The organism is Lentzea sokolovensis (assembly GCF_033949975.1).
GTDB lineage: Bacteria > Actinomycetota > Actinomycetes > Mycobacteriales > Pseudonocardiaceae > Lentzea > Lentzea sokolovensis.
On sequence record NZ_JAXAVU010000015.1, the window covers coordinates 113,766 to 229,108 of the forward strand.

Consider the following 115,343-nt stretch of genomic DNA (forward strand, 5'->3'; position numbering starts at 1 on the left):
CCAGACGTCCATGACGTGCTGCCGCGCAACGGGATCGTCGATCTTGCGGTAGCCGGGCAACTGGTCGGCCTTCTGGCCGTGCTCGCGCCCGCCCTGGCCGTTGCCCTGCCCGGTCAGGCAGCCGTACCCGGAACCTGCCCGGCCGGGAAGTCCCAGCGCCAGCGCCAGGTTGATCCACGCCGAGACGTTGTCGGTGCCGGACGCGTGCTGCTCGGTGCCGCGCCCGGTCAGCACGTACGACCGCCCGGCCAGCATGTGCACCGCGGCGCGCTGGTCGGCGGCGGACACGCCCGTCACGCGTTCGACGCGCTCGGGCCACCAGCCGGCCGCCACCCGCCACGCCTCGTCGAAACCCGAGGTCCTGGAGGTGATGTACTCCTTGTCGATCACGCCCTCGATGACCGCGGTGTGCAGCAACCCCAGTGCCAGCGCCAGGTCCGTGCCCGGCGCGGGCTGCAGGTGCAACGTCGCGCGCTCCGCGGTCGGCGTGCGGCGCGGGTCGATGACGATCAGCCGCGCGCCCTCCAGGTGCCGCAGGAACGGCGGCATGGTCTCGGCCGGGTTCGAGCCCGCCAGCAGCACCGTGTCGGCGCCGCGCAGGTCGGTCAGCGGGAACGGCAGCCCGCGGTCCAGCCCGAACGCCTTGTTGCCCGCGGCGGCTGCCGAGGACATGCAGAACCGGCCGTTGTAGTCGATCTGCGAGGTCTTCAGGGCGACGCGGGCGAACTTCCCGAGCGCGTAGGCCTTCTCGTTCGTGAGCCCGCCGCCGCCGAACACGGCGACCTCGTCGGGTTCGTAGGAGTTGATCCGCGCCGCGACGAAGTCCAGCGCCTCGTCCCAGGACACCGGCTGACCGTGCAGAAGGGGCGTGGTGAGCCGGCCGGGATGACGCAGGAGTTCCCCCGCCGTCCAGCCCTTCTGGCACAGCCCACCGGGACCAGGGGCCACCTGGCCGTCGATGACGCTCATGGAGCACTGCAGCGCGCAGTAGGGGCAATGGGTCACGCCGCTGACGCTAAGAAGCCCGCGTTAACGCGATGCTCCGCAATGTTTCGTCAGTGGAAAATGGCCCGCTCAGAGCAGGGCCGTCACCTGGTGAGCAGCTCGTTCCAAGCCCGCAAAGGACTGTGGCGTTGACAACGGGTGCAGCGCGTGCACGGCCAGCCGGAACAGCATCGCGCGCACGAGCGCCTGCTCCCACTCGGCCTGATGGCTCCACCGGTGGAACAGGCCGGAGTCGGCGCCGCCCCACGCGACGGCGTCCACGGCGATCACGGCGGCGGCCCACTCGGCGGGACGCCAGTAGGCGGTGAAGTCGATGACGGCCGGCGGCGCGTTGCCCGCGAACAGCACGTTGCCGAACAGGTCGCCGTGCACGACCTGCGGCTTGAGGTTGAGCGGCTTCTGCGCGTCCTTGAGCAGGTCGAACAGCCGGCCGCCGAGGTCGGCGTCGAGCGGCACGTCCTCCTCGCCCCACGCCTTGCGGTCGGCGACGGCGAACACGTCGGTGCGCGCGTCGAGGAAACGGGGCTTGGGCAGCTCGGCCGTGGCCTGGTGCAGGCGCTGGGCGACGGCGATGACCTCGTCGTGACGCGCCTCGGCCCGGCCGGCGAGGAACTTGGTGGCGGACCAGCCGCCGACGACGTATCTGCCGTCCGTGGAACGCAGGGGTCTGCCGATGCGCAGGTGGTGGACGTCCAGACCGTCGAGGGTCTTGGCGATCCAGGTGGCCTCGGCGGGCCTGGGCGCGGGCCTGATCGTGGCGTCGCCGCACCGCCAGGCGGGGCCGCCGTCGATGAGCTCTGGCTCGGCGTCACGTGCCCCGAACGCCGCACGCACGTGCGCTGGGGGCGGTTCGGGGGACCGGGTCACGGCTCGGCACGCTACCTGCTTGGGCCTTCCGGGTGGTGGACGCGAGCACACCGCAATTCGCGCCGCCACCCGAAAAGCCGAAAGGTTGACGGGTGCGTTCGGGCGCTGACACACCCGAAAGCACCCACCACCACTAGTACGTTGGCAGGCTGGGGTCGACCTCGCGGGCCCACGCCAGCACACCGCCGCCGACGTGCACGGCGTCCTTGAAGCCCGCCTTGTGCAGCGCCGCGAGCGCCTCCGCCGAACGAGCGCCGGACTTGCAGTGCAGCACCAGCGGCTTGTCCTGCGGCAGCTCGGAGAACGCCTCCCCGGACAGGATCCTGTCCTTCGGGATCAGCACCGAGCCCGGGATCTTCACGATCTCGTACTCGTGCGGCTCGCGGACGTCCACAAGCAGGAAGTCCTCACCGGACTCCTGCTTGTGCTTGAGCTCCAGGGGCGTGATCGTGTTGCCCGCGGCCGCCTGCTGCGCGTCCGTGGACACGACACCGCAGAACGCCTCGTAGTCGATCAGCTCGGTGATCTTCGGCGACTCCGGGTCCTTGCGGATCTTGATGGTCCGGTAGGACATCTCCAGCGCGTCGTAGACCATCAGGCGGCCCAGCAGCGGGTCGCCGATGCCCGTGAGCAGCTTGATCGCCTCGGTCACCATGATCGAGCCGATCGACGCGCACAGCACGCCCAGCACGCCGCCCTCGGCGCACGACGGGACCATGCCGGGAGGCGGCGGCTCCGGGTAGAGGTCGCGGTAGTTGAGGCCCTGGCCGTCCGGGGCGTCCTCCCAGAAGACGCTGACCTGGCCCTCGAACCGGAAGATCGAACCCCACACGTACGGCTTGCCCAGCAGCACCGCGGCGTCGTTCACCAGGTACCTGGTGGCGAAGTTGTCGGTGCCGTCGAGGATCAGGTCGTAGTCGCGGAAGATCTCCAGCGCGTTCTCGGAGTTGAGGTGCGTCTGGTGCAGGATCACCTTGACGAACGGGTTGATCTCGGCGACCGAGTCGCGGGCCGACTCCGCCTTGGGGCGGCCGACGTCGGACTGGCCGTGGATCACCTGGCGTTGCAGGTTCGACTCGTCCACGACGTCGAAGTCGACGACGCCGAGCGTGCCGACCCCGGCCGCGGCCAGGTACAGCAGTGCCGGGCTACCAAGGCCGCCCGCGCCGACGACGAGCACCTTCGCGTTCTTCAGCCGCTTCTGCCCGTCCACCCCGACGTCCGGGATGATCAAGTGGCGGCTGTAGCGCGCGACTTCTTCCTTGGTCAGCTCCGCGGCTGGCTCAACGAGCGGCGGAAGCGCCATGCTGGTCCTCCTCGACGAATGTCTCCGTGTCCGAGACAACGTCTACCCTGCCTCGACTCTTCCCCGTTGGAAAGCTGTCTCAGCCTGCGGGAAACGCGTTCGGCGTGCACACCTTGCCGTCGGCGGGGACGACGTCCTGGCCCGCGTTGAGCTGCGAGACGAAGTCGTTCGAGACTCCGAACGTCTGCTGCATCATCACGGGGGCGGGCGCGCCGTTCTCCGCGCAGGCCGCGTGGCCGCTGCCCAGGGCGTGACCGACCTCGTGATTGATCACGTAGGTGCGGTATCCGGCCAGGTCAGGGCCGTAGACCATGGCGCCGCGCACCCAGCGGGCGACGTTGATGATCACGCGCTTGGTGCCGGGGTTCCAGCAGGAGGTCTCGAACGGGATCTCCTTGCCGCACAGCGTGTGGGTCGTCTTCGTGGTGGTCAGCGCCACGAAGAAGTCCGGGTTCTGGTTCGCCTCGACCCGCTGCAGCGCGACCTGCTTGGTGCCGACCCAGCTGCGCGGGTCGGACAGGATTCCGTCGATCGTGCGCGCGAACGCGGCCGCGTCGTCGTTGTAGTCGGCGGGCTTCACACCGTCCTCGACGGCGATCGCGTACTTGCGGAACTTGGGCGCGTTCGCCTCGCCGACGCGCGGGCCGTTGCCGGCGATCACCTTGAACGTGCCGACGCCGTCCTGCGAGAAGTCCGGGCCGGCCGGCAACTCGGCGGTGGGGATCTTCAGGTCGGGCTTCTTGGCCGGCAGCTCGGTGGCGGGCACCTCTGGCGTGCTGGGGGGCGTCTCGGCGACGTTCGAGCCGGTGCCACCGATCGCGGGGGTCTTGGGCTGGACCGTGTCGAGCACCACCAGCGCGGTCAGCACGAGAAGCACCGGGATCGCGTAGATCCGCCACCCGTAGTTGGCGACGAGCTTCTTCACGCCGCGGCGCTTGCGCGGCCTTCGCAGGGCCTGCGTGGCCTCCGGTTCCCAGGCGGCCGCGAGCGGTTCCGCGCTGGTCCGGCGCTCGCCGCGACGGTAGCGGTCAGCGGGCGGAGCAGTACGTCCTCGCTCGGGGGCGCGATTCACGTGGTCCAGGGTCCCACATCCCCCGTATGGCCGTCGTTCATCACCATGAGTGTCGATCGACCGCCTCCCACATGCCCAGCACAGCCCTCGCCACGGTGGCGGGCCGTTCCATCTGGGCGACATGGCCGGTCTTGGGAAGCACCAGCAGTCGCCCCTTGGGCAGCGACCGCGCCGTTCGTGGCCCCTTCCGCACGCTGACGAGCCGGTCGTTCTCGCCCCAGAGCACCAGCGTCGGCGCCTTGACCAACGGCAGCAGCCGCCACAGCGACCGCGGACCGGGCGTGAGCCAGCTCTGCATCAGCCCGAACGTGCTGCGGTTGAGCGCCTGCCCCGCCCACTTCTGCCGGGCGCGCTCCTCGTTCTCCCTGATCGACTCCTCGATGCGGTGGTCGGGCACCACGCTCGGGTCGGCGAAGCACAGTTCGAGCATCTGCCTGGTGCGCTGGTGCGCGCTCAGCTTCGCGAGCTCGCGGCGCACCTTCGACCCGATGATCGGCAGGACGGCGAGCGCCATCCGCGGATCGGACATGCGGTCGAGGCGCGGCCTGAGGTCGGGCACGGCCGGCGAGACGAGCGTGAGCGTCCTCACGAGATCCGGCCTGCTCGCGGCGACCATCACGGAGATCGCGCCGCCCATGGAGTTGCCGAGCAGGTGCACCGGCTGTGAGAGCGTTTCCAGGTACTTGATCACCGTGCGGGCGTGCGTGGCGAGACTGAAGTCGTAGCCGGGAATCGGCTCCGACCGGCCGAACCCCGGCAGGTCGATCGAGTAGCCGCTGACATGGTCCTTCAGCTGTGCCGCGAGATCTGTCCAGTTCGTCGCGGACCCGCCAAGCCCGTGCACGTACACGGCCGGCGGCCCGTCGCCAGGGGTGACCCTCACGTGCACCTCGTGGGCGTCGACCTGGTGAAACTCACCTGGCCACGGCGTCTGGGTCTTGTCCAGCGGCGGCAGCGCGACCGTGGACAACGGGGCGGGAATGATGGTGCTCACCGGACCAGGATGCGGGAAAGAACGCCAAGATGGTTCCCGGATGTGGGCTACCAGCGAGTAAGGTTGCTCTCAGCCTCGGTCTGGCAACCCCTCTCCGACGGCCGGATCACTCGTGCTGGAGGCACCATGACGGAGACGGCGCAGAGCGCACCCGCAGGCAGGGGCGTTCGACTGCCGCGCACCGCCCGCCGCGCGCAACTGCTGGCAGCGGCGCAGGACGTGTTCGTCGCCAACGGCTACCACGCCGCGGCGATGGACGAGATCGCCGAGCGCGCGGGCGTGTCCAAGCCGGTGCTGTACCAACACTTCCCCGGCAAGCTGGAGCTCTACATGGCGCTCCTCGAGTCCCATGTGGACGAGCTGGTCGGCCGTGTCCGCACCGCCATCGGCTCCACCACGGACAACAAGCTCCGCGTGCGCGCCGCCGTGGCCGCCTTCTACGACTTCGTGGACGGCGAGGGCCAGGCGTTCCGCATGGTGTTCGAGTCGGACCTGCGCTCCGAACCGTCCGTGCAGTCGGCCGTCGAGCGCGCCACCACGGACTCCGTGGACGCCATCACCGACACCATCACCGCGGACGCCGGGCTCGACCCCGAACGTGCCCGGTTGCTGGCCGTCGGACTCGTGGGGCTGTCGCAGGTCACGGCTCGCTCGTGGCTCGCGGACAACCGGCGGGTGCCGAAGGAGGACGCGGTCGCGCTGATCTCGAACCTGGCGTGGCGCGGCATCGGTGGCGGTTTCCCGCTCCAGCACTGACAACGATGAAAGGGGCCCGCGAGCGCGGGCCCCTCTTCGTCACATCAGTGCGGCTATCCGTCTCGCCACGTCCTCGGACCGTTCCAGCGGCAACATGTGCCCGGTCTTCGGATAGATCACGAACTGCGCGCCCGGCAACGCCTCGGCCAGCACCCGCGAGTGCCGCATCGGCGTGAGCACGTCCCAGGAACCGGCCATCACGACCGCGGGGATGTCCGCCAGCACGGCAAGCGCTTCCCGCCGCTGGTGCAGCGTCAGCTCCTCCCGGATCCCGACGAACGCCGCACCGCTCGTGTTGCCCGCCATCGCCGCGGCCGCGCGCACGTCGGCCCAGCGCGGACGACGCCCGAACGTCACCCGCAACCCCGGCGCGATCAGCCGCCCGAACCCGACCTTGGGCCGGTTGACCAGCCACTTCCCGGCAATCCGCTCGACACCGCTCTGCCGGGGCAGGTTCCCGCACGACGTCGCGATCAGCGCCACCCCGGACACCCGCGCGAACAGCTCTGGCCGTTGCTCGGCCAGCGCCATGATCGTCATGCCGCCCAGGGAATGGCCGGCCAGCACGATCCGGCCCGTCGGAACGTGCTTCTCCAGCACGGCCGCCAGGTCGTCGGCCAGCTCGGAGATCGTCCCGGTGCCACCGGCCGAACCACCGTGACCGCGCACGTCGTAGCGCACCACCCGGCCAGGCAGTGCGGCGGCGACGCGGTCCCAGGTGGTCAGATCCATGGTCCAGCCGTGCAGCAGGACCGCGGTCACGTCGGAGGGCGAAGTCCCCGACGTGACCACGTTCAGCCGATCAAGAACGAGCGACGCCATGAGCGCATCCCCGGCCTTCCCACGAGTCCGGCCTCGTCGAGGAACGTCATGATCCGCTCGCCGGACCAGCGGATGGTCTCCTGGAAGCGCTCGTTGCCCAGCGCGACCCGGTGCGCCTCGCGCACGTCCAGCCCGACGGCGGCGTACGCGGCGGGGTTGATGATCGCGCGCGTGATCATCATCGACACGTACCCGACCAGCCACTTCTGGTACGGCAGCTCGTAGCCCTTGAGCTCCGACATGCCCCGCAGCAGCTCCTCGCGGGCGAACCGCACGTGCCGCGCCTCTTCCAGCACGTGGATCCGGTTCACCATCCGCACGAGCGGCTGGATGGTGTCGTCGGTCATCGCCTCGCGCTGCAACCGGTCGAGGATCTCCTCCGCGACCAGGATCGAGCCGTACATCGCGGGGCCGTAGCCGATGATCGGCAGCAGCTTGCCCATGCGGTGCGTGTGGCGCGTGGGCCCGTAGGCCGGGCAGCCGATCCGCTCGACCAGGCGCGCGAACATCGTCGAGTGACGGCACTCGTCGGCGACCTCGGTCAGCGCGTACTGGGCGTGCCGCGTGGTCGGGTCGGTGTTGTAGACCATCTTCACGAGCATCTGCATGAGCAGCAGCTCGAACCACAGGCCGACGGACGCGATCGACGCCAGCTCGTGCTTCGACAGCTCGATGCGCTGCTCCTGCGACAGCGAGTCGTAGAGAGGCGTGCCGTAGAGCGAAATGCGCTGTTCAGGGATGTAGAAGAGACCGTCGACCAGAGGTGCGGACCAGTCGATGTCCACCTCGGGGTCGTAGAACTTCTCGGCGGACGACTTGAGGAGCCGTTCCGCTGTCTTCTCCCGATCGGCGACCCTCATCGGTTGCCCTCCCCGGTAGGTGTTACTTGAGGTAACGGTTACTTCTGGTAGCGTGCGTCACATGGCACGCACTGTCAAGGGGCCGGACGCGCGACGTGAGCGGTGGAAGGGTCACCGCGAGCAGCGCAGGGCGGAGTTCGTGGAGGCCACGATCGCCGCCGTGGCCAGAAAAGGTCCCGACGTCGGCATGGAGGACGTGGCCGCGGAGGCGGGCGTCAGCAAGCCCGTGCTGTACCGGCACTTCACCGACAAGTCCGACCTGTACCTGGCAGTGGGCCAGAAGGCCACCGAACTGCTGATGGACCGGATGGGTCCCGCGCTCATCGCCGACGGCCCGATCCGCGGCCGCATCCTGGGGATCGTCGACGCCTACCTGTCGGTGATCGAGGAGAACCCGAACCTCTACCGGTTCGTGGTGAAGGGGTCCTTCGTGGACCGTCCGGTCGAGAAGGACGTCGTCGCCGAGGACAAGAACCTCATCGCGTCGACGCTGGCCAGGATCCTCGGCGACTACCTGCGTTCCTTCGAGATGGACTCCGGCGGCGCCGAGCCGTGGGCGCACGCGCTCGTCGGCATGGTGCAGAACGCGGGCGACTGGTGGCTCGACCGCCAGACCATGTCCCGCACGAACCTCAGCGAGTACCTCACCACGCTGATCTGGCACGCCATCGACGGGCTGCTGCGCTCGGCGGGCGTGCAGGCAGACCCGGCAAAGCCACTCACCCCGCTGCGATTGGTGGACTGATGAGCGAGCACGAGCACGACGAAGAGGGCTACACCGGCACCGCCACCCTCGTCTTCGGAGAAGAAGAAGTCGCGGTCGAGGTCGATCTGCGGGGGTACTTCCAGCCGATCGACGGCCGCTACCACTGGTACGGACGGATCAAGAAGCACGACGACGTCACCAGCCGCGTCGAAGGAGGCGCGCGGACCGCGGTGCTGCGCACCCCCACCGGGCAGGCGGAGGGGACGCTCACCGACCCCGACCCGTGGGGCCGTTACCGGGTCGGTGGCATCTCCACTCCGCCTTACAAGATCGAAGAGCCCGCTTAGGCCCTTCGTCGCAGGAACACACCCACGACGAGCAGGACCAAGCCGAACGCCGCCAGTGGCAGAGCCGGGAAACCGGTCCACGCGATCGGCGGATCCTGCCGCACCTGCACGGTCGCGGCACACCTCGGGTCGGAGCCGCCGGGCTTGCAGTTCGAGCCCGGCACGTCCGAGGTCACGACGTTGCGCAGCTCACCGGGTCCGGTCGCGGTGACCCAGTACGTCACCGTGGCCGAGGCCCCGACCGCCAGCTCGCCAGACCAGGTCAGCACCGGCGACGCGAACGTGCCCGCGTCGGTGCCGCCCCACGTCGCGGCCTTCAGCACGTCGGCCAGCGAGTCGGTGAACGACCCGGTGATCGGCGTCTGACCGGTGTTCCGGACGGTCACGGTGTAGGTGATGCGGTCGCCCGGTTTCGCGTCCGTCCGGTCCGCCTTCTTCACGATCTCCAGGCCCGACACCGGGGTCTCGGTGCCACACGCCTCACCGGGGCAGTTGGACGGCGTGTCCGACGTGACCACGTTGCGCAGCTTGAAGTCCCCGGTCGGCGGGTCGTTCACGCGCACCCGGTACGTCACCGTCTTCGTGGCCCCGATCGCCAGCTCACCGGTCCACGTCAGCTTCGGCTTGGCGAACACGCCGGCGTTCGTGTCCACGAAGGACGCGTCGTCCAGCACTCCGCTCAGGTCGTCGACGAAGCTCGCCGCCGGCAAGGTGGTCTGGCCGGTGTTCGTGATCGTCACGGTGTAGGCGACGAGGTCACCGGGCTTGGCGGAGGTCCGGTCGGGCTTCTTGAGGATCTCCAGCCTCGGCACCAGCACCTCGACCGCGCAGCCGTCGCGGCAGTTCGAGCCGGGGGTGTCGGACGTGACGACGTTCTTGAGCCGCAGGTCGCCCTTGCTCGTGACGGTCACCGAGTACCGCACCGTCGCGGACGCGCCGACCGCCAGATCGCCCTTCCACGTCAGCTTCGGCGCCGCGTAGGTCGCCAGGCCCGAGGTCGAGGCCGCGTCGCCGTTGTAGGTGGCGTCGTCGAGCACCTCGGTCATGTCGTCGACGAACGCGGCGTCGCGCAGCATCGTGGCGCCGGTGTTCGTGACGACGACCGTGTAGGTGACCTTCTCGCCCGGCTTGGCCTCGGTCCTGTCCGCCTTCTTCACGATCTGGAAGCCGGCGATCGGGGTGTCCGTGGTGCAGCCTTCCGAGCAGTCGGTGTCCGGGACGTCCGACGACACCACGTTCTTGAGCCGCTTGTCCCCCGCACCCGTGACCTTCACCGAGTACGTGACCGTCACCGACTCACCGACCGCCAGGTCACCGGTCCACGTCAGCTTCGGCGACGTGAACGTGCCCGCGCTGGTGCCGACCCAGGTCGCGTCGTCCAGCACACCGCTCAGATCGTCGGTGACCGTAATTCCACTGTGGACTGTCTGACCGGTGTTGGTGATCGTCACCGTGTACTTGACCTCGTCACCGGGTTTCGCCGATTCGGGCTCGGACGTCTTCACCAGCTTCAGCCCGGCGACCGGCGTGACCGTCGTGCACTCGACGCACTTCCCGCCTGGCGTTTCGGTCGTCACGACGTTGTCGAGGCTGAAGTCGCCCTTCACCGGGTTGGTCACCTTGACCGAGTAGGTCACGCTCACCGTCGCGCCGACCGGCAGGTCACCGGTCCAGGTCAGCTTCGGCGACGTGAACGTGCCCGCGCTCGTGCCGACCCAGGTCGCGTCGTCCAGCACCTCGCTCAGGTCGTCGACGAACGACGCGCCCACCAGGTCGGTCTGGCCGGTGTTGACGACCTCGACCGTGTACGTGACGGTGTCGCCGGGCTTGGCCGACTTCACGTCCACGCTCTTGCTGACCTCCATGCCCGGCAACGGGGTCGACGTCGAGCACTTCGGGTCCGTCGATCCCGGCGGGCAGTTGCCGCCAGGGGTGTCCGAGGTGACGACGTTGTTCAGCCGGTGGTCGCCGGCCGCGGTCACCTTCACCGAGTACGTGATCACGGCCTGCGACCCGATCGGCAGCGTGCCGGTCCAGCTCAACGCCGGTGCCGCGAACGACACCTCGCCCACGGTCGCCGCCGCGTCGTCGTTCCAGGTCGCGTCGTCCAGCACGCCGGTCAGGTCGTCGCCGAACGAGGCGTTCTGCGGCGTCTGACCGGTGTTGCGAACCGTCACCGCGTACGTGACGACATCACCCGGCACGGGCTTGCCCGGCGCGACCTTCTTCACGATCTCCAGGCCCGCCACCGGGGTGTCGGTCGTGCAGCCCTCCGAGCAGTCCGTGCCCGGAGTCTCCGACGACACGACGTTCTTGAGCCGCTTGTCCCCCGCACCCGTGACCTTCACCGAGTACGTGACCGTCACCGACGCACCGACCGCCAGATCACCGGTCCACGTCAGCTTCGGCGCCGCGAACGACACCGAACCCGCCGTAGCGGCCTCGTCGCCGTTCCAGGTCGCGTCGTCCAGCACCCCGGACAGGTCGTCGGAGACCGAAACTCCACTGTGGACGGTTTGCCCGGTGTTGCTGATCGTCACGGTGTAGGTCACCGGGTCACCGGGCTTCGTCGTGGCCGGCTCGGCCTTCTTCACCAGCTTCAACGCGGCGACCGGTGTGTCCGTCGTGCAGCCGTCGACGCAGTTGTTGCCGGGAGTGTCCGACGTGACGACGTTCTTGAGCCGCTTGTCGCCCGCGCCGATCACCTTCACCGTGTAGGTGACGGTCGCCGTCTCCCCCACGCCCAACTGCCCGGACCAGGTCAGCACGGGCGAAGCGAACACACCGGCGCTCGTGCCGACCCACGTGGCGTCGTCCAGCACGCCGGTCAGGTCGTCACGGAACGACGCGTCGAGCACGGTCTTGCCGGTGTTCCGCACGGTCACCGTGTACTTGACGGTGTCGCCCGGTTTGGTCGACGCGGGCTCGGCGGTCTTCTTGATCTCCACGCCGGACACCGGGGTGTCGGTCGTGCAGCTCGGCACGCAGTTGTTGCCGGGGGTGTCGGACGTGACGACGTTCGTCAGCTGGTGATCGCCCTTGCCGGTCACGACGACCGTGTACTTGATGGTCGCGGAACCGCCCACAGGCAGCACACCCGTCCACGTCAGCACGGGCGACGTGAACGTCCCCGCACTCGTGCCGCCCCAGGTCGCGTCGTCGAGCACCTTCGTCAGATCGTCGCGGAACGACGCGTTGAGCTCGGTCTGACCGGTGTTCCGCACGGTCACGGTGTAGGTGACGGTGTCACCGGGGTTCGCGGACTTCCGGTCGACCTCCTTCACGATCTCCATGCCGGGCAACGGGGTCGTGGTCGAGCACTTCGGGTCCGTCGACCCCGGCGGGCAGTTGCCGGGAACCTCGCTGCTGACCACGTTCGCCAGCTTGTGGTCACCCTTGATCGGGTCGTTGACCTTGACGACGTAGGTCAGGGTCGCCGAAGCGCCGACCGCGAGGTCACCGGTCCACGTCAGCGTCGGCGCGGCGAACTCCGCCTTGCCCGTGGAAGCCTGCACGGACACCCACGAGGCGTCGTCGAGCACGCCGGACAGGTCGTCCGTCACCTTCTCGCCGGCCAACGGCACCTGACCGGTGTTGGTGATCGTCACGGTGTACGTCACCGAGTCGCCGGGGTTCGCGGACTGCTCGTCGGCCTTCTTCTCGATCGTCAGCTCACGGCCGGGCGTCTCGGTGCTGCACGACGGATCGGTGGAGCCCGGCGGGCAGTTGTTGCCGGGCGTGTCCGAGGTGACCTTGTTGTTGAGCTTCTTGTCGCCGGGGTTCGGGTTCTTCACCGTCACCGTGTAGGTGATCGTGGCGGTGCCGCCGATCGGCAGGTCGCCCTTCCACTCCAGCCTCGGCCACACCAGCGTGACCGCGCCGGCCGTGGCCTGCGCGTCGTCGTTGTAGACCGCGTCGTCCAGCACCTTGGTCAGGTCGTCGGTGAATGACGCTCCTGTGTGGACGGTCTGACCGGTGTTGGTGACCTTGATCGTGTAGGTCACGGTGTCACCGGGCACGACCTGGTCGCGGTCGTCGGACTTCTCGATCCGCAGACCGGCGATCGGCGTGCTGGTCGAGCACTTCTCGCCACCGGGGCAGTTGGCGCCCGGAGTGGTCGACGTGATCACGTTGTCCAGCTTGAAGTCCGCCGGATCGCCGACCTTCACCGCGTACGTGACGGTGGCCGTGCCGTCGACCGCGAGGTCACCCGTCCAGGTCAGCTTCGGGGCCGCGAACGACACCGAACCCGTGGAGGTATCGGCGGAAACCCACTCGGCGTCGTCCAGGACCTTGGTCAGGTCGTCGGTGAAAGTGGCGCCCTGCAACGGAGTCCTGCCGGTGTTCCGCACGGTCACCGTGTACTTGACCGTGTCACCGGGCTTGGCCGACTGCCGGTCCACCGACTTCTCGAACTCGACACCCGAGACCGGCGTCGTGGTCGTGCAGTTCGGCACGCAGTTGTCGCCGGGCGTATCCGAGGTGACGACGTTCGTGAGTTGCTTGTCGCCCTTGCCGTTCGCGACCACGGTGTACGTGACCGTCGCCGACTCGCCGGGCGCCAACGGACCGTTCCAGGTCAGCTTCGGAGCCGTGAAGGACGGCGTGCCCGAGGAAGCGCTGACCGAGCCCCACGCGGCGTCGTCGAGGACCTGCGTCAGGTCGTCGGCGAACGAGGCGTTCAGCGGGGTCTTGCCGGTGTTCCGCACGGTCACCGTGTACTTCACGGTGTCACCGGGGTTCGCCGACTGCCGGTCGACCTCCTTCTTGATCTCCACCCCGGAGACCGGCGTCGACGTGCGGCAGTCCGGATCGGCGGAGTCCGGCGGGCAGTTGTTGCCGGGCGTCGTCGAGGTGATCACGTTGTCCAGCAGGTGATCGCCCTTGCCGGTCACCTTCACCGTGTACGTGATCGTCGCCGAACCGCCGACCGCGAGAGTGCCGCTCCAGTTCAGCTTCGGTGCCGCGAACGTGGCCGTGCCGGCGGAAGCGTTGACAGCACCCCACTCCGCGTCGTCCAGCACCTTCGACAGGTCGTCGGAGAACGCGGCGTTCAGCGAGGTCTTGCCGGTGTTGGTGACCTTGACCGTGTAGGAGACGGTGTCGCCGGGGTTCGCGGACTGCCTGTCGACGGCCTTCTCGATCTTCAGCCCGGCGACCGGAGTGGTCGTGCCGCACTTCGGATCGGTCGATCCCGGCGGGCAGTTGCCACCCGGCGTGCTGGACGTGATCGCGTTGTCCAGCTGGAAGTCGCCCTTGACCGGGTTCCCGACCTTCAGCGAGTACGTGACGGTCGCGGACCCGCCGATGGGCAGGTTGCCGGTCCAGGTCAGCTTGGGCGAGACGAACTCCGCCACACCCGAGGACGCCGTCGCGGAGACCCACTCCGCGTCGTCGAGCACCTTCGCCAGGTCGTCGGTGAAAGTGGCGCCCTGCAAAGGAGTCCTGCCCGTGTTCGTGACGGTGACGGTGTACGTCACGGTCTCGCCGGGGTTCACCGACTGCTTGTCGGCCTGCTTCTCGAACCGGACGCCGGACACCGGGGTGTCGGTCGTGCAGCTCGGCACGCAGTTGTTGCCGGGCGTCTCCGAGGTGACCACGTTCGTCAGCTGCTTGTCGCCGTTGCCGGTGACGACGACCGTGTAGGTGACGGTCGCCGACGCGCCGACGGCCAGCGCACCCGTCCAGGTCAGCTCGGGCGAGGCGAACGTGGCGTTGCCGGAGGAAGCCGTCGCACTGCCCCAGGTCGCGTCGTCGAGCACCTTCGTGAGGTCGTCGACGAACATCGCGTTCAACGGCGTCTTGCCGGTGTTGGTGACCTTGACCGTGTACTTCACCGTGTCACCGGGGTCGGCCGACTGCCGGTCGACCGACTTCTCGATCTTCACACCCGGCGTGTTCACCGTGGTCGAGCAGTCCGGATCGGTCGAGCCCGGCGGACAGTTGCCCGCACTGCTCACCACGGCGTTGCGCAACTGGTGGTCGCCGGTGATCGGGTTCCTGACCGTGACGGAGTAGGTCAGCGTGACCGTCTTGCCCTTGGCGACGTCACCGGTCCACGTCAGTTTCGGTGCGACGTAAGAGATCGAGCCCGACGTCGCGGCCTGGTCGTTGTTGAACGTCGCGTCGTCCAGCACCTCGGTGAGGTCGTCGGACACGGTCAGGCCGGTGACGTCCGTGGCACCGGAGTTGGTGATGGTGACCGTGTACGGCACCTGGTCGCCGGGGTTCGCGGTGGTCTTGGGAGTGGACTTCTTGATGTCCAGGCACTCGACCGGCAGCCGGTAGTCCTCGACCTCACCGCTGTCCGCGAGTCCTGTCGCGTTGGCAGTCTGGTCTGCGTTGTAGCTCGCCCGGAACCGCGCATAGGTGTTGCCGCACTTGACGTTCTGCGGAATCTTCCAGGTGATCGTCGCGGATCCCGCGCCGGCCGCGAAGGTCGCGCACGCCCGTTCGTTGTTGTCGAACGAGCCGTTGCCGTTGAAGTCGATCCACGCGCACACCCGGCCGGCCTGCGAGGCGCCGGACAACGTCACGGGCACCGAGTAGTCGTCACCGGCGTTCGACCTGGCCAGCCGCGGGAACGCCGCCACGCCGTCGTCGAGGTCGTCACCGTTGGGCAGGTTGTTGTCCGCGCCCGCCGCCACGGCCTTGGGGCTCGGCGTGGTCGAACCGAGGTTGATCGTCGTGGGGTTGTCGACCGACACGCCCGAGCCCAGAGCCAGATCACCGACGACGTGGCTGGCCGCCGCACCGGTGTCGTAGCTCGCGGGCGCGTCGCCGAAGTCCTCGTCCACCGAGACGCCCGCGACGTAGAAGTCGTCCGTCGCGTTGCTGCTGTTGGTGAGCATGTCGACCTGGAAGCTCACGGAGCTGACGGTGCCGTTCATGCGGACACTGCCGCACGACGCGGGAGCCGACCTCGCGCCGTTGGAGTTGCACAGCACGTTGAGGTTGCGGTTCGGCGCCTCGACGCGGGTGCCGTTCTGCCCGATCGTCATGTTCGTCGCGCCGGCCAACGGCCCGTCCAGCGTCACTCCTGGCGTGGTCACGGTGTGTGCGACGTGCGTGCTGCCGGTGTTGCCGATGGTCGCGCCGCTGCCCGCGATGTGCAGCACCGGGTCGCGCACCGGCCGGTTGAACGAGAACGTCAGCGTGCCCCGGTTGAAGCAGTCGACGAACGCGGCACACCCCGCGGCGGCCGCGGTGAGGCCGATCAACGCCGTGTTCGCGGGGATCTGCGGCCGGAAGTTGCCGGGCACCGCACCGCGGTCACCGGGAGGCGAGTTCAGCGTGGTCAGCCGCAGGTTCGCCCCCGACACCGACGCCGTGACGACCGCACCGGACGTCAGCGTCGAACGCGCCGACGCGTTCACCGCCGGCAACGCGGAACTCGTGGACCACGACCCGGCCGCGTGTGTCTGATAGGCCTGCGCGGGCAGGGTGAAGGTCGTTGCCGAGACCACGAGCAACAGGGCCAGCAGGGCGGCGCGCATAGCACTCCTCAGCAGCGTGACGACTCCGTCACGCTAGGTGCGCGCACATGCTCCTACCAGCGAAGTCACCGCTTCAGGCGACCTCGACGCCCAGCCGGACTGCGGGTTCGGCAGCGGTGATCGATACTGCGCCGCCGCGGAACGAGAGAGGCCCCGGTCGCGGACGACCGGGGCCTCTCTCACGTTCTGCCGTCTCAGGCGCCGAACCCGACCTTGCGCGAGTCCTGCGGGCCGATCTCCACGTACGCGACGCGGCCAGCGGGCACGACGAACCGCGCACCCTTGACGTCCACCAGCGACAGCACGCTGGACTTGCCGGACACCGCGTCCGCCACCAGAGCCTCGACCTCGGACGGGTTGAGTTCACTGGTCACGACGAGTTCGCGCCCGCTGTCCGCGACGCCGATCCTGACCTCCACGCTGACCTCCGTGCTCAAGAGAAAAATCTAGTCGCGAGCCTACCTAGCCCAGACCCAGCTGCGTCATGCGCCGCGCGTGACTCTGCTGGAGCCGGCGGAACAGCTGACCGATCCCGGCGAGGTCCCCGGAGCCCCGGATGATCAGCTCGGAGAGGCCGTCCCGCTCCGCCACCACGTACTGGGCCTGCGTCAACGCTTCACCGAGCAGCCGCCGGCCCCACAGCGCGAGCCGGTCGCGGACCCGCGGATCGGTCTCGACGGCGGCCAGGACTTCGCGTTCAGCGAACGCCGAGTGACCCGTGTCGGCGAGCACGTGCAGCACGAGCTCCTTGGTCGGCGCGTCCAGCCACTCCGCGATCTCGCGGTAGAAGTCCGCCGCCAGCCCGTCGCCGACGTACGCCTTCACCAGCGACTCCAGCCACGACTTGGGGCTCGTCGACTCGTGGAACGCGTCGAAACCCTTCACGAACGGCGTCATCGCGTCCTCGACGGTGATGCCCTCGGTGGCCAGGTGCTTCTGCAGCATCGTGAAATGCCCGATCTCGGCTGCGGCCATCTGCGCGAGCGCCGCGCGTCCCGCCAATGTCGGCGCCGTGCGCGAGTCCTCCGTCATCCGGTCGAAAGCCGAGAGCTCGCCATATGCAAGCGCTCCCAGAAGATCGACAACACCCTCCGCAACACCCATGGTGACCAAGCCTAGTGGTCAAAAGTGTCTGGGCAGGTAGAATGGCCTCGGACGCCCGGCGTGACGAGTGTGACGACCACGCTGCGCGGCGCAGAAATGGTGCGCGTACACCTTTCCCGCAGCTGCTCATCTAGCGCGGTCGAGAGGCCCGGCCAGGGCTCGTACGCGCTTGGTACGAGAGAGGCTGATCACCCTGACCGCTGAAGTAGAAGCACATCTGGACCCGGTGGCACTCGAACACAGCGAGGCCGGAGTTCCCGAAGAAGACACGTCGCACCCGTTGCTGGCAGACGCCCCGGTGCAGTCCGAATCCCCCACGTTCGCCGAGCTCGGCGTGCGTCACGAGATCGTCAAGGCGCTCGGCGAAGCCGGCATCGAACGCACCTTCGCCATCCAGGAACTGACGCTCCCCATCGCTCTCGCCGGTGACGACCTCATCGGCCAGGCCCGCACCGGCATGGGCAAGACCCTCGGGTTCGGCGTGCCGCTGCTGCACCGCGTAGACCTGCCCGGCGACGGCACCCCGCAGGCCCTTGTGGTCGTGCCCACCCGTGAGCTGTGTCTCCAGGTCTCGCACGACCTCACCGACGCGTCGCGCCACCTCGGCGTGAAGGTCGCCGCGATCTACGGCGGCATCCCCTACGAGCGGCAGATCGCGCAGCTCCGCAAGGGCGCCGATGTCATCATCGGCACGCCCGGCCGCCTGCTCGACCTGGCCGAACAGCGCCACCTGGTGCTCGGCAAGGTCCGCATGCTGGTGCTGGACGAGGCCGACGAGATGCTCGACCTGGGCTTCCTGCCCGACATCGAGCGCATCCTGAACATGGTTCCCGACGAGCGGCAGACCATGCTGTTCTCGGCGACCATGCCGGGCCCCATCATCACGCTGGCGCGCACGTTCCTGAACCAGCCGACGCACATCCGTGCCGAGGAGAACGACGCCGGCCAGACGCACGAGAACACCTCGCAGTTCGTCTACCGGGCGCACTCGATGGACAAGCCGGAGATGCTGGCCCGCGCTCTGCAGGCCCGCGACCGCGGTCTGACCATGGTCTTCGCGCGCACCAAGCGGACCGCGCAGAAGGTCGCCGACGACCTGACCGAACGCGGGTTCGCCGCGGCCGCCGTGCACGGCGACCTGGGTCAGGGCGCGCGCGAGAAGGCGCTGCGGGCGTTCCGCGCCGGCAAGGTCGACGTGCTGGTCGCCACCGACGTCGCCGCGCGCGGCATCGACATCGACGACGTGACGCACGTCATCAACTACCAGTGCCCCGAGGACGAGAAGACCTACGTCCACCGCATCGGCCGCACGGGCCGTGCCGGACGCAACGGTGTCGCGGTCACGTTCGTCGACTGGGACGAGACGCACCGCTGGGCCTCGGTCAACGACCTGCTCGGCCTCGGCCAGCCGCTGCCGGTGGAGACGTACTCCACGTCCGACCACCTGTACGCCGACCTGGGCATTCCGTCCGGTTCCACGGGCCGGTTGCCGCTGAGCCACCGCACCCGCGCGGGCCTCGACGCCGAGGAGGAGGAGAAGCTCGACACCGGCAAGCGCAAGCGCCGCAGCAGTCGTCGTCCCGGCTCCACCCCCGCGGGCGCCGAGCAGGCTCCGGAGGCGAACACCGAGGAGACCAGGCCGAAGCGGTCCCGCTCGCGCACGCGCAGCCGCGCGGGTGTGACGCAGGAGGGCGAGCAGGCGCCGGCCTCCGAGGGCGGCGAGAGCTCCGCGAAGTCCGCCTCGGACAAGCCGCGCAGGCGTCGGCGTCGCCGAAGCTCTGCCGAACAGGCCGCACCTTCGGCAGACTGATCACCATGTCGTCCCCCGGTTCCGACGTCACCGACGTCGAGGACGTCCTCGACGAGCCCGCGCACGAGAGCGTGCCCGAGTCCAAGCCCGTCGAGGAACGTCCGCCCGCCCGCTCCTGGCGCACCCGCGCCGACTTCGTCGCGGTCGCGCTGATCGCCGTGGTGTCGGTGACCGCGTCCGTGCTGACCTGGGCGTTCAGCGATGCTCGTGCCACGACGTCGGTCACCGGGCCCTCGTCGTGGGAGCAGCTGCCCGAGGTCACCGCGCTGCCCCCGTCACTCGGCGAGGTGTGGCGCGCGAAGAGCGGCGCCACGCAGTCGCCCGTGGTCGTGCAGACCGCGTCGAAGGACACGGGCGAGGAGAAGCCGTCGACGGTCGTCACCGGCGACGGCGGCGAGGTCAACGGGCGCGACCCGCTGACCGGGGACGTCCGGTGGACGTACAAGCGCGACCTGCCGCTGTGCGTGGTGAGTTCGGCGTGGGGCAGGGCGATGGCCCTGTACTCCAAGGGCACGAACTGCTCGGAGCTCACCTCGCTCGACGGCGTGACCGGCGAGCGGCGGGCGCAGCGCAACGGCGACGCGGAACCGGGCACGGCACTGCTCAACGAGGGTTCGCACCTGATCACGACCGGCTCGAAGTTCGTCGAGGTCTACCGGCGTGACGACCTGGTGCGCTCGCTCGAGTACGGCTCCCTGCGCGCGATCGTGAACCCGGGCAAGCAGCCGCGCGTCGGCTGCACGTACGGCTCGACGGCCGTCACGTCCGGCAAGTTCGCGATCATCGAACGCTGCCCGGACGACGCGTCGGAGCGGGTCACGGTGCTCAAGCCGAACCCGGACAAGTCCGACGAGCCCAAGGTGTTCTCCACCGCGATGACCGGCGGCAAGAACGCGCAGATCGTCGCCATCACGGAAAAGCTCGTCGCCGTGGCGGTACCGGGCCCGAGCCGGTTGCAGATCTTCGACACGGAGACCGGAAACCAGGTCGGCGAGGCGCCGCTCGACATCCCCGACGCCGATTTCACCGACCCGCCGAACCGCGTGGCGCGCGTCTTCACGACGAAGACGAACGCCTTCTGGTTCAGCGGTTCCCGCACGGTCGCGCTGTCGCTGGAGACGCTCACTCCACTGTGGACCGCCGAGGGCACGCTGGGCGCCGGCACGACGCTCGCGGGCCGCGCGCTCATCCCGGTGAAGGAGGGCCTGCGGGTGTACGAGCAGGCCACCGGTGCCGTCGTGGGCACGATCAAGCTGAACCGCGAGGGCCACACGGGCCCTGTGCAACTCGCCACAGCCGGTCCCGTCGTGCTTGAGCAGCGTGGCGAAACCCTGGTCGCGCTGCGATAGTTCAGCTCGTGTACTCGCAGATCAGCCCGCACCGGGCGCAACGCGTCGACTTTCCGGGCCGTTACGGCACGATCGCGGCTCTGCGCGCGCCCGCGATGGGCGACGACGCGATGCGCACGACCGTGCTGCTCGTGCCGGGCTACACGGGTTCCAAAGAGGACTTCGCGCCGATGATCGATCCGATCGCGGACGCGGGTTTCGAGGTCGTCGCGATCGACCTGCCGGGCCATCAGGACTCCGCCGGCCCGGACGACGAGGCGCTCTACCGGCCTGGCCCGCTGGGTTCCGTGCTCGCCGAACTGATCGGGAAGATCGCGGCGGACGGGCGGAAAGTGCTGCTGCTCGGCCATTCCTACGGCGGTCTGGTGTCGCGGGCGGCCGTGTTCGCGGGCGCTCCGGTCGCCGGTCTGACGCTGATGTCGACGGGCCCGTCCGAACTGCCCGCGGGCGAACGCCGCACGGTGCTGGAGGTCGGCGAGCACGTGCTGGCCGAGCAGGGCGTCGAGGGCACCCAGAGGCTGAACGAACTGCGGTCGTCGCAGAACCCGGCCTGGGTGGCGCTGCCGCAGGAGCTGAAGGACTTCTACCGCACCAGGTTCCTCAAGTCGCGAGCCGCGGCGTTGCTCGGCATGGGCAACGGCCTGCGCTTCGAACCGGACCAGGTCGCGAAGCTGGCCCGCGCGTTGCGTTCGTCCGGCACGCCCTGTCTGGTGGTGTGCGGCGACTCGGACGACGCGTGGACGCCCGCCGCCCAGCGCGACATGGCGGAACGGCTGGACGCGGACTTCGCCGTGCTGCCGGGCGTGATGCACTCGCCGAACACCGAGGCTCCGCTGGAACTCATCTCCACACTGCTGCCGACGTGGCGAGCCTGGCTGAGTTCGTGAACTTCAACCAGGCCCTCCAGGTTCACCTCATCACGGGTTGATCCAGATCTCCCGCTCGTCGCTCGCGGTGTGCGGGTACGAGTTCAGGTCGGCCTTGGCGTACGCGGTGCCCAGGCTGAACGGCCAGCCCTGCTGAGCGGTCGCGGTGATCTTGACCGTCTGGAACCCGCCGGTGCAGGTGACGGCCTTGGAACCGCTGCCGGAAGCCACCCCGATGATCTTGGACTGGGTGACGTTCAGGTACACGTACGACTGCGACTGACCGACCGGGCAGGAGTAGGTCACGTCGACCTCGACCGCGGCGCCCCACGCCTTCACCTTCGCGGGCGACTCGACTCTGACGGCCCCCAGGGAAGGCGACTGCGCGCTCACCTCGGCCATGACCGGCGCGATGGACGCGAGAACCGCGCCACCCGCGACGGCGACGACGGCCAGCGTCTTACCCCCGGAAAACTTCTTCATGCTGCTGTGGTCCCCTCACTCATTCCGTCCTTTGTAGACGGAAACCCCAAACCGGCGCAGAGGCCGGCGACGACGAGGACGACGGGCAGGTGCCACAGGAAGTCGAAGCCGCTGTGCACCAGCACGACGCCCACCGCCGCCATCGCCCCCGCGTGCAACGACGTCCCGCGCCCTCGCCACATCGCGAGCAGCACGGCGGCCACAACCCCCAGCGCGAGCACCAGCCCGACAGCCCCCAGCTCGACGAGCACCTGGAGGTACTCGTTGTGCACATAACGCATGACGCGGGTGCTTTGGTTGCCCCCGCTGAAGAAAAAAGATCCATTTCCCGGCCCGACACCGAACAACGGCGTCCGCGAGACGAGTTCCAGCGCGGCCCCGGTCGCCCCGGCGCGGTCCGGTGAGCTGAACGAGACCCGCGTGGCCAGCCGATCGGCGAAAGCGAACGCGGCCACTCCGCCACCGGCCGCCAACAGCAGCGCGATCGGCACCACGAACCGTCCCAGCCGGGGCAGACCCAGCGCCACCAGCGCACCACCGACCAGTCCCGCGATCGCGAACAACGGCCGCGGCTCGTCGGCCACCCGCATGGACGGCAGCACCGCGGCAACGGCCACAACGGCCCCGAGCAGCGGCGGCACGGCAGCCGTCACCGTCTTCTTGAAACCCCAGAACGCACACAACGCCACCAGCCCGGCGAGCAACGCGATCACGCCGGCCCGGCTCATCGTCGCGCCGATCCCCGCGCACAGCAGGAAACTCATCACCGCCATGAGCAACGTGGGCCGCAGAACAAGCGACAACACGGCAGCCACCGCCATCACCGCCGCGGCGGCGTTCGGATAGGTCATCGTCGACGCGGCCCGCAACAACCCTTCCGCGACCGTCGTCCACGACGACACCCGGAACACCACAGCCACCCACCCGGTGACCCCGACCAGCGCACCAACCCCGACAACGACCGTGGCGAGCAACTCGCGTTGCTCCCGATCAGCCTGCGCCGCAACAAGTGTGGCACCGACGAACACCACGGCCGCACCCGCAGACGGCAACCCCGACACCACATCGCCTTCAAGCACCCCGCGCACCAACGCCCACGCCGCGAACGCTCCCCCAAGCGCCGCAAGGAGATCAGGCCGCGGCCGGGCGAGCACGACGGCCACCCCGACCAGCAGTCCCGACAGCACCCGACCGGGCAGGTAGTACCCGCCCTGCGCGACAACGGCAGCGGCGAACCCCGCCACCACCAGCAACACCGGAACCGGCAACGCGACCGATTCACGGCGCGCGCCAACGACATCCCCCACGGCCATCGACTTCCCCCAAGGATTCCGAACCGCCTCCCCAAGCGGATCGAAAGCACACTGTAGGGGCCTGGACGACTCGGGCGGAAGTGCGAATTTCCGGTCAATGCAACAAAAGCGGCGCGGCCTCAGCGGGCTGGGTTGGGTGTGGCGGGCTGGGCCAAGTCTGGCGGGCTGGGTTGGGTGTGGCGGGCTGGGCCAAGTCTGGCGGGCTGGGTTGGGTGTGGCGGGCTGGGCCAAGTCTGGCGGGCTGGGCCGGTCCTGGCGGGTCCTGGCGGGCTCGGCGGGTCCTGGCGGGCTGGGCCGGTCCTGGCCGGCTGGGCCGGGTCTAGCGGGCTCGGCCGGGTCTAGCGGGCTCGGCCGGATCTAGCGGGCTAGGCCCACCAGAAGGTCCACAGCGTCGCACCGCTCACGACGAGCACGGCCAGCGAGGCGATCGGCGCCTTCCAGTCCGCGTACCGGTCGGCCACGATCTGCCCGGCGACCACGAGCAGGGCCGCCACCACGTGCGCGACGACGGACAGCGTGCCGGGCCCAGGCAGGTCGCGGGAGTTCGCGTAGAACTGGACGCCGATGTTCCCCAGGGCAAGCAGCACCATGCCCACCGCGAGCACACCGCTCACAGCGCGCAGGATTCCGTAGGTCCGCGACGGCCGCTTGGCTGCTTCCACTTCCACTCCAGCCACCCTACGGGGCAAGGGGTGCGCCGGCAGGCATGGCCCAACCGCCACGGCGACGGCCTACGGCAAAAGCCGCACTCCACGCATCCTTACGGGGCACGCACCGCCGTCCCACACGAGCCGCCGGTCCGAACGAGCCGCAAGTCCGAACGAGCCAGCCGACCTGTACGAGCCACCAGTCACCCGGCTCCGAACTAGTCACCCGGCTCCGAACTCCGCTGCCCCCGCGCGCTTCCTTGTCACGCAACGAGTGAAACGCGTCTTCGGTTCCCGGCTATCCACAGGCTAGCCTCCTGAACATCGCCGCAGGTCAGAAAGCCGCAGCCTGTGGACAACTCGCGATCATGCATCCGAAGGCTGCTGACTCCGAGACCTGGCCGGCCCCTCCCAGACCTGGACCGACCATTCCATCCAAGACCTGGCCACCCCTCTACGGCGCCAGGAGCGCCCAAGGATCCAGCGGCGGCGCCGCCTCCTGCCCCTCCGCGCAACTCCGCCGGAAATCGCACCACTGGCACTGCCGCCCCGTCACCGGCGGAAACAGGATCTCCTGGTCCCCGCCGGCCTTCAGCGTCTCGGTGGCCAGGTCGATCTCGTCCGCGGCCTCCTCGGCGCGCCGGACGTGCCGGGCCAGCGACTCCTCCGTGTGCTCCCACTCCGCCACCGAGCCCGACGGCAGGTGGTGCAGCTCGACCCGGCGGCACGGCTTGCGGAGCGTCCGGCGGGCAGCCAGGGCGTACAGGGCCAGAGCCTGCGAGCCGCGGGCGTCGTCGGAGGTCAGGACGTGGCGGCCGGTCTTGTAGTCGACGATGACGAGTTCGCCGTCGCGGTAGTCGATGCGGTCGACCCGGCCCTCGGCCACGATGCGGTCGGTCGGCGACGACACCCAGCGCTCTACGCCCAGCGGTTCGAAGTCGACGTCGAGGGCGCTCACGTAGTCGTGGACCCAGCCCTGGGCGCGGGTGCGGTACTCGGCGGCCTGGTCGACGTCGCGGAAGCCCTCGGACTTCCACTGCCTGTTCAGCAGCGCCACGGCCTGGTCCGGGGTGCGGCGGTCCGGCGGCAGGTCGAAGAGGGCCTTCAGCGCGTTGTGCACGACGGCGCCGAGGGTGTTGTGCGCCCACGCGCCGCCCCGGGGTGGCGAGGGACGGTCCAGGTACGTCATGCGGAAGCGGCGCGGGCAGCTCGTCCACGTCGACAGCTTCGCGGGCGTGACGCGCACGAGCCGACGTGGTGCCGCGGTGCCGAAGTCGAAGCCGAGTTGTTCCACCCCAACCAAGTTACTCAGCACCCCTGACAGAAAATGAACCGCATGGAGATCTGGCACAACCCGCGCTGCTCGAAGAGCCGCGCCGCCAAGCAACGCCTCGACGAGAGCAACGCCGACTACACCGAACGCCGCTACCTCGACGACGTCCCGACGGCCGAGGAGCTGGACCACGTCCTGACACTGCTGAACAAGCAGCCCTGGGAGATCGCCCGCACCAAGGAGGCGGCGTACCCCAAGGACCTGGAACACGACCGCGCCCAGTGGATCGCGCACATGGTCGCCAACCCGAGCCTGATCGAACGCCCGATCATCATCGACGGCGACACGGCGCGCATCGAGCGCTAGACACCCGAGGCGATCTAGACACCCGAGGCGATGAAGCCCGCGACCGACGACGCGACGAGCTGCACGGCGATCGCGGCCAGCAGCAGACCGGCGATCTTGGCCATCAGCAGGATTCCGCTCTCCTTGAACACCTTGATCAGCAGGCCGGCGGACCGCAGCGTCCCCAGCAGCACGAGGTGCACGGCCACGATCGCCGCGGCCAGCGCGAGGTAAGAACCCCACGCCCCGTCCGCCTGCCGCACGAACACGATCGTCGCGGCGATGGCACCGGGGCCGGCCAGCAGCGGCGTCCCCAGCGGCACGAGGGCGATGTTCACGTCCTCGACCTCGGGGTGGTTGGTCGCGCCCTTGCCCGTGAGCAGGTCCAGCGCGATCAGCAACAGCAGCAGCCCGCCCGCGCCCTGCAGCGCGGGGATGCCGATGTGCATGTAGGCCAGGATCGAGTTGCCGGCCACGGCGAACAGCGTGATCACCAGGAACGACACCAGCACGCCCTGCCGTGCCGCCTGTTTGCGCGCCTCGCGGGACTTGCGACCCACCAGGCCCAGGAACACGGGCACGGTCCCCGGCGGGTCCATGATCACCAGCAGCGTGATCGAGGCCTCGATGAAGAGCCGCAGGTTGAACACCGCAACACCGCCCTATCCGACGAGGATCTTGCCGCCTGTCGCCCTCTCGGCCAGAGCATCCAGCATCTCCGGCGCCGTCGTCTCCGCGCCGAGCCGGACCGTCTTGTTCGTGCCGTGGTAGTCACTCGACCCGGTGACGATCAGGCCCAGCGAGTCGGCGAGCGAACGGAGCGACCGTCGCGTCTCGGGATCGTGGTCCGGGTGGTCCACCTCGACACCCGCCAACCCGCAGGAGGCCAGCGATCGTACGACGTCAGGCGCCACGACGGGGCCGCGGGAACGGGCGAAGGGGTGCGCGAGCACGGTGACTCCGCCGGCCTCGGTGATCATCTCGATCGCGCGCTCGACGGGCGTGTCCGTGCGGCCCACGTAGTACTGGCCGCCGGTCAGGAACGTCGCGAACGCCTCGTCCACGGACGTCACGACCCCGGCGCGGATCAGCGCCTGGGCGAGGTGCGGGCGTCCGGCCGGCGCGTCGAACGGCAGGCGGGACATCAGGTCGACCGGGTCGATCGGGAAGCCGTCGGCCTGCATCATCTCGGCCATCTTCTGCAGCCGGGTCCGCCGCTCCTCGCGCAGGCGGGACTGCTCCTTCATCAGCATGGCGTGCGTCGGGTCGTACAGGTACGCCAGCAGATGAACGGTGATGGTGTGGCCGTAGCCGTCCGGCGAGGAGCACGACAGCTCTGCTCCGCGCACGAGCCTGAGCCCGGGAGGCAACGCCGCGACGGCCTCTGCCCACCCCGCCGCCGTGTCGTGGTCCGTGATCGCCACCGCGTCGAGTCCCGCGAGGGACGCGGCCCTCACCAGGTCGGCGGGGCTGTCGGTGCCGTCGGACTCGGACGAATGGGTGTGCAGATCGATGACCACGTCGTCCAGTGTGGACGACGTCACCAACGACCCGTGTTACGGGACCATCTTCTTGCCGCGCGCCGCGCGCTGGGCCTTGATCATCGAGAACCGCTCGGCCTGGGCCTTCTTGTCGCCGAAGGTCAGTTCCGAGATGGCGTCGTAGACCTCTTCGGGGTTCGGCAGGAACTCCAGGCGGTTCAGCGCCTGGATCTGACCCGCCGACTCCACGATGAGCGTGCCGTAGCCGAACATGCGTCCGCCCACGGTGCGCTCGTAGGTGAGGTCGGTGACCTTGGTGATGGGCATCATCGCGACCTTGGTCTCGAAGACGCCCGAGGTCAGCATGAAGCGCTTGTCGGTGACGACGATGCGCTCCACCCACCACTCGATGATGAAGTACGCGACGCGCAGCAACACGAGCAAAGCCCCGTACCACAGCACGTTCTGGATCACGCCCGCGTTCGCCGGGAGCAGGTACGAGATCATCATGAAGCCGGCGAGCAGTGCCGCCGCCTCCAGGACGTCCCAGATCAGATAGGACCAGTGCCTGCGCACACGGATGACCCGACGCTCGCTCTGGAGCAGGTAGTCGTCCGGATCACGTGGTGCGAACATGCGCTACCAGCCCTTCCTGGTACCAGGCACTGCCCTGTCCATCCTGCTCCCCCGGCCCCCGCGATGGGTAGCCGGTTACCAGGAAGCCTAGAAGACGGAACGCACGAAGGTGATCAGAGCCTCAGCCGCGGTCCTCAGCGAGTTGAGGATGTTCTGCACCAGTTGGGCCGCCTGCTGGGGCTCCGCGATGAGGAAGAAGAGCAGCAAGGCGATTCCAGCGAAAGTGAGAATCTTCTTCAAGTTCACGGTGTCCACCCCGTCCGCGTCGCACCCGTTTGGCGCCGTTCGTGACCGTTGTACAGCACGATTCAGCACCTTGGGAGATTTGTACCGCAGCCGGGGTAGCGAAGAGCACCGCCGTTCCGGTGTGACTACGCTTCGTGATCGTGACGGCCAGCAGCAAGCGCACGATCCGTTGCGTCGGAGCCATCGTTCATGACTCGAATGGGCGACTACTGCTCGTGCGACGCGCCAATCCTCCTGGTGAGGGCATGTGGTCGATACCAGGCGGTCGCGTGGAGCCAGATGAGACGGATGAGACTGCCGTGACTAGGGAACTGCTCGAGGAGACGGGACTCTCCGTCACCGTCGGACGCCTCGTCGGCCACGTGGAGCGACCGGCCCCGAATGGGGTTTATTCGATCTTCGACTACGAATGCCAGGTCACATCGGGTTTGCTCCGAGCGGGCGACGACGCATCGGATGTCGCTTGGGTCGACGGTGCGACCTTGGACACACTTCCGACCACGGATGGCCTTGTGGAAGCGCTCTCCCAGTGGAACTGCCTGCCCAGGGGCTGATCAGGTTCACGCGTTAGTGGCCCCGCGTTCAACGCCAAACGAGACGTTGCCCGTGGGCCTCGGTGGTCGCCAGAGTGGTCGTCTCCACGCCTGAGTCACGCACATGGATGAGCCGCAGCTCACCGGCCTCGTGCGCGGCCCACCAGACAGGTCTGCCCAAAGCGGACAACGCGGGCACGAGGTCCAGTCCGGACCCGCTGGAGATCACGACGAGCGGCGCGTCGATCGGCTCGACCGCCTTGGCGAGGTCCGTGAGCGGGTCGCCGGTCACCATGCGCGGCGGGTTCTTGCGCAGCACCCCGCAGGCCACCCCGAACAGACGCAGCCGTTCCGGTTGGTCGGCCCACACGCAGGCCTCCAGCCACGCGTAGGCGTCCTCGTCGGCCAGGTCGGCGGGTGCCACCCCGATGCCCGCCTTCGCGGCCACCTTGACCGTCTTGGGCAGCTTCGGCAGCGCCGCGCCCGGTGCGAGCTCCAGCGCGCAGTGCAACCCCAGCGCGGCCTTCGTCGGCCCGGCGACGAGCTGACCGGCCTCCGCGGTCTGGTACCGGTACGAGTACTGGTCGAGCCCGAGCAGCAGGCCGGCGGTCGTGGCGACCTCCACGAGCCCGATCGGCCCGCCCGCCTGCTTCGCCGCGGCGACGACGGCCGGGTAGAGCAGGGCCGCGCGCCGCACCTCGTTGGTCTGGATCACCTGGGTGCTCACCAGGGTCCGCACCCGGTCGCCGCGCTCCAGCAGGAAGTCCCGGAACAACGGCCAGGTGTTCTCGTCGGCGCCGTACGTGCCGCCGAGCGACGGGTAGTAGTTCGAGAGCTGGTGGAACGGCTCGGCCTGCACCAGCCGGTGCGCCGCCGCCAGCAGGAGCTCGCCCGTGGCGTTGTCCTCGCTGGCGGCGGTCAGCAGGTCGGCGACCTCCGGATCGGCGGCAGCGCGCGAGGCGAGGTGCTCGTAGAGCGGCGATGTCGCCGCAGCCTCCTCAGCGAACGCGCGCAGACGTCGTTGTGCCAGATCCAGAGAAGTCACTTCACTCCTTGGGTTCAGGGCGTCCCGGCTGCTCGCCACCGCGAGCGTCACCGTAGGACTGCTTCGGCACCATGACCTTGCGCCTGAAGACGCACACGACCGTGCCGTCCTGCTTGTAGCCGCGAGTCTCCACGTAGACCACGCCCCTGTCGTCCTTCGACTTGGACGGCGTCTTGTCGAGCACCTCGGTCTCACCGTAGATCGTGTCACCGTGGAACGTGGGCTTCACGTGCCGCAGCGACTCGATCTCCAGGTTGGCGATCGCCTTGCCGGAGACGTCGGGCACGGACATGCCCAGCAGCAACGAGTAGATGTAGTTGCCGACGACGACGTTCTTGCCGAAGTCCGTCGTGTTCTCCGCGTAGTTCACGTCCATGTGGAGCGGGTGGTGATTCATCGTGAGCAGGCAGAACAGGTGGTCGTCGTACTCCGTCACCGTCTTACCGGGCCAGTGCTTGTAGACCGCTCCGACCTCGAACTCCTCGTAGTACCGACCGAACTGCACCGCGCCTCCAACTACGTGTGATCGAGATCTGACTCAGGTGGGGAGACAGTCTTTACGCGGAGGGAGTACCCTCGGCAACCGGTGTGTGAGGATTTCCACCACCAGTGACTTCGCCCCGAGGAGGTGAGGACCCCTAAATGAGCAAGGACCCCCACCCTGCCAGTACCAAGCGCGTCCTCACCGAGGTGGCCTGCTAGATCGTTCTAGTTCGCTGAGTCTCCACCGGTAGGACGCCCGTCGTGCTTTTCGTGCACTTCGACGACGTGTGGCCCTGGAGGAACTCACCATGCCCAGCCTGCCCTCGATCCGCGGACGCGGCGCCCAGCAGCGCCCGGCACCGCGCATCACCGTGCCCGTGTCGCACTACGTGGTCGACTGCGCGGTCTACGTCGATGGCAAGCGCTTGCCCGGCCGATGGACGCACACCGACGCCGTCAAAGAGGTCAGCAAGCGCAAGGACGGGTTCGTCTGGATCGGACTGCACGAGCCGGACGCCGAGCAGATCGAGGGCATCGCGGAGACGTTCGGCCTGCACGAGCTCGCGGTCGAGGACGCGGTGCACGCGCACCAGCGCCCGAAGCTGGAGCGGTACGACAACACGCTCTTCATGGTCTTCAAGACCGTGCGCTACGTGACGAACGAATCCCCCGACACCGCCAACGAGATCGTCGAGTCAGGCGAGATCATGGTGTTCCTGGGCAAGGACTTCGTCATCACCGTGCGGCACGGCAACCACTCCGGTCTCTCCAAGCTGCGGCACGTGCTGGAGGCCGACCCGGAGCGGCTGGAGATCGGCCCGTCCGCGGTGATGCACGCGATCGCCGACCAGGTGGTCGACAACTACCTCGAGGTCACCGACCACATCGAGGACGACATCGACCGCATGGAGGAACGGGTCTTCGCGCCGCGCACCGAGGTGAGCGCGGAGCAGATCTACATGTTCAAGCGCGAGGTCGTGGAGCTTCGTCGCGCGGTGATGCCGCTCGCGAACCCGTTGCGCCGCTTGGCGGAGGGCTACACGCCGCTCATCCCCGAGCAGGTGCGGGCGTTCTTCCGCGATGTCGACGACCACCTCACCGAGGTGTCCGAGCGCGTCATCGCGTTCGACGAACTGCTGACGACGCTGGTCGACGCGACGCTCGCGAAGATCACGCTGCAGCAGAACACCGACATGCGCAAGATCACCTCGTGGGTCGCGATCATCTCCGTGCCCACCATGGTCGTCGGTGTGTACGGCATGAACTTCGACTACATGCCCGAGCTGAAGTGGAAGTTCGGCTACCCGCTGATCATGAGTCTGGTCCTGATCGCCTGCCTGACGCTCTACCGAATACTGCGCCGAAATCGCTGGCTCTAGTCCCGGTTTCGCCCGCATTTTCGTTGTAGAGGGGCCCTGTCATGACCAGAATTCTCACCAACATCCGCTTCTGGATCCTCGCGTTCCTGCTCTGCTGGATCACCACCGTGTTCGTGCTCATCAGCGGAACGCCCTGACGTGAAAGCGCGGCTGACGAACCTCAGGTTCTGGCTGCTGGTGTTCCCGATCGGCTGGCTCGCGATGGTGTTCGTGTCCATCGCGGTCTGGCCGTCACCGGGTGCCGAGTCACCGGACGAGCTCGCCGCCGAAGTGACGAACGCGTTGCGCGCACACGACTTCCACAAGCTGGAGCCGCTGCTGGCGGTCGGCGGAGAGGACGTCGCGAAGTCGACCGCGGACCAGTTCCAGACCGCACTGGTGGAGCGCGGCGTCTACCGCGACGGCGCCGTCGTCGTCGAGTACACGCACGACGGCGTCCGCGCGGAGTTCCGGCTGCCCGTGGAGATGCAGGACGGCCGGTACGTGGTGAACCCGGTCGTCACTCCCAAGGGGTGACGTCCCAGGTGAACGGCGTGCCGTGGCCCGCGCCGTGGCCGAGGTTCAGCGAGATCCCGGCCGGCCAGAGCTTGAGCAGCAGCTCGAACCGGTAGTCGTCGTCCGTGCGGCGCGGCTCGAAGACCAGCAGTGCCAACGGTGACGTGGGTGTCGCCTTCGCGGCCGCGTCGGCCAGCACGGCCCTGCCCATCGCCCTGTCCGCGGGCGAGACGTACTGCCACACCACCGAATGCCAGACGACGGTGAGCACGTCGCGTTCGGCGCGAGCGAGCTGGTTCGCGAGCCATTCCGGGCCCGCCGACCGGTCGACCTTCACGGGATCCGTGGCGGCCAGGTCGAGCGCGTCCCGCAGGCGGTTCCACCTGTCGAGCTGATCGGCCCAGACGAACGAGCTCAGGTGCAGCCGTCCATCCTCTGTGGACACGTCGACCGGGGTGAGGTCGCAGCCCGCCCTGCCGACGACGCGCAGCCGGTGACCCAGGTCCGCCGGTGGCCTGCCGGTCCACTCCGGGTCGAGGACCAGCAGGCTGTCCGGATCGCCGAGGACCGTGTCCGGAAGCCGGTAGCCGACGTGGTGCGGGCGCAGGTTGAGCCCGCCGCTCGCGCCGACCTCCAGCAGGCGCACGCAGAACGGCACCTGCCTTCCCGCTGCCTTCGCGGCCTCCTGCGCGGCGACCATCAGGCCGCCGTAGAGGGGCGCGCTGCGGCCGGGCTCGTTGGTCTGCACGACGGTGGCCAGGACTCGTTGCCTCAGGACGTCCGCGTGCTCGGTGAGGGCGGGCAACGCGTCCTCCCACAGCGTCGGCAGGTCCGGCCGGCCACCGGCGGACGGGTAGTGCTTCGCGAGGCCCGGCGCGCGCCCTTCGAGCACGAGCCGGTGGACGGCGCCCGCGAACCGCAGACCGGGCACGGTGCCCTCCCGGTCGCGTTCGGAGCCCGCCATGATCCTGGTCGTGACGCCACCCCGCCGGAGGTCTGCGGCGGCGTCGGTGAGGAGTCGCTGGGTCAGCGGACTGCGGTCGCGGCATCCGTGGGCGGCCGCGGCGAACAGCTCGGCAAGCACGGTGAACACGCTAATGGCAGCGCTGCCGGCCGTCATGTGGGGAAAGTTCTCATTACAGTGCTGGAATGGCTCGGATTCTGGCTGTCGCGGACGAGGTGGTCGAACAGCTGTGGACCGACAGGGTGTTCCAGTACGCCGACGTGGACCTGATCGTCGCGGCGGGTGACCTGCCGTTCGACTACCTGGAACACCTGGCCGACGCGCTGGACAAGCCGCTGGTGTTCGTCCCCGGCAACCACGACCTCGACCTGTCGGGCTACTCGAACGTGCGCGGCCTGTGGACCAAGGCGGGCGTTCCGGTGCGCTGGCCAGGTCCAGCCGGTGCGGTGAACGCGGACGAACGCGTGGTCGACGTCGCCGGCCTGCGGATCGCCGGTCTCGGTGGTTCGATCCGCTACAACAAGGGCCCGAACCAGTGGACGGAACGGCAGCAGGCCCGCCGTGCCCGCCGGGTGTCCCGGCTGGCCGGGTGGCGCAGACTGCGGGACGGACGTGGCGTGGACGTGCTGCTGACCCACTCGCCGCCGTTGGACTGCGGCGACGAACCCGACGCACCGCACCGCGGCTTCGAGTGTTTACGCGGACTTGTCTCGCGGTTGCAGCCGTCGTTCATGCTGCACGGCCACATTCATCCGCACGGCCATCCACGCCCGGACCGCGCGCTGGGCACGACACGAGTGATCAACGTGGTTCCGCAGAAGGTGCTGGACATCTCGGGAGGTCGCGATGAGACGTGACACCGGTTTCCCCGTCGCCGACGCCGAAAGCGACTTCCTGCGCGCCCGCCGGCGCCAGGTGATGTCGCGCCTCGCGACCTGGCTGCGCCGCGAGCCCGACGACGTGAACATCATGCTGCCGTTCCACGAGGTCGTGGAGGCGCTGGGGATGGCGTCGGAGAAGCGCCTGGGCCTGCAGTCGATCCGGCTGGACTCGATCGTCGGCAGCGTCGACCGCACCCGCGACTTCGACCGCCGCTTCCGCCCGACGTCCGGCCGCGTCCGCGAGCGGTGGCAGCGACTGGCCCTGGCCGCGCGCCGGGGCGAGAGCGTGCCGCCGATCGAGGTGTACCGGATCGGCGAGCTGCACTTCATCATGGACGGCCACCACCGCGTCTCGGTCGCGCACGCCCTCGGGCTGACCACGATCGACGCGTACGTGACGCAGGTGATCACGCGGATCAACTCCTCCGGCATCCGGTACCGCGGCGACCTGATCGTGAAGGACTACCGGCGCCTCTTCCTGGACCGCGTGCCGCTGGGCGGCGAGGCCCGTGCCGCCGTGGTGCTGTCCGACCCGTGGCACTACGCCCAGCTCGGCGAGCACGTCGAGGCGTGGGGGTTCCGGCTGATGCAGGACACGGGCCAGTTCCTCGACCGCGCCGAGATCGCGCGCCGCTGGTACGCCGACGAGTACACGCCGGTCGTGGCGATGCTGCGGCAGGCCGACATGATCGGCGACCGGACCGAGACCGAGGCGTACATGTGGGTCGCGGCGGAGCGGTACCGCCTCATCCGCACGCACCGATGGGACGCCGAGGTCATCAACGCCGTGCGCGAGGAAACTCGCTCGCACGGTCGTACGGGCCGTGGCTAGCGTGCGCGCGTGACTGATCTTGTAACCGCACGCCTGATCCTGCGCCCGTGGTCCGAGCTCGACGTGAAGGCCGTGGTGGGGGAAACACGCCTGCCGTCGTGGGCGGCCGACTTCCCCTCCGAGGGCGACGCGGTGATCGCCGGGGTGCTCCTGGAGAACCCGGTCTGGCTGTCGCCGTCCGGGCACCGCCTGATCATCGAGCGGGCGACCGAGGAAGTCGTGGGGTCGCTGGGCCTGTTCTGGCCTCCTTCCGACGGCAGGGTGGAGATCGGTTACGGCGTGGTGCCCTCGCGCCAGGGACGTGGCTACGCCTCGGAAGCGACCGCCGCCCTTACCGCGTTCGCGCTGGAACTGGACGGCGTGCACACCGTCCACGCGAACGTCGAGCCGGCCAACCCCGCCTCCGCCCGCGTGCTGGAGAAGGCGGGCTTCACCCGGTACCAGAGCACCGACGAGCTGATCGGCTACCAGCGCACGGCCGGCTGACCCGCGCTCACCGGGGTGCCACCCGCGGCCCGTCCGCGTCCGGCAGCGGCCGCGCCTGGTCCAGCACCTCGTCGGTGTACTTGTCGAGCAGCCGGGTGCCGATCTGCTGGGCGTAACCGAAGATGACCGCCCACAGCAGCAAGGCGGCCGCCGACGGGATGCCGATCAGCCCACTCGTCACGCCGGCGCCCAGTGCCAGGATGCCGACCACCGCCAGTGCCGCCCCGAGCATGATCTTGATCAGTGCCTGGTAGCCGATCATCACGTACGGCGAGAGCGATGGCCGGCGACGTAAGAGCAGGACCACGGAGGCCAGCACCGCGCCGAACGAGCCGAGCACCTGCACGAGCCACACGTCCACACCGGACGCTTTCGCGGTGCCACCGGGACAGACGGTCGGGAGCGCGTTCTCCTTCGGGTCGACGCACAGCGGGATGATGCCCGGCTTCACGATGCCGACGACGCCGAGAACCGTGTTGATGACGAAGAGCACCAGGGACGCGGCGATCAGCTTGTTGCGCAACGCACGGGAACCCGCGTGCGCGAAGTCCGAGTTGTCGTAGGCGGCACGCAGCGCGTCCACCACGATCGCGCGTTCGACCGCGGGCGTGAACTCCCCCGGCCGCAACGCTTCCAGGGCTCGGCGGCGTGGGTCGTCGTCGTCCAGGTACTGCGCCACCCGTGCCTGCAGACCCGGCAGCCGCCCCAGGAACCCGCGCTCGGCCGAGATCGTCGCCACCTCGGCCTCGTGCAGGGCGCGCCAGGCGCGTTCGATGTGCCAGCCCGACCACCACGACGGCAGCATGCGCCACCACGGCTCGCGGCTGCCGAGCATCGCCTCGACCACGGCCGCCTGCTCCTCGGCGGTGCGGCGCCACACGTCGCCCTCGGGATCGACCGGATCGGACGGGCCGAGCGCGGCCAGATCCGCGCGCACCCGGTCGAGCCGGGACTGCACGACAAGTCTCCAGTCGGTGACTCTGGGTTTACGTTCGGCCATGTCCCGATGGTGACAGGCGGCACCGACAATTTCCGCAGCCATCCGTGTGACGTGCGCAAACGTCACCAGAACGCCTATATGCACTTGCGCTTATATACGTGCTGAGTTATACAACTGACCGTGGACGTCTTCGAGGCAGTAGCCGAACCGAACCGGCGGCACCTGATCAGCCTGCTGGCCGAACGCGAACGCACCGCGGGTGAACTCGTGGACAGCCTGCCCTCGCTGACCCAGCCCGCCGTGTCCCGCCATCTCCGCGTCCTGCGGGAAACGGGCCTGGTCGAGGTGCGACCGGACGGTCAGCGCCGCGTCTACGCGCTCAAACCCGATGGCCTGCAACGCATCGACGACTGGATCACCCCGTACCGCCGCTTCTGGCGCGACCACCTCGACGCACTTCGACAGCACCTGGAGAACGGATGAACGACCTCGGCACCATCACCGCCGAAGGCGCGCACGCCACCCTCACGTTCCACCGCAGGTTCCGGTTCCCCATCGACCGCGTCTGGGCGGCCATCACCGACGACGCCGAGCGCAAGGCGTGGTTCGGCGAGGGAACCGTTGACCCGCAAGGCGAAACGGTCGTCATCGAGCCCGAGGATCCGCCCGCTCCGATGGAGGCCAAGCGCGTCACGGGCCGCATCCTGACGTGGCAGCCGCCGGCGAACGGCCGCGCGGTCTTCGAACACGAGTGGCACCAGCGCATCGTGGAGGACAGCGTCGTGCGCTACGAGCTCACCGCGGACGGCGACGAGACCCTGCTCCAGTTCACCCACCGCGGACTGTCCGAACGCAACGCCAGGGGTTTCGCACCCGGCACGCACGCGTTCTTCGACCGCGCGGAAGCCTTCCTGCGCGACGAGACCCCGCCGAACTGGAGCGAGCGCTACGCCGAGGTCGCGCCCGCTTATCCGGCCTGGAAGTAGAGGAGGCGCCGCCCGGGGCGCCGAGCGACACCTCCTCCGCGGGCTCAGGCGGTCTGCGAAGGCTCCACCAGCGCACGGAGCCGGGGAGGCATCCTCTTCTCCAACCCGTACGGTTCGAGGTGGGCCTGCAACACACCCGTGAACGCCCGCTCCACCGAAGCGGTGTCCCAGTTGTCGCTCTCCAGGATCGGCTGCTTGAAGTACGGCTGCCCGACGATGTGCAACTGCCTGCCGTTGCACCGGATGACCTGCCCGGTGATGCCCTCGGCGCGGTCCGAGAGCAGGAACAGCACGAGCGGCGCCACCTTGCCCGGCGTCCGGTCGGCCGGAATGGCGCGCAGAGAACGTTCCGACTTCCACACCATCCGCGTGTGCGCGACAGGGCACACGGCGTTCACGCGGATGCCTTCGGACTCCAGGTCGAGAGCCCACGAGTAGCTCAGTGAGGCCACCGCTCCCTTGGTCGCCGAATAGGTGGCGAGTTTGCGCTGGCCGAATGAGGCGCCGGAGGAAATGTTGATGATGGAGCCGCCACCGGTGGCGCGCATCGCCCGCATCGCCGCGATTCCGACGTAGATGACGCCGAGGACGTTCACCTCGACCACTTGCTTGATCGTCTCGGGGTCGTCCTCCCACGGCGCGGTCTCGTAGTTCAGGCCCGCGTTGTTCACCAGGCCGTCGACACGGCCGAATTCGTCGACGCACAGGTCCACGATCTTGGCCGCCTCGCTGGGATCGGCGACCGTGTGGTTCGAGGCCACGGCGCGGCCGCCGAACTCGCGAATGTGCTCCGCGACCCGTTCTGCCAGGTCACCGTCGTTGTCGTTGACCACCACGGACGCGCCGGCGAGGGCGGCGTGCATGGCGTAGGCCTCGCCCAGCCCCCGGCCTGCCCCCGTGATGACGACCGCTTTACCGTCCAGGATCCCCATTGCGCGCTCTCTTTCACTCGGCGGCGGTTCCCGAACCCCCCTGTGGTCCTGTCCCCGCCTTCGACAAGCGTGCGGACTGTCCCGAGGTGCGAAGAGCATGTTTCGATGAGTTGTCGCTGCCGAGCGCCCAATGGCGAACCGAGTTCGGCAGGGCAGATAGGGCCGGACTAATCAGTCCCAGGTGCACGAGGGCTTTTGCCCTCACTCGTTCGAGTGACAGAAACGGGCCGCCTTCCCACGAGGGGAAGGCGGCCCGGGAAACGAGAATTCACCGTTCCGTGTAAGTCAGGTTCCTGCCGTTGGACGGGTCGAAGAGCTGCACCTTGTCCGCGTCGAACCAGATCTCCGACGAAGCGCCTTCCACCGCGTCGGACGCCGAGGACAGCCGCGTCACGAGCGAGATGCCGTCACCCGGCACGTCGTCCGATCCCGCGTCCGCCGCGAGCTCCTGGAGCTCGGCCGAGGCCGCCTGTTCGCCCGTGAGGTTGAAGTAGGCGTACTTGTCCGAGCCCATCGACTCCAGCACGTCCACCTGGTGCGTGAACTTGCCGCCCGACGACAACGCCGCCGCGTCGACCAGTGCCGCGTCCTCGAAGTGCTCCGGGCGGATGCCCATGATCACCTCGCGGGGCGCGTCGGCACCCTCCACCAGCTGCCGCACCCGGTCCGTCAGCGTGACGTCGCCGAGGATCGAGCGCAACGAGCCGTTCTCCAGCGTCGCCGGCACGAAGTTCATCGACGGGGAGCCGATGAAGCCCGCGACGAACAGGTTCGCCGGCTGGTCGTAGAGGAACTGGGGCGCGCCGATCTGCTGCACGACACCGCCGCGCATGACCACGACCCGGTCGCCGAGGGTCATCGCCTCGGTCTGGTCGTGCGTCACGTACACCGTGGTCGTGCCGAGCTGCTTCTGCAGGCGCGACACCGAGGTGCGCATCTGCACGCGCAGCTTGGCGTCCAGGTTGGACAGTGGTTCGTCCATCAGGAACGCCTTGGGGTTGCGCACGATCGCGCGGCCCATCGCCACGCGCTGCCGCTGGCCACCGGACAGGTTGGACGGTTTGCGGTCGAGGTGCTGCGTGAGATCCAGGATCTCCGCGGCCTCCTTGACCTTCTTCTCCACCGTCGCGTTGTCGACCTTGGCCAGCCGCAACGGGAAGGCCATGTTCTCCTTCACCGTCATGTGCGGGTAGAGGGCGTAGGACTGGAACACCATCGCGATGTCGCGGTCCTTGGGCGCCTTCTCGTTGACGCGCTGCCCGCCGATGCGCAGCTCGCCGTCGGTGATGTCCTCCAGGCCCGCGATCATGTTGAGCGTGGTGGACTTCCCGCAGCCGGACGGTCCGACCAGGATGATGAACTCGCCGTCGGCGATCTCGAGGTTGACCTCCTGCACGGCCAGCGCGCCGTCGGGGTACCTCTTGGTCACCTTGTCCAGAACGATCTCTGCCATTGGTCAACTCACCCCTTGACGGCGCCGGAGGTCAGGCCGGCGACGATCCGGCGCTGGAAGAACAACACGAAGAGGATGATCGGGATGGTGATGACCACGGCGGCCGCCGCGATCGACCCGGCCGGGTCCTCGAACTGCGAGCTGCCGGTGAAGAACGACAGCGCCACCGGCACGGTCCGCGACTGCTCGGTCGAGGTGAGCGAGATCGCGAACAGGAAGTCGTTCCAGCAGAAGATGAACACCAGGATCGCCGTCGTGAACACACCCGGCGCGGCCAGCGGCGCGATGACGCGACGGAACGCCTGCCCCGGCGTCGCACCGTCCATCTTCGCCGCCTTCTCGAGCTCCCAGGGGATCTCGCGGAAGAACGCCGACAGGGTGTAGATCGCAAGCGGCAGCGCGAACGTGATGTACGGCAGGATCAGACCGGGCCACGTGTCGAACAGGCCGAGCGAACGCTCGATCTCGAACAACGGGGACACCAGCGAGACCTGCGGGAACATCGCGATCAGCAGCGAGACGCCCACCAGCAGGTTCTTGCCGGGGAACTCCAGCCGCGCGATGGCGTAGGCGGCCATCGTGCCGAACACCACGGCGATCGCGGTCGCGATGATCGCGATGCCGATGGAGTTGATCAGCGCCCGCGTGAACTCCGACGTCGAGAAGATGTTCTGGTAGTTCTCCAGACTCCACTCGCGAGGGATGAAGTTGCCGTCGGACAACGTCTTCGACGACTTGAACGACAGCGACACGATCCACAGCACCGGGATCAGCGCGTAGATCACGACGACCGTGTTGAGCACGCCCCAGCCCCACTTCTTGGCCGGGGTCTCCGCTCCTCCGATACCCGCCATCAGCGCTTCCCTCCGTCGTCACTGCCGGGGGCAGCGGTGCCGAAGAGCTTGATGAACACGAACGCGATGATCGCGACCATGATGAAGATCAGCACGGACATCGTGGATCCGATACCGAGGTTCAAGCCCTTGATCAGGTTGTTGTAGGTCAGCATCGACACCGACGACGTGCCCTGCGAACCCGCGGTGAGCACGAAGAGGTTGTCGAAGATGCGGAACGCGTCGAGCGTGCGGAACAGCAGTGCCACGAGGATCGCCGGCTTCATGATCGGCACGGTGATCCTGATGAACCGCTGCCACCCGTTCGCGCCGTCCATCGCGGCGGCCTTGAGCAGGTCGTCCGGCACCAGCGCCAGACCCGCCATCAGCAGCAGGGCCATGAACGGCGTGGTCTTCCAGATCTCCGCGAGACCCACGACCATCAGCGCCGGGATCTTCTCCGTGAGCACGGGATCGCCACCGAGCGCCTCGGCGAGGTAGCCGGTGCCGGGCGTCCAGGCGAAGCGCCAGGAGAACGCGGCCACGACCGTGACGATGCCGTACGGGATCAGCGTCGTCGTGCGGACGATGCCGCGGCCGACCAGCGCCCGGTGCATGATCAGCGCGAGCGACATGCCCAGCACCAGTTCGACGGCGACCGTGACGACGGTGAGCAACACCGTCACCCAGACCGCGTTCCACCAGTACGGGCTGCTGAGCACCGTGACGTAGTTGTCGAACCAGATCCACTCGGTGCGGTCCGGGAACTTCAGGTCGAACCTCTGCATCGACAGCAGCAGCGAGTAGAGGATCGGCCAGCCGGTCACCGCGATCATGGTGATCGCGGCAGGTGCGCAGAGCAGCCATCCGAGCCGGCGTTCGGCCCTCTTGCCCTCGCTCAGCGCGACCTTCTTCTTGGGGGCGACCGACGCAGGCGTTGCCCCGGTCGTCGCCGTGTCGTCCGTTGCTGTCTGGCTCACGGCAGCACCCCCTTCGAGTCGAGAGCGTCCTGCAGTTCCTTGCGCAGCCTGTCCGCCGTCGCCTGCGGGTCGATGCTCGCGGGCGGCGAGAGGATCGTGGAGATGACCGTCGAGACGTTCTGGTAGGCGGGCGTGCGCGGCCGCACACTCGCGTTCTTCAGCGTCTCCTTGATGTCGTCGCGCATCGGGTACGCCTCGGCCATCTCGGGCTCGTCGTAGACGGCCTCGATGGTCGGCGGCACACCGTCCTTGAGCGCGGCGATCTTCTGGCTTTCCGCACCGCGCAAGCACAACACCGCGTCGAACGACTCGTCCGCGTGCGTGGTGTAGTTGCTGACGGCGTAGTTGATCCCGCCGACGGTGACCTTGGCGGCGTCACCGCTCACCGTGGGGTACGGCGCCCACTTGAAGTTCTTCGCGAAGTCCGGCTTCTTCTGCGCCGCCGCGTAGACGTACGGCCAGTTCAGCTGGAACGCCGCACTGCCGTTCTCCATCGCGAGGCGCGCGTTGTCCTCGGCCGCGTTGGAGAACGACGGGTCGATCGCCTTGGACGTGGCCAGCTTCTTCAACGCTGCCAACGCCTGCACGGCCTTCTCGTCGACGACGGCCTTGGTGCCGTTCTCGTCGAGGATCGTGCCGCCGTTGGAGTTGACGAGGGTGTTGTACAGCACGACGAGCCCCTCGTACTGCTTCCCCTGCGCCACGATCTGGCCGGGCTTCCCTTCCGCCACCAGCGCCTCGGCCATGGAGATCATCTCGTCCCACGTCTTCGGCGGCGTGGGCACGAGGTCCGAGCGGTACCACAGGAGCTGGACGTTCGTGTTGTCCGGAGCTCCGTACAGCTTGCCCTCGTAGGTCGCCGTGTCGAGCGGCGTCTTGAGCGTGCCGCTCTCCACCTGGGACTTGACGGAGCCGGTGAACTCCTTGATCCAGCCCGCCTTCGCCAGCTCCGCGGTCCACGTGACGTCGAGCCCGAGGACGTCCATGCTGTCGTCTTCGGCCGCGAGTCTGCGCACCATCTGCTCGCGCTGACCGTCCGCCTCACGCGGCAGCTTGTTGTAAACGATGTTGTATCGCCCGCCGGCCTTCGCGTTGCAGCTGTCGACGATGGCCTGGAAGTTCTCCTGGGGATACTTGTAGACGTTGACGGTGATGCCGCCGTCGCCCGACCCGCACGCCGTGAGCGTTCCTGCCGCGAGTACCGCGGCTCCCACTCCGGCGGCAAGTCGATAGCGCCGTGTCGCACCCATCGGCCCTGCCTCCTTCCCGACTACACGGAGGAGCCAGACCGCAGCGCCCGGCACCTCGTCGTGCCACCGGCCGCACCGGGCGGACCGGTCAGATGAACCTAGGCCGGGTGATCACGAGCCGCAACCAAGAGAGGCAACGATTCAGAACCAATGGGCATGTAGGGCGTCTCAATTGCCGGGGTTCACCGGCCGCATGGCCAGCCGTGCGAGCAGGTCACGCCCCTTTTCGGCCGACTTCGGGTGGCACAACACGTCGTACCTGTTGGCCACGAGCTGACTGGCCGACTGGAAGTCCCGCTTACCGCGCGCCGACCCGTACCCGACGGCCGCGAACACCAGCCCGAAGAACACACCGGTGATCAGACCCGTCAGCACCGGTCCGACGGTGACGCCCGGTTCCGGGCTGAAGAGAGTCAGCAGCAGGCCGACGAACAGACCGAACCACGCGCCGCTCGCCGCACCGGTCATGAGGACACGGCTCCACGTGAGCTTGCCGGTGATCCGTTCCACCAGCATCAGGTCCACGCCGACGATCATCACGTCCTGGACCGGGAAATCCTCTACGGCGAGATGGTCAACCGCACGTTGCGCTTCCTCATACGTGGCGTACGAACCGACCGGCCACCCCGTCGGCGGGGTGGGCAGGCGGGGAGGGACGCCGGGCCGGTTCGGGTTGGCGAACGGACTCGTCACGGGGACCACCTCTGTCGGACGCGCTGATCGTCCCATCCTGCCAGTGCCCCCGGCGGGGTGCCGAGACGCCTGCGGGTGTTTTGCCGGTTTACGCCGGTGGGCCGTGTCCGACACACGTCGGACACGGCCCACCGGCTACCGATCAGCTGAGCAGCTCGTCGCCCTCCGCTGTCCACACTCGCTTTGAACCGCGAATGGGATCCCAGAGCTTCACGTGGTCGTCGTGCACAGCGATCTCGCCCTCGCCATCACCGAGCCATTCGACAACGATGTGCTCGCCCGGAGGAACTACGTACTCCTCTCCCAACGGCTCGAAAACGACGAGAAGCGGAGCCTTCTGCTTCGCCACCACTCGGATCTTCACAGATGTCCCTCACCTCGGTAGGCGTTTGGCGACGTACTCGAAGAGCTTCGCCCGCTGGCCGGCGCTGGGATTACCGGGAGCGACGGCGATGACCTTGGCATAGGCGTCCTGGATGATGCCTGCTTGTCTCTGAGTCATTCCCATGTCCTGCAGTTTCTTGACATGTTCTGGCGTTCTCAGAGCAAGGCTCCCGTCCTTGTTGCCCCAGACCTCATCACCAAAGGCTCCGAGTCCGCTGAAGCCGAGTTCGGCCGCGACCTCCTTCACCCTGTCCATCTCGGCCTTCACCAACTGGGCCACGTGGCTGCCCTCACCCCGGCGAGGCCGCTCCTTCGCACAGTTGTGCACGAGGACCGGCGCCGAACCCGCCATGACGTAGTAAGTGTGAACCTCGTTCACGGTCAGGTTGTAGGTGCGCATCACCGCCGGATAGGCGCGAGTCTCCGCCACCGCGACGTGATCGCCATTCGGAGTTCGAAGCAGGTCGCCGGACTCCAGATCAGATGCGTGAACCCAGTCCTGGGCGACGGCGTCGTAGAACGGGTGGTGAGCGGTCGTACGAATCGTCTTCTCGCCGGACGGAGTCGAGACCACGAGGTCGACGTAGTCCTTGTCCTCATCCGTGACGATGACGGCGACGACCTCGTGCTGCCCGATCTCCTCGGACGGGCTGTTCGGATCGTTGCTCGCGACTTCGTCCCCGACCTCGATCTCGTCGATCCGTTTCGTCGTGCCATCGGCCATCAGGACCAGCGTGTCGCCGGTGAAGCTGTTCCGGCAAAAGGTGCGCGGTGAGAACGACTCGCGGGCGGACATCGCGGAGCCGCTCTTGCCGCCACCCCGCATCGGCGACGGACCGCCGGGTCGGCTGAAGTCAGGCCCGACCGCGGTGAGGTGCGAACCGATCAACTGCATCTTGAAGTCGTGGCTGCACCCCGCGGTCTGGGAGTAGGTGCAGGCTTTCATCGCGAAGTCGAGCAACTGCACGGTGCTGTAGCGGCCGTCCGGGTCCTCCGGCGCCGGGTACCAGTCCGTGGCGATGATCTTCGACCTGATTGCGCGCATCTCGTCGGCCAGCGCGAACACGTCAGGCCCAGCGCCGATGACCTCCCAGTCACCGATGTAGCTCTTGCCCGTGTCGTAGTCGTAGTAGACGTCGATGCCCTCGCGGTCGTCCGCGACGATGCCCTGCGACCCCCTGTCGGTGCCCGGGGTAGAGGCAGAACTGCCACCGCTGGTCCTGTTGTCCTTGTAGGAGCAGGTACCGGAACCGGCACCGTCCAGGCAGCTCATCGGCAGCAGACCGGTCGGGTCGCTCGACGTGATCGGCGAGTTGTTCGCGTAGCTGTAAGCGGCCCACTGCTGCGGATCGTCCGGGTCGAGGATCGGGTCGACCGAGATGAACCGCCCGATCGCCGGGTCGTACTGCCTCGCCCCCAGTTCCACCAGGCCGGTGGAGACGTCGATGGTGCCCCCGACGAAGCCTCGTTCGCCGGGGAACGTGGCCGCGCCGCCGCGAGGTGCGCCGAACGGGGTCTGGCGGCGCCGTTCCACCGCCATCGTGTCGCGGTTGACCGCGATCTGGGCCGTGCCCTGGTGGTCGTTGGCCAGCCAGGTCAGTTTGGTGGTGCCCTCGCGCATCGCCACGATCTGGCCACCGTGCGAGTAGTAGCGCGTGACGGTGGGCTTGGTGGCGCCCTTGGCCAGGCGGATCTCCTGGCTGCCCAGGTACAGCGTCGTGCCGTCTGGGTCTCGGCGCAGCAGGCGCGAACCTGAGGTGTCGTAGACGAAGGACGTGTCCTTCGCGTCGCCCGCGATCTTGCCGACGCGGCCTTCGACATCCCAGTCGAGCGTTTGCGCGGCGCCGGTCAGGTTGCGGGTCTTGGTGTTGCCCGCGGCGTCGTAGGTGAAGCGGTCGAGGTTGCTGCCTCCGGGGCCTTCCGTCTTCACGGAGTCCAGTGAGTGCGCCCGCGAGTAGTTGTAGGTGCGGGTGGTGTTGCCGCCCGAGGCGTACTGGATCTCCTTCGTGCGGTTGCCGATCGCGTCGTACTCGAACGACTGCCGGTAGGGCGCGGGGCCGCCGAGCGCGGTCGTGGCCGGGTCCGCCGAGCAGTCGCCGGACGGGGTCCAGGCCTGGGTCAGGCGCTGGAGGTTGTCGTAGCGGAAGCACTGGCGTTCAGGACTGAGCGGCGTGCTGTCCACAACGGACTGGATGTTGCCGGCGTCGTCGTAGTTGTAGTTGACGTCCGCCTGCTTGGGAGACGGGACTTCGGCGTCGACGATGTAGCGGTTCGCCCGGCGGGTGTTGTCGTCGTAGTAGTACGACAACCACGTGCGCTTGCCGGTGGCACCGAGTTCCAGTCGGTACAGCTCGCCGTACTTCGTGTAGGCAGTGCTGTTGACCAGCAGCTCGCTCGAAACGCCGCTCGGACCGGCCGAGGTCTGCGATGGCCGGCCGAAGTCGTCGTACTGGTGGAACACGGTTTCGCTGGGCATGCCGGCCGCGTTGATCGCACCGTAGGTGGCGCCCTCGACGCTGCCGTCCGGGGCGTACTTGAACGTGGTCGCGTAGGTGCCCTTGAGCGGCCCCTCGGCGTCCGGGATCACCGTCTGGGTGCTCAGCGGCTGGTCGAGCGGGTCGTAGTCGACGATCTTGTTGGTGTAGGCCTTGCCGTCGGCGTACCTGGTCGACGAAGCGGGCAGGCCGAGGCCGTAGTCCGCGGTGTCGTAGGTGAACTCCTTCAGCGCCGTCGTGCCCGACTTGACGGATGTCGTGCGGCCCAGCTTGTCGTAGCTGTAGGTGAGGGTGTTGTTCAACGCGTCAGTGACGGTGGAGAGCTGGCCCAGCGCGTCGTAGGTCATCGTGGAGACGCCCTTGTCGACGTCCTCCGCGCGGACCTGACGGCCGTGCAGGTCGTACTCCCACTTCCACTTGTTGCCCGCGGCGTCCGTGGTGGACGCGAGCTCACCCGCGAGCGTGTACGAGTAGCGAACGGTGTCGTGGTCGCCGCTCGCGGTCGTACCCTTGTACTGCCACATCTCGGTGCGCTGGCCACGTGCATCGGAGATGACTGTGGTGGGCGTGCCGCCGCTCGGAGGCGTGACATCGATCCGGTCACCGCCATAAGCGGTGGTGCTGCGCCACTTCTCCTGCGCACCGGCCTGGTAGATCGAGTGCTGGACGCGACCGGCGCCGTCGTACTCCGTGCGGCTCACGCCTGGGACGTCGCTCTCGGAGAACACGAGAAGGTTCGTGTCCACCGCCTTGTTGTTGAAGAACGGCTGCGTCGTGCGGGACGGGCGGCCCTGTGAGTCGTACCTGGTGTCCGAGACCAACCGGCCGCCGTCGGTCGGCGTCTGGGTCTGCCGGACGCGATAGATGCCGTCGAAGATCGACGTGCTGGTGAGGTAGTTGCCCTTGGCGCTGATCGAGGTCGTCCTGACCGAGCTCGGCGCGTCCCGCTTGACGTCGTAGGCGAACGACTGCGACGGCTGGGTGGGCCAGTCCTCACGCGTGCGGTTGGGCATCCACACCGCGGTGGTGCGGCCGAGGGCGTCCGACGAGGACTCGGTGACGTTCTCGTTGGCGTCGACGATCTTCGTGTCCTTGCCCCACGCGGGTTCGATCGTCGTCGTCACGGTGTGGCCGAGCGCGTTGGTGCGGATCGTGCCCGTGGCCGGGCCGCCTGTCTTCGGAACGTACTCGGCTTTCGTCGTGGTGCCGGCCGAGTCGGTGACCGTGAGGCTGCGGCCGTAGACGTCGTAAGTGCTGGTGAGCTTCGCCTTCCACACGGCGCCGGACGCCGGCCGTTCGTCGATGATCTCGACCTTGGTGACGTTGCCCGCGGCGTCGTAGGTGTTGCGGACGCCGCCGAGCGACTGGGCCGGGAACGAGGCCGGGGTGCCGCAGGCAGCCGCCACCGACTCCGATTCGAGCGGGTAGGACCAGCGCCAGCGCGGCTCGTCCTGCAGGTAGGACGTGGTGGTGCAGCGGTCGTCGTCGGTCTTGTCGAGGTCGCCGTGGTCCTTGGACTCGGTGACCTGGCCGTGGTCGTCGTACTTGCTCTCGGTCTTGGTCTTGCGCCAGCCGCCCGACCTCAGCGCGGTGTAGGAGGTCGAGGACTCCTGCGCGGTCCAGTAGGCCTTGTGATCGCCGCGGGTGGCGGTCGGGCCCCGCCAGGTCGGCGTGGAGATGGTCTTGGAGAGGACGGTTTCGCTGGTGCTGTCGTGTGTCTGCGACTCGAAGCGGAAGCCGCTCAGCCAGTCCGAGTCCTCGCGGGTGCCGTTCTCGGAGTCGGCGACGGAGGCGGTGCGCGTGGCATTGCCGGGCAGTTTGTCGCCGTGCATGCCGCGGTAGAAGCGTTCCTCGGTCATCGTGACCGGGCCGCCGAGGTCGTTGTCCTTGCCGGTGAGCACGCGGACCCGGCCGAAGCCGCGGAACTCGTTGTAGGTCCGCTTGTCGTCCTTGGTGAACTCCGACTGGTCGCGCCGCCAGCCGGCGCCGTCGAGGTACTGGTAGCGCACCAGCTGTTCGGCGCTCGACGCGTAGCGGTCGGTGGTGGTGACCGATTCCACGACGTACTTGTGGAAGTAGTCGTCGCGCGGTTCGCCGTTCAGCGGCGCCCACTTGGCCGGGTAGCAGCGCTTGTCGTTCGTCTCCGGGTTGGCGGGCATCGCGGTGCCGGGCACGCAGTCGGGTGCGGCGTACTTCACGGCGGTGACGCCGCCTGCCTCGGAGACCACGCCGGTGACGCGGAAGCGGTTCAGCGGGCCGATGCCGGTCGGGGTGTCGACGCGGTTCGGCATCGCGGTGCCCTCGAACGTCACCTGCGGCAGCGGGAGCTCACCGCCGACGAGACCGGTGTGCGTGATTCCCTTGAGCCACAACGCCGCGTTGTAGCCGTCGTTGGTCTTGGGGAACTCGTGCTGCAGCGACCAGCGGTCGACGTTCTGGTAGCCGTTGCCCTTGCGGACCTGGGTCGTGATCGTCGACAGGCGCTTCGTCGACCAGAAGGTCGGCTGGTGCTTGTCGGGACAGGTCGCCGCGTCGCAGCGATCCGCGACCGCGGCGTCCGGCCAGTTCTCCTTGGTGTCGAGGGAGCAGTTGCTCTCCTTGACGCACCGGTTCTCCAGGCCGAACTCCACGCGACCGCTGGCGGGCGCGTTCACGTCGTCGCGCAGGCCGTACTCGACCGAAGCCAGCGTGCCGGCGCGGACGTAGGAGACAGCGGCGTTCTCGCGGTTCTTGCCGTACTTGTTGGTCTCGGTCTCGTAGTTGTAGAGGACCACGTTGCCGCGCGGGTCCACGACCTTGTCGAGCATCCACCGCCAGGCGCGGTCGCACGACGAAGCCGCGAACGTGTTCTCGTGGCAGGGCTCGTTGACGTCGTCGCCGAACACGGGCACGGTCCAGGTGGACTTCGCGTTGTTCCTAGTGCCGAAGAAGTACTGCGTGCCGTCGACCGTCGTGATCTTCCACGACTCGTTGAACTTGTCGCCGTTGCCCTGCGTCGTGGTGCGCTCGACGCGCGAACGGTCATCGGCCTTGAGCCGCCACGGGCCGGTGTCGCCGTCCCTGATCAGCATGCCGCCGCGGCCGCCGAACGAGGCGGTCGCGTTGTCGCTGCGCCAGCACAGGTCGCCGACCTTGGGCGGCGTGGTGCCGCCTTCGGTGTCGTCCATGCAGTTTCCGTAGGCGCGTTCGACGTACCCGGCGGAGAGGTCCCAGCCCTCACCCACCCACGACGGCTGGTTGTTCGTCACCGACGTCAGACCGTCCACAGCGGACGATCGGTAGGACAGGGCGAGCGACGGGCTGAATCCGCCGGGTGCCGGTGGGACTCGCAGCGGATAGGACCAGGAGAAGTCGCCGCTCTGCCGCGACACCTCCCACGAGGACGACGCCGAGAACGGGGTGGCGGCGAACGATCCGCCACCCTGCTGAGTACCGCCCGCGGGCTGGTTCCCCTTCAACGCCCGCGTTGTCGCCTCGTCCTGACCGCGGGCGCCGAGCGAACCGTTCGACACCGCGACGGACGGCACGTCCGGCGCGTTCACCGACGGGCTTCCCGCGGCGATGGCGGCCTCGTCGACCGCCACCGACACGGTGGTGATCGCGAGGCATACCGCCATCGCTCTTATGAGGGCGCGCTTGAGCTTCATGGTGTTCGTCTCCCCCAGAGGTCAGAACGTCGCGACGGTGGTGGGCGTGGTCACGAGCACATGGCCGAGCTGCTCCTCGACCACCTGCCCCTCACAGGTGCTGCTGACCGAATCGAACCGGTTGCCGGCCGCACCGGCACGGCAGCGCATCAACGGCTTGGACACCACGCCCTCCGGCGGTGAGGTCCACACATGGCCGATACCTCCGAGGCGTTCCTTGCCTCCACACGTCGAGTCCCGCGAGCTGAACGTGTCGGTGCCCTCGCGGCACAGCCAGAGGACAGCGGTGCCGGGTGTGGCGACCAGCCCGACGACCCCGAGGAAACCCTCGTAGCGGTAACCGGGGGCCACACCGTGCGTGGTGCTCCAGTGATCCCACGGGTAGGCCGTGCTGAGGTAGCGGGACAGCGACGCGTAGCCGCGCAGCCAGCCCAGGCGCTTCACCTTCGTCTGGCCTTCGCAGTCGTCCGCCGTGGCCGTGAACCTGTCCGCGTTGACGACGCACAGGTTGAGCTCGACGGCCGGGATGTTGACGGGCTTCACGGAGTAGACCGCGCCGGTCTCACCGATCAGCGTCGCGCCCTCGCAGTCCGCGGCGGTCGAGCTGAAGTGGTCGTTGCCCGACTTGCACGAGTACAGCGGTTGCGTGTTCGGCTCGGTCAACGACGGCGGCTGGCCCATCACTCCCTCGTAGCGGTAGTTCGGCAGCGGTGCCACGCCGGTGAGGCCCGTGTAGTGCTCGCCCGCACCGGCGGTGCTGACGAACCGGCCGAGCTGGCCCGCGGGCGACAGCGGACGGGACGCCCGTTCGAGCAGCGTCGCGTCGGGCGCCATGCCCAGCTCGACGCGGACCTCGTCGATCAGCCCGAAGAACCGGTCTGCGTCCTTGCCGTCCGACTTGCCCCTGCCGACGGACATCGGGCCGTCAGCGAGCCACATGCGGCCGGACGTGGTGCCGACGAGCTTTCCGTCGACGTAGAGCTTCAGCAGTCCGGCGCCGTGGTCGTACACACCGGCGAGATGCGTCCAACGTCCCAGCACGGCAGGCTCCGCGGACAGAGCCTTCGCCAGCGGCGCCTCCGTGGAGTCCTGCACGGGCGCGGCGAAGGCCCACCTCTTGGACTCCTGCCGGTACTGCAGGACGAAGCCGCTGACCTCGGTTCCGTCCTGGCCGAGCACGGTGTAGGTCCTGTCATCCCGCTCCAGCCGTGCCCACGCCTGAACGGTGAAACTGTCACGCGGGTTGACGCCGTGCGCCTTGGCCGTCGCGGAACCGGTGCCGTCGAAGTTCGCCGAGGTGCCGAACACCCCGCGGCCGAACGTGACGCCGCCCGTCATCGTCAGCGTGTTGGCACGCCAGGTGGTGTCGTCGCCGTTGCTCGCGTCGAACTTCCAGAGACCGGCGTCGTTCAGCATGACGTCGTTGTGCACCAGGTTGACCTCGCCCTGCGTCAGCGCCTTGCCGAAGACGCGGACGTCGTCGACGCCCTTGTTCCACCAGCTGCCCTTGACGCCGTCCCACTTGCTGCGGCCGACGGTGAACGGACCCTTGGCATCCCAGCTGGTCGCGCCCACCTTGACCGCGGACTGCACACCGTTGACGTACAGGCGAAGCTGCTTGTTGTCGGGGTTGTCGGGGTCGCCGGCGTCGTACACCACCGCGAGGTGGGTCCACCGGCCGATCTTGGCGGGCTCGGACGAGACGAGCACGGTGGCGGTGCCGCCGTTCACGTCCGCGTGCGGCTGCACGACCGCCCACCGGCCGGAGTCACCGTTGTAGGACAGGACGAAGGCGCTGTCCTGCGTGCCGTCCTGCGCCACGATCGACCGGTTGCCGGTGATGCCGGTCTCCGGGTAGGCCCACGCGGTGACGGTGTAGCTGCTCAAGGTGTCGATGACCGGACCCGCGGTCTCCCCCGCGCCGCTCGACCCGTTGAACCAGGCGCTGCCGGAGTTGCGGCCACCGCCCCAGGTGGAGCCGGCGCTCAGGGTGAGCGCGTTGCCGCGTCCGCTGCTGTCCGCGGCGGTCGTGCCGGTCTTCTCGTCCAGTTTCCAGTGCCCGACGTCCGCGACCGGCAGAGTGGCGGCCGGTTGTTCCCGCGCCGGATACGACTTGTACAGCTTGAACACGCCGTCGAGGTTGGTCGCACCGGTGTAGATCCGGACGTCGTCGACGGATCCGGTCCACCGTTCGGCCTCGGCCGGAACGCCCGCCAGCTTCGACCGGCCGATCTGCACGCCACCCGACGCGGTCCAGGCGTTGTTGAGCGCGCCCTCGCCCATCCGGTTGCCGTTGACGTAGAGCAGCAACTGCTTGGCCGCGCGGTCGTAGACGCCGACCAGGTGCACCCACTTGTTGAAGTCGGAACGCTCGACCGACACGGCGGCCTTCGTGATCACCGTGTTGCCGAGGTCGTCCTCGGGCATCTCGAAGATCCAGTTGGCGGGGTTGTTCCTGTCCTGGAAGTACCCGAGGCGGAACTTGCTGTTCTGGTTCGCGTCCTGGCTGACCGCCACCTTCTTGCACTTGGCGGTGGAGCATTCCTCCGGCAGGTGCACCCATGCCGACACCGTGAAGCTCTGGTCCGTGCGGGGTACCGCGCCCGTCGACACCTCGCCGGCGCCGGTGAAGCTCACCGCGTTGCCGAGACGGCCGGGGGCGTAGGTGGCGTTGGTGAGCGTGCCCGCCTTGCCTCCGACCGCGTCGCCGGCGGTGGCGCCGGCGCCCTCGTCGAACTGCCACTTGTGCAGGAGGTTGAGGTCACGGCCCGACTTCGTGCGGATCTCGTCCGCGAACAGCGCGCGGTTGTGGACCTCCACGTCGTCGATCGCACCGGGGAACAGGTCCACGTCGGCGCCGTTCCACTGCGCACGGCCGATGCGGATCTGACCGTCAGGCCGGTCCCAGGCATCCGGATGAGTGGCGGAGGCGGCCTCGATGCCGTTGACGTACAACGTCATCCGGTCGCGAGCGGCGTCGTAGGTGCCCACCAGGTGGGTCCACACGCCCTGCTGGGCCACCGCGCCGATCGCCCGTGTCTGACGGCCGCCGCCGTTCGTCTCGTCCTTGCCGAACATCGCGAACGACCAGTGCCCGTCCGGCGTCGCCTGCAACTGGAAGGCGCTGACCGTGTTGCCGTCCTGGGACAGCACGGCCGGGTAGCGGTCGGTGACGACAGCGTCCAGTCGTGCCCACGCGCTGACGGAGAAGTTGCGCGACGTGTCCACCGCGTGTCCGGCGCGCAGCGACGACCCCGGGACACCGGTCAGGCGGACAGCGAGGTCCTTCGGGTCGGAGTTCTCGTTCTGGCCGCTCACCCAGTCGACGGGGTCGCCGAGCGTCAGGCCGCCGTTGTTGCCGGACGCGTCGGCGGCGTTACCGTCGAGGCGCCACTGCCGGACCGGATCGGCGTCCAGCTTGACGATGTCGCGGATCTCGTCGACCGCCAGCGTCCTGCTGTGCACGCGGACGTCGTCGAGGTCGCCCTTGAGGAAAGCGCCCTGCTGGTCGGTGCCCATCACGAACGCGCCACCCGCGTCCCAGAACGGCTTGGTGGCGGCAGCGCTCACCGCGGCCTCGTCACCGTTCAGGTAGAGGGTCGCCTTCTTGGTGCCGGTGTCGAAGACAGCGGCCAGATGCGTCGGCACGTCCTTCACCGCGGTGCCCGGCGCGCTCTGCGCGAGCACGTTCCACGCCGTGCCGCCGCCGGCCTCGGTCATCCCGAAGAGCCAGCGCCCGTCCCGCTGCTGCAGCACGAACCCGCTGGAGCTCGGACCGTCCTGCGACAGCACGGTCATCGGGCTGGTGGTGTCCGCCAGCGTGACGGACGCCGAAACGGTGAAACTCTTGTCCGTGCGCACGACGGCGCCGGCGGTGCGGGCCTGCCCGGTGCCGTCGAAACGCAGCGCGTTGTTCTTCGGCTGCGGACGCTGTTCGAAGAACGACACCCCGCCGGAAAGCGCGACGTTCGCTCCGTTGGTGACGGAGTTGCGCGCGGTGGTGCCCGGAGCGTCCTCGAACCGCCAGTGTCCGACCTGGACGTTGTCGCGCCGCACCTCGCCGAGCACCTCGGCATCGGTCAGCGCACGGTCGTGCACGCGCACCTCGTCGATGGCGCCGAACATGCTGTGGTGGAAGGTGCCCTGCGCCTTGGCCTGGCCGATGCGCAGCGCACCGGTCGCGTTCCACGGCGAGGTGGCCTTGCCTGTGCCTTGCAGCACGCCGTTGACGTACAGCTTGACGTCCTTGGTGTCGGCGTCGAACACACCGGTGAGGTGAGTCCACGCACCCGGTGTGGGTTCCTCCAGCGACTTCACGACGCCCCAGGTGGTCGGGTTCGCGGAGTCCTGCTGTGGCATCACGAACACCCAGCGCCTGTTGTCCGCCTGGTACTGCAGGCAGAAGGCGCACACCGAGTTGCCGTCCTGGCTCACGACCGCACGCCAGTACTGGTCGAGTCCGCCGTCGAGGCGCACCCACGCCGAGACGCTGAAACTCGAGTCGGTGCGCACGGCACTCGGGGCGGTGGCGTGGCCACCCATGCCGTCGAGGGCGAGCGCGGAGCCCACCGCGCCGGGGGTGAAGCTCGTCTCACCGTGTGCCGTGCCGTGCCGGTCGCCGAGGTACGCGGTGTCGTTGACGTTGCCGTCCAAGGCGTACTGGGCGATCGCGCCGCTGCCCGCACGGACGTAGATGTGGTAGACGCGTGCCGGGCCGGCGTTGCCCGCTCGGTCGACCGAGCGCACGAAGAGGTCGCGCGGGCCGTCACCGGGCATGGGCAGCGTGACCGTCGCGCTGCCGCCGAGCGCGTCGGCCTGTGCCGACAGCGGGGTGGTGTCGTCGCCCCAGCCGTAGGCGAACCTGTCGGTGTCGGCGTCCTTGGCGGTGAAGGTGAACTTGCCCGGCACCGTGGTGCCGCCGTGCCAGCGGTTGTCCTCCGGGTAGGTGAGGCTGCTGACGTCCGGCTTGTTGACCGGGTTCTTGCGGTCGACCCGGAACTGCTTGGGCCCCAGCACGTACTCCGACTTCCACGCGTCGTCCGTGGCGGCGGCGTACCAGGTGACCAAATAGCCTTCCTTGACCTCCGTCAGCGGCACGTCCTGCGAGGCGACCGACCAGGACGGCAGTGGCGCGCCGGTGAAGACGCGCTTGCTCAGGGTGTTGACGTGGTCGATCGGGTCCTGGTCGTAGACGTCCCAGATCGCGCGGACCTGGTCACCGTCCGAATCGGACACGGTGGCCTTCAGCTTGATCGACGAGCCTCCGTACCACGGCATGCCGGCGCAGTTGCCGCAAGCCTGAAGGTTCTCCTCGGTCGACGGGTCCCTCGGTGTGTCCGCGCGGCCGTTGTAGTAGACGACCAGCTTCGACTTGCTGGGATCGAACTTGCGCCAGGCGTTCTCGTCCTCCGACGAACCGATCCAGTACGTGGAGTTGCCGGTCACGTCGAGCCAGTGGTGGAAGGTGTCCTTGTTGAAGGAGAGGGCCTTGTGGTCCGAGCAGTTGCCGTTCACCGAGGGCACGCTCGCGCTGGTGAGGACGCCGATGTCGCCCGGCTGGTTGTTCCAGTTCGTGGAGGGCCCGATGTCCCCGTTGGCCACGTGCAGATCGTGCTGGTGCCACGCGTTGCAGGTCGGAGAGTGCACGACGGTGGCGTCCATGCGGGCGGAAGAAACGCTCTTGCCGTTGAGGAAGCTCGTGTCGAACTGGAAGTACGACCGCGTGATCAGCTTCGGCGACGTCAGGTAAGCGCGACCGGACCTCGCGGTGGGGTTGATCCTCACCCACGCGTACGTCTCCGCCTGGGAGTCCGCGCCGTTCCAGTGCGGCTTCTCCCTCATCGCGTGGGAGCCGTCGTCGTACACGGTCGTCCACCCGACGTTGGACTTCTCGGCGGGCGCCGGGTCGACGTACACCGGGTACACGGTCGCGGGATCGGTCAGCAGCTTCTGGTCGGGCACCAGCGTGAGCGAGTCCGCCGCGAACTCGACGCCGACCGGTGCCTGGTCGATGCGCGGCGCCTCGGTCTCGGCAGGCTGCTTCGAGTCCCACATCAGCGACTGCGGCACCGCGAACACGACCTCGCCGGCGGCGTCGACCAGGTCGAACGCACCCTGCGCACCAGGGCGGACGGTCAGACCAGTGGTCTGCATCCCGAGCTTCACGGCGGCGACGTGCTCGGCCGCGGTCCTGGTCTTGACGACGAGCAGCTGCTCGTAGCCGCCGTTCTTCGCGGTCATCCTGAGGTCGACGCCTTCGAACACCTCGGGGTAGGTCGCGACCGGACCGTCCACCACCGGGGCCGGCAGCGTGCCCGGCCAGGTCAGGGTGAACTCCTTGCCGCCCTTGCCCAACCGGACCAGCGGCTCGGTGCCGCCGCGGGAGAACGTCAGGCCGACGCTGGTCGCCTTGGTCTCGAGTCCCTTGTCCGTCGTGGACAGCGCCGTGTCGATCGGCGCCCACTTGCCGTCGCGCTGAACGCGTTGGGGCAGTGCGGAGACGGCGGCCTTGAGTTGCCCGCTGGGCTGTGCGAACACCTCGCGCGTCTCCGTGCGCATGTTGACCGCTTCGACCTCGATGCCCTGCGCTCGAGCGGCGCTGAGGGCCGTCGCGGTGTCGGGAGCCTCGGTGACGGGCTGCGGCGCAGCCGGTGTCCGTGGCGTGTCGGCGACTACGGCCACGACGGTGGCGGCCATGGCGAGTGACAGCAGGGCTGCGGAGACGTTTCTGGACGTGCGCAGGCGTGACTGACTCGCCGCGCGGCGGCGGTGCAACAAAGTGGGCCCCCAGGCTCGCGCATGTCCCCCGACGACACGCGAACTAGTTATGTCGGCGTGAAGCCTGACTGACGAAGCCCTGGTTACCTATAGTCCGAACGAGTGATCACTACCACGTGTGACCAGAGTGAGAGTTGCGGCATTTCGGACATAAGCCCAACGTTTGCACCAATATGTTCGCCATAAATCGAACATGTGTTCGACTATCTTGGGAACGCGATTTCAAACCTGTGAGCGAAGGCACGGTACGAGCGGGCGTAGGCGTCCCGGCTGTCCGCCACCCGTTCCCGCTCCTTCTTCAGCACCTCACCGGCCGCACCGGCGTTCCCGTTGAGCACGTGGATGATCGCGAGCTTGCGCGCCCGTTCGAAGTCGAGCAACGACTCGGGCTTCGCGACGAGCTCACGCGCCAGCGCGTCCCACTTCGCGTGCTTGTCGATGTACGGCTTGCCGTGCTTCAGGACAGCGGCCACCAGCGACGCGGCAACGGGCGTGTGGTCGCCGCCCGGTTCGAAGGTCCACTTCCAGATGGGCTTGTCAGCCATCAGGTGGCCCAGCGGCGTGGAGATGAACGGCGTGGTCGGGATTCCGACGCCGAGGGTGCGGCACACCTCGTCGTAGCGCTGGAAGCAGACGCCGACCAACGGGCTGACCTCCACCGAACCCGCCAGGCCGAAGCCGAGCCAGCCGGCGACCCCGTCACCGCGGTCCTGGAGCCAGGCGTGGCCACGCCGGACGAAGCCCGTGGAGCGCAGGGCGGTGTCCAGAGCCATGAGCACGTCAGTCTTCGGTGAAGGCCTCACGGAGGACAGGGTCCCAAACGACAGCGCATCTCGCCGGGTCAGTGCAGGACCGGGGTGAGGAACTCGGTCAGCTTGCGCAGGACGTCCGGCGGCACCTCGTCGAGGTGTTCCGTCAACTGCAGAAGAATGCGTCCGCCGCCCAGATGCTCAACAGCGACAACCGGTGCGGTGGCGCAGACTTCTTGCACACCACCCAAAGCAGCCACCTGACGCGGCCCCAGCAACGTCGCCCAGTGCGGGCCGCGCGACAACTCCGCTGCCATGAAAAGGGATTCGTCCAGGCCCACGCCGGCGGCGACCTCGTGCGCGGTCCGCACGCCGACGCGGTCCAGCGTGATCCAGCCGCCGCAGGCCTGCGCGAGCGTAGCGCCCGAGCGGAACACCGACAGCCATTTCTGTTGCACCGCATGGGAAATCCAGCCGCCGAACAACGAGCGCGCGGCCGTGACCGTGATCTGGTGCGGGAAGGCGGGATCGTCCTTCAGCAGGATCTCCGCGCACCAGCCGTCGTCCACCAGGGGCAGGCCCTGGGAGTCGAGCTGGACGAGTTGCACGCGCAGGAACGACGGCAGGTCGTCGAGGGCGGCCGACCACGACGGAAGAGTGAAGTCACCCGAAGAGAGCAGGAGCCGGGCATAACCCGGCGGACCCCAGGGCGTTGTGTCGGAAGGGTGGTAGTCGCGCGCCACTGCCACGAGTTCCTCGACCGAGGCCGGGCAGAGGGGCGCGAGCAGGCCGCTGAACAGGTCGCCGAACCACTTGGCCAGCGCGGGGCGGTCGACGCCGGAGAACGTGTCCAGCTCCAGACGGACCACGTGTGGCGGCGACACAGGTCTCGGAAGTGTCAGATCTGTGCTCAAAGTGAGCGAACCTTATGGCCCGCGGGCAAAAACCGTCAGGGACCAATCCCGTGAAAGATTGGCCCCTAACGGACGAACGTCAACTCGCGGCTAGCCGCGTGACTGGTAGTCGCGCAGCAGGCCGCGCGAGATGATCGTCTTCTGGATCTCCGACGTGCCCTCGCCGATCAGCAGGAACGGGGCCTCGCGCATCAGGCGCTCGATCTCGTATTCCTTGGAATAGCCGTAGCCGCCGTGGATGCGGAACGACTCCTGCGTCACCTCGGCGCAGTATTCGGAGGCGATGAGCTTCGCCATGCCGGCCTCGACGTCGTTGCGCTGGCCCGAGTCCTTCAGCCGCGCGGCGTTGACCATCATCAGGTGCGCTGCCTCGACCTTGGTCGCCATCTCGGCGAGCTTGAAGGCGATGGCCTGGTGCTCGACGATGGCCTTGCCGAACGTTTTGCGCTGCTGCGAGTACTCGATCGCGAGCTCGAAGGCGCGGATCGAGATGCCGCACGCGCGGGCGGCCACGTTCACGCGGCCCACCTCGACGCCGTCCATCATGTGCCGGAAGCCCTGGCCGGTGACGCCGCCGAGCACCTGGTCCGCGGCGATCTCGAAGCCGTCGAACACCATCTCGGTGGTGTCGACGCCCTTGTAGCCCATCTTGTCGATCTTGCCGGGGATCGTGAGGCCCGGCAGGACCTCGCCGTAGCCCTCGGGCTTCTCGACCAGGAACGTCGTGAGGTTCTGGTGCGGCTTCTCGGCGCCCTCGTCGGTCTTCACCAGCACGGCGGTGAGGTTGGACGTGCCACCGTTCGTCAGCCACATCTTCTGGCCGTTGATCGTGTAGCCGGAATCGCCGCGGACGGCGCGAGTGCGGATCGCCGCGACGTCGGAGCCGAGTTCGGGCTCGGACATGGAGAACGAGCCGCGCACCTCACCGGTGGCCATCCGCGGCAGGTACTTCTGCTTCTGCTCGGGCGTCCCGTGCTGCTTGAGCATGTGCGCCACGATGAAGTGGGTGTTGATGACGCCGGAGACGCTCATCCAGCCCCGCGCGATCTGCTCGACCACCAGCGCGTAGGTCAGCAGGGACTCGCCCAGGCCGCCGTACTCCTCCGGGATCGTCAGGCCGAAGAGACCCATCTCCTTCATGCCCTCGACGATGTCGGCGGGGTACGTGTCGCCGTGTTCCAGCGTCTGGGCGTGCGGGATGATCTCCTTGTCCACGAACGTGCGAACGGTCGCGAGGATTTCTTCCTGGATGTCCGTGAGACCCGCGGTCTGGGCGAGGCGCGCCATCGCACTTCCCTTCCAAGGCTTTGGTTACCGGCGAGTATGGACCGGTTAACGCCCGTTTGCGACCGGGGTGTGCTCTCCGCAACAACGGTGGCACCTGCTGTACCGAAACAGCATCCCTGACAGGTGTAATCGCGCACCCACACGCGACGAACTGAAAGGCAGGACCTTAAGATCCCGCCTCACCACTTCTAGGGGGACCCGCATGACCTACGACCCGTACAACCCGAAGCAGCCGGGGGATCCGTACGCCCAGCAGCAGCCGCCTTACGGCCAGCCCGGCCCGTACGGCCAGCAGCCGCCCTACGGCTACGGCTACCCGCCGCCCATGCCGCCGAAGTCGCAGCAGAGTGCGATTCTCTCGCTGGTTCTGTCCTGCGTGGGTTTCGTGTCGTGTGGCGTGACGGCGATCGTCGGCGTCGTCTTCGGCCACATCGCGATGGGGAAGATCAAGCGAGGCGAGGAGGAAGGACACGGCTTGGCCATGGCCGGCCTGATCGTCGGCTACCTCGTCATCGCCGGATGGCTGGCCTACTTCGCGATCATCGTCATCGCGATCATCGCGGGCGTGAACAGCAGCACGTACTAGCGGAAAGCTCAGCCCGCGAGGGCGATCTCCAGTGCGCCACCGCAGTGGCGGCAGACGTCGGCGAACACGTGGACGTCGGAAGCGCATCCCGGGCAGCTGCGGAAGCTGCGCTCGAGCAGGTCGTCCTCGCGACGTTTGAAGAGCCGCAACCGTCTGCTCGTCTTGCCGTTACTCGAACGTGACATGCCCAGAGCATGCCCCCACGCCGGGGGCAGACCGCAAACTTCGGTGACGGATTGTGCGCCACTTCACCCGCTTTGAATGCAGCCTGTGACGATCGAACACGTCCAGTGACATTCAGGGTGAAGTGGAGCACAATCCGTAACGGAATCAGTCCTCCGGCGGCGTCCACACGTTCGCGCGCGTCATGCCCGCAGCACGGCCCTTGCCGGAGATCACCAACGCCATCTTGCGCGACGCCTCGTCGATCATCTCGTCGCCGAGCATGACCGCGCCGCGCCTGCCGCCCGCCTCGGACGTGTAGAACTCGTACGCGTCGAGGATGTTCTCGGCGTGGTCGTAGTCGTCCTGCTTCGGGCTGAAGACCTCGTTGGCCGCGTCGATCTGGCCGGGGTGCAGCACCCACTTGCCGTCGAAGCCCAGCGCCGCGGAACGACCGGCGACGCGCTTGTAGCCCTCGACGTCGCGGATCTGCAGGTAGGGGCCGTCGATGGCCTGCTTGTCGTGGGCCCGCGCGGCCATCAGGATCCGCATCAGGATGTAGTGGTAGGCGTCGCCGACGTCGTAGCCGGGCGGCTGCTCGCCGACGACCAGCGACTTCATGTTGATCGACGCCATGAAGTCCGCCGGGCCGAAGATGATCGTCTCGACGCGCGGGGACGCGGTGGCGATCGCGTTGACGTTGTTCAGGCCCAGGGCGTTCTCGATCTGCGCCTCGATGCCGATCTTGCCGACCTCGTAGCCCATCGTCTTCTCGATCTGGGTGAGCAGGAAGTCGAGCGCGACGACCTGTTCGGGCGTCTGGACCTTCGGCAGCATGATGCAGTCGAGGTTCGCGCCGGCGCCCTCGACGACCTCGGTGACGTCGCGGTAGGTCCACTCCGTCGTCCAGTCGTTGACGCGCACGACGCGGGCCTTGTCGCCCCAGCCGCCCTCGTTCAGCGACGCGACGATGGTCTTGCGGGCGTCGGGCTTGGCCAGCGGGGCGCAGGCGTCTTCGAGATCCAGGAACACCTGGTCCGCCGGCAGCGTGCGCGCCTTGTCGATCATCTTCTGGCTCGAGCCGGGGACCGCCAGACACGAGCGACGGGGACGCTGCTGGTCGACCACTGGAGTACCTCCTTGTACCGGCCGGTAACTATGAGCGCCACAGTGGCACGCATCATCTCCGGGCGCATATCCGCTGAGTCCCGTTTCACAAAGCCTGGCAGGCTGAACCGGTGGAGATCACTCGAGTACTGGACGCGGCGCTGCGGAAAGCGGCGGCCGTCTGGATCACCTCACCCGGCCACGAACCCCGTCTCGTGCACGCGCACTGGCGTGCCGACGCGCTGTGGATCATCTCCGGCGGCACCGAACCGGAGGTGCCGGGACTGACCGACGGAGCAGAGGTCACCGTCACCGTCCGCTCCCCCAGCACGCACTCGCACCTCATCGACGCGTCCGCCGTCGCGCACCTGACCGAGCCGGACGACGAGACGACGCTGGCGTTGAAGACCGCCCGGCTCAACACCAGACCGGAGTGGGACGCCGTGTACCGGCTGGAGTTCGGCTCATGATCACCGTGCCCGAGGGCTTCGGCGAGGGCCTGGGTGACGGCGCCGGCGAGTGGGTCGCGAAGCTGCCGAAGCTCGCCACCAAGGCGTGCGCCCGCTGGCAACTCACCCCGGACGGCGCGCTGATGAACGGGTTCTGCGCCGTCGTGCTGCCGGTCAGGCGAGCCGACGGCCATCCAGCCGTGCTCAAACTCAGCTGGGTCGACGACGAGACCGCGCAGGAACCGCTGGCGCTCAAGCTCTACAACGGCGACGGCGCCGTCCAGCTGCTCGGCCACGACGAGGAGCTCGGCGCGCTGCTGCTGGAACGCCTCGACCAGCACTCACTCGACGACGAGCCGATCGACCTGGCCGTCGGAGTGATCGGCGAGCTGCTGCGCCGCCACCGCGGTGTCGAGGCTCCCGGCGAGATCCGGCGCTTCGCGAACACCCTCCGAAGCCATCCCGCGATCCCCGCGAAGCTGCTCGACGCCGCCCGCGAGGCCGGGACGAGGCCGATGGGTACGACGCTGGTCAACGAGGACCTGCACTACCAGAACGTGCTGCGCGGCGACCGCGAGCCGTGGCTGGTGATCGACCCGAAACCGCTGTCCGGCGATCCCGAGTACTGCGCGATTCCGTTGCTGTGGAACAGGTTCGACGAACTGGATGGCCACCGGGGGCTCACCGACCGGTTCCTCGCGATCTGCGACGCGGGAGAGCTGGACGTCGCGAAGGCGCGTGACTGGACGCTGCACCGCGCTGTCGCCAACTGGATCTGGTGCCTGGAAGAGGACTTCGAGAACATGGCGGTGATCTGCGCCGACATTGCCGGGTGGGCGGCCCGGACCTGATCTAGCCTGGGTGTTGTGGTGGCTGTGAACAGGATCTACATCGCTCAACTGGCCGGACTTCCCGTGTTCGGCCCCGACGGCGAACCCGTCGGCAAGGCCCGTGACGTCGTGATCAGCCTCCGCATCGACCGGCAACCGCCGCGCGTGCTCGGCATGGTCGTCGAGCTCGTGACGCGCCGGCGGATCTTCGTGCCGATGCTGCGGGTCACCTCGATCGAGCCGAACGCCGTGACGCTCGCGACCGGATCGGTGAACCTGCGGCCGTTCCACCAGCGCGTCAACGAGGTGCTGGTGATCGGCGAACTGCTCGACGCCAAGATCCAGGTCGGGGACGGCGCCACCGCGGTGGTCGTGGACGCCGCGATGGAGGTGACCCGCACCCGCGACTGGCGCATGGTCCGCGTCGCCGGGCGCGAACGGACCGGCAGGTTCAGTCTCAAGGGACCGGTGCAGGTGTGGCGGTGGGAGGACGTCGCCGGCCTGAGCGTGAACGAGATCGCGGGCCAGCCGCAGAGCGCGCACCAACTGGTGGCGGTCTTCGAGGGCATGCGCGCGGCCGACGTCGCGAACTCCCTGCACGAACTGCCGCCCAAGCGCCGCTACGAGGTGGCGGACGCGCTCGACGACGAACGACTCGCGGACGTCATCGAGGAACTGTCCGAAGACGACCAGAAGGACGTCCTGTCGCACCTGGACGAGGAACGCGCCGCGGACATCCTGGAGGCGATGAACCCGGACGACGCGGCGGACCTGCTGAGCGAGCTCGCCGAGGGCATGAAGGACCGGTTGCTGGAACTGATGGAACCGGAGGAGTCGGCCCCGGTCCGGCGCCTGCTGGAGTACTCGTTCGACACGGCCGGTGGCCTCATGACACCGGAACCGATCATCCTCACGCCGGACGCGACGATCGCGGAAGCGTTGGCACGAGTGCGAAATCCCGACCTCACGCCCGCGCTGGCGTCGATGGTCTTCGTGTGCCGCTCCCCCTCCGCGACGCCGACCGGCCGCTACCTCGGCTGCGTGCACATCCAACGACTGCTGCGCGAACCGCCGTTCGACCTCGTCGCCGGAGTGCTCGACACGGACTTGACCTCCCTGGCGCCGAACGCCTCGCTGAGCGACGTGACGCGGTACTTCGCGACCTACAACCTGGTGTGCGCCCCCGTGCTCGACGAGGCCGAGCACCTGCTCGGCGCCGTCACCGTGGACGACGTGCTGGACCACCTGCTGCCGGCGAACTGGCGCGAGACGGGACTGAGCCATGCCTGAACTGCTGCCTCGGCGCAGACTCGACCTGCCGCGCGAACCACGCGGCTTCCGCTTCTCGATCGACCCCGACACCTTCGGCCAGCTCTCCGAACGGCTCGCGCGGTTCCTCGGCACCGGCAAGTTCCTGTTCTGGCAGACGCTGATCGTGCTCGCCTGGATCGTGGTGAACCTCGTGGCCGTGTCGCTGCGATGGGACCCGTACCCGTTCATCCTGCTGAACCTGGCGTTCTCGACGCAGGCCGCCTACGCCGCGCCGTTGATCCTGCTCGCGCAGAACCGGCAGGACGACCGGGACCGGGTGTCGCTGGAGGAGGACCGGTCGCGGGCGGCGCAGACCAAGGCGGACACCGAGTACCTGGCGCGGGAGCTGGCGGCGGTGCGGCTGGCGCTGGGCGAGGTGGCGACGCGCGACTTCATCCGCGGCGAGCTGGAGAAGCTGATGAAGGAGCAGAACAACCTGAAGAAGGTCCGGCCTTGACGGTCGAGGAGTTCCGCGAGGTCGTGGCGTTGTGGCACGTGAACGAGGCCAGGGACACCGACGTCGTGCTCGCGGCCTGTGAACTGGTTGTCGCGGGCGTCGACGGTCCCGCCGTCAGCATGCTGGCCGGAGCCTCGCTGAAACGTGCGTGGGAAGAGGTTCCGCCGCTGATGGAGGACGCGCTGCGGGAACTCGGGCTCGACCACCACGAGCACCGAAGCGACGCCGGCAGGGAAGAAGGACTGCGGCTGATGGCCCGGCGCACGCTCGCCGGAGAGATGTCACCGCGGGAACTTGCCGAGTGGGTGCATCAGCACTTCAGCCACGACCTGCCGGAGGCGGAAGAGCTGGCGGCGCTGCGCGACATCTACGAGACGCTGGAGTACTACGCGGAACTGTCTGCGGCCGACGTGGACGAACAGGTGATGGCGGAAGTGCGCCGGATCACGTCCTGATCCGTCCACTCGCGACCAGGTCCGCCAGGACCTCGTGGATCGCGGGAGCGGTCTCGGCGTGCCCGCGGTACTCGTCCCGCGTCACGTACGTCAGTTCGGCGATCTCGCTCGTGGGCTGCGGCGTGCCCAGCAACGAGGCCGTGAAGCAGGTCATGTCGACCATCGCGCCCTCACCCTCGCCGTAGGCCGGGGCGACGTAGCGCTTGAGGACCTCGGGGTCGTCGAGTTCGATGCCGAGTTCTTCCCTGACCTCCCTGCGCACGGCGTCAACGGGGGTCTCACCTGGCTCGATCTTGCCGCCGGGAAGGTAGAAGGCCTTCTTGTTGCGTGAGCGAACAACGAGGAGGCGGCCAGCCTCGACGTGCACCAGTCCCACCACCGTGATCACGGAAAGACGTCGTCCGCGGCCAGGCGATCGCACGTGCGGCCGAAGGCCTCGAGCTCACCGGGGCCGAAGCTCTCCCCGAAGTGCTCGGCGACGCCGGCGAGGTGGGTGGTGGAGGCACTGCGCAGGCGTTCGGCGCCCAGCGGTGTGAGCACGGCCACGATGCCGCGTCCGTCACCGTCGGCGCGTTCCCGCCCGACGAGGCCTGCCCGTTCCAGACGGTCCACCAGGCGGGTCACGCCAGAGCGGGACAGCAGGACGGCATCGGCCAGTTCGGTCATGCGCATGCGCATGGAAGGCGTCTCGGCCAGTTGAACCAGCACGTCGTACGCCGCGAGCGATAGGCGCTGCTCAGCAATCAGTTCGGCCTCGAGGACCCTCGTGATCCGTGCATGCGCGCGGAGGAACGATCGCCACACCCCTAGCTCGACACGGGTGGGCAACCGGGAACTACCCGATTCCGGCACGGGCGTCGATGTTACGGACAGCGCCCTCCCGGCTACGACCTGGGCCTGCACGGAGAAGTGACCGGCCGGTAGGAGAGGCGCGAACCGGACGTAGCATGGGTCGGTGACCACCACACAGCCACTCCCCACCGTCGAGGACGTCCGCAAGGCGCTCTCCGGTGTGCAGGACCCCGAGATCCGCCGCCCGATCACCGAGATCGGCATGGTCAAGGACGTCGAGGTCGGCGCGGACGGCGTCGTGGTGGTCGGCATCTTCCTCACGGTCGCGGGCTGCCCGATGCGCGACAAGATCACCAAGGACGTCACCGCGGCCGTCACGGCCCTGGACGGCGTCTCGTCCGTGCGCGTCGACCTCGACGTGATGAGCGACGCCCAGCGCACCGAGCTCCGCAAGACGCTGCGCGGCGGTGCGGAAGAGCCGGTCATCCCGTTCGCCCAGCCGGGCTCGCTGACGCGCGTGTACTGCGTCGCGTCCGGCAAGGGCGGCGTCGGCAAGTCCTCTGTCACCGTGAACCTCGCCGTGGCGATGGCCGCCCGCGGACTGTCCGTCGGCATCGTCGACGCTGACATCTACGGCCACTCGATCCCGCGCATGCTGGCTGTCGAGGGCAAGCCCACCCAGGTCGAGAAGATGATCATGCCGCCGCAGTCGCAGGGCGTGAAGGTCATCTCGATCGGCATGTTCACGCCGGGCAACACGCCGGTCGTGTGGCGCGGGCCGATGCTGCACCGGGCGTTGCAGCAGTTCCTCGCGGACGTGTTCTGGGGCGACCTGGACGTGCTGCTGATCGACCTGCCGCCCGGCACCGGCGACATCGCGATCTCCGTCGCCCAGCTCGTGCCGAACGCCGAGATCCTGGTCGTCACCACCCCGCAGCAGGCCGCCGCCGAGGTGGCCGAGCGCGCCGGGTCGATCGCGCTGCAGACCCGCCAGCGGGTCTCGGGTGTCATCGAGAACATGTCGTGGCTGGAGATGCCCGACGGCTCCCGCATGGACGTCTTCGGCACCGGTGGCGGCGCGGCCGTCGCGGAGTCGCTGACCAAGGCCATCGGCTCCGACGTGCCGCTGCTCGGCCAGGTGCCGCTCGACCCGCGGCTGCGGGAGAACGGCGACTCGGGCACGCCGATCGTGCAGGCGGTGCCGGAGTCAGCCGCGGCTCAGGTGCTGACCGAGATCGCCACGAAGCTCTCGGTTCGTTCACGCGGACTGGCGGGACGCTTGCTGAACGTCTCCCCCGCGGGTCGCTAGAAACTCAGGTCGCGTCCGGGTCGTACGGCGGACGCTCGCCCGGTGCGAGCGGACGCTGTTCGGCCGCGGGCGGGGTCGACGGCGTCGGGTAGCCGTTGGACTTGGTCGGTTCGGAGTCGTCGAAGAGGTGCTTCGTCACCGCGCGCTTCGGGTCGAAGTTGCGCAGCTCCCGCAGGTCTTCGAGGGGCTTGCGGAGCGACTCGAACTCCGGGCCCATCTCCTGCTTCAACTGCTCCCGCGCGCCGGTCGCGTACTCGCGGACCTGCCTCACCGTCTTGCCCAGCCAGGCCGCGGCCGATGGCAGGCGTTCGGGCCCCAGGATGAAGAGACCCGCGACGACGATGATGAGGATCTCTACCCATCCGATGCTGTCGAACACAGGTCTCAGCCTACTTCTCAGTCGCTCTTGAGTGTGACGTCTAGTTTCAGCTCGCGGCCTTGGCGGGCAAGGACTACCTGCACGGTTTCGCCGATTTCGTGCTCCCTGACCGCGACGACCAGTTCGGCGGCGTTGCGGACCATGCGGTCGCCGACCTTGGTGATGACGTCGCCCTCCTGGATGCCCGCGGCCGCGGCCGCGCCACCGGCGGGGACGTTCTGCACCTGGGCGCCTTCGGAGGTCTCCGCGGACACGGACTTCACGTTGAGGTTCATGTCCGCGTGCTTGACCTGGCCGTTGCGGATCAGTTCCTCACTGATCTTGCGGGCCTGCTTGCCGGAGATCGCGAACCCGAGGCCGACCGAACCGCCGGTCTCGGTGCGGATCGACGAGTTGATGCCGATCAGGGCGCCGCGCGAGTCGACCAGCGCGCCGCCCGAGTTGCCCGGGTTGATGGCGGCGTCGGTCTGGATCGCGTCGTAGGTGACCTGCGGGCCGCCGTTCTCGCCGGCGGCGGTCACCGGGCGGTGCAGCGCGGAGACGATGCCCTCGGTGACGGTGTTGGACAACTGCAGCGGCGAGCCGATGGCGATCACGCTGTCGCCGACCTGGAGGTCGTCGGAGTTGCCGAACTGCAGGACGGTGGGGTTGGTGACCTCGACCTTGATGACCGCGAGGTCGGTCTTGGGGTCGCGGCCGACGACGCGGGCCTGGGCGCGGGTGCCGTCGGTGAAGACGGCGCTGAGCTTGGCCGAGGAGTCCTGGGCCGCGGGGGCGACGACGTGGTCGTTGGTCAGGATGTAGCCGCCGGCCTCGATGATGACGCCCGAACCGACGCCCGCGACGTTCGCGCCCTTGAACTCGATCGAGACGACGCTGGGCGTGACGCGCTTGGCGATCTCCGAGATCGAGCCGGCGGGACGTTCCTTGCCCTCCGTGACCTCGGCCAGCGTGACGGTCGAGTCGGTCAGGGGGTTTCCGGCCCGTCCGATCAGCCAGCCGACGAGACCACCGACGGCGCCGAGCACGAGCGCGACCGTGAGCAGCAACGCCATCGCGGTGGGCTTCACCCGACGGCCGAACAGCAGCTCGGGAACGCTCAGCTGCGGACCGGGCTCCGGCTTGCGCTCAGGTTCGCCCGGCGGGTCCTCACCGACGGCGGGCGGGCCGATCACGGCGCCGGAGGCCGGGTCGCGCCACGGGTCACCGGCGGGCTTGTCGCCCCAGAACACCGGATCGATGTCCGGATCCGGGTCGGACACGGGCTGCGGCGGCCGCTGCAACAGTTCCTGAGAGCCCTGACGACCGAACGCCGTCACGAGGGACTCGGGAGGCGGCGGCGCGGACTGGAGCTGAGACACGGGCACGTCGCGCGCGGCGAACGCCCCGGCGACACCGTCCGGGCGGCCGAAGGCGGTGGCGGACGCGGGGTCGACCGGCGGCTGCACCAGTGGCCGTGGCCGGAGCCGGCGATGAGCTCCGTCGTCCACTCCGGAAACGGGTGTGGACGTCTGGCCGTTGGGCGACTGCTGGCTCATCTCTCCCCGAGTTTTCCGCTAGGAGTGCTGAACTACAGCGTGCCTCACGAACAGTGAAATGACTGTCAGGGGGTGGTCGCGAAGATCGCGCCGGCGTTCTGCGGAACCGGCGTCGTGGCGGGCGCGTCGCTCTCCGGCGTGGTGAACGCGAGCGCGCTCAGCAACATGCCGCTCACGACGACCCCGGCACCCTGGCGGGCACGGCGGCCGCTGAACCAGCCGTTGCTGCCCAGAGGTCTCGACGAACCCAGCACCGGCCCTGAGCCGAACGCGGGCTTGTCCGTCCTCTGCACGGCGACGAACTGACCGTCCTCGGTGATCGCGAGCCCGTCCGGAGCGGACGGCAACTCGACCTCCTGGGGGATAGCGCCGAGCCTGTCCAGCAGCGAGGCCGACGCCGTGGGCGTCGAAGCGGTGCGCACCGCGGAGCGCGCCTGCTGCTGCGTGAAGGTCTCGAATGCGCAGAAGCCGCAGCGCTGGATGTGCGCGGAGGCTCGCTCGTGGGCGGTCGAGGACAGTTCTCCGTCCACGAACGCGACCACGGCATCCGGCAAGAGATGCTGCTCAGGCAGGCCCCAACCACGGAGGTCGGTCATGCAGAGTCCTCCAGCAACGATTCTTGACGACGGCGTTCGAGCGCGACCCGCAGAGCCTGGCGGCCCCGGTGGATCCTGCTCCTCACCGTACCCATCTTCACCCCGAGCGTGGCGCCGATCTCCTCGTAGGAAAGGCCTTCCACGTCACAGAGCACGACCGCGGCACGGAACTCCGGCGGGAGCTCGTCCAGCGCGGCCTGCAGGTCGGGGTCCAGGTGGTTCTCGTCATAGATTTCCTCAGGGGACAGGTCGTCACCCTCGAGGCGGTCGTTGTCCTCGGGCAGCGCCTCCATGCGCACGCGGCTGCGCCGGCGTGCCATGTCGAGGAAGAGGTTGGTGGTGATGCGGTGCAGCCACCCCTCGAAGGTGCCCGGCTTGTACGACGCCAGCGACCGGAAGACGCGGATGAAAGTCTCCTGCGTCAGGTCCTCGGCGTCGTGCTGGTTGCCGGTCAAGCGGTACGCGAGCCGGTAGACCCTGTCCGCGTGCTCACGGACGATCGCGTCCCACGAGGGCGGCGTCCAGTCGGCCGTCTCGATGGGCGCGACGGCCTCCGGAGAACTCGACTGCGTGCGCATCAGGTGTTTCGGCACCTCCATGTGGGCCGCCCGGCGACCCTTATGCGGCTCAACGGGCGACGGGTCCGGCTTGTTCCCGACTAGAGCCTGGCTTGTTGCTTCTGTACCTTCTCCTGCGCGCTTTAAACGATCGTGAGAGTGGGCTGAGAGCACCCTGAGAATCTCGGTTCGGGCCACGTTCACCCGTTTTGGGCACCGGAAGCACTAACCTGCTACCCCGTGACCCCGGAATCGGCCCTGCGGGAGTACGTCGAGCAGTACCTCCCCGAGGACGACGTGCACCTGGCAGCACGAGCACGCGGCCAGGAACTGGGCTGCGTGCCCATCGGCGCGGGCGGAGGCGCCGCCCTGCGGTTCCTCGCGACCGCACTCCAGGCCCGCGCGGTCGTCGAAATCGGCACCGGTGCAGGCACCAGCGGCCTCTACCTGCTGGCAGGCATGCCACCTTCAGGCATCCTGACCTCGATAGACGTGGCCTCAGAACACCAACGAGCGGCCCGCGAGGCCTACGCGGCGGCAGGCATCTCCCCGTCGCGCACCCGCCTGATCATGGGCAAGGCACTGGACGTCCTCCCACGCCTGACGGACGCGGCGTACGACCTCGTCTTCGTGGACGCCTTCAAGCCCGAGTACCCGCAGTACCTGCAACACGGCGTCCGCATGCTGCGCCCGGGCGGCGTGATCGCGTTCGACAACGTCCTCTGGCACGGCGCCGTCGTAGACCCGAGCAAACGAGACGACTCGACCCAAGCCATGCGCGACATCGCCCGCCTGGTGAAGGAGGACGACCGCCTGGTCCCGGTGATCCTCCCGCTGGGCGACGGCCTACTGGTAGCGGCCCGCAGACCCTGACCTAAGGGCAGCACCTGATCGCCCGCGAAGCCGAAGGCGAGCCGTCCTACCGAGCGCGCCCGGCGGTGGGGTCCCGTCACGAGTCGCACCACAGCTCTTGCTGCATGTGGCCCGCTCTTGGTGTGACTTGGGACGGGACCCCACCGCCAACGCAAGCCAACTACGCAACAGGCAGCCGCCCAACGCAACAGGCGTGCCATCTACCCGCCGAGGGCGCCCTCCCCCGATCAGATTGCCGGGGGTCTGGGGGCAGAGCCCCCAGGGGAAGCACGCAACGCAATCCCGCCGCAAGCAAGCCAGGGAACGCTACGGACAGAGCGACTCAGTAAGCCCGAACACCCTTCCCAAGCACCGTCACCCCGGAAGCAGAAACCGTGTACCGCTCCCGATCCATAGGAGCGTCCACACCGATCAACGCCCCATCCGGCACCACAACGTTCTTGTCCAAAATAGCCCGCCGCACAACAGCACCCTTGCCGATCCGAACCCCGGGCAACAGCACCGACCCCTGCACCACAGACCCGACCTCGACGATGACGTCGGAAGAGACCACCGACCCGTGGATCTTCCCGGAGATGATCGCCCCGGGCCCGACCATCGAGTCCTCAGCGGACCCTCCGGCGATGAACTTCGCGGGAGGCAAAGGCGGAGTGGCAGTCCGAATAGGCCACAACTGGTTGTACAGGTTGAAGATCGGATGGACCGAAACAAGATCCATGTGAGCGTCGTAGTAGGCGTCGATGGTCCCGACGTCCCGCCAGTACCCGCGATCCCGGTCGGTAGCGCCGGGCACGTCGTTGTCCTGGAAGTCGTAGACGTGCGCCTTCCCCCGGTCCACCAGCATGGGGATGATGTCGCCACCCATGTCGTGATCCGAGTCGGGGTTCAACGCGTCCCCGCGAAGCGCGTCCAGCAACGCCTCAGTGGTGAACACGTAGTTGCCCATTGAAGCGAAAGTCACGTCTGGGTCGTCCGGCACGTGCGGCGGCTCGGACGGCTTCTCCAGAAAGCGCGTGATCTTCCCGGAGGCGTCGCTGTCGATGCACCCGAACGCCTTGGCCTCGTTGCGCGGCACCCGAATACCGGCGACGGTCACGGCCGCGCCCGACTCGACGTGCTGCGAGATCATCTGGCCCGGGTCCATCCGGTACACGTGGTCGGCGCCGAAGATGACGACGTGGTCCGGCTTCTCGTCGTGGACGAGGTTCAGCGACTGGAAGATCGCGTCCGCCGAGCCCGTGTACCAGCGCGGGCCCAGGCGTTGCTGCGCCGGTACCGGTGTCACGTACTGACCGAGCACATTGGACAGGCGCCACGTCGTCGAGATGTGGCGATCCAGTGAGTGCGACTTGTACTGCGTCAGCACGCAGAGCTTCGCGAGCCCCGCGTTGACCAGGTTCGACAGCACGAAGTCGACCAGCCGGTAGTTGCCCCCGAAGGGCACAGCCGGTTTCGCGCGGTCGGCCGTCAGTGGCCACAGGCGCTTGCCTTCACCACCGGCAAGCACAATTCCGAGAACGTGCGGCTGCCCCTTCACGGTATGTGACCCTATCCGTGCGATCGTTCTCGAACCAGACGCAAACCGGTTTGTCCCAACAGGGACGTCCGTGATCTACGGTGAGTGCGTGCGAGTTGCGCTGCTGACGCGGGAGTATCCGCCGGAGGTTTACGGTGGAGCTGGTGTGCACGTGGGTTTCCTCGTGCCCCATCTTCGCGAACTCGTGGACGTCGACGTGCACTGCTTCGGTGCACCCCGATCGGATGCCACGGCCCACAACCCACCGCACAGCCTGGAGCAGGCGAACGCGGCTTTGACGACCCTCGCGGTCGATCTTGAGATGGCCGCCGCGGTGTCCGCGGCGAACCTCCTGCACTCGCACACCTGGTACGCCAACATGGGCGGTCACCTGGGCAAACTCCTGCACGGGATCCCGCACGTGGTGACGGCGCACTCGCTGGAACCGCGCCGGCCGTGGAAGGCCGAGCAGCTCGGCGGCGGGTACCGGATCTCCTCGTGGGCCGAGCGCACGGCGTACGAACACGCCGACGCGGTCATCGCCGTGAGCGAGGGCATGCGGACCGACGTGCTCGACGCCTATCCTGCGCTCGACCCGGCGAAGGTGCACGTCGTCCGCAACGGGATCGACAGCGTCGCCTACCACCCCGTGACCGAGACGGACGCCCTGACGTCCCGTGGAATCGATCCCGCGAAGCCGATCGTGGCGTTCGTGGGACGGATCACTCGGCAGAAGGGCGTCGGTCATCTCGTGGCGGCCGCGCACCACATCGACCCGGAAGCGCAGATCGTGCTGTGCGCCGGGGCGCCGGACACCCCGGAGATCGCCGAGGAGACCCGGCAGGCGGTCAGCGAGCTCTCCCAGGCGCGTCCGGGTGTCTTCTGGATCCAGAAGATGCTGCAGCCCGCCGAGGTCCGGCAGATCCTGAGCCACGCGACGGTGTTCGCGTGCCCGTCGGTGTACGAACCGCTGGGCATCGTGAACCTGGAGGCGATGGCGTGCGGCACGGCGGTCGTCGCGAGCGACGTCGGTGGCATCCCCGAGGTCGTCGTGCACGGCGAGACGGGCCTTCTCGTCCACTACGACGAGAATGATTTGTCGACTTATCGACAGCAGCTCGCCGAATCGATCAACGAACTCGTCACAGACCCCGAGCGCGCGAAGCGTTTCGGAGCCGCCGGACGCACCCGCGCTGAGCAGGAGTTCTCCTGGTCCACGATGGCCGCGCAAACGGTCGAGGTCTACCGCAGTGTGATTTGAGCCACACTCGCCCAGGGCAACCCCAAAGTGTGAACGCCGCCTTTAACCAGTAGTGACGTTGTGGTTTCAACTGGTGAGGGGCGCGAGGACTGTGCGTTGTGCGGTGCTGGGTCTGGCGGTCCTTCTGGCAGTGACCGGATGTGCCACAGCTCCCGCCGCTCAGCCGGCCGCGGTCCAGCTCACGGTGGACGGCAAGAAGCTCGCAGAAGCCTCTGACCTGCAGGCGAACGCCGAGGCCCAGCTCGCCTACACGCTGGAGTACGGCTACGTGGCACGAGCGGGCGCCGCCGCCGTCAGCTGTTGGTTCCAGAAGACGGGTCTTGAGTCCGAGGTCGACAAGCGGCTGTGGTGCGGGCCGGTCCAGGTCCCCGGCACCGGCGCCGGCACCGACTGGGTGCCCGTGCCGCTCAAGGAAGTAACCAAGACGGGTGACGAGGTCCGTTACGAGGTGCAGTCACCTCAGGTGCCGGAGAAGGGCAACCGCAGCACGCCGACCGGCAAGCTCGTGCGCACCGACGGCAAGGAGTTCGACCCGTCCAAGCAGCAGGACCTGACCGCCGGTCGCGACTTCCTGGCCGTGCTGCCCGACGACGGCAAGCGCAACAACGTCGACCTCGGCCTCGGCAACGCCGACATCAAGCTGCGCGACGACCTGCTCGGCACCGCCGTCACCGGCTGGGCGAACCCGGACATCTGGTTCACCGCCGAGGGCACTGTGCGCGCGGAGGCCGGGTCACGGCTGCGCGTGGTCAGGATGAAGGTCGAGAAGCTCAACGAGACCGACAGCGGCTTCCACCGCACCAACTGGCAGGGGTTCGCCCCGCAGCCGTCCGAACTCGCGCTGGAGGTGCCGGGCAAGCGCCAGGTGCTGCCCGCCGACCGGCTGCCGGCCAACGGCTCGGTCTTCGTCGTCTACACCGTGCCCGACCCGCAGGAGGGCACCGAGTCGCTCGTGCTCGGCACGCTCGGCGCCAAGTCGCTGGAGCAGCGCGCCGAGGTCCCGTCCGGCAAGCGCACCGACAACCCGCCGCACGTGCTGCAGCGCGCCGCCGCTCCCCCGCAGTTCTCCGACCAGACGCAGAAGATCCGCTTCGGCGACCGCGAGCTCGGCATGAAGGTCACCGGCATCCGGCTCGGCCGGCAGCGCCCGGTCAAGCTCGGCGAGAGCCAGTACGACGTGGCCACGATCTCCGCGCCGGACAAGGCGTTGCTGGAGGTGCGGGTCGAGGCGACCGGCAACCTGCCCGACACCGCGGGCGGCCTCCTGACCAAGGACCTGATCACCGTGACGCTGCCGGACGGGTCGACCGCCCGGCAGGTCGGCGCCCGCTACGACGGCGGCCCGCTGCCGTTCGCGATCGTGGTCGAGGTCCCGGCGGACACCCGTTCGGTCTCGGTCGGCATGGTCGACGGCACGGTGGACCTGTCGCGCCTCGGCAAGACCACCATCGCGCCGGTCGACTCGCGCGTCACCCTCGCCCTGGAGTTCTGAGCCAGCATCGCGGCCAGAGCCAGCCAGCCGAGGATCACCAGGACCAGGCCGCCCCAGCCCCACTCCTCGTACGCGGTGGCGCCGGAAGTCCCGCCGACGCTGCTGCCCACGTAGAACCCGGCGAGGTACAGCCCGGACGCGTGGCCGCGGGCGTGTTCGGGCGCCCGCGCGGCGACCCAGCCGCTCGCCGTGGTGTGCGACGCGAAGAACCCGGCGGTGACGATCGCCAGGCCGAGCGGCACCCACACCAGGCTCGCCAGGGCGCCGAGAGCCAGCACGCCGATGCACAGCAGCAGCACCTTGCCGCGGCCGAACTTGTCGGCCAGCCTGCCCGCGAACGCCGCCGAGGTGCTGCCGAACCCGTAGAACAGGAACACCAGCGTCTCCAGCCAGGCCGGACCGGTGAGCTGGAAGCCCGCGACGTTGTAGAACGAGATGAACGCGCCCACGAGCAGCACGGCGACCACGTACATCGACAACAGGACCGGGTCCTTCAACGCCGCCTTCATGCCACTCGGCGCGCGCTTCGGCATCGCCTTGGCCTTCGGCAGGAAGAACACCACGACCAGGGCCGCGACCAGCCCGAACACGCCGGCGAGCAGCACCGAGCCACGCCACCCGAGCCAGTCCGAGGTCATGCCGGTGACGAGCCGCCCCGACATGCCGCCGAGGCTGTTCCCGGCGATCATCGCGCCCATCGCGGCGCCGAGCTTCTTCTTGTCCAGCGCGTCCGCGAGGTAGGCCATGGACGCCGCGGGCACCCCGGCGGCCGCGACGCCCTGCAGCACCCGCAGGCCCAGGAAGACCTCGTAGTTCGGCGCGAACGGCAGCACGAGCCCGAGCAACGCCGCCACCAGCACGCTGACCACGATCACCGGACGGCGCCCGACGCGTTCGGACAGCATCGCGATCGGCACGACCACCACGGCCAGCGCGAGCGTCGCCGCGGACAGTGCGAGCGACGCGCTGCCCGGCCCCAGCCCGTACTCGGCGGCGATCTGCGGCATGACCGGCTGCGGGGTGTACAGCAGCGCGAAGCACGCGAACCCCGATGCGGCGATGGCCGCGGTCAACCTGTTCACACGATTGACGCTAAGCCATACGTCCAATACGGAAATGCGCCAGAATCGATCCGTGAACGAATTGGAGCTGGCACCGAAGCTGGCGGTGCTGAAAGCGCTTGCCGCCGACGAGCACGTGACTCGCGTCGCAGAACGCGTCGGGCTCCCCCAGCCCACCGTCAGCCGCTGGATCGCCGAGCTCGGCGAACAGCTCGGCGCACCGATCATGACGAAGAGCGGCAGGCGCGTCCGTCTCACGCGGGCAGGCCGGCTGCTGGCCGAGGCCGCCACCCGGTCGCTGGCCGCGCTGGAACCGGGTCTGCGCGAGGTCGAGGAGGAGCTCGACCCGGAGAAGGGCCGTGTCGTGCTGGGCTTCCTGCACATGCTGGGCCGCGCGGTCGTGCCGGAACTCGTCCGCAGCTACCGCGCCGAGCACCCGCACGTGCGGTTCGGCCTGGTCCAGAACGCCCGCCAGGCCGTGATCGACAAGCTCGTGAGCGGCGAGATCGACCTCGCGCTGGTCGCCCCGCCGCCGGTCGGTCCCGAGTTCGAGTCGGTGGTCGTGTTCGAGCAGCCCCTGATCGTCGTCGTGCCGGCGGGGCACCGGCTGGAGTCCAGGAAGTCGGTGCGGGTCCAGGACCTGGAGGGTGAGGACCTGATCACCCTGGAGCACGGCTACGGCCTGCGTCAGATCACCGACGACATGTGCGCGGCCGCCGGGTTCACGCCCCGCTACGTCTTCGAGTGCCAGGAGATCGAGACGGTGCGGGGCCTGGTGGCGGCGGGCCTCGGCGTGGCACTGCTGACCCACGCCGAGTTCGCTCCACCTCCCGGACTGCGCGAGCTACCGCTGACCCCGCGCACCGGCCGGATCTTCGGGCTGACGTGGCTGAAGGACCACCCGCTGCCGCCCGCCGTCCGCGCCTTCCGTGAACACGCGCTCAGGACTCACGGCGTCCAGCGCTGAGTGCCCGACCACGTCCGCAGGTACGACTCGGCGCCACCGAGCATGTCGTTCACCAGCTGGTCGCCACCGAGCTGACGGACCTTCTCGACCCAGTCCGGCAGCAGACCGATGTGCGCGCCGCCGTCGACGTTGATGTCCCAGACCCGCTCACCGGTGCGCTGCCGGTCGACCAGCGGGCCGTCCGGGTAGCTGCGGAACGGGTAGGTCACGCCGGTCTGCGGCGCCGGGTGCGACCCGACGCCGTTGTAGTCGGAGCCGAACCCGATGCCCACGCCGTACTTGCGCCGCAACGGTTCCGCGGCGGCGGCCTGCGAGACGTACCCCTCGGGGCTGTTCTCGTAGCCCGCGATGAACCCGCCGAGCTGGTAGACCTTCTCGGTCCACTGCGCGTCCATCCAGCTGTGGCTGGAGATGATGCCGGGGAACTTCGCCTGCGCCGCGAGTTCCAGCGTGCGGCCGGCGGCCTTCACGCTCATGTGGTCGACCTCGATCATCATGTGCCGGCGCATCATGCCCTGCACCGCGTACTCGCCGAGCGACGTCAGGCCGCGCACGTTGCACCGCTTGGCCGGGTCGTACGCGGGCGCGACAGCTGAGGCCGGGATCAGCGCGTTGGGGCCGACGGTGCCGATCGGGTTGTCCTGCTGCGGGCCCTTGCACTGCTCGGTCTGCCACCACTGGCCGGTGCGCAGGAACTGACCGGCGTTGATCACGCCGCCCTGCGTGCCCGAGTCGAACCGGACGCCGCACAGCGCGTTGTCGAACTTGTGGCACAGGAACGCGCTGCGCACGCCGAGCGCGTACATCTCGTCGAGGCCGCGGTCGATGTCGCCCTTGTTGCACAACGGGATGTCGAGGAACGTCCGGCAGCCGAAGAGCTCAGAGGTCTCGATGCCGAGCACCACCGCGAGCTTGCCCTGCGCGATCACGTCGCGGGCCTGCTCGGCGGACGTGACGATGCGGAACCAGCCCTTGCCCGCGCCGCCGAACTGCTTGTCGACGAACGCCTGCAGCTCGTAGGTGCGCTGGGCCTGCAACCGGACCGACTGCATCTCGTCGCAGGGCTTGTCCTTGAACGGGTGGATGACGCACAGCGTGGCGTTGCTCGTCAGGTCCTGGACCAGCACGCGCTGGCCGCCGCGCCACGCCCGTTCCAGCCAGGCGTAGTAGTTCTGCTGGTGCGAGACCGTCGTGTACGAGGGCCAGTCCTTGAACGTCGGCCAGCCCACCGGGTCGTGGCCGTCGAGGTCGCCCGTCACGATCGCCTCGAAGATCGCGCCGAGACCCGCCGGGTGGTGCTCGGAGCAGTCCTTCAGCGCGTCCGCGATGCCCTGCTCCGAGAACGGCTTGCCGCAGATCAGCTTGCCGCCGAAGCCCTCGTTGGTCATGAGGTGGTTGTGCGCGTCGACGAACCCGCGCACCCTGCCCTGGCCGTCCGTGCCCTTGAAGGGCTCGCCGGTCACGTTGATCTGCGAGTCCACCGCGGGCCGCGCCACCGGTTCCCACCACGGCGTGGCCGCGGTGGCAGGGGACATGGCCGCTAATACCAGCGAGACGGCGAGAGCCAGGCGGAGTAACACGAGCGCTCCTCTACGACGGTGTGAAGGCGCTCACATCATGCCGTGGAACGTCGCCGTCTCGAATGGGCTGATCGTAGGGACTAACGTGAATATTTTTCAGCCAGTTCGATCAGCGTCCGCGCGCCGAAGCCCGTGGCTCCCGCGACGACCTCGTCGTAGACCTTCTCCGACCGCGCGGGACCCGCGATGTCGAGGTGCGCCCACGGCACGTCGCCCGCGAACTTCTGCAGGAACAGCGCCGCCGTGATGCCACCCGGTCCGGGCGGGCACTGCTTGTAGTCCGCGACCTCGCTGGTGACGGCACCGACGTGCTCCTCCAGCAGCGGCATGCGCCACCACTTCTCACCGACGTTCACGCCCGCGGCGACGACCTCGGCCGCGAGTTCGTCGGACGCGCTGAACACCGCGCCCGTGCGCAGGCCGAGCGAGACCTTCATCGCGCCGGTCAGCGTCGCCACGTCCACGACGAGGTCGGGCTTCAGGTTCTTCACCGCGTACGCCATCGCGTCGGCCAGGACCATGCGGCCCTCGGCGTCGGTGTTCTGCACCTCGGTGGTCGCGCCGCCGTAGTGGCGCACGACGTCGCCCGGCCGGTACGCCGCACCTGAGACGTGGTTCTCCGCGCACGGCACGAGCCCGGTGACCCTGATCGGCAGCCGCCGGCGCGCCACGGCCAGCAGCGCGGAGATCACCGCGCCACCGCCCGCCATGTCGGTGCGCATGAGGTGCATGCCGTCCGCGGGCTTCACCGAGATGCCGCCCGTGTCGAACGTGATGCCCTTGCCGATGAACACCAGGTGCGGGCCGGTGGTGCCGTACGTCAGCTCCAGGAACCGCGGCGGGCGGGCAGATCCGCCGCCGACCGCGAGCACTCCACCGAAGCCCTGCTGTGCCAGCCACTTCTCGTCGCGCACGGTGGCGTGCAGCCCGTCGACCTTCTCCGCCAGCTTGGCGGCGGTCGTGGCGAGCCAGCGCGGGTCCTTGACGTTGGACGGGGTGTTGGCGAGATCACGTGCGAGCGAGGTCGCGGTGGCGAGCGCGTGGGCCTTCAGCGCGGCCGACGTGAGCACCTCCTCGAACCCGTCGTCGGCCGTGATCAGCCGCAACGAGCCGACGCGCTTCGGGCCGTCCTCACCGGTGACCTTGAAGCGGTAACCGCCGAGCGCCGCGCCCAGCACGAACGCGCGCACCTTCTCGGCGTCGAAGTCCGGGGTCAGCAGGACGTCGGCGGTCTTGGGCGCGTCCTCACCGCTCAGCGCGCGCACGAGCGACGCACCGGCCGTGCGGTAGTCGGCGAGCGTCCCGGTGCCGACGCCGAGGGTCCAGGCCTCGTCGTGCCGCACCGCCTCGCCGGCCTTGCCGGTCAGGTCGGAGACGTCGATGCCGTCGCCGCCCGGTCCCAGCGCCGGTCCGGTGGTCGCGAGCACGACCGCCGGGACGTTGCGGCGCGTCGAGGTGGCCACCTCGACGTCCACGAGCTTGGTTGGCACTGACGGCACCGTCGACGCCACGGTTGGACCTCCCCTATTGCATTAACGACCGTTCATTCTCACCCAGGGCGAGAACGAAGCGATGCCCCGGTCTCCACTGTGGAAACCGGGGCTTCACGTGCTTCTCACCGAGGGCCTCAGCCGGCGGCGGCCTTCAGCGCGTCGCCCAAGGCGCTGGCCTCGTCCGCCGACATCTCGACGACGAGGCGCCCACCACCCTCGAGCGGCACGCGCATGACGATGCCGCGTCCCTCCTTGGTGACCTCGAGGGGACCGTCGCCGGTCCGGGGCTTCATGGCCGCCATCGCGTGCTCCCTCCGTCAACATCTTCCCCGTCCGGCCAGGCCGGATCTGCTCCATTCTCCCCTATGGCGACTCAGGGGCGAAACCGAACCGATCTTTTGGCGAGTCCGGGTGACATTTGTCGATCTTGACTTGTGCCTGATCAACACCTGTTTTCACGACAAGGCAACACTTTCGGCACACCAGGTCGTGTCGTGACAGGATGGGCCGGGTGCGAGCCCGTTCCGCGCTCTTCGACGTCTACGGCGGCCACCTTCGCGAACGCGGTGGCGCCGCCACCATCGCCGCGCTCGTCCGGCTGCTCGAGCCCCTGGGTTTCGCCGCGCCGGCCGTCCGCACGGCCGTGTCCCGCACGGTCCGGCAGGGCTGGTTGCAGCCCTCCCGGCTGCCTGACGGGCCTGGATACGCGATGACACCTCGCGGGGAACGGCGGCTCGACGAGGCCGCTGCCCGCATCTACCGCACCGGGCCGTCCACGTGGGACGGTCGCTGGCACGTGGTGGTGCTGGAGGAGATCCCCGGCCGCGACTCGCGCGATCACCTGGCGTCGGAACTGCAACTGCTCGGCTACGGCGCGCTCGGTCCTGTGACGTGGATCGCTCCCCGGCCGTCCCCGGAGCTGGCCGACGTGCTGGCCGCCGGAGAGGTTCCCGCACGAACTTTTCACGGTTCACACGACGGTGGGGACGCCGAGCTCGCCGCGAAGGCCTGGGACCTGGCCGAGCTGGGCCGCGACTACGCCGGATTCGTCGCGCACTGGCACGAGCAGGTGTCCGTTGTGGACGAGACGGACGACGCGGCGGCGTTCGCGGCGTCACAGCAGCTGCTGCACGCGTGGCGGAAGTTCCTGTTCCGCGATCCCGGTCTTCCTGCTGAACTGTTGCCACCGGACTGGCCGGGCCACGCGGCAGCGTCGTTCTTCGACGAACAGACGCTGCGGCTGGCGCCGGGCACGAGTCGGTTCGTCGACGAGTGCCTGCGGCCGGTGCGCAACGTTTCCACTGCTTGATGGAGGTCCAGTGTCCGAGCTCCTCGTCGACGACGCCGATGGTGTGCGCACGTTCACGTTCAACCGCCCCGAGTCGTTCAACGCCTTCACCGTCGCGCTGAAGGAGTCGTTCCTCGCCGCGCTGCGTGAAGCCTCGGCGGACGAGTCGGTGCGCGCGGTGGTGATCACGGGTGCGGGCAGGGCGTTCTGCGCGGGGCAGGACCTCAAGGAGCACATCGGCCTGCTGCAGGCCGGTGATCCGGCGCCGCTGCACACCGTCGAGAAGCACTACAACCCCATCGTGCGTGAGCTGATCGGCATGCCGAAGCCGGTGATCGCCGCGGTCAACGGCAGCGCGGCGGGCGCGGGCGCGTCCTTCGCCTACGCCGCCGACCTGCGCATCGCGGGCAAGTCCGCGAAGTTCCTGATGGCCTTCGCGAACGTCGGCCTGACCGCGGACTCCGGCGCGTCCTACACGTTGCCGCGGCTGATCGGCCACGGCCGCGCGATGGAGATGATGCTGCTCGCGCAGCCCGTCGGCGCAGAGGAGGCGTTGCGGGTCGGCATGGTCAACCAGGTCGTGCCGGACGAGGAACTGCTGTCCACCGCGCACCTGCTGGCCGCGAAGCTCGCCGCGGGCCCGACGACGGCGTACGCGAAGATCAAGGAAGCGCTGGCCGCGGCGGCGGACGGGACCCTGGAGGACGCGCTGGAAGCCGAGCGCCGCACCCAGGCCGACTGCGGCGCGACCGCGGATCACCGCGAGGCGGTCGACGCCTTCGTGAACAAGCGCGCCCCGAAGTTCAGCGGGAAGTAGCCCTGAAGCACGTAGCGATGTGGTCGTCGACCATGCCGGTCGCCTGCATCAACGCGTAGCACGTGGTGGGGCCGAGGAACTTGAAGCCGCGCTTCTTCAGTTCCTTGGCCATCGCCTTGGACTCGTCCGTGATCGCCGGCACGTCCGAGATCGTCTTCGGCCGCTCGTGGTGAGCGGGCGCGAACGACCACAGCAGCGCGTCCAGGTCGACGCCCTCCGAGACGATCACGCGGGCGTTGTGGATCGCGGCGTCGATCTTCAGCCGGTTCCGGACGATGCCCGCGTCGGCCATCAGCCGTTCCACGTCGGCGGGTCCGAACTTCGCGACCAGGTGCGGGTCGAAGTCGCCGAACGCCGCCCGGAACGCCGCCCGCTTGCGCAGGATCGTGATCCACGACAGGCCGGACTGGAACGCCTCCAACGACATCCGCTCGTACAGCTCAGGGGTGCCGTGCAGCTCCACGCCCCACTCGGTGTCGTGGTACTCGGCGTAGTCCGGGGTCGAGTCGCCCCAGGGACAGCGGACGATCACCGGTACTCCTCGGCGAAACGGGCGAACCGCCGCAACGACCGTCGCAGCATCAGCACGAAGAGCGGCTTCACCAACGGGTAGAAGAACGGCACGTCGAGGCTTTCCGACCACACGAAACGGCTGCCGCGCACCGCGAACACACCGGTTCCGCGCACGACGCGGCCGAGATGGAGGACCTCGACGGCGTGCGGCGGGTCCCAGCGCGTGATCCTCATGCGGTCCGAGACGCCCAGCGTGACGGCGTCGATCTCGCTGCCGACCGACTTCCCGTCACCGGCGACCACCTTCACGGTGGTGCCGAAGATCCACTCGGACTGGCGCTCCCAGTCCGACATGGCCCGGAAGATCGTGTCCGGCGGCGCCGCGACCTGGACGGTCAGCTCAAGCTCCGTGCTCACTGCTCTCCAGGTTCTCGGCGTTCTCGAGCTCCGCGACGCGCGCCCGCAGCGTCTCGACCTCGGTCGAGAGCCGCTGCAACGCCCAGTCGACCTCGGACATCTTGTAGCCGCGGAACACCTGCTGGAACTTCAGCTCGCGGACGTCCTCCGCGGTGATGTCACCGGACGGCAGCCGCGTGGGCGACGCACCGGGCGGCAGCGGCGCGAGCTCCTCGCCGCGCCCGAACACCAACGCCGCGAGCAGGAACACCACTGCCGCGACGGCGATCATCACGATCAGGTAGATCAGGGCGTTGGTCACGCGACGATCGTGGCACAGCTCAGGCAGCGGCGAGCGAGCAGACCGAGACGAACGATCACGATCCAGGTGATCAGGCTCGCGATGCTCATCGGCAACGACTGCACGAGCCGCGACACGTCGAGGTGCGCGGTGGCCACGATGATCGAGACGTTGCCCAGCAGCACCGCCCCGACCGCCGCGATCGCGATGGTCGCGCCGAGCCTGGCCAGCAGTTTCGCGTCGTACCTGCGAGCGAGGACCCGGCCGAGGATCAACGCCACCAGCGCCACCCCGGACGCGATACCGCTGGTCAGGTCGTTGGCCTTGGCGACGAACAGGTACCAGGCGGGCGGCATCGCACCGAAGTCCTGCCACGGCCCGACGAGCAGCATCCGGCCGTACTCCCACGCCATGTGCATCAGCGGCAGCACGATCGCCAGCCAGACGAGCGTGCGCGTGCCGTACGCGACGGCCAGCTCGGCCTGGTACTCGTTCGCGATCTCGCGCACCGGGCCGAACTCCTCGACCGCGCGCTTCTGCGCCTCCCGCTCGGTGAGCCCGCGGTCCAGGTGCGCCTCGGTGGCGTCGGCGAGGCTGTCTCGGGTCTCCGTGAGCAGCTCGCGGACCTGCTTCTTCGAGCCCCGCAACCGCGTCCCGAGATCGGTCACGTAGCGCTCGATCACGTCTGTGCCCACTTGCCGTCACCTCCCAGCACCCCGTCGATGACCGTCGTGAACTCGCGCCACGCGGTGCGTTCGGCGTTCAGGGCGCGCTTCCCCGCCTGTGTGAGCTTGTAGGTCCTGCGCTTGCGTCCGCCGACCGTGCTCCAGTCGCTGACGACGTGCCCTGCCCGCTCCAGCCTGCGCAGCGCCGGGTAGACCGTGCCCGTCGGGAGGTCCAGCGCCCCTCCGCTGCCCTGTTGCAGCGCCTCGATGATCGCGTAGCCGTGCAGCTGCCTGTCGTCGAGCGTCGCCAGCAGCAACGCGTCGAGGTGGCCGCGGAGCGCGTCGGGCTTCATGGGTAGCGAGTCTACTGATCCAGCCCTGGAAGCGGTCCCTGAAATCTCCGCTCAGGGTCAGCCCTGAGATCCCCCTGAAATGCTCGTTCGAGCCTTCATAAGTAGCGGCGCTACACATAGCGTCGCCACCTATGAGTGCAGTAGACCTCGCCCGCCTCCAGTTCGCGCTGACGACCTCGTTCCACTTCCTGTTCGTGCTGCTCACGCTGGGTCTGGTCACCCTGCTGGTGATCATGCAGACGAGGTTCACGATCACCGGAGCGCCCGTGCACGAGCGGATGACGCGGTTCTGGGGCCGGATCTACGTGATCAACTACGCGCTGGGGATCGTCACCGGCATCGTGATGGAGTTCCAGTTCGGACTGAACTGGTCAGGCCTCGCGACCTACGCCGGCGACGTGTTCGGCGCGCCGCTCGCGATGGAGACGCTGATCGCGTTCTTCCTGGAGTCGACGTTCCTCGGCCTGTGGATCTTCGGCTGGGGCAGGCTGAACCGCTGGGTGCACCTGTCGCTGCTGTACCTGACGGCGCTGACCGCGTTCGCCTCGGCGTTCTGGATCATGGCGGCGAACGGGTTCCTGCAGCACCCCGTCGGCTACCGGATCGACGGGAACGTGTTGCGGCTGGACGACTTCAGCGCATTGCTGTCGAACCCGACCTTCACCTCGGCGCTGATGCACGTGATCTTCGCGTCCATCACGGTCGGCGGCGTGTTCATGACCGGCGTCTCGGCGTACCACTTCATCCGGCGTACGCCCGAGGTCGACTTCTTCCGGCGGTCGCTGCGGATGGGCGTGGTCACGACCGCGCTGGCCACGCCGTCGCTGATCGGCGCCGGGTTCGCGCAGTTCCCGGTGATCGCGCAGTACCAGCCGGACAAGACAGAGGCGGCGCCGTGGATCGGCGCGCCACTCGGGTTCATGATCATCATCGGGATGACGCTGACGACGGTCAGCTGGCTCACGCTGCCGTTGCTGATCAAGGACGCCGTGATCCGGTTGCGCTTTCCGTTGTACCTCATGGTGATCGGCATTCCACTGCCGTTCGTGGCGGCCATCTTCGGGTGGCTGTTCCGCGAGATCGGACGGCAGCCGTGGCTGATCTACGGCCTGCTGCGGACCGAGGACGCGGTGTCGCATGTGGACGCTTCACAGATCCTGTTGTCGCTCATCGTCTTCACGTCTCTGTTCGTCGTGCTGGCCGTCACCGACTGGGCGTTGATCGCACGTGCGGTCCGTCGCGGTCCGGACGTGACGCCCGCCCCTGTCTCGCCGATGGTGGTGACTCTCTGATGGAAGCTCTCTGGTTGACCGTGCTCGGTGTTCTCACCGTCGGGTACTTCGCCCTGGCCGGCTTCGACTACGGCTCCGGGCTCCTGCTGCCCTTCCGGAACCGAGACGAGACGTCTCGTCTCGTCAATCCGTTCTTCCTGGGCAACGAGGTGTGGCTGGTCGCCGCGATCGGAGTGCTGTTCGCGGCGTTCCCGCGCCTCGAAGGCGAGCTGCTCTCCGGCGCGCACAGCACGTTCACGCTGGTCCTGGCCGGTTTGGTGCTGTTCATGGCGGCCGTGCAACTCAGGCTGTGGTGGTGGCTGGTGTTCACCGGCGCGTTGATGGTGTCCGTGGGCTGGGGGTTGTTCCTGGCGCATCTGCTGCACGCGCCATGGCCGGTCGCGTTCGTGATGCCGGTGCTGTTCGCGGTGCACGGCTGGGTGTTCCAGGCCCGGCAGTGGAAGCTGTTCCCGGTCACCGCGCTGCTGTGCGCGCTGCCGATTCCGCTCGCGTTCAGCTCGATCGACGTCACCGGGCTCATGGCGCACAACGACACCCTGAGCCTGCTCGCGTGGGTCGCGATCCCGATCATTCCGCTGGTGGTGTTGGTGCAATGGTCGATCGTCGCCATCTCCTCGCGCTGATCCCGATCCCGTTCCTGGTGCTGGCCCAGGCAGAACTCCTGGCGTCGGTATTGAGCGGCGGAACGGGACTTCTCCTGCTGTGCCTGGTCATCAGCGCAAGGGTGCTGGTCTGGTGGGTGCACCGCGAGTGGGCTCATCGGGCCGCCGAACGGACTCGCGCGCGTTTGAGAGAAGCCTTTCTGCGCTCGCCCGGTGCCAAGGCCGGCGAGGTCGCCACCCTGGTCACGAGGGGCGTGCACGACGTGACGCCGTACGTCGTCGGGTATCTGCCACAACAGGTTCTGGCCGTGGCCGTGCCTCTCGCGGTGGTGATCAGGCTGGCGTTCGCCGACCTCACCGCGGCGCTGACGATCCTCGTGACGCTGCCGTTGATCCCGATCTTCGGTGCGCTGGTCGGCGCGCACACCCGTGAGCGCACGGCCCGCCAATGGGACGCTCTGGCCACTCTCGGCGGGCACTTCCTCGACGTGGTCAAGGGAATCGGCACGCTGCGGGCGTTCGGGCGGGCCGAGGCGCAGTCCGCGACGGTCCGCAAGCTGGCCGCGCGGCACATGACCGAGACGATGTCGGCGCTCCGCGTCGCGTTCCTGTCGGCGTTCGTGCTGGAGCTGGTCGCCACGATGTCGGTGGCGATGGTCGCCGTGCCGGTCGGGCTCAGGTTGCTGGACGGCGGAGTGCCGCTCTACACCGCGCTCCTCGTGCTATTCCTTGCCCCGGAAGCGTTTCTACCGCTCAGAGCCGCGGGAGCCCAGTACCACGCCAGCGCTCAGGGCCGGGAGGTGCTCGCCAAAGTGCCTGCACGAAAAGAAGTCACCGGCCAGGCACCGCCGGCTCTCGCCCGGGCCGAGATCGTGTTCGACAACGTCTCGGTGCGCAGCCTCAGGAACTTCTCACTGCGCATCCAGCCGGGCGAACGGATCGCACTGGTCGGCCCGAGCGGCGCGGGCAAGAGCACGATTCTGGCGCTGCTGCTGGGTTTCGTGCGGCCCGACGAAGGGCAAGTGCTCGTCGGCGGCGTTGATCTCCAGGACATCGACCACGAGAAGTGGCTGGAAGCGCTGTCATGGGTGCCGCAACGGCCCACGCTCGTCCCGGCGAACCTCTCGTCCGGCGAGCAGCAACGGGTAGCACTGGCCAACGCACTGGACCGGCGCCAGGCAGCGTTGTTCCTGCTGGACGAACCGACCGCGCACCTCGACGCGGAGACGGAAGCACTGGTGCTCAAGGCAACGCGCGACTTCACGCAAGGCAGGACGGCGGTGATCGTGGCGCACCGCCCGACATTGCTCACCGAGGTCAACAGGGTGGTGACGGTGTGAAGCTCGCAATCCTCGTCGGAACGCTCGCGGAACTGGCCGGCGTCGGCCTCACCGCCACGGCGACGTGGCTGATCATGCGTGCCGCCGAGCACCCGCCGACGCAGACGCTGACCGTGGCCATCGTCGCGGTCCGCACGCTCGCGCTGGCCAAGGGCACGCTGCGCTACCTCGAACGCCTGACCAGCCACAAGGCCGTGCTCAGTGAGGCCGTCGAACTGCGCGGCCAGGTCTACGACGACCTCGCGCACCGCAGGCACATCCCGTCCGGCACGGCGCTGACCCGCATCGTCACGAACGTCGACCAGCGACTCGACACCAGGCTCCGCGCCACCCTGCCGCGGATCACCGCGGCTCTCGTCGGCGCCGTCGTCGCAACAGCTTCAGGCTTCTCGCTGCCCCTGATCGCCGGTCTGCTGATCAACCTGGCCCTGCTCCCCTGGCTCGCGATCCGCACCCCTCGGGACCTGACTCCGTTGCGCGCCAGGCTGACCGAACAAACCACCGAACTGGTCCACAGCAAAGAAGAACTGATCGCCTACGGCCTGTTCGACGAGAAACTTCGCGCCGCCACCAGAACCGCGAAAGAGCTGTCCCGCGAGGAACGCACCCGCGACCTGACGCCACTGGCCATCGCCGTCCAGTTCGGCGCGGCCCTGCTCATGCTCGCCCAGCACGAGCCGGCCTGGCTGATCATGGCCGCCATCGCCACGTTCGAGATCACCGTCCCGCTCGCGGCGCTGACCAAGCCCAGCCCGGAATCCACCGACGAACCCGAACCGGCCTACCCGACAGAAACCCCTGACCTGCAGGGTAAAACGGCGATAGTCGGTCCGAGCGGCGCGGGCAAGACCACGTTGCTCAACGCCATCGCCCACCGCCTCGAACCGAGCAAAGGCGCGTTGGCCGACGCGCACGTCTTCCACACCACGGTCCGCACCAACGTCCTGCTGGCCAAACCCGATGCCACCCAGGAAGAACTCGACCGCGCGGCCGGGATCGCCGAGCTGGACCTCGACTGGGACCAGGTCGTCGGCGAACGCGGCGAGGAGATCTCCGGCGGTCAACGGCAACGCCTGATCCTCACGAGATCAGTGCTGGCCAACCCGGAAGTCCTGCTCATGGACGAGCCGACGGAAGGCCTCGACCCCGAACAGGCGGATCGCGTGCTCGGCAGGATCCTGGACCACTGCCGGGGAACGGCCCTGGTCGTCACCCACCGGACCGAGCAGCTAGCCCTTTTCGATCACGTGCGTCATCGGGGGCCGATCAGCCACGAGCACGTCGGTCGAGTCGGGTAGCCACTCGCCGCCGACCTGCACGAACTGCGTCAACGGCCCGGAGTCCGCGACGACACCGCACCGGGCCAGCGCCGTGCCCATGATCTGCGACGACATCGCGCCGAGCTGCAACAACGACCGGTTCCGGTGCTTCCGGACGCCCAGATTCACCTGTGCCAGCGCGGAAAGCCCGTGCACCCGGTGCACGTCGAGCAACAACCCGATCTCCACGCCGTACCCGGCCGCGAAGGGCACCGACTCCAAAAAGGACCGGGTGGCCGCGTACTCACCACCGAGCGGCTGGACCACACCGGAAAGCTCCGGTCGCAACGTGTTCAGCAACGGCCGCGCCACCAGTTCGGTGACCCGTCCGCCGCCGCTGCTCTCCAGCCGCAACGGCCGCCGGTAGAACCCCTTCACCAGGTGCACGCCGGGGTCCACCAGCAGCGGACCCAGCAACGCCGTGACGAACGCGGTCTCCGGATCCACCAGGTCGGAGTCCAGGAAGACGATCAGGTCCCCGGTGGTCGCGGCCAGCGACCGCCACAGCACCTCTCCCTTGCCGGGCAACGGCTCCAACCAGGGCACCACGTCCTCGCGCAGCACGACCCGTGCCCCGGCGGCGGAAGCGACCTCCACGGTCCGGTCGGTCGACCCGGAGTCCATCACCACCAACTCGTCGACCAAGGTCCCGAGCAGCGGCTTGACCACGGAGACCACGTCCCCGACGGTCTCCTCCTCGTTCAGCGCGGGCAGCACCACCGACACCGTCCGGCCGCGCTTCAACGCGACCAGTTCGTCCGGCGTCCAGGTCGGCTGCTGCCAGGTGTGCGAGGCGAACCAGGCTTCGACGGAGGGCAGCATCAGGCGAGCGCTCGCATCGCCCGGACCGGCGGACGGGTGCCCGTCACGCTCGCGACCATCTCCACGACCTTCCTCGCCTGCCGTACGTCGGAAGCACGAACCGCGCGTGCTCCGGACATCGCAGCCACTGTGGCAGCCGCGAGCGTGAAGTCCTCGTCCCCCGCTGGGATCGTCACCACATCCAACGTTTCGCGCAGTGACGGCAGTTCCAGATCGCCGTCGAACTCGACGACGTCGGCGCCGTCCCCGACCGCCTGCGCCAGGGCATCCGCGCTGGTCAGATGCGCAACGACCAGCACCCGGTCTTTCGGCAGCTCAGTGACGCGGAATCGGTTCACACCACCCAGCGTAGACAGTGAGCTGGCTCACAGCTTCTTGCTACTCACGAGTAGCCACCTGGTTTACTCCGCAGTAACAAACCCTGTGTGATCTACGTCATGGTCAAGGAGGACCAGAGTGCGACGATCACTTGTTTTAGTGCTGGTACTCCTCTCCACCCTGCTCGGTGCTCCCGTTGCCGCCACGGCGGCCCCTGGACACCAGATCTCGTACCGGTCGATCCCCGGCGTCGGCGGCACCACGCTGAAGGCCCTCGTCGTCGAGCCGACCGGACTGGGCAACGGCCCCTTCCCGTTGCTCGTCATGCCGTCCAGCTGGGCGGTTCCCAACATCGAGTACGTCGGCGCGGCGGCCAAGCTCGCCAAGGAGTCCGGGTACGTCGTGGTGAGCTACACCAGCCGCGGCTTCTGGGACTCGGGCGGCCAGATCGACGTCGCCGGCCCGGACACCGTCGGGGACGTCAGCAAGGTCATCGACTGGGCCATCGCCAACGCGCACGCCGACGGCACCAAGGTCGGCGCGGCCGGGATCTCCTACGGTGCCGGGCAGTCCCTGCTGGCCGCGGCGAACGACAAGCGCATCAAGGCCGCGGCGGCGCTGAGCACGTGGACCGACCTGGCCCGCTCGCTCTACCCCAACAACACGGTCAACAAGCAGGCCGTCGAGGTCCTGCTCGCGGCGGGCAAGGCCACCGGGAGGCCGGGCCCCGTTCTCGTCGAAGCCGAGGACGCCTACCGCGACGGCCGGTTCTGGGAGGTCGTGCCGATCTCCGCGGAACGGTCGGCCGCGGAGAAGATCGCGCAGATCAACGCCAACGGCACGGCGGTGATGCTGGGCAACGCCTGGAACGACGGCATCTTCGCTCCAGGCCAGATCACGGACTTCTACGGCAAGCTGACCGGCCCGAAGCGGCTCATGCTCTCGCCGGGTGACCACGCCACCGCCGAACTGTTCGGCGCGGCGGGGCTGCCCAACGAGATCTGGGAGTCGGTCGGCCGCTGGTTCGACCGCTACGTCAAGGGCGCGGCCAACGGCATCGACGCCGAGCAGCCGGTGCAGCTCAAGCCCAACAACGGTGGCGCGTGGAAGTCGTTCGGCGCCTGGCCGAACGGCAACGTGGACACCGTGCAGCTCGACGGCAAGCGGATCGCCGCGGGCTGGGGCACGGTGGCCGACAGCGGCACGATCCTGCTCTCCGGTGCGCTGCAAGGGTTCCTGAACATCCCGACCGGGGTGTCGCTGCCGTTCGTCGACCGCAACGTCGCGGGCGTGTGGGGCGGGCCCTCGTATCCCCGCGGGGCGACCGTGGCCGGCACGCCGAAGCTCAAGCTCCAGGTCACACCGAGTGCGGAGACGACGACGTTGTTCGCGTACCTGTACGAGGTGGGGCCGCTCGGGCTCGGCGCGCTGATCACGCACAAGCCGGTCAAGGTGACCGGCGCCGGGCGCACGCAGACGCTCGACGTGGAGCTGGAACCCACGGTGTGGAACGTCGGCGCGGGCAACCGGCTGGCGCTCGTGATCGACACGGTGGACCCGCGTTATCTGACGGAATCAACTCGCGGCTCAACCGTCACCTTCGGACCGTCGAGCCTCACGGTTCCGAAGGCGTAAGAATGTCCGGGTGGACCTCACCCGGCAGCAGGTGCTCCTCCACCGGATCCATCAGCACGAACTGGACCGGCGGATCTCTGACGCGGCCGAGCTGGCGGTGCTGTCACTGGGCATCCAGGACAACACCTCCGGCTCGGCCCTGCTCAGTCTCGCCGCCCGTCTCACCGCACCCTCGACCGACGACTTCACCCTGATCTGGTCCGTCCGCGGCGCTCCTCACCTGCATCGGGACGGTGAGCTGAAGGCGTTCGCCCGCGCGCTGTGGCCGTGGAGCGACGCCGACGCCCGCGCTCGCGCCTCACGTCCGAAGGTGGACGACATGGTGGCGGCGTTGCGGCACATCGCCACCGCGATGAGGTCGATCGTGACGAAGCCGATGACCAAGGGCGAGGTGAGCAAGGCCCTGACCCCGTTGGCTCCCCAGCAGACGATCGAGCCGTGCCGGGGCTGCCAGACCGAGCACGTCAGCGACCCGATCTTCCGCCTCGGCGCACTGCCCGCGGGTCTCCGGATCGTCCCGGAGGAGAAGACCGTGACGTTCGAACGCATCCACGGCTGGCCGGGCGTCCCGCGCAAGACCGCGGGCTTCGACGAGCTGGTGCACCGGTACCTGACGCTGCACGGACCCGCCGGACCGTCCGAAGTGGCCGGTTACTTCGGCACGTCGACGCGCGAGGTCAAGAAGCGGTGGCCGAAGGACGGCCTGGTCGAGGTGACCGTCGAGGGCGAGAAGGCGTGGCTGCCGGAGGAGCTGGAGATCGCCGACGCCGAACCGCCGGAGGTCCGCCTGCTGCCGCCGACCGACCCGTACCTGCAGGCCCGTGACCGCGACCTGCTGCTGCCGGACAAGGCCGCGCAGAAGGACATCTTCCGCGTCCTGGGCCGGCGTGGCGCCGTGCTGGTGGACGGGGAGATCGCGGGCTCCTGGCAGGGCAGGGTGGTGTCCGGCAAGCGGTTCGAGGTGACGGCGACGCCGTACCGGCCGCTGCCGGATCTCCTGCCGGAGACCCAGATCCTGGCTCAGGCCAAGGGACTAGACGACGCAAGCGTCAAGAGCGACTGACACGTCGTCCGTGACGATCAGCGACTGCAACGCGGCGTGCGAGACGAAACCCTTGTCCCGCAACTCCGTCAGCCACTCCACGAGTCCCTTGTAGTGGTTGTCGACGTCGAGCAGCACGACGGGCTTGCCGTGCATGCCCAGCACACCGGCGGTCCACACCTCGAAGAACTCCTCGGCGGTGCCGATACCACCCGGCAGCGTCAGGAACGCGTCCGCCTTGTCGTCCATCATCTTCTTGCGCTCGCGCATGGTGTCGACCACGTGCAGCTCGGTCGACTCGCGGTCGGCGATCTCCCTGGTGGCCAGGCCCTTCGGGATCACGCCGTAGGTGTGCGAGCCGCCCGCACGGGCTTCGCGCGCCACCGCGCCCATCATCGACGTCTGCCCGCCGCCCCAGACGAGGTGCCAGCCGCGTGCCGCGATCTGGCGCCCCACCTCGGCGGCGAGGTCGATGTAGCTCTGCGGAACGGTCGCGAGACTTCCGCAGTAGACAGCGACATACATCAGTGTGAGTCCGCCCATGCCTTGTGCGCGTCCTTGACCACGCGCACCGCGTCGTCGATGTCATCGGTGAGGTGCAGCAGCGCGAGGTCCTTCTCGCCGACCTTGCCACCGGGCAGCACCGAGTTCTGGATCCAGTCGTAAAGACCCTGCCAGTACTCGGTTCCGAACAGGACGACCGGGAACTTCGTGACCTTCTTCGTCTGCACCAGGGTCAGCGCCTCGAACAGCTCGTCGAGCGTGCCGAAACCACCCGGCAGGCAGATGAACGCCTGCGAGTACTTGATGAACATCGTCTTGCGCACGAAGAAGTAGCGGAAGTTCACGCCGAGGTCGACCCACGGGTTGAGGCCCTGCTCGAACGGAAGCTCGATGCCCAGGCCGATCGAGAAGCCACCGGCCTCCGAACAACCGCGGTTGACCGCCTCCATGGCACCGGGACCACCGCCGGTGATCGCCGCGAACCCGGCCTCCGCCAGTGCCGCGCCCAGCTCACGCCCGGTCTGGTACTCCGGGTGGTCACGGCCGGTGCGCGCCGATCCGAAGACCGTCACCGCGCTCGGCACCTCGGCCAGCGCGCCGAAACCCTCGACGAACTCGGCCTGGATGCGCAGCACCCGCCACGGGTCGGTGTGGACCCAGTCCGACGGGCCGCGGGAGTCCAGCAACCGCTGGTCGGTGGTGGTGGTCTGGTCGTCCTTGCGATCACGCCGCTCCACCACGGGACCGCGACGCTTCTCCGATGGGCGCTCGTCGACGGCGCCGTTCTTCTTCTCTTCCGTCATCACTGAGATTCTAGTGATCAGTCCAGCAAAAAACGCTTAAGCACGGCGAAACAACCGGTGATCTGCTGGACCGGCACGTTCTCCTCCTGGGTGTGCGCGAGCGTCGGATCGCCCGGCCCGAAGTTGACCGCGGGCATGCCCAGCGCCGCGAACCGCGCCACGTCGGTCCAGCCGAGCTTGGCGACCGGCGTGCCACCGGCGGCCTGGACGAGTTCCAGAGCCGCAGGGGCGTGCAGACCCGGCAGCGCGCCGGCCGCGCGGTCCGTGACGGTGACGTCGAAGCCCTCGAAGACCTCGCGCAGGTGCTGTTCGGCCTGCTCCACCGTGCGGTCCGGCGCGAACCGGTGGTTGACCGTGAGCACGGCCTCGTCCGGCACGACGTTGCCCGCGACTCCGCCGCTGATCTTCACGGCCTGCAGGCCCTCGTGGAAGTGGCAGCCGTCGATCTCGGGCTGACGCGGCACGTACGCCTCCAGCCTGCGCAGCGCCTCGCCGAGGCCGTGGATGGCGTTGCGACCCATCCATGCCCTGGCGGTGTGGGCGCGCTTGCCGGTGGTCCTGATCTCGATGCGCATCGTGCCCTGGCAGCCCGCCTCGACCGTGCCGTTGGACGGCTCGCACACGATCGCGAGGTCGCCCAGCAGCCAGTCCTTCTGCTCGCGCTCGATCCTGGTGAGCCCGTTGCGCTCGGCCTCGATCTCCTCGCAGTCGTAGAAGACGAACGTGAGGTCGTGGCGCGCGTTCTCGCTCAGGGCCGCGATCGCGAGCATGACCGCGTCGCCGCCCTTCATGTCGACGGTGCCGCAGCCGTGCAGGATCTCGCCCTCGCGGCGGCTCGGGAAGTTCTGGTTGATCGGCACGGTGTCCAGGTGCCCGGCGAGCACCACGCGACGGTCCTTGCCGGCGTTCGTGCGGGCCAGCACCGCGTTCCCTGATCGGGTGATCTCCAGGTGGGGCGCGTGGAGCCGCAGCGACCGCTCCACGAGGTCCGCGATCTCCGCCTCCTCCCCGGACACGCTGCGCACATCCACCAGCGAGGTCGTCAGGTCGATCGGGTCGGCGAACAGATCAAGGGTGTCGGACACGCGGTCACCCTACCCAGGCGACTTGGGCGCTAGGCCGTTCAGTCGATACCGTGCTCTGCGTGATCAAGCGCACACTCCTGGTCATCTCCCTGCTGCTCCTGGCGACCGGCTGCGGCGAGGCCCCTGCCGCGTGCGACCGGCAGTGCGGCGAGATCCGGGCGCTGTTCACCGCGCCGTGCGGCTCGCAGCACAGCTTCACCCCGGCCGACTGCGCCGGGTGGGTCGGCGAGGTCGGCACCATGACCCGGCGGCTGGACACCTCGTTGCACGGCAAGCACGTCCAGCAGGACGTCAGCGAGGTGCTGCCCCGCCTGATGACCGCGATCGGCGACTTCGAGGCGCACCGGTGCGGTGAGGTGCGCGTCGACAACGTGTCCAGCACCGACGCACGGCAGTCGAAGTGCAACGAGGCCCTCATCGCGACCAGGGGCGACCTGGGCTCGCTGTACTTCTCGGCGGAAGTGCCCGACTGAACCATCGGACTAAGCTCGGTAGCCGTGAGCACCGCATACGGCATCGGCCTGGCCACTGTGACCCCGGACGGCACCGTCCTCGACACCTGGTACCCGTCCCCCGCCCTCGGCGACACGGCGGAACTCGGCACCGTCCGCGTGTCGTCCGCCGAGATCGCGGAAGCGCTCGGCGAGGCCGCCGCGAAGCTGCTCGGCGAGGACCTGGAACGCGGTGTCGAGGTCGTCGGCGTCAAGGTCGTCATCGACCTGGAAGCCGCCCCGGAGAACACCTACGACATCTGGCTGCGCCTGCACCTGCTCAGCCACCGCCTGATCAAGCCGCATGGCGCGAACCTCGACGGCATGTTCGGCCTGCTGACGAACGTCGTGTGGACGAACCACGGCCCGTGCGCGGTCGACGGCTTCGAGCAGACCCGCACCCGCCTGCGCCTGCGTGGCCCGGTGACGGTCCTCAGCGTCGACAAGTTCCCGCGCATGGTCGACTACGTCCTCCCGTCCGGTGTCCGCATCGGCGACGCGGACCGGGTCCGGCTCGGCGCCCACCTCGCGTCCGGCACCACGGTCATGCACGAGGGCTTCGTGAACTTCAACGCGGGCACGCTCGGCAGCTCGATGGTCGAGGGCCGCATCTCCGGCGGCGTCGTGGTCGGCGACGGCTCGGACGTCGGCGGCGGCGCGTCGATCATGGGCACCCTGTCCGGCGGCGGCAAGCAGGTCATCAGCATCGGCGAGCGCTGCCTGCTCGGCGCGAACGCCGGTCTGGGCATCTCGCTCGGCGACGACTGCGTGATCGAGGCGGGCCTCTACATCACCGCGGGCACGAAGGTGACGCTGCCGGACGGCGAGGTCGTCAAGGCGGTCACTTTGAGCGGACAATCGAACCTGCTGTTCATCCGGGACTCGGTGACCGGCACGGTGAAGGTGAAGCCCCGGAAGGGCACCGGCGTCGAACTGAACGCCGCGTTGCACGCCAACGACTGAGGACGCGAAACTCGGTGTCTGGGGCCCGGTCTGCGAAGGCAGACTGGGCCCTTGCCAACTCTAGGAGGTGCACGTGCTGAAACAGCGACTTGAGTTGAACGCTCGCGCCGCGATCGAACGTGCCCTGGAGGGGGCCCAGTCCGAGGACTCCTTCGTGGAGTTCAAGACGCAGTGGCCGATCGACCACGGCAAGGCCGCCCGGCAGATCGCCGCGCTGTGCAACGCCGCGCGCGGGTCGGAGGCCATGTGGATCGTCGGCGTCGACGAGAAGGGCCGCTACGTCAAAGGTGCGCTGGCCGAGGAGCTGTCGAGCTGGTGGCCCCGGGTCGAGAGCCACTTCGACGGCGTGGCACCGGGTCTGACCACCGTCGCGTTCGACTGGGCACGTGGCCGCACGGTCGTCGTGCTCAGCCTGCAGACCGACAACGCGCCGTACGTCTTCGTCACGAAGAAAGAGCCGTACAGCAGGGAGATCCCGTGGCGCTCCGGTGAACGGACTCGGTCCGCGCGCCGCAGCGAGGTGCTGGAACTGCTGGTGCCCAAGCTGGACATGCCCGGCTGGGAGTTCGTCAGCGCCCGCGCGACGCTGAGCCAGCACTCGCCGACGCTGCGGTTCGAGGGCGACCTCTACCTGGAGACGAACCAGCCGTTGTCGTTGCCGCACCACCGATGCCACTCGTACGCGACGTACGGGCTCGACAGCGAGACGGTCGACCTGGCGTTCAGCTTCCGCACCAACACGCGGGACGTGCGGGCGGTCGAACGCGTCGTGCGGGTCGCGGAACCGGCGGTGCTCCACGTCAGCGCGGACGCCGACGTGGAACTGGACGCGTTCTCCGACCTCTGGGACCTGCACTGGCACCTCGTGCTCGGCCTCGGCCTGAGCGGCGAGGAGATCAGCACCAGCGTGCGTCTGACGACGGACGCGGTGCCGCCCAACCAGTTCACCCGCAGGGTCTGGTCGGCCCTCAAGCCTTGAGGCGTTCCACAGCAGCGGCGATCCGCTCGTCGGTGGCCGTGAGCGCGATTCGCACGTGCTTCTCGCCTGCCGGTCCGTAGAACGTGCCGGGTGCCGCGAGGATGCCGCGATCGGCCAGCCACGAGATCGTCTCCCAGGCGTCCTCACCGCGCGACGACCACAGGTAGAGCCCCGCCTCGGAGTGCGACACGGTGAACCCGGCCGCCTCCAGCGCGGGCTTGAGCACCTCACGCCGGGCCAGGTACCGGGACCGCTGCTCGGCCACGTGCGCGTCGTCTTCGAGAGCGGCGCGCATGGCCTCCTGCACCGGCCGCGGCACGATCATGCCGGCGTGCTTGCGCAGTTCGAGCAGGCCCGCGATCAGCTCCGGGTCGCCGGTGACGAACCCGGCCCGGTAGCCCGCGAGCGACGACGACTTCGACAACGAGTGCACGGCGAGCACACCGTCGAAGGAGTCCACAACGGACGGATGCAGCACCGACACCGGCGCGGAGTCCCACGGCAGCGCGAGGTAGCACTCGTCCGACGCCACGATCGCGCCGACCGCGCGTGCGGCGGCGACGGCGGCACGCAACTGCTCGGCCGACAGCACTCGGCCGGTCGGGTTCGACGGCGAGTTCAGCCACACCAGCTTCGTGCCGGCGGGCGGCGGTTCCCCGTCGGCCAGGCGCACGACCTCGGCCCCCGCCATCAGCGCGCCCACCTCGTAGGTGGGGTACGCGACGGCGGGCACCGCGACGACGTCACCCGGCCCGACACCGAGCAGGGTGGGCAGCCACGCCACGAGCTCCTTGGAGCCGATCGTGGGCAGCACCGCGGCCTCCGCGACCCCGACGATCCCGTACCGGCGCTCCACCGCGGCGACGAAGGCCGCGCGCAGCTCAGGAGTGCCGTGGGTGGTCGGGTAGCCGGGGATGTCGGCGACCGACGACAACGCGGACTGGATCACCGCGGGAACCGGGTCGACAGGGGTGCCGACCGACAGGTCGACCACGCCACCGGGGTGCTTGCGCGCCTTGGCGGCGTGGCCTGCCAACAGGTCCCACGGGAAGTCCGGCAGCGCCGGGCCCCTGCGGTTGATGATCAATGCCCCTCGGCCTGCGGCGCGAGGACCTTCACGAACTCCGGGTCGGCGCTGACCTTGCCGACCTTCGACGCGCCACCGGGCGAGCCGAGCTCGTTGAAGAAGTCGACGTTCGCCTTGGTGTAGTCCTTCCACTCATCGGGGACGTCGTCCTCGTAGTAGATGGCTTCCACCGGGCACACGGGTTCGCACGCGCCACAGTCCACACACTCGTCGGGGTGGATGTAGAGCATCCGGTCGCCTTCGTAGATGCAGTCGACAGGGCACTCTTCGATGCAGGCCTTGTCGAGCAGGTCCACGCACGGCTGGGCGATCACATAAGTCACTGCGCTCTCCAACTTCATCGGTCACACCGCGCAAGCCGGAGAGTACGCGGCACGTTCGAGTATCACCCGGTCAGGCTTGCCTTAGCTGTGCGGTGTGCCACGTCACAACTCCTGACCGGAAACTCCCTCGCCAACATAGTCAGGATGGACGTGTGCACACCGTGGATCACCTGGAATCACTCTGCGCGCGAGCATGGCCCGTCCTGGCAGAAGTTCCGCTTGGAGACTGGTTGATGCGTGCCGCCGACGGCTTCACCGGCCGCGCCAACAGCACGTTGACCTGCGGCGATCCCGGTATGCCGATACCGGACGCGTTGAGGGCCGCTCAAGGGTTCGCCCGCGAGCACGGCATCAAACCCACCGCCCACGTGATCAAGGGCTCACCACCGGAACCCGAGTTCGCCGCCGCGGGCTGGATCGTCGATCTGGATCACCCCGGCGGGGCGGAGTCGCTGGTGATGACCGGTCCGCTGGAGAAGTTCGCCGACGGCGTAGCCGAGAGCCGTGATGTTCCCGGATGGTGGGAGCTCACGGCCGGATCCGAGGTCTCCGCCGCCCAGCGGCACGTCCTCGGCAGCGGCGGCAACGTCTGCTTCGCCTCCATCACCGAGGACGGGGTCGTGATCGCGGCTGTGCGAGGCGCCGTGGTCGACGACGTCCTGCACGTCGCCCGGCTCGCCGTGCGGCCGTCACATCGCCGTCAGGGCCTCGCACGGCGGCTCATGGGCGAGCTGGCCGGCTGGGGCCTCGCTCAGGGCGCCACGACGTGCGTGCTGCAGGTCGCCGAGCACAACGAACCGGCGATCCGGCTGTACGAGGAACTCGGCTGCACCGAGCACCACCGCTACCGCTATTGGATCCCGGCGGTCTCGTAGAGGCCGGGCCGGTTGGCCGCGTTGCGCGCCATCACGGCCCCCACGGCCACCGCACCCGTCAACGCGCCACCGGCGAGCAACAACAACCCGCGCCAGTCCTGCAGCAGCAGGACGGGGCTGCCCGCGGCGTAACCGGGCTCGAAGTAGCCGAACACCATCAGCGTCGCGAACCACACGAGCAGCGGCAGCGCGGCGGTGAAGACCCGTTCGGACAGCGAGGCCGCCCACGACACCAGCAACGGCGTCGTGACGGCGGCCACCACGATGGTGATCGGGAACGGCCAGTCCCCCAGCCTCGGCAGCAGCGTGCCGTCGAAGCGCAGGGGCAGGAACATCGTTTCCAGCACGGCGAGTGCTGCTGCCTCGACGCACAGGAGCAGCAGGAAGACGACTCGCCAGCTACCGGTCACCCAGGCCTCCGAAAAGATCCGTGGCCGCACCCTCCGGTGAGCCCTTCGCGAGCACGTAGTACTCGGCACCGACCAGCGGCTGCGCGATGTCGTTCGACAACGCGTATCCGCCGTCCCACACACTGACCTGCGTCGAGTGTGCACGCAAAGCGCGGCGCTTGGCCGTCAGGTGCTCCGACACGTCGACAACCGTTGTGATCTCTTCATCCGGCGTCACCGGGAGCTCGCCGGGCTCGGGCAGCCGGAACGCCTCGGGGACGTTCTCCAGCGCGGCCACACCGGCGTTCGTGGCGTCGCGGGACGTCACCGCGTAGAAGACCCGCTCGACCTCGGAGACCTGGGCGCACGCGGCGACCGTGATCTCGTGCGCGCGGATGTGATCGGGGTGGCCGTAGCCGCCGAACGCGTCGTAGCTCACGACGACCTGCGGCTTGACCTCGCGCAGGATCTCGACCAGCTGGGCGGTCTGGTCTTCGAGCGATCCCTGGACGAACGCGCGCGTCTTCGCGTTGGACGGCACGTCGACCATGCCGGAGTCGCGCCAGCGGCCGATGCCACCGAGAAATCTGTGGTCCGTCACGCCGAGCGCGGCGCAGGCTGATCTCAGCTCGCCCACTCGGTACCCGCCCAGCTGGTCGGCGGCGTCGGCGGCGAGGTGCGCCAGCGCGGGCGGGATGATCTCGCCCTCTTCACCCAGCGTGCAGGTGACGACCGTGACGTGCGCGCCGGCCGAGGCGTAGCGCGCGATGGTGCCGCCGGTCCAGAGACTCTCGTCGTCCGGGTGGGCGTGCACGAAGAGCAACCGTGGTGGGGCAGTCAGCGTCACCGGAAAAGAGTAAAGGCCGCCCTCATCAGTTGATAAAGGCGGCCTTTGCTAAACATCTCACTTGGTCGGCGAGGCTCTTAAACGACCGAACGTTCCTCGGCGAAATGGCAGGCGGACAGCGTTCCCTCCGGTCCGCCGCGCCTTTCCAGCTTCGGTTCTTCGGTGGCGCAGATGTCCTGCGCCTTCCAGCACCGGGTGCGGAAGCGGCACCCCGACGGCGGGTTGACCGGCGACGGCACGTCACCCGTCAGAACGATCCGCTGCCGCTGGCGTTCCTTCTTCGGGTCCGGCATCGGCACCGCGGACAGCAACGCCTGCGTGTACGGGTGCATCGGCTTGCCGTAGATGGCTTCCCGCTCGCCCATCTCGATGATCTTGCCGAGGTACATGACCGCGACCCGGTCGGAGATGTGCCGCACCACCGAGAGGTCGTGCGCGACGAACAGGTACGCGAGCCCGAGCCGTTCCTGCAGTTCCTCCAGCAGGTTCACGACACCGGCCTGCACCGAGACGTCCAAAGCGGACACCGGCTCGTCCAGCACCAGGAACTTCGGGTTGAGCGCCAGGGCGCGGGCGATGCCGATGCGCTGCCGCTGACCGCCGGAGAACTCGTGCGCGTAACGGCTGCGGTGCTCGGGGTTCAGGCCCACGAGCTCCATCAGTTCGTTGACCCGCCGCTGCACGCCGCCCTCGACACCGTGGATCACCAGCGGTTCCGCGATGATGTCGTTGACCTGCCACTTGGGGTTCAGCGACGCGTACGGGTCCTGGAAGACGATCTGGATGTCCTTGCGCAGCGGCCGCAACTGCTTGGCGCTCATGGACGTCAGCTCGCGGCCCTCGAACTTCACCGAGCCCGAGGTCGGCTTGTGCAGCTGCAGGATCGCGCGCCCGGTCGTGGACTTGCCGCAACCGGACTCGCCGACGAGGCCGAGCGTCTCACCGGGGTGCAGCGTGAACGACACCCCGGACACGGCCTGCACCGAACCGGTGTTGCGCGGGATGATGCCCTTGCCCCGCACGGGGAATTCCTTGACGAGGTCGGTGACCTCCAGCAGTGGCGCGGTCACTTCGCCTCCTCATCCTTCAGTTCGGTGATCAGAGAACCGTGCACGGCCGTCACTTCGAGCGACTCGTCGGGGTTGGCCGCGGCGAACGCGGCCGGGTTCTCCACCGTGCCGATCTCGTCGTGCAGGAACAGCTTCTGCGGCTGTTCGAACGTCGCCAGGTGCTCCCAGCGGTGGCACCGCGTCGTGTGGTTCGCGGCGCCGGCCTCCTCCAGCAGCGGTTCCCACTCGTGGCACACGTCGGTGACGAGCGGGCAGCGCGGCGAGAACGAGCAGCCGGTCGGCAGGTTCACCAGTGAGGGCGGCGCGCCCTTGATCGGGGTGAGCCGCTTGCCCAGGGTGGCCGGGTTCGGGACCGAACCCAGAAGTCCCACCGTGTAGGGCATCCGCGGCCGTTCGAAGACGTCGTCGACCGGGCCGGACTCGACCACGGTGCCGCCGTACATCACCTGCACGCGGTTGACCATGCCCGCGACCACGCCGAGGTCGTGCGTGATCATGACGATCGCCGCGTCGGTCTCGGTCTGGATGCGCAGCATGGTGTCGAGGATCTGCGCCTGCACCGTCACGTCGAGCGCGGTGGTCGGCTCGTCGGCGATGATCACGCTGGGGTCGTTGATGATCGCCATCGCGATCACCACGCGCTGCCGCATGCCGCCGGAGAACTCGTGCGGGTACTGGCTCGCACGCTTGTCCGGCTGCGGGATGCCGACCAGTTCCAGTGACTCGACCGCCTTGGCCCACGCCGCCTTCTTGGAGACGTTGTGGTGCGCGCGATAGGTCTCGGCGAGCTGCCACCCCACGGTGTAGACGGGGTTCAGCGACGTCATCGGGTCCTGGAAGATCATCGAGATGTGCTTGCTGCGGAACGGCTGCATCTGCTTGTAGCTGCGGCCGTTCAGCTCCTCGCCGCGGTAGCGGATCGAGCCGTCGATGACCGCGTTGCGGGGCAGCAGGCCCATGATCGCCATGGAGGACACGGACTTGCCGGAGCCCGACTCGCCGACGATGCCGAGCACGTCGCCGGCGTTGAGGTCGAACGAGACGTTGCGCACGGCGCGGACGTCACCGTCGTCGGTCGGGAAGGTGACCGACAGGTCCTTGACCGACAGCAGCGGTGCGGTGGTGTTGGAGGGCAGGAAGTCCTCCGACAGTTCGGAAACAGTGGTCATCAGGCACGCACCTTCGTCTGCCTCGGGTCGAACGCGTCGCGCAGACCGTCACCGATGAAGTTGACGGCCAGCGAAAGCGACACGAGAACGATGAACGGACCCCAGAACAGCCACGGCCGGTTCATGAACTGCCCGTAGTTCTCCAGCACGATCACGCCGAGCGAGGTGTCCGGGGGCTGGACGCCCAGTCCCAGGAACGACAGCGCGGCCTCGGTGAGCACCGCGGACGCGATCGCCAGCGTGGCGTTGACGGTGATGCTGCCGATCATGTTCGGCACGAGGTGCTTGAAGATGATCCGCGAGGTCGAGGCGCCACAGGCCCGCGCCGCCTCGATGAACTCCCGCTGCGCCAGGGAAAGCGTCTCACCGCGCGTGATGCGGGCGATCTGCATCCAGGCGAAGGCGGCGAGCACCAGCGCGACCACGTACCAGCTGCCGGAGAACCCCTTCACGACGATCGCGGCGACCGCGATCTGCGGGATGATCAGCAGCAGGTCGACCAGGCGCATCAGCGCCGTGTCGACGAAACCGCGCAGATATCCCGCCAGGGCACCGAAGATCACGCCGATCGCGGTCGCCAGCGCGGCCACGATCAGGGCGATCTGCAGCGAGTAGCCGGTGCCGCGCATGAGCAGCGCGAGCATGTCCTTGCCGACCTGGGTGGTGCCGAGCGGGTGGGTGCCGCTCATCGGCTGATAGGACTTGCTGGTCACATCCTCGTAGTCGTACGTCCAGATGAACGGCCCGAGGAACGCGAACAGCACGAGGAAGATGAACACGCCGAGGCTCACCATCGCGAGCCGATGGCGCAGGAAGCGCCGCAGGACGAGTTGGCCCTGTGTGCGGGTCTTGGAGGCGTCGAACTCGTGGGAGTCCGACTGGGGAGCGCTGTTCACCACGCCGCCCTCGGACGCCAGGTTGATGTTAGCCAAGGCGAATCCTAGGGTCGAGGACGCCGTACACGATGTCGGCGAAGAGGTTGAACAGCACGATCAGGGTCGCTGTGACCGCGAGCCAACCCATCAGCATGGGCGGGTCGAACTGCCGCACGGAGTTCACCAGCAACGTGCCCATTCCGGACCAGCCGAACACGGTCTCGGTGATGATCGCGCCGGACAGCACGGCCCCGAAGTTCAGCGAGAACAGCGTGGCGACGGGGATCAGCGCGTTGCGGAACGCGTGCTTGAAGATCACGCGGCCCTGCGAGATGCCCTTCGCCCGCGCGGTGCGCACGAAGTCCGAGTGCAGGATCTCCAGCATCGAGGCGCGTTCGAACCGGCTGTACGCGGCGAAGCTGATCAGCATCAGCGCGAGCGTCGGAAGCAGGAACGTGCCGGTGTACTTGAAGATCACTTCACCGAAGCTGCCGCTGAAGCCACCCGGCCGGGGGCCCGCGGTGGTGAGCCAGCGGTCCAGCCCCATCGACTCCAGGACGTTGTTGAACTGGATGCCGTAGTTCTTCACGATGACCGCGACGCAGAAGATCGGCATCGAGAACATGAGGAACGCGGTGCTGGTGGCGAGGTAGTCGAAGATCGAGTACTGGCGCACGGCGGCGAGCACGCCGACCGAGACACCCAGTGTGAGAGCGAGAAGCTCGGCGCCGATGACGAGGCGTCCGGTGGTCCACAGCGCGTCGGTGACGGCCGGGAAGACAGCGGTCTTGGCCTGACCGAGGGCGATGCTCTGGCCCCAGTCTCCCGACAGGAAGTCGGTGAGCCAGTTCCAGTAGCGGACGATCACGGGCTGGTCCAGGCCCAGCGCGATTTCCGCGGCCTTGATGTCGGCCTCGGTGACACCGGGCCGGAATCGCATTTCCGCCAACGGGTTTCCGGCGGTCGCGACGAGGACGTAACAGGCGAAGCTGCCGATCAGCAGGATGGGTATGGAGATCAGCAGGCGCCGGATGATGTAGCGGATCACGGGCGGGCTCCTAGGGGGCAACCCGGCTCGGGCGGGGCCGGACTCGTGGTCCGGCCCCGCCCGGTCAGGCGTTGCGCACTTCAGCTGATGAGCTAAGGCGAATTACTTGGTCTGCCACTCGTTGGCGTTCCACAGCGCGCCGTAGTAGCTCTGGAAGTACACGCGGTCGAGACCCTTGAAGGCCCACATGTTCGGCATCTGGAACAGCGGGAGCGAACCGTACGCACCGGCCAGGGCCTGGTCGGCCTCCGACCAGTACTTCAGCGCGTCGGAGATCGACGTCTGCGAGACGGCCTGCTTCATGGCCTCGTCGGCCTTCGGCACGGTCAGGTTCTGCCAGTTCTGGCCACCACCGGTCTCGTAGATCGACTTCTTGCCGCCCTTGAACGGCGAGCTGGACCACGCGAACAGGGCGACGTCGTAGTCACCCGCGGAGACGCGCTCGTCGAGGAAGTTCGGGTCGGTGTCGTCCTTGACCTCGATGCCGGCGTCCTTGCACTGGCCCTGGATCAGCTCGACGGTCTGCTTGCGACGCGGGATGTCGGTGTGGCTGATCCGGAAGGAGGCGCGGACGCCGTCCTTCGCGAACACGCCGTCGGCACCCTGCGCCCAGCCGGCGTCGGTCAGGATCTTCTTCGACTCGGTCGCGTCACCCTTGGCCTTGTCCGCGTAGACGTCCTTGTAGCCCTCGTCCGTCGGGAAGAAGACCAGGCTGCCCATCGGCTTGGCGTCGGACTGGACCTCGCTGATGAGCTTGTCGATGATGTCCTGGCGCTTGACGCACATGAAGAAGGCCTTGCGGATCTCCTCCTTGGCCAGCACCGGGTTCTTCATCTGGATGTCGAGGTGCTCGAACGACAGGCCGGGGCCCGCGCCGAACGTCACGCCCTGGGCGTTGAGGCCCTTGAGCTTCGTGGCCGCGTTCGCGTCCGGCTGCGCGAAGGAGTTGACGGCGAGCTCGCCGTTCTCCAGCGCCTGTGCCTGCGCGACGGGGTCCGGGATCGCCTTCAGGACGATCTTCGCGGGACCACCGGGCTTGCCGGACCACTTGGCGTTGCGCTCCAGGGTCACCGACTGGTTCGGCTCGAAGCCGGTCAGGACGTAGGGGCCCGCGCCCGGCATGAGGTCCTTGGTGAAACCGTTCCACTTCTCGTTCCAGAAGTCAGCGATCTTCTGGATGTCAGCGGCGGCGGTGTCCTTGTTCACCTTGGTGATGTCGGCGACGCCGGTGTTCTTCTCGAGAATGTGCGCCGGGAGGACATCGTTGTTGAACATGTCCTCGTAGTCCGGGTACGGAGCCGAGAACGTGCCGACGAACGTCTGGTCGTCCTTGCACTCACCGGTCATCAGGTCGTACCCGGTGGTGCCGGCCGGCTTGAAGAACTTGGCGCCGTCGGCCTTCTTCGCCGAGTTCGACTGGGTGAACCACGCCATGTAGATGTCGTCGCAGTCCCAGGCCTCGCCGTCGGACCAGGTGACGCCCTTCTTCAACTTCCAGGTCACGACCTGCGGAGACTTCGAGGTGACCTCGATCGACTCCGTGGTGTCCTTGTTCAGGATGACCTTGTTGTTGCCGTTGATGATGTGCACGCCAGGCTGCACGAGCGTCAACGCGAACGTGTTGTAGGACTGGTTGGCGTCCTCCGTCGCGTTGTTGTACGAAGTGAACGGCTTGTCGGTCGACACGACGACCTGGTCGCTCTGCTTCGTATCCGGCGCGGTGTAGCCGTCCGCGGACTCACCGCGAGCCGTCGCCATCTCCGCGACCGTGGCGTCGCCACCGTCAGCGTCGCTGGTCCCGCCACCGCCACCACAGGCACCCAGCACGAGAGACGCGCTGGCAACCAGCGCGATCGCCGGAAGTGCTTTGGATCTCCTCATCGACACGTGCCCTCCTAGCACTGGGCGGCCGCTGCCAGGTCGGCATGCACGCCCATAACCGTGATGTGCCATACGCGCCCCGAACCGGCACATCGTGGGCAGCACGGTAAGAACCCGTGGAGGTGGTGGTCACTACCTGAGAGGGGGATCGTGACCCAATGGAAACAGGTTGTTGCAGGCCGCGATGGCCCGATTACCGGGCGCCAGCGTTCGTTGACCGGGCGCGCGGAATTCTGTCAACGAGAACGGCCGAAAGTAGCAACGCGCAAAGGATTCGCGCAACGCGATTTCCCACCCGTCGGCTACTTGTCGAGACGCCGCCATTCGGGTGCACCGCTGAGCACGCCCGCCAGGGGTGCCCCGGTGTCGACACCTGAAACCGCCGACGGCAGAACTCCGAGCAGATCGACGATCTGGAACAGCGGTACCGAAACGGCCTGAGCCGCGATCAACGGCTCGACGCGGGCCAGCACGTCGGACACCAACGTCTTGCCGTTGAGCGCGGCGTCGATGTCGGCCTGGATCGCCGGGTCGCAGAAGCCGGCGATGTTCTGCGGGCTGGGCGTCGCCCCGTCCGGAGCGTCACCGGCACACCCGTACTCGCTCGCGAGCGCCGCCGCCGAGTCGCCCGCGTCCACCCGCGGGACGACGGCGATGTCGATGTCCTTCTCGGTCAGCTGCTTGCTGAAGAGGTCCTCGGCAGGGGGCGTGACGACCTCGGAGTCGATGCCCCGGTCCTTCAGCTGAGCCTTGATCCGGTTCGCGATGGCGGCGTACGGCTCGACCTTCTCCGGCGCCGCGATCCGGAGCTTGAGCGCCTTGCCGGACTTCTGCCACTCGGTGCCGGCCTTCACGTACCCGGCCTCGGTCAGCAGCTGGTCGCTCGCCGCCGCGTCGAGCGTGTTCGCGGTGATCGTCTTCACGTACCCCGCGCGACTGGGCGGCACCACGTACGAGTCGGCCCGGAACGGCGTGCTCGGCCCGCTCTGCGTCCCGGACGCGATGAGCGCCTCACGATCGAGCGAGGCCACGATCGCCTTGCGCGTCTTGACGTCCTTGAGCTGCTCGCTCACGGGCCGCAGCAGCACCTGCACGACCTCGTTGCGCGGCACGGGTTTCGTGGCGACGTCCTTGATCGTCTGGAACAGGTTCACGTCCGCCGCGTCAGCCCTGAGAAGCGCGGCCTGGTTGTCGCCTTTGGACAGTGACTCGGCCATGGCGCTGTGCGTGGCCCGGCGGATGACGACCCGGTCGAGCGTCGTCGGCGTCTCCCAGTACCGGTCGCTGCGTTCGAGCACGACCTCACCGCGCGGCTCGTCGAGGCTGCGCATCTGGAAAGGCCCCGCGGTGGCGGGAAAGCCGGTGGACAGCACGTTCGACCACGTACCGGGCGCGTCCTTGAGCAGGTGCGCGGGCAACAGGTTCGAGAAGAGGCTTCGCCACCCCGGGAACGGCTTGCCGAACGCGACCTCGACGACCTTGCCGCCCTCGCGCGCGCTGATGTTGTTGATGAGCCGGTAACCCGCCGGATCCACAACACCGGGTTCCGTCCGCATACGCTGCCAGAGGTAGTAGAAGTCCTCGGCGGCGATGGGAGCGCTGTCCGACCAGCTGGCGTCCTTGCGAATCGTGTAGGTGACCGTGAACGGCTCTGCCTTGGTGACCTTCGCGCTCACCATGAGGTTCCGGTCGAGCTGCGGAGCGCCGTCGTTGCCTGGCCGGAAGGGACTGGGCAGCAACAACGAACTCAGTGCCGTCGTGATGGGACTCTGCGCCGCGAGGGCGTGCGGGTTGTAACCACCGGCCACGTCGTCCACGCCCACCACGATCTCGGTGACCTTGGGCCCGGTGGTCGTGATGACAGGCGCCTCGGACTTCGCGACCAGGGGCGGCGGAGGCGCGTTCGTGCACGCCGCGGCTGTGCCGCACAGAACGGCAGCAGCAAGCACTCCCCCGAGTCGCCTCATGGTCCTCACATTGCCAGAAGGTTGGTGGTGGCGTTCGGGCAACCCAGGATTTGTCACCCGTGCCACTGAAAGGGACGTGGCGCGCGGTCGCGGGGTTGCTCGCCCGGTGGGTACTACGGCTCACCTGGTCGGGTGGTTCGACCTGGATACCGTGCGGTCGAGGCGGCGAAACCCTTCCAGCGCCGGTGTGACGCGGCGTTGGCGGACGACTACGCGTGGGGCTTCGGTCAGGAACCCCGGCGCGAGCGCCAACACGCTCACGCGGGCACCCACACGGCCCTGCACATGACAAAGGGCGGCCAGGCCATCGCGGCCCAGCCGCCCCTGTCGGGCGTTATGTCAGCGTCGTGCTCAGCCGCGCGCCTTGAGACGCGAGCGCTCGCGGCCGCGCAGGTTCGCGTCCAGCGTGACCTTGCGGACGCGGATGACCTCCGGGGCCACCTCCACGCACTCGTCGGACGCGCAGAACTCCAGCGCCTCCTCCAGCGAGAGCTTGCGGGGGCGGGCCAGGGTCTCCATCACGTCGGCCGTGGAGGAGCGCATGTTCGTGAGCTTCTTCTCACGGGTGATGTTGACGTCGAGGTCCTCGGCGCGCGGGTTCTCGCCCACGACCATGCCCTCGTAGGCGTCGGCGCCCGGCTCCACGAAGAAGGTGCCGCGGTCGGCCAGCTGGATCATCGCGTAGGCGGTGATGGAGCCGGTGCGGTCGGCGACCAGGGAACCGTTGTGGCGGGTGCGGATCTCGCCGGCCCACGGGGCGTAACCCTCGGAGACGGCGTTCGCGATGCCGGTGCCGCGGGTCTCGGTGAGGAACTCCGTGCGGAAGCCGATGAGGCCACGCGACGGAACGACGTAGTCGAGCTTGATGCGGCCCGTGCCGTGGCCCGACATGTTCTCCATGCGGCCCTTGCGGTTGGCCAGCAGCTGCGTGACGGCGCCGAGGTGCTCCTCGGGGCAGTCGACGGACAGGCGCTCGAACGGCTCGTGGATCTTGCCGTCGACCGTGTGCGTGACCACCTGCGGCTTGCCCACGGTGAGCTCGAAGCCCTCGCGGCGCATCTGCTCGACCAGGATGGCCAGCGCCAGCTCGCCGCGGCCCTGCACCTCCCAGGTGTCCGGGCGCTCGGTCGGGAGCACCTTCACGGACACGTTGCCGACGAGTTCGGCGTCGAGACGCGCCTTGAGCACGCGGGCGGTGAGCTTCGTGCCGCCGTTGCGACCGGCCAGCGGCGAGGTGTTCACACCGACGGTCATCGAGATGGCCGGCTGGTCGACCGTGATCCGGGGCAGCGCCTCGGGGGTCTCGGCGTCGGCCAGCGTGTCACCGATGGTGATGTCCGAGATGCCGGCGATGGCGACCAGGTCACCCGCACGGGCGAACTCGGCCGGGACGCGGTCCAGCGCCTCGGCGATGAGCAGCTCGGTGATGCGGACCTTGACCGGCTCGCCGTCCTCGCGGCACCAGGCGACGGTCTCACCCTTGCGCATCGTGCCCCGGTGGATGCGGCACAGCGCGATGCGGCCGAGGAACGTCGAGGCGTCGAGGTTCGTGACCAGCGCCTGCAGCGGCCCGTTCACGTCGACGTGCGGCGCGGGGATGTGGTCGAGCAGCACCTGGAACAGGACGTCCAGGTTCTCCTCGTCCGGCTGGCCGCCGTCCTCGGGCTGGTTCAGCGACGCACGACCGGCGCGCGCAGAGGCGAAGACGACCGGCAGGTCCAGCACGGACTCGTCGGCGCCCACCTCGGTCGCGAGGTCGAGCAGCAGGTCGTGGGCTTCCTCGACGACCTCGGAGATCCGGGCGTCGGGACGGTCGACCTTGTTGACCAGCAGGATCACCGGCAGGCCGGCCGCGAGCGTCTTGCGCAGCACGAAGCGCGTCTGGGGCAGCGGGCCCTCGGACGCGTCGACCAGCAGGACGACGCCGTCGACCATCGACAGCGCGCGCTCGACCTCACCGCCGAAGTCGGCGTGGCCGGGGGTGTCGACCACGTTGATGATCACGTCGCCGTCCGGTGTGTGCCTGCGCACAGCCGTGTTCTTGGCGAGGATCGTGATGCCTTTTTCGCGCTCGAGCTCGCCGGAGTCCATGACCCGGTCGACGAGTTCGGCACGCGCGGAGAAGGCGCCGGACTGGCGCAGCATGGCGTCAACCAGGGTGGTCTTACCGTGGTCGACGTGCGCGACGATCGCGACGTTTCGCAGGTCAGTTCGCGTCTGAAGGGCAGACGCGGTGGCCGTGGGCACGCGGAACTCCTAGAGCTTCGAAGGCGTTGGAGGGGCTCGCGCCAGACACGTCGATGCGCACAGCCGTTTCCGATACTACCGGCTGCGTCGCCATTACCACACAAGACTGCCAGTGAAGTGAGCCTCACCTACTCTAACCAAACGTGTCGGAGTGGAGTGCAACCAGTGGGTAAGAAGCTCAAGAAGAAGTGCTGCCGGTCGAAGCCCCAGTGCAAGCGCTGTCCGGTCCCGTTCCTGCTCAAGGAGCGTGACAAGGCCCGCAAGAAGGCTGCCAAGAAGGCTGCGAAGGCCGGCAAGAAGGCGTTGAAGAAGGCCGCTTGAGCACCGCCGAGGCCCGTGCGCATCTGGACAGGGCGCTGGAACTTCTCCAGCGTCACTCGATCGAGAGCGCGAAGGCCGACTGGCCCGCCTTGCGTGCCGAAGCTCACGTCGCCATCGCCTCGGCGAACGGGCCCGAGGGCACCTGTGAAGCGATCCGTCACGTGATCGCCACCCTCGGCAACCCGCACACCCACCTGATCACGGCCCAGCGCGCGGCCTCGTCTGCGCGGAGAACCGTCCCGACTGGTCGGTTGATCGAACCAACCGGTCGGTCACCTGAGCCAACCGGTCAGTTACCTGAACCAACCGGTCGGTCAGCCGGACCGACCAGTCAGTTACCTGAACCAACCGGTCGGTCAGCCGGACCGACCAGTCAGTTACCTGGACCAACCGGTCGGTTAACCGGGCCGACCAGTCAGGCACCTCGACCAACCGGTCCGTCAGCCGAGCCAACCAGCCGGTCACCTGGACCAACCGGTCGGTTGCCTGGGTCAACTGGACGGTTGCTCGAACCAACCAGCCGGTTACCTGGACCGACCGGATGGTTGCTTCTGCCCGAGACCGACTCCCGCAACGGCAGGGCGTACGTCACCGCCGGCCTGACCGTGCTGCGCGGCCTGATCGCGGGCCGACCGACCGGTTGGGTGGTGGACCTGCGCGGCAACCGGGGCGGCGACATGCACCCGATGCTCACGGTGGTCGCCCCGCTGCTCGGCGAGGGCGAGAGGGGCAGGTTCATCGGCCCGGACGGCGACCCGACGAGCTGGGGTGTCCGCCGCGGGCACGTCTACAACGGCGGCAACACGGCGTTCCGGTGGCGAAGGGTCCCGGCCGCGCGCACCGAACCGGTGGCGGTGCTCACCGACCGCCACACCGCGAGTTCGGGCGAGGCGGTGCTGATCTCGTTCCTGGGCGCGCGCAACGTCCGGACCTTCGGCGAACCGACGGCCGGCTACGCGACGGCGAACCAGACGTTCAAGCTCGAAGACGGCTCGCGGCTCGCGATCACGACCGCGTACATGGCCGACCGCACCGGCCGGACGTACGGCAACGAGCCGATCGCCCCGCACGAGCACGCGACGAACCCAGACGGCACCCACGATCGCGTGCTCGACACCGCGATCGCCTGGCTCGCCCAGCAGGCCTAGTGCTGGAGCACGGCCTCGTTCAGCTTCACGAGTTCCGGCGCCGTCCGAGTCGCCTCGAACTCGCAGATCTCGTACTTCACCAGTTTCTGCTCGGCCCACGGGTCCGTGGCGAGCAGCGCCTCGAGCTTGCCCCGGGGCATGGGCCGCGTGATGATCACGCCGCCCGTCCTCGACACCTGACGCCCCGAAGCGAGGAACAGGCCCCGCTCGTACTGCTTCTCGACCCAGGCTCGGTGGTCGGGCAGGGCGTAGTCGATCTGTTCCAGTGGCGCGGCGTACTTCAGCAGCACGATGAACATCCTTCGACGGTAGCCCTATACTGGGCGACGTGCGCACTCTGAACGCCTTCTGGTGGGCCGCCTTCAGGCGGCCGGAGTAGCTGCGCGCGGACATCACCGCTGACGCACACACAGGCCGCCCCCACGGGCGGCTTTTTTGATGCGTTCGTCCGGGGCGGTCCTTCGAACGGAAGGACCAGCAAAATGATCCGTCTCTCCGCCATCACCCCGTCGGGCCAGCCCACGTTGGGCAACTACCTGGGTGCGCTGCGCACGTGGGCTCGTGAGGGCACCCACGAGGACGTGTACTTCATCAGCGACCTGCACGCGATGACGTCGTCGCACAATCCGCAACGTCTGCGATCCCTGACGCGCGAACAGCTCGCCGTGCTCATCGCGTCCGGCATCGACCCGGCGAGCGTGTGCGTGCAGAGCGACCTGATCCGTGAACTGGGGGCGCTGAACTGGGTGCTGGAGTGCACCTGCACCTACGGCGAGGCCGCGCGCATGATCCAGTTCAAGGAGAAGTCACTGGGACGGGAGTCGGTGCGGCTGAGCCTGCTGACCTATCCGGTGCTGATGGCCGCGGACATCCTGTTGCAGGGCACCGCGGAGGTCCCGGTCGGCGAGGACCAGCTCCAGCACGTCGAACTGGCCCGCGCGCTCGCCCGGCGCTTCAACCACGCCTACGGCGACGCGTTCATCGTGCCGACCGCGGTGGTGCCGAAGGTGGGGGCGCGCATCAAGGACCTCTCGGATCCGGCGCGCAAGATGGACAAGTCGGCGCAGAACTCCGCGGGCGTCGTCTTCGTGCTCGACGCGCCGGACCTGGTGCGGCGCAAGGTCCGCAGGGCCGTCTCGTCCACCGACGGCATCGCGAACCTGACCGAGATCCTCAGCTCCTGCACCGGGAAGGAGCCGGAGGACTACACGAGCAGGTTCTCCGACCTCAAGGACGTCGTGGCCGAAGCGGTGATCGAAGAGCTCAAGCCAGTACGCGACCGCACGCTGGAGCTCCTCGCCGACCCGGCCGAACTGGACAGGATCAGGGAGGCAGGCGCGGAACGGGCCCGCGACCGCGCCCAGCACCGGCTGAACGCGGCCCTGCGCCTGTCCGGACTCAGTTGAGGAGCTGCTGAAGGGCCGGCACCAGCACCCGGTCCGCCGGCAGCCAGTCCAGGCCGGCCAGCTCGCCGGCGGTGAGCCACCGGACAGCGTTGTGCTCCAGCGCTTCCGGCTCACCGTCGGCGAGCTCAGCCGCGAAGATGCGCAGCACCATGTCCTTCTTCAACGGCACGTCCGGCCCGATGTGCTCACCGACGACGATCGTCGCACCGAGTTCTTCCACGCATTCGCGCACCAACGCGTCCGCGGGCTTCTCACCGGGCTCGACCCGGCCGCCGGGCAGTTCCCACTGTCCCGCATGGCTTTCCGGGTAGGACCGCTGCTGCGCCAGCAACCGTCCATCCCGGACGATCGCGGCCCCCACCACGACCCGCGCAGTCCGCAGCTCCTCGCACCGCCGCGCGAGCAGCGCCGAGCGCTTCTCCAGCACCCGCAACGCCATTCCGCGCCCGACCGTCATGTCCGCGAACCGCCCGACGACGCCGCGCACGGAGGTCCAGCTCACCCGGTCGATCACCATCGTCCCGGCACCGGTGGCCACGAGATCCGTGTGCAGCTCCAGGAAATCGCCCGCGGCCGACACACCGGACAGATCAGCACGGGTGACCGTCAGCCGGACCCCGAACGGCCCGACGAGCACATCGCCGAGACACAGCAGGGGACCCGGGACCCCGACCCCGAACCCCGTGATCAGCGACGTGTCCAACAGGGCACCCGCAACAGCGGCAACAGGCGCGTCGACCAGCGCCGACGCTCGCAACTCTGGCACCAGAGCTTGCTACCAGGACGGCCAGCGGATCTCCAAACGCGCACCACCGGCAGGTGACTCCGCGGCACGGACGGATCCACGCCGCCGCCCGACGAGATGCGCCACCAGCGCGAGCCCGAGACCGAACCCGCCGGAGCGGCGCCCGCGGTCCTCCTCGACCCGGTAGAACCGGTCGAACACCTTCGTCCGGTGCTCGGCGGGAATCCCGTGCCCGTCGTCGTCCACGAGCAACCGCACGTCCCGCCCGACCGGCACCAGCGTCAGCGTGATCGTCGAGTACGCGTACCGGGCGGCGTTGCGCAGCAGGTTGTCCAGCACCAGCTCGACCTCGGACCGCGTGGCCGACACCAGGCACGCCGACGGCGGCGCGGTCAGCCGGACCAGCAGGTCGGTGTCCAGCCGGGAGATCGCCGACTCGGCCTC

The 115,343-nt window shown here is 68.5% G+C and carries 111 protein-coding genes (2 of these 111 cut by a window edge); 40 read left to right on the forward strand and 71 right to left on the reverse strand.

Annotation, left to right across the window (positions count from 1 at the left end; all coding sequences use genetic code 11):
- The 5 genes from SK854_RS38900 to SK854_RS38920 form a co-directional block, all read right to left on the reverse strand.
- Positions 1-969, reverse strand: the 5' portion of a protein-coding gene (locus tag SK854_RS38900) for a molybdopterin oxidoreductase family protein (RefSeq protein WP_319980371.1). 951 nt of this gene lie to the left of the window's left edge; 969 of the gene's 1,920 nt are visible here — the first part of the coding sequence; the start codon lies at positions 967-969; its stop codon lies off the left edge, out of view.
- A gap of 105 nt (positions 970-1,074) precedes the next feature.
- Positions 1,075-1,872 (reverse strand): TIGR02569 family protein, encoded by a 798-nt coding sequence (locus SK854_RS38905; RefSeq protein WP_319980154.1) that lies wholly within the window; start codon positions 1,870-1,872, stop codon positions 1,075-1,077.
- 133 nt (positions 1,873-2,005) lie between these two features.
- A complete protein-coding gene (moeZ, locus tag SK854_RS38910; protein WP_319980155.1) occupies positions 2,006-3,178 on the reverse strand; it encodes an adenylyltransferase/sulfurtransferase MoeZ in 1,173 nt (390 codons plus the stop codon).
- 79 nt (positions 3,179-3,257) lie between these two features.
- Positions 3,258-4,250 carry a DUF3152 domain-containing protein gene (locus SK854_RS38915; protein WP_319980156.1) on the reverse strand — a complete coding sequence of 331 codons (993 nt, stop codon included), beginning with the start codon at positions 4,248-4,250 and terminating at the stop codon, positions 3,258-3,260.
- A gap of 40 nt (positions 4,251-4,290) precedes the next feature.
- A complete protein-coding gene (locus tag SK854_RS38920; protein WP_319980157.1) occupies positions 4,291-5,244 on the reverse strand; it encodes an alpha/beta fold hydrolase in 954 nt (317 codons plus the stop codon).
- A gap of 126 nt (positions 5,245-5,370) precedes the next feature.
- On the opposite strand from SK854_RS38920, the gene SK854_RS38925 reads away from it, so the two are divergent.
- Positions 5,371-6,000, forward strand: coding sequence for a TetR/AcrR family transcriptional regulator (locus tag SK854_RS38925; RefSeq protein WP_093602306.1), 630 nt, complete (start codon positions 5,371-5,373; stop codon positions 5,998-6,000).
- A 39-nt stretch (positions 6,001-6,039) separates the two neighbouring features.
- Here the strand turns inward: SK854_RS38925 and SK854_RS38930 are convergent, their stop codons facing one another.
- Both SK854_RS38930 and SK854_RS38935 read right to left on the reverse strand, forming a co-directional pair.
- Entirely contained in the window at positions 6,040-6,822 is a 783-nt protein-coding gene (locus SK854_RS38930) for an alpha/beta fold hydrolase (protein ID WP_319980158.1), read from the reverse strand.
- Complete coding sequence (locus SK854_RS38935; RefSeq protein ID WP_319980159.1) at positions 6,795-7,682, reverse strand: AurF N-oxygenase family protein; 888 nt, start codon at positions 7,680-7,682, stop codon at positions 6,795-6,797. Before SK854_RS38935 ends, SK854_RS38930 begins: the two co-directional genes overlap by 28 nt.
- Positions 7,683-7,743: 61 nt before the next feature.
- On the opposite strand from SK854_RS38935, the gene SK854_RS38940 reads away from it, so the two are divergent.
- Both SK854_RS38940 and SK854_RS38945 read left to right on the forward strand, forming a co-directional pair.
- Positions 7,744-8,427 carry a TetR/AcrR family transcriptional regulator gene (locus SK854_RS38940; protein WP_319980160.1) on the forward strand — a complete coding sequence of 228 codons (684 nt, stop codon included), beginning with the start codon at positions 7,744-7,746 and terminating at the stop codon, positions 8,425-8,427.
- Entirely contained in the window at positions 8,427-8,735 is a 309-nt protein-coding gene (locus SK854_RS38945; protein WP_319980161.1) for a DUF4873 domain-containing protein, read from the forward strand. Before SK854_RS38940 ends, SK854_RS38945 begins: the two co-directional genes overlap by 1 nt.
- On the opposite strand, the gene SK854_RS38950 is transcribed toward SK854_RS38945, so the two are convergent.
- From SK854_RS38950 to SK854_RS38960, 3 genes are all read right to left on the reverse strand, one after another.
- Positions 8,732-16,231, reverse strand: coding sequence for a DUF7927 domain-containing protein (locus SK854_RS38950; RefSeq protein ID WP_319980162.1), 7,500 nt, complete (start codon positions 16,229-16,231; stop codon positions 8,732-8,734). The genes SK854_RS38945 and SK854_RS38950 overlap by 4 nt on opposite strands.
- A gap of 194 nt (positions 16,232-16,425) precedes the next feature.
- Entirely contained in the window at positions 16,426-16,650 is a 225-nt protein-coding gene (locus SK854_RS38955; protein WP_093602316.1) for a DUF3107 domain-containing protein, read from the reverse strand.
- 43 nt (positions 16,651-16,693) lie between these two features.
- A complete protein-coding gene (locus SK854_RS38960; protein ID WP_319980163.1) occupies positions 16,694-17,335 on the reverse strand; it encodes a ferritin-like fold-containing protein in 642 nt (213 codons plus the stop codon).
- A gap of 226 nt (positions 17,336-17,561) precedes the next feature.
- Here SK854_RS38960 and SK854_RS38965 point away from each other — a divergent pair, with 226 nt between their 5' ends.
- Genes SK854_RS38965 through SK854_RS38975 form a run of 3 tightly spaced genes read left to right on the forward strand, consistent with a single transcriptional unit; the run spans position 17,562 to position 21,381 of the window.
- A complete protein-coding gene (locus tag SK854_RS38965) occupies positions 17,562-19,145 on the forward strand; it encodes a DEAD/DEAH box helicase (protein WP_319980164.1) in 1,584 nt (527 codons plus the stop codon).
- Positions 19,146-19,150: 5 nt separating this feature from the next.
- Positions 19,151-20,494 (forward strand): Rv3212 family protein, encoded by a 1,344-nt coding sequence (locus SK854_RS38970; protein WP_319980165.1) that lies wholly within the window; start codon positions 19,151-19,153, stop codon positions 20,492-20,494.
- Between the two features lie 8 nt (positions 20,495-20,502).
- A complete protein-coding gene (locus tag SK854_RS38975) occupies positions 20,503-21,381 on the forward strand; it encodes an alpha/beta fold hydrolase (protein ID WP_319980166.1) in 879 nt (292 codons plus the stop codon).
- A 30-nt stretch (positions 21,382-21,411) separates the two neighbouring features.
- On the opposite strand, the gene SK854_RS38980 is transcribed toward SK854_RS38975, so the two are convergent.
- The 4 genes from SK854_RS38980 to SK854_RS38995 form a co-directional block, all read right to left on the reverse strand.
- The gene (locus tag SK854_RS38980) at positions 21,412-21,843 is read right to left on the reverse strand and encodes a hypothetical protein (protein ID WP_319980167.1); all 432 of its coding nucleotides are present in this window, start codon (positions 21,841-21,843) and stop codon (positions 21,412-21,414) included.
- On the reverse strand, positions 21,840-23,150 hold the full coding sequence (locus SK854_RS38985; protein WP_319980168.1) for an O-antigen ligase family protein: 1,311 nt from the start codon (positions 23,148-23,150) through the stop codon (positions 21,840-21,842). Before SK854_RS38985 ends, SK854_RS38980 begins: the two co-directional genes overlap by 4 nt.
- Before the next feature lie 371 nt (positions 23,151-23,521).
- Positions 23,522-23,824 carry a hypothetical protein gene (locus SK854_RS38990; protein WP_319980169.1) on the reverse strand — a complete coding sequence of 101 codons (303 nt, stop codon included), beginning with the start codon at positions 23,822-23,824 and terminating at the stop codon, positions 23,522-23,524.
- Positions 23,825-24,257: 433 nt separating this feature from the next.
- Positions 24,258-25,097, reverse strand: a complete 840-nt coding sequence (locus SK854_RS38995; RefSeq protein ID WP_319980170.1) for a RecB family exonuclease — start codon at positions 25,095-25,097, stop codon at positions 24,258-24,260.
- Between the two features lie 42 nt (positions 25,098-25,139).
- On the opposite strand from SK854_RS38995, the gene SK854_RS39000 reads away from it, so the two are divergent.
- Complete coding sequence (locus tag SK854_RS39000) at positions 25,140-25,442, forward strand: ArsC/Spx/MgsR family protein (protein ID WP_319980171.1); 303 nt, start codon at positions 25,140-25,142, stop codon at positions 25,440-25,442.
- A gap of 14 nt (positions 25,443-25,456) precedes the next feature.
- On the opposite strand, the gene SK854_RS39005 is transcribed toward SK854_RS39000, so the two are convergent.
- The 4 genes from SK854_RS39005 to SK854_RS39020 all read right to left on the reverse strand — a co-directional run bounded on the left by SK854_RS39005 (position 25,457) and on the right by SK854_RS39020 (position 27,784).
- Positions 25,457-26,071 (reverse strand): MarC family protein, encoded by a 615-nt coding sequence (locus SK854_RS39005; RefSeq protein WP_319980172.1) that lies wholly within the window; start codon positions 26,069-26,071, stop codon positions 25,457-25,459.
- Between the two features lie 12 nt (positions 26,072-26,083).
- Complete coding sequence (locus tag SK854_RS39010; RefSeq protein WP_406601879.1) at positions 26,084-26,941, reverse strand: PHP domain-containing protein; 858 nt, start codon at positions 26,939-26,941, stop codon at positions 26,084-26,086.
- A gap of 36 nt (positions 26,942-26,977) precedes the next feature.
- On the reverse strand, positions 26,978-27,538 hold the full coding sequence (locus tag SK854_RS39015; protein WP_319980173.1) for a PH domain-containing protein: 561 nt from the start codon (positions 27,536-27,538) through the stop codon (positions 26,978-26,980).
- 87 nt (positions 27,539-27,625) lie between these two features.
- Positions 27,626-27,784, reverse strand: a complete 159-nt coding sequence (locus tag SK854_RS39020; protein ID WP_169746024.1) for a hypothetical protein — start codon at positions 27,782-27,784, stop codon at positions 27,626-27,628.
- 215 nt (positions 27,785-27,999) lie between these two features.
- Between SK854_RS39020 and SK854_RS39025 the strand changes: the two genes are divergently transcribed.
- Entirely contained in the window at positions 28,000-28,338 is a 339-nt protein-coding gene (locus tag SK854_RS39025) for an NUDIX hydrolase (protein ID WP_406601885.1), read from the forward strand.
- A 28-nt stretch (positions 28,339-28,366) separates the two neighbouring features.
- On the opposite strand, the gene SK854_RS39030 is transcribed toward SK854_RS39025, so the two are convergent.
- Both SK854_RS39030 and SK854_RS39035 read right to left on the reverse strand, forming a co-directional pair.
- Complete coding sequence (locus SK854_RS39030) at positions 28,367-29,362, reverse strand: DUF2332 domain-containing protein (protein WP_319980175.1); 996 nt, start codon at positions 29,360-29,362, stop codon at positions 28,367-28,369.
- A 1-nt stretch (position 29,363) separates the two neighbouring features.
- A complete protein-coding gene (locus SK854_RS39035) occupies positions 29,364-29,867 on the reverse strand; it encodes a MaoC family dehydratase (RefSeq protein ID WP_093602356.1) in 504 nt (167 codons plus the stop codon).
- A 286-nt stretch (positions 29,868-30,153) separates the two neighbouring features.
- Here SK854_RS39035 and corA point away from each other — a divergent pair, with 286 nt between their 5' ends.
- On the forward strand, positions 30,154-31,224 hold the full coding sequence (gene corA / locus SK854_RS39040; protein WP_090065848.1) for a magnesium/cobalt transporter CorA: 1,071 nt from the start codon (positions 30,154-30,156) through the stop codon (positions 31,222-31,224).
- A 138-nt stretch (positions 31,225-31,362) separates the two neighbouring features.
- Positions 31,363-31,740, forward strand: coding sequence for a hypothetical protein (locus SK854_RS39045; protein ID WP_319980176.1), 378 nt, complete (start codon positions 31,363-31,365; stop codon positions 31,738-31,740).
- Here SK854_RS39045 and SK854_RS39050 read toward each other — a convergent pair.
- On the reverse strand, positions 31,724-32,803 hold the full coding sequence (locus SK854_RS39050; protein WP_319980177.1) for a DUF2332 domain-containing protein: 1,080 nt from the start codon (positions 32,801-32,803) through the stop codon (positions 31,724-31,726). The genes SK854_RS39045 and SK854_RS39050 overlap by 17 nt on opposite strands.
- Before the next feature lie 65 nt (positions 32,804-32,868).
- On the opposite strand from SK854_RS39050, the gene SK854_RS39055 reads away from it, so the two are divergent.
- The 3 genes from SK854_RS39055 to SK854_RS39065 are packed head-to-tail and all read left to right on the forward strand — an operon-like array spanning position 32,869 to position 34,882.
- Positions 32,869-33,540 (forward strand): metallophosphoesterase family protein, encoded by a 672-nt coding sequence (locus tag SK854_RS39055; RefSeq protein ID WP_319980178.1) that lies wholly within the window; start codon positions 32,869-32,871, stop codon positions 33,538-33,540.
- Entirely contained in the window at positions 33,530-34,396 is an 867-nt protein-coding gene (locus tag SK854_RS39060; RefSeq protein WP_319980179.1) for a ParB N-terminal domain-containing protein, read from the forward strand. Before SK854_RS39055 ends, SK854_RS39060 begins: the two co-directional genes overlap by 11 nt.
- A gap of 9 nt (positions 34,397-34,405) precedes the next feature.
- Positions 34,406-34,882 carry a GNAT family N-acetyltransferase gene (locus SK854_RS39065; RefSeq protein ID WP_319980180.1) on the forward strand — a complete coding sequence of 159 codons (477 nt, stop codon included), beginning with the start codon at positions 34,406-34,408 and terminating at the stop codon, positions 34,880-34,882.
- Between the two features lie 7 nt (positions 34,883-34,889).
- Here SK854_RS39065 and SK854_RS39070 read toward each other — a convergent pair whose 3' ends face one another.
- The gene (locus SK854_RS39070; RefSeq protein WP_319980181.1) at positions 34,890-35,882 is read right to left on the reverse strand and encodes a hypothetical protein; all 993 of its coding nucleotides are present in this window, start codon (positions 35,880-35,882) and stop codon (positions 34,890-34,892) included.
- Positions 35,883-36,002: 120 nt separating this feature from the next.
- Between SK854_RS39070 and SK854_RS39075 the strand changes: the two genes are divergently transcribed.
- Positions 36,003-36,305, forward strand: coding sequence for an ArsR/SmtB family transcription factor (locus SK854_RS39075; protein ID WP_319980182.1), 303 nt, complete (start codon positions 36,003-36,005; stop codon positions 36,303-36,305).
- Positions 36,302-36,808 carry an SRPBCC domain-containing protein gene (locus SK854_RS39080; RefSeq protein ID WP_319980183.1) on the forward strand — a complete coding sequence of 169 codons (507 nt, stop codon included), beginning with the start codon at positions 36,302-36,304 and terminating at the stop codon, positions 36,806-36,808. Before SK854_RS39075 ends, SK854_RS39080 begins: the two co-directional genes overlap by 4 nt.
- A gap of 44 nt (positions 36,809-36,852) precedes the next feature.
- Here the strand turns inward: SK854_RS39080 and SK854_RS39085 are convergent, their stop codons facing one another.
- The 12 genes from SK854_RS39085 to SK854_RS39140 all read right to left on the reverse strand — a co-directional run bounded on the left by SK854_RS39085 (position 36,853) and on the right by SK854_RS39140 (position 59,202).
- On the reverse strand, positions 36,853-37,740 hold the full coding sequence (locus SK854_RS39085) for an SDR family NAD(P)-dependent oxidoreductase (RefSeq protein ID WP_093602373.1): 888 nt from the start codon (positions 37,738-37,740) through the stop codon (positions 36,853-36,855).
- Between the two features lie 268 nt (positions 37,741-38,008).
- Positions 38,009-39,193, reverse strand: coding sequence for an ABC transporter ATP-binding protein (locus tag SK854_RS39090; protein WP_319980184.1), 1,185 nt, complete (start codon positions 39,191-39,193; stop codon positions 38,009-38,011).
- Between the two features lie 8 nt (positions 39,194-39,201).
- Complete coding sequence (locus SK854_RS39095; protein ID WP_319980185.1) at positions 39,202-40,047, reverse strand: carbohydrate ABC transporter permease; 846 nt, start codon at positions 40,045-40,047, stop codon at positions 39,202-39,204.
- Positions 40,047-41,006 carry a carbohydrate ABC transporter permease gene (locus SK854_RS39100; protein ID WP_406601880.1) on the reverse strand — a complete coding sequence of 320 codons (960 nt, stop codon included), beginning with the start codon at positions 41,004-41,006 and terminating at the stop codon, positions 40,047-40,049. Before SK854_RS39100 ends, SK854_RS39095 begins: the two co-directional genes overlap by 1 nt.
- The gene (locus SK854_RS39105) at positions 41,003-42,256 is read right to left on the reverse strand and encodes an ABC transporter substrate-binding protein (protein ID WP_319980186.1); all 1,254 of its coding nucleotides are present in this window, start codon (positions 42,254-42,256) and stop codon (positions 41,003-41,005) included. The genes SK854_RS39100 and SK854_RS39105 overlap by 4 nt, the downstream gene beginning before the upstream one ends.
- Positions 42,257-42,424: 168 nt before the next feature.
- Positions 42,425-42,985 carry a general stress protein gene (locus tag SK854_RS39110; RefSeq protein WP_319980187.1) on the reverse strand — a complete coding sequence of 187 codons (561 nt, stop codon included), beginning with the start codon at positions 42,983-42,985 and terminating at the stop codon, positions 42,425-42,427.
- A 106-nt stretch (positions 42,986-43,091) separates the two neighbouring features.
- Complete coding sequence (locus SK854_RS39115) at positions 43,092-43,313, reverse strand: hypothetical protein (RefSeq protein WP_319980188.1); 222 nt, start codon at positions 43,311-43,313, stop codon at positions 43,092-43,094.
- Between the two features lie 9 nt (positions 43,314-43,322).
- Positions 43,323-49,475, reverse strand: coding sequence for a polymorphic toxin-type HINT domain-containing protein (locus SK854_RS39120; protein WP_319980189.1), 6,153 nt, complete (start codon positions 49,473-49,475; stop codon positions 43,323-43,325).
- A 21-nt stretch (positions 49,476-49,496) separates the two neighbouring features.
- Positions 49,497-56,171, reverse strand: a complete 6,675-nt coding sequence (locus tag SK854_RS39125; RefSeq protein ID WP_319980190.1) for a LamG domain-containing protein — start codon at positions 56,169-56,171, stop codon at positions 49,497-49,499.
- A 284-nt stretch (positions 56,172-56,455) separates the two neighbouring features.
- Positions 56,456-57,025, reverse strand: coding sequence for a hypothetical protein (locus tag SK854_RS39130; protein ID WP_319980191.1), 570 nt, complete (start codon positions 57,023-57,025; stop codon positions 56,456-56,458).
- A 68-nt stretch (positions 57,026-57,093) separates the two neighbouring features.
- Positions 57,094-57,885: a hypothetical protein gene (locus SK854_RS39135; protein WP_319980192.1), complete on the reverse strand. Its 792-nt coding sequence runs from the start codon at positions 57,883-57,885 to the stop codon at positions 57,094-57,096.
- A gap of 120 nt (positions 57,886-58,005) precedes the next feature.
- Positions 58,006-59,202, reverse strand: coding sequence for an acyl-CoA dehydrogenase family protein (locus SK854_RS39140; RefSeq protein ID WP_319980193.1), 1,197 nt, complete (start codon positions 59,200-59,202; stop codon positions 58,006-58,008).
- A gap of 202 nt (positions 59,203-59,404) precedes the next feature.
- On the opposite strand from SK854_RS39140, the gene SK854_RS39145 reads away from it, so the two are divergent.
- Positions 59,405-59,788, forward strand: a complete 384-nt coding sequence (locus tag SK854_RS39145; RefSeq protein ID WP_319980194.1) for a DUF4190 domain-containing protein — start codon at positions 59,405-59,407, stop codon at positions 59,786-59,788.
- Positions 59,789-59,796: 8 nt separating this feature from the next.
- On the opposite strand, the gene SK854_RS39150 is transcribed toward SK854_RS39145, so the two are convergent.
- Together SK854_RS39150 and SK854_RS39155 are read right to left on the reverse strand one after the other, a co-directional pair.
- Positions 59,797-59,973 carry a hypothetical protein gene (locus tag SK854_RS39150; RefSeq protein WP_319980195.1) on the reverse strand — a complete coding sequence of 59 codons (177 nt, stop codon included), beginning with the start codon at positions 59,971-59,973 and terminating at the stop codon, positions 59,797-59,799.
- Between the two features lie 145 nt (positions 59,974-60,118).
- Positions 60,119-61,078: an HpcH/HpaI aldolase/citrate lyase family protein gene (locus SK854_RS39155; protein WP_319980196.1), complete on the reverse strand. Its 960-nt coding sequence runs from the start codon at positions 61,076-61,078 to the stop codon at positions 60,119-60,121.
- A gap of 110 nt (positions 61,079-61,188) precedes the next feature.
- Between SK854_RS39155 and SK854_RS39160 the strand changes: the two genes are divergently transcribed.
- From SK854_RS39160 to SK854_RS39180, 5 genes are read left to right on the forward strand one after another with little or no spacing between them, the layout of a single operon-like run.
- A complete protein-coding gene (locus SK854_RS39160) occupies positions 61,189-61,527 on the forward strand; it encodes a hypothetical protein (protein ID WP_319980197.1) in 339 nt (112 codons plus the stop codon).
- Positions 61,524-62,357, forward strand: coding sequence for an aminoglycoside phosphotransferase family protein (locus SK854_RS39165; protein WP_319980198.1), 834 nt, complete (start codon positions 61,524-61,526; stop codon positions 62,355-62,357). The genes SK854_RS39160 and SK854_RS39165 overlap by 4 nt, the downstream gene beginning before the upstream one ends.
- Positions 62,358-62,372: 15 nt before the next feature.
- Complete coding sequence (locus SK854_RS39170; RefSeq protein ID WP_319980199.1) at positions 62,373-63,626, forward strand: magnesium transporter MgtE N-terminal domain-containing protein; 1,254 nt, start codon at positions 62,373-62,375, stop codon at positions 63,624-63,626.
- A complete protein-coding gene (locus SK854_RS39175; RefSeq protein ID WP_319980200.1) occupies positions 63,619-64,104 on the forward strand; it encodes a DUF1003 domain-containing protein in 486 nt (161 codons plus the stop codon). Before SK854_RS39170 ends, SK854_RS39175 begins: the two co-directional genes overlap by 8 nt.
- On the forward strand, positions 64,101-64,559 hold the full coding sequence (locus SK854_RS39180; RefSeq protein WP_319980201.1) for a hypothetical protein: 459 nt from the start codon (positions 64,101-64,103) through the stop codon (positions 64,557-64,559). Before SK854_RS39175 ends, SK854_RS39180 begins: the two co-directional genes overlap by 4 nt.
- Here SK854_RS39180 and SK854_RS39185 read toward each other — a convergent pair.
- Positions 64,549-64,947, reverse strand: coding sequence for an NUDIX hydrolase (locus SK854_RS39185; RefSeq protein WP_319980202.1), 399 nt, complete (start codon positions 64,945-64,947; stop codon positions 64,549-64,551). The genes SK854_RS39180 and SK854_RS39185 overlap by 11 nt on opposite strands.
- Positions 64,944-65,411 (reverse strand): MarR family winged helix-turn-helix transcriptional regulator, encoded by a 468-nt coding sequence (locus tag SK854_RS39190; RefSeq protein ID WP_035913526.1) that lies wholly within the window; start codon positions 65,409-65,411, stop codon positions 64,944-64,946. Before SK854_RS39190 ends, SK854_RS39185 begins: the two co-directional genes overlap by 4 nt.
- 103 nt (positions 65,412-65,514) lie before the next feature.
- Between SK854_RS39190 and SK854_RS39195 the strand changes: the two genes are divergently transcribed.
- Positions 65,515-66,660: an Mrp/NBP35 family ATP-binding protein gene (locus SK854_RS39195; protein ID WP_319980203.1), complete on the forward strand. Its 1,146-nt coding sequence runs from the start codon at positions 65,515-65,517 to the stop codon at positions 66,658-66,660.
- Between the two features lie 4 nt (positions 66,661-66,664).
- Here the strand turns inward: SK854_RS39195 and tatB are convergent, their stop codons facing one another.
- The 4 genes from tatB to sigE form a co-directional block, all read right to left on the reverse strand.
- Positions 66,665-67,039, reverse strand: a complete 375-nt coding sequence (gene tatB, locus SK854_RS39200; RefSeq protein ID WP_093602415.1) for a Sec-independent protein translocase protein TatB — start codon at positions 67,037-67,039, stop codon at positions 66,665-66,667.
- Positions 67,040-67,056: 17 nt separating this feature from the next.
- Complete coding sequence (locus SK854_RS39205; protein ID WP_319980204.1) at positions 67,057-68,577, reverse strand: S1C family serine protease; 1,521 nt, start codon at positions 68,575-68,577, stop codon at positions 67,057-67,059.
- Between the two features lie 65 nt (positions 68,578-68,642).
- The gene (locus SK854_RS39210) at positions 68,643-69,173 is read right to left on the reverse strand and encodes a zf-HC2 domain-containing protein (protein ID WP_319980205.1); all 531 of its coding nucleotides are present in this window, start codon (positions 69,171-69,173) and stop codon (positions 68,643-68,645) included.
- A complete protein-coding gene (gene sigE, locus SK854_RS39215) occupies positions 69,170-69,751 on the reverse strand; it encodes an RNA polymerase sigma factor SigE (protein ID WP_169746025.1) in 582 nt (193 codons plus the stop codon). Before sigE ends, SK854_RS39210 begins: the two co-directional genes overlap by 4 nt.
- A gap of 219 nt (positions 69,752-69,970) precedes the next feature.
- Here sigE and SK854_RS39220 point away from each other — a divergent pair, with 219 nt between their 5' ends.
- A complete protein-coding gene (locus SK854_RS39220) occupies positions 69,971-70,603 on the forward strand; it encodes an O-methyltransferase (RefSeq protein WP_319980206.1) in 633 nt (210 codons plus the stop codon).
- Between the two features lie 322 nt (positions 70,604-70,925).
- Here the strand turns inward: SK854_RS39220 and glgC are convergent, their stop codons facing one another.
- Entirely contained in the window at positions 70,926-72,140 is a 1,215-nt protein-coding gene (gene glgC, locus SK854_RS39225) for a glucose-1-phosphate adenylyltransferase (RefSeq protein WP_319980207.1), read from the reverse strand.
- Between the two features lie 88 nt (positions 72,141-72,228).
- On the opposite strand from glgC, the gene glgA reads away from it, so the two are divergent.
- Positions 72,229-73,380: a glycogen synthase gene (gene glgA, locus SK854_RS39230; RefSeq protein WP_319980208.1), complete on the forward strand. Its 1,152-nt coding sequence runs from the start codon at positions 72,229-72,231 to the stop codon at positions 73,378-73,380.
- Positions 73,381-74,709: 1,329 nt separating this feature from the next.
- Here the strand turns inward: glgA and SK854_RS39235 are convergent.
- Positions 74,710-75,954 (reverse strand): MFS transporter, encoded by a 1,245-nt coding sequence (locus SK854_RS39235; protein ID WP_319980209.1) that lies wholly within the window; start codon positions 75,952-75,954, stop codon positions 74,710-74,712.
- A gap of 52 nt (positions 75,955-76,006) precedes the next feature.
- Between SK854_RS39235 and SK854_RS39240 the strand changes: the two genes are divergently transcribed.
- On the forward strand, positions 76,007-76,900 hold the full coding sequence (locus SK854_RS39240; RefSeq protein WP_319980210.1) for a LysR family transcriptional regulator: 894 nt from the start codon (positions 76,007-76,009) through the stop codon (positions 76,898-76,900).
- Here SK854_RS39240 and SK854_RS39245 read toward each other — a convergent pair.
- The 3 genes from SK854_RS39245 to SK854_RS39255 all read right to left on the reverse strand — a co-directional run bounded on the left by SK854_RS39245 (position 76,882) and on the right by SK854_RS39255 (position 80,275).
- Positions 76,882-78,480, reverse strand: a complete 1,599-nt coding sequence (locus SK854_RS39245; protein ID WP_319980211.1) for an amidohydrolase family protein — start codon at positions 78,478-78,480, stop codon at positions 76,882-76,884. The genes SK854_RS39240 and SK854_RS39245 overlap by 19 nt on opposite strands.
- A gap of 80 nt (positions 78,481-78,560) precedes the next feature.
- Positions 78,561-79,970: a leucyl aminopeptidase family protein gene (locus tag SK854_RS39250; protein WP_319980212.1), complete on the reverse strand. Its 1,410-nt coding sequence runs from the start codon at positions 79,968-79,970 to the stop codon at positions 78,561-78,563.
- Between the two features lie 137 nt (positions 79,971-80,107).
- Complete coding sequence (locus tag SK854_RS39255) at positions 80,108-80,275, reverse strand: DUF3117 domain-containing protein (protein WP_065914675.1); 168 nt, start codon at positions 80,273-80,275, stop codon at positions 80,108-80,110.
- A 209-nt stretch (positions 80,276-80,484) separates the two neighbouring features.
- Here SK854_RS39255 and SK854_RS39260 point away from each other — a divergent pair, with 209 nt between their 5' ends.
- Together SK854_RS39260 and SK854_RS39265 are read left to right on the forward strand one after the other, a co-directional pair.
- Entirely contained in the window at positions 80,485-81,282 is a 798-nt protein-coding gene (locus SK854_RS39260) for a PaaX family transcriptional regulator (protein WP_319980213.1), read from the forward strand.
- Between the two features lie 10 nt (positions 81,283-81,292).
- Positions 81,293-82,078, forward strand: coding sequence for an enoyl-CoA hydratase-related protein (locus SK854_RS39265; protein WP_319980214.1), 786 nt, complete (start codon positions 81,293-81,295; stop codon positions 82,076-82,078).
- Here SK854_RS39265 and SK854_RS39270 read toward each other — a convergent pair.
- Genes SK854_RS39270 through SK854_RS39290 form a run of 5 tightly spaced genes read right to left on the reverse strand, consistent with a single transcriptional unit; the run spans position 82,065 to position 84,306 of the window.
- A complete protein-coding gene (locus SK854_RS39270) occupies positions 82,065-82,607 on the reverse strand; it encodes a DNA-3-methyladenine glycosylase I (RefSeq protein ID WP_319980374.1) in 543 nt (180 codons plus the stop codon). The genes SK854_RS39265 and SK854_RS39270 overlap by 14 nt on opposite strands.
- Positions 82,607-83,008 (reverse strand): SRPBCC family protein, encoded by a 402-nt coding sequence (locus tag SK854_RS39275; protein WP_406601881.1) that lies wholly within the window; start codon positions 83,006-83,008, stop codon positions 82,607-82,609. The genes SK854_RS39270 and SK854_RS39275 overlap by 1 nt, the downstream gene beginning before the upstream one ends.
- A complete protein-coding gene (locus tag SK854_RS39280; RefSeq protein ID WP_319980215.1) occupies positions 82,992-83,309 on the reverse strand; it encodes a DivIVA domain-containing protein in 318 nt (105 codons plus the stop codon). The genes SK854_RS39275 and SK854_RS39280 overlap by 17 nt, the downstream gene beginning before the upstream one ends.
- The gene (locus SK854_RS39285; RefSeq protein WP_319980216.1) at positions 83,306-83,983 is read right to left on the reverse strand and encodes a permease prefix domain 1-containing protein; all 678 of its coding nucleotides are present in this window, start codon (positions 83,981-83,983) and stop codon (positions 83,306-83,308) included. Before SK854_RS39285 ends, SK854_RS39280 begins: the two co-directional genes overlap by 4 nt.
- A complete protein-coding gene (locus SK854_RS39290; protein WP_319980217.1) occupies positions 83,968-84,306 on the reverse strand; it encodes a PadR family transcriptional regulator in 339 nt (112 codons plus the stop codon). Before SK854_RS39290 ends, SK854_RS39285 begins: the two co-directional genes overlap by 16 nt.
- 131 nt (positions 84,307-84,437) lie before the next feature.
- On the opposite strand from SK854_RS39290, the gene SK854_RS39295 reads away from it, so the two are divergent.
- The 4 genes from SK854_RS39295 to SK854_RS39310 are packed head-to-tail and all read left to right on the forward strand — an operon-like array spanning position 84,438 to position 88,838.
- Entirely contained in the window at positions 84,438-85,598 is a 1,161-nt protein-coding gene (locus SK854_RS39295; RefSeq protein ID WP_319980218.1) for a cytochrome ubiquinol oxidase subunit I, read from the forward strand.
- The gene (locus tag SK854_RS39300; RefSeq protein ID WP_319980219.1) at positions 85,598-86,221 is read left to right on the forward strand and encodes a cytochrome d ubiquinol oxidase subunit II; all 624 of its coding nucleotides are present in this window, start codon (positions 85,598-85,600) and stop codon (positions 86,219-86,221) included. Before SK854_RS39295 ends, SK854_RS39300 begins: the two co-directional genes overlap by 1 nt.
- The gene (locus tag SK854_RS39305; protein WP_319980220.1) at positions 86,191-87,540 is read left to right on the forward strand and encodes an ABC transporter ATP-binding protein/permease; all 1,350 of its coding nucleotides are present in this window, start codon (positions 86,191-86,193) and stop codon (positions 87,538-87,540) included. Before SK854_RS39300 ends, SK854_RS39305 begins: the two co-directional genes overlap by 31 nt.
- A complete protein-coding gene (locus SK854_RS39310) occupies positions 87,537-88,838 on the forward strand; it encodes an amino acid ABC transporter ATP-binding/permease protein (RefSeq protein WP_319980221.1) in 1,302 nt (433 codons plus the stop codon). Before SK854_RS39305 ends, SK854_RS39310 begins: the two co-directional genes overlap by 4 nt.
- On the opposite strand, the gene SK854_RS39315 is transcribed toward SK854_RS39310, so the two are convergent.
- On the reverse strand, positions 88,770-89,681 hold the full coding sequence (locus SK854_RS39315; RefSeq protein ID WP_319980222.1) for a glucosyl-3-phosphoglycerate synthase: 912 nt from the start codon (positions 89,679-89,681) through the stop codon (positions 88,770-88,772). The two genes, SK854_RS39310 and SK854_RS39315, sit on opposite strands and share 69 nt — an antisense overlap.
- Positions 89,681-90,019 carry a hypothetical protein gene (locus SK854_RS39320; RefSeq protein WP_319980223.1) on the reverse strand — a complete coding sequence of 113 codons (339 nt, stop codon included), beginning with the start codon at positions 90,017-90,019 and terminating at the stop codon, positions 89,681-89,683. Before SK854_RS39320 ends, SK854_RS39315 begins: the two co-directional genes overlap by 1 nt.
- A 139-nt stretch (positions 90,020-90,158) precedes the next feature.
- Here SK854_RS39320 and SK854_RS39325 point away from each other — a divergent pair, with 139 nt between their 5' ends.
- A complete protein-coding gene (locus SK854_RS39325) occupies positions 90,159-91,634 on the forward strand; it encodes a CocE/NonD family hydrolase (protein WP_319980224.1) in 1,476 nt (491 codons plus the stop codon).
- A 10-nt stretch (positions 91,635-91,644) separates the two neighbouring features.
- Positions 91,645-92,697 carry a winged helix DNA-binding domain-containing protein gene (locus tag SK854_RS39330; protein WP_319980225.1) on the forward strand — a complete coding sequence of 351 codons (1,053 nt, stop codon included), beginning with the start codon at positions 91,645-91,647 and terminating at the stop codon, positions 92,695-92,697.
- On the opposite strand, the gene SK854_RS39335 is transcribed toward SK854_RS39330, so the two are convergent.
- From SK854_RS39335 to dapE, 3 genes are read right to left on the reverse strand one after another with little or no spacing between them, the layout of a single operon-like run.
- Positions 92,668-93,201, reverse strand: a complete 534-nt coding sequence (locus SK854_RS39335; RefSeq protein WP_319980226.1) for an LOG family protein — start codon at positions 93,199-93,201, stop codon at positions 92,668-92,670. The two genes, SK854_RS39330 and SK854_RS39335, sit on opposite strands and share 30 nt — an antisense overlap.
- Entirely contained in the window at positions 93,201-93,983 is a 783-nt protein-coding gene (locus SK854_RS39340; protein WP_319980227.1) for an LOG family protein, read from the reverse strand. Before SK854_RS39340 ends, SK854_RS39335 begins: the two co-directional genes overlap by 1 nt.
- A gap of 17 nt (positions 93,984-94,000) precedes the next feature.
- Entirely contained in the window at positions 94,001-95,068 is a 1,068-nt protein-coding gene (gene dapE / locus SK854_RS39345; protein WP_319980228.1) for a succinyl-diaminopimelate desuccinylase, read from the reverse strand.
- A gap of 59 nt (positions 95,069-95,127) precedes the next feature.
- On the opposite strand from dapE, the gene SK854_RS39350 reads away from it, so the two are divergent.
- From SK854_RS39350 to SK854_RS39360, 3 genes are all read left to right on the forward strand, one after another.
- On the forward strand, positions 95,128-95,541 hold the full coding sequence (locus SK854_RS39350) for a hypothetical protein (protein ID WP_319980229.1): 414 nt from the start codon (positions 95,128-95,130) through the stop codon (positions 95,539-95,541).
- A gap of 24 nt (positions 95,542-95,565) precedes the next feature.
- A complete protein-coding gene (dapD, locus tag SK854_RS39355) occupies positions 95,566-96,522 on the forward strand; it encodes a 2,3,4,5-tetrahydropyridine-2,6-dicarboxylate N-succinyltransferase (RefSeq protein WP_319980230.1) in 957 nt (318 codons plus the stop codon).
- 73 nt (positions 96,523-96,595) lie between these two features.
- Positions 96,596-97,501: a hypothetical protein gene (locus SK854_RS39360; RefSeq protein ID WP_319980231.1), complete on the forward strand. Its 906-nt coding sequence runs from the start codon at positions 96,596-96,598 to the stop codon at positions 97,499-97,501.
- On the opposite strand, the gene dapC is transcribed toward SK854_RS39360, so the two are convergent.
- The gene (dapC, locus tag SK854_RS39365) at positions 97,491-98,582 is read right to left on the reverse strand and encodes a succinyldiaminopimelate transaminase (RefSeq protein WP_319980376.1); all 1,092 of its coding nucleotides are present in this window, start codon (positions 98,580-98,582) and stop codon (positions 97,491-97,493) included. The two genes, SK854_RS39360 and dapC, sit on opposite strands and share 11 nt — an antisense overlap.
- Before the next feature lie 2 nt (positions 98,583-98,584).
- Positions 98,585-98,911, reverse strand: coding sequence for a ferredoxin (gene fdxA / locus SK854_RS39370; RefSeq protein WP_030480843.1), 327 nt, complete (start codon positions 98,909-98,911; stop codon positions 98,585-98,587).
- A 161-nt stretch (positions 98,912-99,072) separates the two neighbouring features.
- Between fdxA and SK854_RS39375 the strand changes: the two genes are divergently transcribed.
- Complete coding sequence (locus SK854_RS39375) at positions 99,073-99,786, forward strand: GNAT family N-acetyltransferase (protein WP_455032269.1); 714 nt, start codon at positions 99,073-99,075, stop codon at positions 99,784-99,786.
- Here the strand turns inward: SK854_RS39375 and SK854_RS39380 are convergent.
- The 9 genes from SK854_RS39380 to typA form a co-directional block, all read right to left on the reverse strand.
- The gene (locus SK854_RS39380; protein WP_319980233.1) at positions 99,762-100,196 is read right to left on the reverse strand and encodes a hypothetical protein; all 435 of its coding nucleotides are present in this window, start codon (positions 100,194-100,196) and stop codon (positions 99,762-99,764) included. The two genes, SK854_RS39375 and SK854_RS39380, sit on opposite strands and share 25 nt — an antisense overlap.
- A complete protein-coding gene (gene mshB / locus SK854_RS39385) occupies positions 100,186-101,022 on the reverse strand; it encodes an N-acetyl-1-D-myo-inositol-2-amino-2-deoxy-alpha-D-glucopyranoside deacetylase (protein ID WP_319980234.1) in 837 nt (278 codons plus the stop codon). The genes SK854_RS39380 and mshB overlap by 11 nt, the downstream gene beginning before the upstream one ends.
- Positions 101,023-101,099: 77 nt before the next feature.
- The gene (locus SK854_RS39390) at positions 101,100-102,092 is read right to left on the reverse strand and encodes an ABC transporter ATP-binding protein (RefSeq protein WP_093602475.1); all 993 of its coding nucleotides are present in this window, start codon (positions 102,090-102,092) and stop codon (positions 101,100-101,102) included.
- Entirely contained in the window at positions 102,089-103,261 is a 1,173-nt protein-coding gene (locus SK854_RS39395; RefSeq protein ID WP_319980235.1) for an ABC transporter ATP-binding protein, read from the reverse strand. Before SK854_RS39395 ends, SK854_RS39390 begins: the two co-directional genes overlap by 4 nt.
- The gene (locus SK854_RS39400) at positions 103,261-104,193 is read right to left on the reverse strand and encodes an ABC transporter permease (RefSeq protein WP_406601883.1); all 933 of its coding nucleotides are present in this window, start codon (positions 104,191-104,193) and stop codon (positions 103,261-103,263) included. The genes SK854_RS39395 and SK854_RS39400 overlap by 1 nt, the downstream gene beginning before the upstream one ends.
- Positions 104,186-105,184, reverse strand: coding sequence for an ABC transporter permease (locus tag SK854_RS39405; protein ID WP_319980236.1), 999 nt, complete (start codon positions 105,182-105,184; stop codon positions 104,186-104,188). The genes SK854_RS39400 and SK854_RS39405 overlap by 8 nt, the downstream gene beginning before the upstream one ends.
- Positions 105,185-105,286: 102 nt before the next feature.
- Entirely contained in the window at positions 105,287-107,065 is a 1,779-nt protein-coding gene (locus SK854_RS39410) for an ABC transporter family substrate-binding protein (protein ID WP_319980237.1), read from the reverse strand.
- A 302-nt stretch (positions 107,066-107,367) separates the two neighbouring features.
- Complete coding sequence (locus SK854_RS39415; RefSeq protein WP_319980238.1) at positions 107,368-109,032, reverse strand: ABC transporter family substrate-binding protein; 1,665 nt, start codon at positions 109,030-109,032, stop codon at positions 107,368-107,370.
- A 351-nt stretch (positions 109,033-109,383) separates the two neighbouring features.
- Positions 109,384-111,279: a translational GTPase TypA gene (gene typA / locus SK854_RS39420; protein ID WP_319980239.1), complete on the reverse strand. Its 1,896-nt coding sequence runs from the start codon at positions 111,277-111,279 to the stop codon at positions 109,384-109,386.
- 165 nt (positions 111,280-111,444) lie between these two features.
- On the opposite strand from typA, the gene SK854_RS39425 reads away from it, so the two are divergent.
- On the forward strand, positions 111,445-111,600 hold the full coding sequence (locus SK854_RS39425; protein WP_319980240.1) for a hypothetical protein: 156 nt from the start codon (positions 111,445-111,447) through the stop codon (positions 111,598-111,600).
- A gap of 545 nt (positions 111,601-112,145) precedes the next feature.
- The gene (locus SK854_RS39430; RefSeq protein ID WP_319980241.1) at positions 112,146-112,748 is read left to right on the forward strand and encodes a S41 family peptidase; all 603 of its coding nucleotides are present in this window, start codon (positions 112,146-112,148) and stop codon (positions 112,746-112,748) included.
- On the opposite strand, the gene SK854_RS39435 is transcribed toward SK854_RS39430, so the two are convergent.
- The gene (locus tag SK854_RS39435) at positions 112,745-113,047 is read right to left on the reverse strand and encodes a YciI family protein (RefSeq protein WP_319980242.1); all 303 of its coding nucleotides are present in this window, start codon (positions 113,045-113,047) and stop codon (positions 112,745-112,747) included. The two genes, SK854_RS39430 and SK854_RS39435, sit on opposite strands and share 4 nt — an antisense overlap.
- Positions 113,048-113,230: 183 nt before the next feature.
- Between SK854_RS39435 and trpS the strand changes: the two genes are divergently transcribed.
- Positions 113,231-114,154: a tryptophan--tRNA ligase gene (trpS, locus tag SK854_RS39440; protein ID WP_319980243.1), complete on the forward strand. Its 924-nt coding sequence runs from the start codon at positions 113,231-113,233 to the stop codon at positions 114,152-114,154.
- Here the strand turns inward: trpS and SK854_RS39445 are convergent.
- Positions 114,147-114,920: a (deoxy)nucleoside triphosphate pyrophosphohydrolase gene (locus SK854_RS39445; protein ID WP_319980244.1), complete on the reverse strand. Its 774-nt coding sequence runs from the start codon at positions 114,918-114,920 to the stop codon at positions 114,147-114,149. The two genes, trpS and SK854_RS39445, sit on opposite strands and share 8 nt — an antisense overlap.
- Before the next feature lie 9 nt (positions 114,921-114,929).
- A protein-coding gene (locus SK854_RS39450) for a sensor histidine kinase (RefSeq protein ID WP_319980245.1) crosses the window boundary here: on the reverse strand, positions 114,930-115,343 show its end. 846 nt of this gene lie beyond the right edge of the window; the window shows 414 of its 1,260 coding nt (coding positions 847-1,260); its start codon lies beyond the right edge, outside the window — the gene reads right to left on this strand; the stop codon is at positions 114,930-114,932.

Bases quoted from the DNA above. Each gene is read 5' to 3' on its own strand.
- moeZ (WP_319980155.1), bottom strand. From the start codon at position 3,178: ATGGCGCTTCCGCCGCTCGTTGAGCCAGCCGCGGAGCTGACCAAGGAA.
- SK854_RS38925 (WP_093602306.1), top strand. From the start codon at position 5,371: ATGACGGAGACGGCGCAGAGCGCACCCGCAGGCAGGGGCGTTCGACTG.
- SK854_RS38930 (WP_319980158.1), bottom strand. From the start codon at position 6,822: ATGGCGTCGCTCGTTCTTGATCGGCTGAACGTGGTCACGTCGGGGACT.
- SK854_RS38935 (WP_319980159.1), bottom strand. From the start codon at position 7,682: ATGAGGGTCGCCGATCGGGAGAAGACAGCGGAACGGCTCCTCAAGTCG.
- SK854_RS38940 (WP_319980160.1), top strand. From the start codon at position 7,744: ATGGCACGCACTGTCAAGGGGCCGGACGCGCGACGTGAGCGGTGGAAG.
- SK854_RS38945 (WP_319980161.1), top strand. From the start codon at position 8,427: ATGAGCGAGCACGAGCACGACGAAGAGGGCTACACCGGCACCGCCACC.
- SK854_RS38950 (WP_319980162.1), bottom strand. From the start codon at position 16,231: ATGCGCGCCGCCCTGCTGGCCCTGTTGCTCGTGGTCTCGGCAACGACC.
- SK854_RS38960 (WP_319980163.1), bottom strand. From the start codon at position 17,335: ATGGGTGTTGCGGAGGGTGTTGTCGATCTTCTGGGAGCGCTTGCATAT.
- SK854_RS38970 (WP_319980165.1), top strand. From the start codon at position 19,151: ATGTCGTCCCCCGGTTCCGACGTCACCGACGTCGAGGACGTCCTCGAC.
- SK854_RS38980 (WP_319980167.1), bottom strand. From the start codon at position 21,843: ATGAAGAAGTTTTCCGGGGGTAAGACGCTGGCCGTCGTCGCCGTCGCG.
- SK854_RS39000 (WP_319980171.1), top strand. From the start codon at position 25,140: ATGGAGATCTGGCACAACCCGCGCTGCTCGAAGAGCCGCGCCGCCAAG.
- SK854_RS39015 (WP_319980173.1), bottom strand. From the start codon at position 27,538: ATGTTCGCACCACGTGATCCGGACGACTACCTGCTCCAGAGCGAGCGT.
- corA (WP_090065848.1), top strand. From the start codon at position 30,154: ATGCCCAGCCTGCCCTCGATCCGCGGACGCGGCGCCCAGCAGCGCCCG.
- SK854_RS39055 (WP_319980178.1), top strand. From the start codon at position 32,869: ATGGCTCGGATTCTGGCTGTCGCGGACGAGGTGGTCGAACAGCTGTGG.
- SK854_RS39060 (WP_319980179.1), top strand. From the start codon at position 33,530: ATGAGACGTGACACCGGTTTCCCCGTCGCCGACGCCGAAAGCGACTTC.
- SK854_RS39070 (WP_319980181.1), bottom strand. From the start codon at position 35,882: ATGGCCGAACGTAAACCCAGAGTCACCGACTGGAGACTTGTCGTGCAG.
- SK854_RS39080 (WP_319980183.1), top strand. From the start codon at position 36,302: ATGAACGACCTCGGCACCATCACCGCCGAAGGCGCGCACGCCACCCTC.
- SK854_RS39085 (WP_093602373.1), bottom strand. From the start codon at position 37,740: ATGGGGATCCTGGACGGTAAAGCGGTCGTCATCACGGGGGCAGGCCGG.
- SK854_RS39090 (WP_319980184.1), bottom strand. From the start codon at position 39,193: ATGGCAGAGATCGTTCTGGACAAGGTGACCAAGAGGTACCCCGACGGC.
- SK854_RS39095 (WP_319980185.1), bottom strand. From the start codon at position 40,047: ATGGCGGGTATCGGAGGAGCGGAGACCCCGGCCAAGAAGTGGGGCTGG.
- SK854_RS39105 (WP_319980186.1), bottom strand. From the start codon at position 42,256: ATGGGTGCGACACGGCGCTATCGACTTGCCGCCGGAGTGGGAGCCGCG.
- SK854_RS39110 (WP_319980187.1), bottom strand. From the start codon at position 42,985: ATGGGACGATCAGCGCGTCCGACAGAGGTGGTCCCCGTGACGAGTCCG.
- SK854_RS39120 (WP_319980189.1), bottom strand. From the start codon at position 49,475: ATGAAGCTCAAGCGCGCCCTCATAAGAGCGATGGCGGTATGCCTCGCG.
- SK854_RS39125 (WP_319980190.1), bottom strand. From the start codon at position 56,171: ATGGCCGCCACCGTCGTGGCCGTAGTCGCCGACACGCCACGGACACCG.
- SK854_RS39130 (WP_319980191.1), bottom strand. From the start codon at position 57,025: ATGGCTCTGGACACCGCCCTGCGCTCCACGGGCTTCGTCCGGCGTGGC.
- SK854_RS39140 (WP_319980193.1), bottom strand. From the start codon at position 59,202: ATGGCGCGCCTCGCCCAGACCGCGGGTCTCACGGACATCCAGGAAGAA.
- SK854_RS39145 (WP_319980194.1), top strand. From the start codon at position 59,405: ATGACCTACGACCCGTACAACCCGAAGCAGCCGGGGGATCCGTACGCC.
- SK854_RS39150 (WP_319980195.1), bottom strand. From the start codon at position 59,973: ATGTCACGTTCGAGTAACGGCAAGACGAGCAGACGGTTGCGGCTCTTC.
- SK854_RS39165 (WP_319980198.1), top strand. From the start codon at position 61,524: ATGATCACCGTGCCCGAGGGCTTCGGCGAGGGCCTGGGTGACGGCGCC.
- SK854_RS39175 (WP_319980200.1), top strand. From the start codon at position 63,619: ATGCCTGAACTGCTGCCTCGGCGCAGACTCGACCTGCCGCGCGAACCA.
- SK854_RS39205 (WP_319980204.1), bottom strand. From the start codon at position 68,577: ATGAGCCAGCAGTCGCCCAACGGCCAGACGTCCACACCCGTTTCCGGA.
- SK854_RS39210 (WP_319980205.1), bottom strand. From the start codon at position 69,173: ATGACCGACCTCCGTGGTTGGGGCCTGCCTGAGCAGCATCTCTTGCCG.
- sigE (WP_169746025.1), bottom strand. From the start codon at position 69,751: ATGCGCACGCAGTCGAGTTCTCCGGAGGCCGTCGCGCCCATCGAGACG.
- SK854_RS39255 (WP_065914675.1), bottom strand. From the start codon at position 80,275: ATGGCGGCCATGAAGCCCCGGACCGGCGACGGTCCCCTCGAGGTCACC.
- SK854_RS39290 (WP_319980217.1), bottom strand. From the start codon at position 84,306: ATGAAGCCCGACGCGCTCCGCGGCCACCTCGACGCGTTGCTGCTGGCG.
- SK854_RS39295 (WP_319980218.1), top strand. From the start codon at position 84,438: ATGAGTGCAGTAGACCTCGCCCGCCTCCAGTTCGCGCTGACGACCTCG.
- SK854_RS39300 (WP_319980219.1), top strand. From the start codon at position 85,598: ATGGAAGCTCTCTGGTTGACCGTGCTCGGTGTTCTCACCGTCGGGTAC.
- SK854_RS39305 (WP_319980220.1), top strand. From the start codon at position 86,191: ATGGTCGATCGTCGCCATCTCCTCGCGCTGATCCCGATCCCGTTCCTG.
- SK854_RS39315 (WP_319980222.1), bottom strand. From the start codon at position 89,681: ATGCTGCCCTCCGTCGAAGCCTGGTTCGCCTCGCACACCTGGCAGCAG.
- SK854_RS39335 (WP_319980226.1), bottom strand. From the start codon at position 93,201: ATGTATGTCGCTGTCTACTGCGGAAGTCTCGCGACCGTTCCGCAGAGC.
- SK854_RS39340 (WP_319980227.1), bottom strand. From the start codon at position 93,983: ATGACGGAAGAGAAGAAGAACGGCGCCGTCGACGAGCGCCCATCGGAG.
- SK854_RS39395 (WP_319980235.1), bottom strand. From the start codon at position 103,261: ATGACCACTGTTTCCGAACTGTCGGAGGACTTCCTGCCCTCCAACACC.
- SK854_RS39410 (WP_319980237.1), bottom strand. From the start codon at position 107,065: ATGAGGAGATCCAAAGCACTTCCGGCGATCGCGCTGGTTGCCAGCGCG.
- SK854_RS39415 (WP_319980238.1), bottom strand. From the start codon at position 109,032: ATGAGGCGACTCGGGGGAGTGCTTGCTGCTGCCGTTCTGTGCGGCACA.
- SK854_RS39435 (WP_319980242.1), bottom strand. From the start codon at position 113,047: ATGTTCATCGTGCTGCTGAAGTACGCCGCGCCACTGGAACAGATCGAC.
- trpS (WP_319980243.1), top strand. From the start codon at position 113,231: ATGATCCGTCTCTCCGCCATCACCCCGTCGGGCCAGCCCACGTTGGGC.